The 109785-nt window shown below is 58.4% G+C and carries 122 protein-coding genes, 2 tRNA genes and 1 riboswitch (1 of these 125 cut by a window edge); of the genes, 60 read left to right on the plus strand and 64 right to left on the minus strand.

Annotated elements, in window-relative coordinates:
- From ABFT80_RS03760 to ABFT80_RS03770, 3 genes are all read left to right on the plus strand, one after another.
- Positions 1 to 192 carry the end of a sugar ABC transporter permease gene (locus ABFT80_RS03760; protein WP_347970500.1) on the plus strand. The gene continues 1128 nt to the left of window position 1, outside the view, so 192 of the gene's 1320 nt are visible here — the last part of the coding sequence; the start codon falls outside the window, past its left edge; the stop codon is at positions 190 to 192.
- 15 nt (positions 193 to 207) lie between these two features.
- The gene (locus ABFT80_RS03765) at positions 208 to 996 is read left to right on the plus strand and encodes an ATP-binding cassette domain-containing protein (protein WP_347970501.1); all 789 of its coding nucleotides are present in this window, start codon (positions 208 to 210) and stop codon (positions 994 to 996) included.
- 104 nt (positions 997 to 1100) lie between these two features.
- Positions 1101 to 2705 (plus strand): CHASE domain-containing protein, encoded by a 1605-nt coding sequence (locus ABFT80_RS03770; RefSeq protein WP_347970502.1) that lies wholly within the window; start codon positions 1101 to 1103, stop codon positions 2703 to 2705.
- Positions 2706 to 2755: 50 nt separating this feature from the next.
- On the opposite strand, the gene ABFT80_RS03775 is transcribed toward ABFT80_RS03770, so the two are convergent.
- The 5 genes from ABFT80_RS03775 to ABFT80_RS03795 all read right to left on the minus strand — a co-directional run bounded on the left by ABFT80_RS03775 (position 2756) and on the right by ABFT80_RS03795 (position 5770).
- Complete coding sequence (locus ABFT80_RS03775) at positions 2756 to 3019, minus strand: hypothetical protein (RefSeq protein WP_347970503.1); 264 nt, start codon at positions 3017 to 3019, stop codon at positions 2756 to 2758.
- A gap of 49 nt (positions 3020 to 3068) precedes the next feature.
- On the minus strand, positions 3069 to 3389 hold the full coding sequence (locus tag ABFT80_RS03780; protein WP_347970504.1) for a hypothetical protein: 321 nt from the start codon (positions 3387 to 3389) through the stop codon (positions 3069 to 3071).
- 98 nt (positions 3390 to 3487) lie between these two features.
- The gene (locus tag ABFT80_RS03785; protein ID WP_347970505.1) at positions 3488 to 4615 is read right to left on the minus strand and encodes a sensor histidine kinase; all 1128 of its coding nucleotides are present in this window, start codon (positions 4613 to 4615) and stop codon (positions 3488 to 3490) included.
- 80 nt (positions 4616 to 4695) lie between these two features.
- Positions 4696 to 4863, minus strand: a complete 168-nt coding sequence (locus ABFT80_RS03790) for a DUF1328 domain-containing protein (protein ID WP_347970506.1) — start codon at positions 4861 to 4863, stop codon at positions 4696 to 4698.
- A 112-nt stretch (positions 4864 to 4975) separates the two neighbouring features.
- Positions 4976 to 5770, minus strand: coding sequence for a response regulator (locus ABFT80_RS03795; protein WP_347970507.1), 795 nt, complete (start codon positions 5768 to 5770; stop codon positions 4976 to 4978).
- A gap of 215 nt (positions 5771 to 5985) precedes the next feature.
- On the opposite strand from ABFT80_RS03795, the gene ABFT80_RS03800 reads away from it, so the two are divergent.
- Together ABFT80_RS03800 and ABFT80_RS03805 are read left to right on the plus strand one after the other, a co-directional pair.
- On the plus strand, positions 5986 to 6171 hold the full coding sequence (locus ABFT80_RS03800; RefSeq protein WP_455189866.1) for a NepR family anti-sigma factor: 186 nt from the start codon (positions 5986 to 5988) through the stop codon (positions 6169 to 6171).
- A 6-nt stretch (positions 6172 to 6177) separates the two neighbouring features.
- Positions 6178 to 6726 (plus strand): RNA polymerase sigma factor, encoded by a 549-nt coding sequence (locus ABFT80_RS03805; protein WP_347970509.1) that lies wholly within the window; start codon positions 6178 to 6180, stop codon positions 6724 to 6726.
- On the opposite strand, the gene ABFT80_RS03810 is transcribed toward ABFT80_RS03805, so the two are convergent.
- Positions 6712 to 7098: a response regulator gene (locus ABFT80_RS03810; RefSeq protein ID WP_347970510.1), complete on the minus strand. Its 387-nt coding sequence runs from the start codon at positions 7096 to 7098 to the stop codon at positions 6712 to 6714. The two genes, ABFT80_RS03805 and ABFT80_RS03810, sit on opposite strands and share 15 nt — an antisense overlap.
- A gap of 126 nt (positions 7099 to 7224) precedes the next feature.
- Between ABFT80_RS03810 and ABFT80_RS03815 the strand changes: the two genes are divergently transcribed.
- A complete protein-coding gene (locus tag ABFT80_RS03815; protein ID WP_347970511.1) occupies positions 7225 to 7980 on the plus strand; it encodes a Crp/Fnr family transcriptional regulator in 756 nt (251 codons plus the stop codon).
- Here the strand turns inward: ABFT80_RS03815 and ABFT80_RS03820 are convergent.
- The gene (locus tag ABFT80_RS03820; protein WP_347970512.1) at positions 7975 to 9075 is read right to left on the minus strand and encodes an AI-2E family transporter; all 1101 of its coding nucleotides are present in this window, start codon (positions 9073 to 9075) and stop codon (positions 7975 to 7977) included. The genes ABFT80_RS03815 and ABFT80_RS03820 overlap by 6 nt on opposite strands.
- Before the next feature lie 117 nt (positions 9076 to 9192).
- Between ABFT80_RS03820 and ABFT80_RS03825 the strand changes: the two genes are divergently transcribed.
- Entirely contained in the window at positions 9193 to 9516 is a 324-nt protein-coding gene (locus tag ABFT80_RS03825) for a DUF883 family protein (RefSeq protein WP_347970513.1), read from the plus strand.
- Between the two features lie 19 nt (positions 9517 to 9535).
- On the plus strand, positions 9536 to 9985 hold the full coding sequence (locus tag ABFT80_RS03830; RefSeq protein WP_347970514.1) for a hypothetical protein: 450 nt from the start codon (positions 9536 to 9538) through the stop codon (positions 9983 to 9985).
- 50 nt (positions 9986 to 10035) lie between these two features.
- On the opposite strand, the gene ABFT80_RS03835 is transcribed toward ABFT80_RS03830, so the two are convergent.
- On the minus strand, positions 10036 to 11577 hold the full coding sequence (locus ABFT80_RS03835) for a sensor histidine kinase (protein ID WP_347970515.1): 1542 nt from the start codon (positions 11575 to 11577) through the stop codon (positions 10036 to 10038).
- A gap of 124 nt (positions 11578 to 11701) precedes the next feature.
- Here ABFT80_RS03835 and ABFT80_RS03840 point away from each other — a divergent pair, with 124 nt between their 5' ends.
- Complete coding sequence (locus ABFT80_RS03840; RefSeq protein WP_347970516.1) at positions 11702 to 11872, plus strand: hypothetical protein; 171 nt, start codon at positions 11702 to 11704, stop codon at positions 11870 to 11872.
- A gap of 3 nt (positions 11873 to 11875) precedes the next feature.
- Here the strand turns inward: ABFT80_RS03840 and ABFT80_RS03845 are convergent, their stop codons facing one another.
- Complete coding sequence (locus ABFT80_RS03845) at positions 11876 to 12775, minus strand: diacylglycerol/lipid kinase family protein (protein ID WP_347970517.1); 900 nt, start codon at positions 12773 to 12775, stop codon at positions 11876 to 11878.
- 316 nt (positions 12776 to 13091) lie between these two features.
- Between ABFT80_RS03845 and ABFT80_RS03850 the strand changes: the two genes are divergently transcribed.
- From ABFT80_RS03850 to ABFT80_RS03870, 5 genes are all read left to right on the plus strand, one after another.
- The gene (locus tag ABFT80_RS03850; RefSeq protein WP_347970518.1) at positions 13092 to 14027 is read left to right on the plus strand and encodes a PRC-barrel domain-containing protein; all 936 of its coding nucleotides are present in this window, start codon (positions 13092 to 13094) and stop codon (positions 14025 to 14027) included.
- A 189-nt stretch (positions 14028 to 14216) separates the two neighbouring features.
- The gene (locus tag ABFT80_RS03855; RefSeq protein ID WP_347970519.1) at positions 14217 to 15146 is read left to right on the plus strand and encodes a VOC family protein; all 930 of its coding nucleotides are present in this window, start codon (positions 14217 to 14219) and stop codon (positions 15144 to 15146) included.
- A 10-nt stretch (positions 15147 to 15156) separates the two neighbouring features.
- Positions 15157 to 15768 (plus strand): alpha/beta hydrolase, encoded by a 612-nt coding sequence (locus tag ABFT80_RS03860; protein ID WP_347970520.1) that lies wholly within the window; start codon positions 15157 to 15159, stop codon positions 15766 to 15768.
- Complete coding sequence (locus tag ABFT80_RS03865) at positions 15765 to 16070, plus strand: GNAT family N-acetyltransferase (protein ID WP_347970521.1); 306 nt, start codon at positions 15765 to 15767, stop codon at positions 16068 to 16070. Before ABFT80_RS03860 ends, ABFT80_RS03865 begins: the two co-directional genes overlap by 4 nt.
- A 54-nt stretch (positions 16071 to 16124) precedes the next feature.
- On the plus strand, positions 16125 to 16403 hold the full coding sequence (locus ABFT80_RS03870) for a hypothetical protein (protein WP_347970522.1): 279 nt from the start codon (positions 16125 to 16127) through the stop codon (positions 16401 to 16403).
- 507 nt (positions 16404 to 16910) lie between these two features.
- Here ABFT80_RS03870 and ABFT80_RS03875 read toward each other — a convergent pair.
- From ABFT80_RS03875 to ABFT80_RS03895, 5 genes are all read right to left on the minus strand, one after another.
- Positions 16911 to 17420, minus strand: a complete 510-nt coding sequence (locus ABFT80_RS03875) for a YidB family protein (protein ID WP_347970523.1) — start codon at positions 17418 to 17420, stop codon at positions 16911 to 16913.
- Between the two features lie 27 nt (positions 17421 to 17447).
- Entirely contained in the window at positions 17448 to 17699 is a 252-nt protein-coding gene (locus tag ABFT80_RS03880) for a GlsB/YeaQ/YmgE family stress response membrane protein (protein WP_347970524.1), read from the minus strand.
- 148 nt (positions 17700 to 17847) lie between these two features.
- Positions 17848 to 18117, minus strand: coding sequence for a hypothetical protein (locus tag ABFT80_RS03885; protein WP_347970525.1), 270 nt, complete (start codon positions 18115 to 18117; stop codon positions 17848 to 17850).
- A 162-nt stretch (positions 18118 to 18279) separates the two neighbouring features.
- A tRNA-Arg gene (locus ABFT80_RS03890) sits at positions 18280 to 18356 on the minus strand.
- Positions 18357 to 18437: 81 nt separating this feature from the next.
- Positions 18438 to 19601 (minus strand): M20 aminoacylase family protein, encoded by a 1164-nt coding sequence (locus tag ABFT80_RS03895; RefSeq protein WP_347970526.1) that lies wholly within the window; start codon positions 19599 to 19601, stop codon positions 18438 to 18440.
- A gap of 248 nt (positions 19602 to 19849) precedes the next feature.
- Here ABFT80_RS03895 and ABFT80_RS03900 point away from each other — a divergent pair, with 248 nt between their 5' ends.
- Both ABFT80_RS03900 and ABFT80_RS03905 read left to right on the plus strand, forming a co-directional pair.
- Positions 19850 to 20944, plus strand: coding sequence for a D-alanyl-D-alanine carboxypeptidase family protein (locus ABFT80_RS03900; RefSeq protein WP_347970835.1), 1095 nt, complete (start codon positions 19850 to 19852; stop codon positions 20942 to 20944).
- Positions 20945 to 20947: 3 nt separating this feature from the next.
- Entirely contained in the window at positions 20948 to 22048 is a 1101-nt protein-coding gene (locus tag ABFT80_RS03905) for a CobW family GTP-binding protein (RefSeq protein ID WP_347970527.1), read from the plus strand.
- Between the two features lie 225 nt (positions 22049 to 22273).
- On the opposite strand, the gene ABFT80_RS03910 is transcribed toward ABFT80_RS03905, so the two are convergent.
- The 5 genes from ABFT80_RS03910 to ABFT80_RS03930 all read right to left on the minus strand — a co-directional run bounded on the left by ABFT80_RS03910 (position 22274) and on the right by ABFT80_RS03930 (position 26124).
- Positions 22274 to 22507, minus strand: coding sequence for a sulfurtransferase TusA family protein (locus tag ABFT80_RS03910; protein ID WP_347970528.1), 234 nt, complete (start codon positions 22505 to 22507; stop codon positions 22274 to 22276).
- 6 nt (positions 22508 to 22513) lie between these two features.
- Positions 22514 to 23821, minus strand: a complete 1308-nt coding sequence (locus tag ABFT80_RS03915) for a murein L,D-transpeptidase family protein (RefSeq protein WP_347970836.1) — start codon at positions 23819 to 23821, stop codon at positions 22514 to 22516.
- A 185-nt stretch (positions 23822 to 24006) separates the two neighbouring features.
- Positions 24007 to 24960 carry an acetyl-CoA carboxylase carboxyltransferase subunit alpha gene (locus ABFT80_RS03920; protein ID WP_347970529.1) on the minus strand — a complete coding sequence of 318 codons (954 nt, stop codon included), beginning with the start codon at positions 24958 to 24960 and terminating at the stop codon, positions 24007 to 24009.
- A 100-nt stretch (positions 24961 to 25060) separates the two neighbouring features.
- Complete coding sequence (locus ABFT80_RS03925; RefSeq protein ID WP_347970530.1) at positions 25061 to 25978, minus strand: site-specific tyrosine recombinase XerD; 918 nt, start codon at positions 25976 to 25978, stop codon at positions 25061 to 25063.
- Positions 25975 to 26124 carry a histidine kinase gene (locus ABFT80_RS03930; protein WP_347970531.1) on the minus strand — a complete coding sequence of 50 codons (150 nt, stop codon included), beginning with the start codon at positions 26122 to 26124 and terminating at the stop codon, positions 25975 to 25977. The genes ABFT80_RS03925 and ABFT80_RS03930 overlap by 4 nt, the downstream gene beginning before the upstream one ends.
- 124 nt (positions 26125 to 26248) lie before the next feature.
- Between ABFT80_RS03930 and ABFT80_RS03935 the strand changes: the two genes are divergently transcribed.
- From ABFT80_RS03935 to ABFT80_RS03945, 3 genes are read left to right on the plus strand one after another with little or no spacing between them, the layout of a single operon-like run.
- The gene (locus ABFT80_RS03935; RefSeq protein ID WP_347970532.1) at positions 26249 to 26845 is read left to right on the plus strand and encodes a shikimate kinase; all 597 of its coding nucleotides are present in this window, start codon (positions 26249 to 26251) and stop codon (positions 26843 to 26845) included.
- Entirely contained in the window at positions 26842 to 27960 is a 1119-nt protein-coding gene (gene aroB, locus ABFT80_RS03940) for a 3-dehydroquinate synthase (RefSeq protein ID WP_347970533.1), read from the plus strand. The genes ABFT80_RS03935 and aroB overlap by 4 nt, the downstream gene beginning before the upstream one ends.
- Positions 27957 to 28856, plus strand: coding sequence for an HlyC/CorC family transporter (locus ABFT80_RS03945; RefSeq protein ID WP_347970534.1), 900 nt, complete (start codon positions 27957 to 27959; stop codon positions 28854 to 28856). Before aroB ends, ABFT80_RS03945 begins: the two co-directional genes overlap by 4 nt.
- On the opposite strand, the gene ABFT80_RS03950 is transcribed toward ABFT80_RS03945, so the two are convergent.
- The gene (locus ABFT80_RS03950; RefSeq protein ID WP_347970535.1) at positions 28857 to 29159 is read right to left on the minus strand and encodes a BolA family protein; all 303 of its coding nucleotides are present in this window, start codon (positions 29157 to 29159) and stop codon (positions 28857 to 28859) included.
- 140 nt (positions 29160 to 29299) lie between these two features.
- Here ABFT80_RS03950 and ABFT80_RS03955 point away from each other — a divergent pair, with 140 nt between their 5' ends.
- The 4 genes from ABFT80_RS03955 to ABFT80_RS03970 all read left to right on the plus strand — a co-directional run bounded on the left by ABFT80_RS03955 (position 29300) and on the right by ABFT80_RS03970 (position 34120).
- Complete coding sequence (locus tag ABFT80_RS03955; protein WP_347970536.1) at positions 29300 to 29914, plus strand: J domain-containing protein; 615 nt, start codon at positions 29300 to 29302, stop codon at positions 29912 to 29914.
- A gap of 96 nt (positions 29915 to 30010) precedes the next feature.
- Positions 30011 to 30997 (plus strand): cobaltochelatase subunit CobS, encoded by a 987-nt coding sequence (gene cobS / locus ABFT80_RS03960; protein ID WP_347970537.1) that lies wholly within the window; start codon positions 30011 to 30013, stop codon positions 30995 to 30997.
- A 10-nt stretch (positions 30998 to 31007) separates the two neighbouring features.
- Complete coding sequence (gene cobT, locus ABFT80_RS03965) at positions 31008 to 32906, plus strand: cobaltochelatase subunit CobT (RefSeq protein WP_347970538.1); 1899 nt, start codon at positions 31008 to 31010, stop codon at positions 32904 to 32906.
- Positions 32907 to 33154: 248 nt separating this feature from the next.
- Positions 33155 to 34120, plus strand: a complete 966-nt coding sequence (locus ABFT80_RS03970; RefSeq protein WP_347970837.1) for an esterase-like activity of phytase family protein — start codon at positions 33155 to 33157, stop codon at positions 34118 to 34120.
- A gap of 235 nt (positions 34121 to 34355) precedes the next feature.
- Here the strand turns inward: ABFT80_RS03970 and ABFT80_RS03975 are convergent, their stop codons facing one another.
- The 3 genes from ABFT80_RS03975 to rpmB all read right to left on the minus strand — a co-directional run bounded on the left by ABFT80_RS03975 (position 34356) and on the right by rpmB (position 36133).
- Complete coding sequence (locus ABFT80_RS03975; protein WP_347970539.1) at positions 34356 to 35027, minus strand: spermidine synthase; 672 nt, start codon at positions 35025 to 35027, stop codon at positions 34356 to 34358.
- Between the two features lie 3 nt (positions 35028 to 35030).
- The gene (locus ABFT80_RS03980) at positions 35031 to 35711 is read right to left on the minus strand and encodes a queuosine precursor transporter (protein WP_347970540.1); all 681 of its coding nucleotides are present in this window, start codon (positions 35709 to 35711) and stop codon (positions 35031 to 35033) included.
- A 125-nt stretch (positions 35712 to 35836) separates the two neighbouring features.
- Positions 35837 to 36133 carry a 50S ribosomal protein L28 gene (gene rpmB, locus ABFT80_RS03985; RefSeq protein WP_347970541.1) on the minus strand — a complete coding sequence of 99 codons (297 nt, stop codon included), beginning with the start codon at positions 36131 to 36133 and terminating at the stop codon, positions 35837 to 35839.
- Between the two features lie 251 nt (positions 36134 to 36384).
- On the opposite strand from rpmB, the gene ABFT80_RS03990 reads away from it, so the two are divergent.
- Together ABFT80_RS03990 and yddG are read left to right on the plus strand one after the other, a co-directional pair.
- The gene (locus ABFT80_RS03990; protein ID WP_347970542.1) at positions 36385 to 37170 is read left to right on the plus strand and encodes a DUF3108 domain-containing protein; all 786 of its coding nucleotides are present in this window, start codon (positions 36385 to 36387) and stop codon (positions 37168 to 37170) included.
- A gap of 29 nt (positions 37171 to 37199) precedes the next feature.
- Positions 37200 to 38081 carry an aromatic amino acid exporter YddG gene (yddG, locus tag ABFT80_RS03995; protein ID WP_347970543.1) on the plus strand — a complete coding sequence of 294 codons (882 nt, stop codon included), beginning with the start codon at positions 37200 to 37202 and terminating at the stop codon, positions 38079 to 38081.
- Here the strand turns inward: yddG and gloB are convergent.
- Entirely contained in the window at positions 38078 to 38845 is a 768-nt protein-coding gene (gene gloB, locus ABFT80_RS04000) for a hydroxyacylglutathione hydrolase (RefSeq protein ID WP_347970544.1), read from the minus strand. The two genes, yddG and gloB, sit on opposite strands and share 4 nt — an antisense overlap.
- Positions 38846 to 38939: 94 nt before the next feature.
- Between gloB and ABFT80_RS04005 the strand changes: the two genes are divergently transcribed.
- The 3 genes from ABFT80_RS04005 (at position 38940) to ABFT80_RS04015 (ending at position 40690) form a co-directional block, all read left to right on the plus strand.
- Positions 38940 to 39716 carry a class I SAM-dependent methyltransferase gene (locus ABFT80_RS04005; RefSeq protein WP_347970838.1) on the plus strand — a complete coding sequence of 259 codons (777 nt, stop codon included), beginning with the start codon at positions 38940 to 38942 and terminating at the stop codon, positions 39714 to 39716.
- Entirely contained in the window at positions 39713 to 40111 is a 399-nt protein-coding gene (locus ABFT80_RS04010) for a lysozyme inhibitor LprI family protein (protein WP_347970545.1), read from the plus strand. The genes ABFT80_RS04005 and ABFT80_RS04010 overlap by 4 nt, the downstream gene beginning before the upstream one ends.
- Before the next feature lie 90 nt (positions 40112 to 40201).
- A complete protein-coding gene (locus ABFT80_RS04015; RefSeq protein ID WP_347970546.1) occupies positions 40202 to 40690 on the plus strand; it encodes a hypothetical protein in 489 nt (162 codons plus the stop codon).
- Between the two features lie 72 nt (positions 40691 to 40762).
- On the opposite strand, the gene metW is transcribed toward ABFT80_RS04015, so the two are convergent.
- Positions 40763 to 41377 carry a methionine biosynthesis protein MetW gene (metW, locus tag ABFT80_RS04020; RefSeq protein ID WP_347970547.1) on the minus strand — a complete coding sequence of 205 codons (615 nt, stop codon included), beginning with the start codon at positions 41375 to 41377 and terminating at the stop codon, positions 40763 to 40765.
- On the minus strand, positions 41374 to 42549 hold the full coding sequence (metX, locus tag ABFT80_RS04025; protein WP_347970548.1) for a homoserine O-acetyltransferase MetX: 1176 nt from the start codon (positions 42547 to 42549) through the stop codon (positions 41374 to 41376). Before metX ends, metW begins: the two co-directional genes overlap by 4 nt.
- Positions 42550 to 42618: 69 nt before the next feature.
- A riboswitch (SAM riboswitch) is annotated at positions 42619 to 42696 on the minus strand.
- Positions 42697 to 42777: 81 nt separating this feature from the next.
- Between metX and hisC the strand changes: the two genes are divergently transcribed.
- Both hisC and ABFT80_RS04035 read left to right on the plus strand, forming a co-directional pair.
- A complete protein-coding gene (gene hisC, locus ABFT80_RS04030; RefSeq protein WP_347970549.1) occupies positions 42778 to 43881 on the plus strand; it encodes a histidinol-phosphate transaminase in 1104 nt (367 codons plus the stop codon).
- 5 nt (positions 43882 to 43886) lie between these two features.
- A complete protein-coding gene (locus ABFT80_RS04035; protein ID WP_347970550.1) occupies positions 43887 to 44822 on the plus strand; it encodes a prephenate/arogenate dehydrogenase family protein in 936 nt (311 codons plus the stop codon).
- Between the two features lie 53 nt (positions 44823 to 44875).
- Here ABFT80_RS04035 and ABFT80_RS04040 read toward each other — a convergent pair whose 3' ends face one another.
- Entirely contained in the window at positions 44876 to 45868 is a 993-nt protein-coding gene (locus tag ABFT80_RS04040) for a DUF2125 domain-containing protein (protein ID WP_347970551.1), read from the minus strand.
- 59 nt (positions 45869 to 45927) lie between these two features.
- On the opposite strand from ABFT80_RS04040, the gene ABFT80_RS04045 reads away from it, so the two are divergent.
- Complete coding sequence (locus ABFT80_RS04045) at positions 45928 to 46446, plus strand: gamma-glutamylcyclotransferase (RefSeq protein ID WP_347970552.1); 519 nt, start codon at positions 45928 to 45930, stop codon at positions 46444 to 46446.
- Here ABFT80_RS04045 and ABFT80_RS04050 read toward each other — a convergent pair.
- The 4 genes from ABFT80_RS04050 to ftsE all read right to left on the minus strand — a co-directional run bounded on the left by ABFT80_RS04050 (position 46443) and on the right by ftsE (position 49748).
- The gene (locus ABFT80_RS04050; protein WP_347970553.1) at positions 46443 to 47225 is read right to left on the minus strand and encodes a lysophospholipid acyltransferase family protein; all 783 of its coding nucleotides are present in this window, start codon (positions 47223 to 47225) and stop codon (positions 46443 to 46445) included. The two genes, ABFT80_RS04045 and ABFT80_RS04050, sit on opposite strands and share 4 nt — an antisense overlap.
- 84 nt (positions 47226 to 47309) lie before the next feature.
- Positions 47310 to 47945, minus strand: a complete 636-nt coding sequence (locus ABFT80_RS04055; protein ID WP_347970554.1) for a YdcF family protein — start codon at positions 47943 to 47945, stop codon at positions 47310 to 47312.
- A 161-nt stretch (positions 47946 to 48106) separates the two neighbouring features.
- The gene (locus tag ABFT80_RS04060; protein ID WP_347970555.1) at positions 48107 to 49096 is read right to left on the minus strand and encodes a cell division protein FtsX; all 990 of its coding nucleotides are present in this window, start codon (positions 49094 to 49096) and stop codon (positions 48107 to 48109) included.
- Positions 49089 to 49748: a cell division ATP-binding protein FtsE gene (gene ftsE / locus ABFT80_RS04065; protein ID WP_347970556.1), complete on the minus strand. Its 660-nt coding sequence runs from the start codon at positions 49746 to 49748 to the stop codon at positions 49089 to 49091. Before ftsE ends, ABFT80_RS04060 begins: the two co-directional genes overlap by 8 nt.
- A 163-nt stretch (positions 49749 to 49911) precedes the next feature.
- Between ftsE and ABFT80_RS04070 the strand changes: the two genes are divergently transcribed.
- Genes ABFT80_RS04070 through ABFT80_RS04085 form a run of 4 tightly spaced genes read left to right on the plus strand, consistent with a single transcriptional unit; the run spans position 49912 to position 52166 of the window.
- Positions 49912 to 50550 carry a hypothetical protein gene (locus tag ABFT80_RS04070; protein WP_347970557.1) on the plus strand — a complete coding sequence of 213 codons (639 nt, stop codon included), beginning with the start codon at positions 49912 to 49914 and terminating at the stop codon, positions 50548 to 50550.
- A gap of 11 nt (positions 50551 to 50561) precedes the next feature.
- Entirely contained in the window at positions 50562 to 51104 is a 543-nt protein-coding gene (gene hpt / locus ABFT80_RS04075) for a hypoxanthine phosphoribosyltransferase (RefSeq protein ID WP_347970558.1), read from the plus strand.
- A 51-nt stretch (positions 51105 to 51155) separates the two neighbouring features.
- Positions 51156 to 51521 carry a response regulator gene (locus ABFT80_RS04080; protein ID WP_347970559.1) on the plus strand — a complete coding sequence of 122 codons (366 nt, stop codon included), beginning with the start codon at positions 51156 to 51158 and terminating at the stop codon, positions 51519 to 51521.
- Complete coding sequence (locus ABFT80_RS04085; protein WP_347970560.1) at positions 51522 to 52166, plus strand: glutathione S-transferase family protein; 645 nt, start codon at positions 51522 to 51524, stop codon at positions 52164 to 52166.
- Between the two features lie 4 nt (positions 52167 to 52170).
- On the opposite strand, the gene ABFT80_RS04090 is transcribed toward ABFT80_RS04085, so the two are convergent.
- The 4 genes from ABFT80_RS04090 to argH all read right to left on the minus strand — a co-directional run bounded on the left by ABFT80_RS04090 (position 52171) and on the right by argH (position 57960).
- The gene (locus ABFT80_RS04090) at positions 52171 to 54756 is read right to left on the minus strand and encodes a TIGR02302 family protein (protein WP_347970561.1); all 2586 of its coding nucleotides are present in this window, start codon (positions 54754 to 54756) and stop codon (positions 52171 to 52173) included.
- A 213-nt stretch (positions 54757 to 54969) separates the two neighbouring features.
- Complete coding sequence (gene lysA, locus ABFT80_RS04095; protein ID WP_347970562.1) at positions 54970 to 56235, minus strand: diaminopimelate decarboxylase; 1266 nt, start codon at positions 56233 to 56235, stop codon at positions 54970 to 54972.
- A gap of 22 nt (positions 56236 to 56257) precedes the next feature.
- Positions 56258 to 56467, minus strand: a complete 210-nt coding sequence (locus tag ABFT80_RS04100) for a lipoprotein (RefSeq protein WP_347970563.1) — start codon at positions 56465 to 56467, stop codon at positions 56258 to 56260.
- Between the two features lie 92 nt (positions 56468 to 56559).
- Positions 56560 to 57960 (minus strand): argininosuccinate lyase, encoded by a 1401-nt coding sequence (gene argH / locus ABFT80_RS04105; RefSeq protein WP_347970564.1) that lies wholly within the window; start codon positions 57958 to 57960, stop codon positions 56560 to 56562.
- A 31-nt stretch (positions 57961 to 57991) separates the two neighbouring features.
- On the opposite strand from argH, the gene tlpA reads away from it, so the two are divergent.
- From tlpA to ABFT80_RS04130, 5 genes are all read left to right on the plus strand, one after another.
- Positions 57992 to 58687: a thiol:disulfide interchange protein TlpA gene (gene tlpA / locus ABFT80_RS04110; RefSeq protein WP_347970565.1), complete on the plus strand. Its 696-nt coding sequence runs from the start codon at positions 57992 to 57994 to the stop codon at positions 58685 to 58687.
- A gap of 224 nt (positions 58688 to 58911) precedes the next feature.
- Positions 58912 to 60222, plus strand: a complete 1311-nt coding sequence (ugpB, locus tag ABFT80_RS04115; protein ID WP_347970566.1) for a sn-glycerol-3-phosphate ABC transporter substrate-binding protein UgpB — start codon at positions 58912 to 58914, stop codon at positions 60220 to 60222.
- Positions 60223 to 60351: 129 nt separating this feature from the next.
- On the plus strand, positions 60352 to 61239 hold the full coding sequence (gene ugpA / locus ABFT80_RS04120; RefSeq protein WP_347970567.1) for a sn-glycerol-3-phosphate ABC transporter permease UgpA: 888 nt from the start codon (positions 60352 to 60354) through the stop codon (positions 61237 to 61239).
- Between the two features lie 45 nt (positions 61240 to 61284).
- Positions 61285 to 62133 carry a sn-glycerol-3-phosphate ABC transporter permease UgpE gene (gene ugpE, locus ABFT80_RS04125; protein ID WP_347970568.1) on the plus strand — a complete coding sequence of 283 codons (849 nt, stop codon included), beginning with the start codon at positions 61285 to 61287 and terminating at the stop codon, positions 62131 to 62133.
- Positions 62133 to 63197: a sn-glycerol-3-phosphate import ATP-binding protein UgpC gene (locus ABFT80_RS04130; RefSeq protein WP_347970569.1), complete on the plus strand. Its 1065-nt coding sequence runs from the start codon at positions 62133 to 62135 to the stop codon at positions 63195 to 63197. The genes ugpE and ABFT80_RS04130 overlap by 1 nt, the downstream gene beginning before the upstream one ends.
- Positions 63198 to 63268: 71 nt before the next feature.
- On the opposite strand, the gene ABFT80_RS04135 is transcribed toward ABFT80_RS04130, so the two are convergent.
- The 7 genes from ABFT80_RS04135 to ABFT80_RS04165 form a co-directional block, all read right to left on the minus strand.
- The gene (locus ABFT80_RS04135; protein ID WP_347970570.1) at positions 63269 to 64048 is read right to left on the minus strand and encodes an outer membrane protein; all 780 of its coding nucleotides are present in this window, start codon (positions 64046 to 64048) and stop codon (positions 63269 to 63271) included.
- A gap of 147 nt (positions 64049 to 64195) precedes the next feature.
- Complete coding sequence (locus tag ABFT80_RS04140; RefSeq protein ID WP_347970571.1) at positions 64196 to 65077, minus strand: 3-hydroxybutyryl-CoA dehydrogenase; 882 nt, start codon at positions 65075 to 65077, stop codon at positions 64196 to 64198.
- Positions 65078 to 65193: 116 nt separating this feature from the next.
- Positions 65194 to 66123 carry an electron transfer flavoprotein subunit alpha/FixB family protein gene (locus ABFT80_RS04145; RefSeq protein ID WP_347970572.1) on the minus strand — a complete coding sequence of 310 codons (930 nt, stop codon included), beginning with the start codon at positions 66121 to 66123 and terminating at the stop codon, positions 65194 to 65196.
- Between the two features lie 28 nt (positions 66124 to 66151).
- A complete protein-coding gene (locus tag ABFT80_RS04150; RefSeq protein ID WP_347970573.1) occupies positions 66152 to 66898 on the minus strand; it encodes an electron transfer flavoprotein subunit beta/FixA family protein in 747 nt (248 codons plus the stop codon).
- 201 nt (positions 66899 to 67099) lie between these two features.
- Positions 67100 to 67870, minus strand: a complete 771-nt coding sequence (locus tag ABFT80_RS04155; RefSeq protein ID WP_347970574.1) for a rhomboid family intramembrane serine protease — start codon at positions 67868 to 67870, stop codon at positions 67100 to 67102.
- A 48-nt stretch (positions 67871 to 67918) separates the two neighbouring features.
- Complete coding sequence (locus tag ABFT80_RS04160) at positions 67919 to 68491, minus strand: cob(I)yrinic acid a,c-diamide adenosyltransferase (RefSeq protein WP_347970575.1); 573 nt, start codon at positions 68489 to 68491, stop codon at positions 67919 to 67921.
- A gap of 12 nt (positions 68492 to 68503) precedes the next feature.
- A complete protein-coding gene (locus ABFT80_RS04165; protein WP_347970576.1) occupies positions 68504 to 68695 on the minus strand; it encodes a twin transmembrane helix small protein in 192 nt (63 codons plus the stop codon).
- Positions 68696 to 69003: 308 nt separating this feature from the next.
- Here ABFT80_RS04165 and ABFT80_RS04170 point away from each other — a divergent pair, with 308 nt between their 5' ends.
- Positions 69004 to 69855, plus strand: coding sequence for a YihY/virulence factor BrkB family protein (locus ABFT80_RS04170; protein WP_347970577.1), 852 nt, complete (start codon positions 69004 to 69006; stop codon positions 69853 to 69855).
- A 24-nt stretch (positions 69856 to 69879) separates the two neighbouring features.
- Here ABFT80_RS04170 and ABFT80_RS04175 read toward each other — a convergent pair whose 3' ends face one another.
- Together ABFT80_RS04175 and gluQRS are read right to left on the minus strand one after the other, a co-directional pair.
- Positions 69880 to 70764: a DMT family transporter gene (locus ABFT80_RS04175; protein WP_347970578.1), complete on the minus strand. Its 885-nt coding sequence runs from the start codon at positions 70762 to 70764 to the stop codon at positions 69880 to 69882.
- 82 nt (positions 70765 to 70846) lie between these two features.
- Entirely contained in the window at positions 70847 to 71722 is an 876-nt protein-coding gene (gene gluQRS, locus ABFT80_RS04180) for a tRNA glutamyl-Q(34) synthetase GluQRS (protein ID WP_347970579.1), read from the minus strand.
- Between the two features lie 70 nt (positions 71723 to 71792).
- Between gluQRS and ABFT80_RS04185 the strand changes: the two genes are divergently transcribed.
- Both ABFT80_RS04185 and ABFT80_RS04190 read left to right on the plus strand, forming a co-directional pair.
- A complete protein-coding gene (locus tag ABFT80_RS04185; protein WP_347970580.1) occupies positions 71793 to 72461 on the plus strand; it encodes a DNA-3-methyladenine glycosylase family protein in 669 nt (222 codons plus the stop codon).
- A 102-nt stretch (positions 72462 to 72563) separates the two neighbouring features.
- Entirely contained in the window at positions 72564 to 73121 is a 558-nt protein-coding gene (locus ABFT80_RS04190; protein WP_347970581.1) for an HNH endonuclease, read from the plus strand.
- Positions 73122 to 73146: 25 nt separating this feature from the next.
- Here ABFT80_RS04190 and ABFT80_RS04195 read toward each other — a convergent pair whose 3' ends face one another.
- Positions 73147 to 73665 (minus strand): disulfide bond formation protein B, encoded by a 519-nt coding sequence (locus ABFT80_RS04195; RefSeq protein ID WP_347970582.1) that lies wholly within the window; start codon positions 73663 to 73665, stop codon positions 73147 to 73149.
- A 22-nt stretch (positions 73666 to 73687) separates the two neighbouring features.
- Positions 73688 to 74275, minus strand: coding sequence for a YqaA family protein (locus ABFT80_RS04200; RefSeq protein ID WP_347970583.1), 588 nt, complete (start codon positions 74273 to 74275; stop codon positions 73688 to 73690).
- A 257-nt stretch (positions 74276 to 74532) separates the two neighbouring features.
- Here ABFT80_RS04200 and ABFT80_RS04205 point away from each other — a divergent pair.
- A tRNA-Leu gene (locus ABFT80_RS04205) sits at positions 74533 to 74617 on the plus strand.
- A gap of 101 nt (positions 74618 to 74718) precedes the next feature.
- Here the strand turns inward: ABFT80_RS04205 and ABFT80_RS04210 are convergent.
- The 6 genes from ABFT80_RS04210 to ABFT80_RS04235 all read right to left on the minus strand — a co-directional run bounded on the left by ABFT80_RS04210 (position 74719) and on the right by ABFT80_RS04235 (position 80344).
- The gene (locus tag ABFT80_RS04210; protein ID WP_347970584.1) at positions 74719 to 75336 is read right to left on the minus strand and encodes a L,D-transpeptidase; all 618 of its coding nucleotides are present in this window, start codon (positions 75334 to 75336) and stop codon (positions 74719 to 74721) included.
- A gap of 95 nt (positions 75337 to 75431) precedes the next feature.
- The gene (locus ABFT80_RS04215; protein ID WP_347970585.1) at positions 75432 to 75836 is read right to left on the minus strand and encodes a DUF2177 family protein; all 405 of its coding nucleotides are present in this window, start codon (positions 75834 to 75836) and stop codon (positions 75432 to 75434) included.
- Between the two features lie 59 nt (positions 75837 to 75895).
- Positions 75896 to 76438 carry a methylated-DNA--[protein]-cysteine S-methyltransferase gene (locus tag ABFT80_RS04220; RefSeq protein ID WP_347970586.1) on the minus strand — a complete coding sequence of 181 codons (543 nt, stop codon included), beginning with the start codon at positions 76436 to 76438 and terminating at the stop codon, positions 75896 to 75898.
- Positions 76428 to 77168 (minus strand): 2OG-Fe(II) oxygenase, encoded by a 741-nt coding sequence (locus tag ABFT80_RS04225; protein WP_347970587.1) that lies wholly within the window; start codon positions 77166 to 77168, stop codon positions 76428 to 76430. Before ABFT80_RS04225 ends, ABFT80_RS04220 begins: the two co-directional genes overlap by 11 nt.
- Positions 77165 to 78217 (minus strand): bifunctional DNA-binding transcriptional regulator/O6-methylguanine-DNA methyltransferase Ada, encoded by a 1053-nt coding sequence (gene ada, locus ABFT80_RS04230; protein ID WP_347970588.1) that lies wholly within the window; start codon positions 78215 to 78217, stop codon positions 77165 to 77167. Before ada ends, ABFT80_RS04225 begins: the two co-directional genes overlap by 4 nt.
- 147 nt (positions 78218 to 78364) lie before the next feature.
- Complete coding sequence (locus ABFT80_RS04235; RefSeq protein WP_347970589.1) at positions 78365 to 80344, minus strand: BCCT family transporter; 1980 nt, start codon at positions 80342 to 80344, stop codon at positions 78365 to 78367.
- Positions 80345 to 80609: 265 nt separating this feature from the next.
- On the opposite strand from ABFT80_RS04235, the gene ABFT80_RS04240 reads away from it, so the two are divergent.
- The gene (locus tag ABFT80_RS04240; RefSeq protein WP_347970590.1) at positions 80610 to 82247 is read left to right on the plus strand and encodes an AMP-binding protein; all 1638 of its coding nucleotides are present in this window, start codon (positions 80610 to 80612) and stop codon (positions 82245 to 82247) included.
- Positions 82248 to 82250: 3 nt separating this feature from the next.
- Here ABFT80_RS04240 and ABFT80_RS04245 read toward each other — a convergent pair whose 3' ends face one another.
- The 10 genes from ABFT80_RS04245 to secA all read right to left on the minus strand — a co-directional run bounded on the left by ABFT80_RS04245 (position 82251) and on the right by secA (position 94351).
- Complete coding sequence (locus ABFT80_RS04245) at positions 82251 to 82607, minus strand: cupin domain-containing protein (protein WP_347970591.1); 357 nt, start codon at positions 82605 to 82607, stop codon at positions 82251 to 82253.
- Between the two features lie 23 nt (positions 82608 to 82630).
- Complete coding sequence (locus ABFT80_RS04250) at positions 82631 to 84016, minus strand: NAD(P)/FAD-dependent oxidoreductase (RefSeq protein WP_347970592.1); 1386 nt, start codon at positions 84014 to 84016, stop codon at positions 82631 to 82633.
- Positions 84017 to 84035: 19 nt separating this feature from the next.
- On the minus strand, positions 84036 to 85148 hold the full coding sequence (locus tag ABFT80_RS04255; RefSeq protein ID WP_347970593.1) for an ABC transporter ATP-binding protein: 1113 nt from the start codon (positions 85146 to 85148) through the stop codon (positions 84036 to 84038).
- 1 nt (position 85149) lies between these two features.
- Entirely contained in the window at positions 85150 to 85941 is a 792-nt protein-coding gene (locus ABFT80_RS04260) for an ABC transporter permease (RefSeq protein ID WP_347970594.1), read from the minus strand.
- Positions 85941 to 86795 carry an ABC transporter permease gene (locus ABFT80_RS04265; RefSeq protein ID WP_347970839.1) on the minus strand — a complete coding sequence of 285 codons (855 nt, stop codon included), beginning with the start codon at positions 86793 to 86795 and terminating at the stop codon, positions 85941 to 85943. Before ABFT80_RS04265 ends, ABFT80_RS04260 begins: the two co-directional genes overlap by 1 nt.
- Before the next feature lie 67 nt (positions 86796 to 86862).
- Positions 86863 to 87939, minus strand: coding sequence for an extracellular solute-binding protein (locus ABFT80_RS04270; RefSeq protein ID WP_347970595.1), 1077 nt, complete (start codon positions 87937 to 87939; stop codon positions 86863 to 86865).
- Between the two features lie 13 nt (positions 87940 to 87952).
- Positions 87953 to 88630: a helix-turn-helix domain-containing protein gene (locus tag ABFT80_RS04275; RefSeq protein WP_347970596.1), complete on the minus strand. Its 678-nt coding sequence runs from the start codon at positions 88628 to 88630 to the stop codon at positions 87953 to 87955.
- A gap of 167 nt (positions 88631 to 88797) precedes the next feature.
- Positions 88798 to 90078 carry a GNAT family N-acetyltransferase gene (locus ABFT80_RS04280; RefSeq protein WP_347970597.1) on the minus strand — a complete coding sequence of 427 codons (1281 nt, stop codon included), beginning with the start codon at positions 90076 to 90078 and terminating at the stop codon, positions 88798 to 88800.
- Positions 90078 to 91487 carry a lipopolysaccharide biosynthesis protein gene (locus ABFT80_RS04285; RefSeq protein WP_347970598.1) on the minus strand — a complete coding sequence of 470 codons (1410 nt, stop codon included), beginning with the start codon at positions 91485 to 91487 and terminating at the stop codon, positions 90078 to 90080. The genes ABFT80_RS04280 and ABFT80_RS04285 overlap by 1 nt, the downstream gene beginning before the upstream one ends.
- 137 nt (positions 91488 to 91624) lie before the next feature.
- Entirely contained in the window at positions 91625 to 94351 is a 2727-nt protein-coding gene (gene secA / locus ABFT80_RS04290; RefSeq protein ID WP_347970599.1) for a preprotein translocase subunit SecA, read from the minus strand.
- Between the two features lie 240 nt (positions 94352 to 94591).
- On the opposite strand from secA, the gene ABFT80_RS04295 reads away from it, so the two are divergent.
- The 6 genes from ABFT80_RS04295 (at position 94592) to ABFT80_RS04320 (ending at position 98814) form a co-directional block, all read left to right on the plus strand.
- The gene (locus ABFT80_RS04295) at positions 94592 to 95512 is read left to right on the plus strand and encodes a peptidylprolyl isomerase (RefSeq protein WP_347970600.1); all 921 of its coding nucleotides are present in this window, start codon (positions 94592 to 94594) and stop codon (positions 95510 to 95512) included.
- A gap of 167 nt (positions 95513 to 95679) precedes the next feature.
- Positions 95680 to 96921, plus strand: a complete 1242-nt coding sequence (gene argJ, locus ABFT80_RS04300; RefSeq protein WP_347970601.1) for a bifunctional glutamate N-acetyltransferase/amino-acid acetyltransferase ArgJ — start codon at positions 95680 to 95682, stop codon at positions 96919 to 96921.
- Between the two features lie 2 nt (positions 96922 to 96923).
- Positions 96924 to 97679: a GNAT family N-acetyltransferase gene (locus ABFT80_RS04305; protein WP_347970602.1), complete on the plus strand. Its 756-nt coding sequence runs from the start codon at positions 96924 to 96926 to the stop codon at positions 97677 to 97679.
- Between the two features lie 6 nt (positions 97680 to 97685).
- On the plus strand, positions 97686 to 98108 hold the full coding sequence (locus ABFT80_RS04310) for a (deoxy)nucleoside triphosphate pyrophosphohydrolase (protein WP_347970603.1): 423 nt from the start codon (positions 97686 to 97688) through the stop codon (positions 98106 to 98108).
- Positions 98109 to 98211: 103 nt separating this feature from the next.
- The gene (locus tag ABFT80_RS04315) at positions 98212 to 98529 is read left to right on the plus strand and encodes a hypothetical protein (RefSeq protein WP_347970604.1); all 318 of its coding nucleotides are present in this window, start codon (positions 98212 to 98214) and stop codon (positions 98527 to 98529) included.
- Between the two features lie 105 nt (positions 98530 to 98634).
- Complete coding sequence (locus ABFT80_RS04320) at positions 98635 to 98814, plus strand: Flp family type IVb pilin (RefSeq protein ID WP_455189876.1); 180 nt, start codon at positions 98635 to 98637, stop codon at positions 98812 to 98814.
- Here ABFT80_RS04320 and ABFT80_RS04325 read toward each other — a convergent pair.
- Entirely contained in the window at positions 98811 to 99677 is an 867-nt protein-coding gene (locus ABFT80_RS04325) for a methyltransferase domain-containing protein (protein WP_347970606.1), read from the minus strand. The genes ABFT80_RS04320 and ABFT80_RS04325 overlap by 4 nt on opposite strands.
- A 69-nt stretch (positions 99678 to 99746) precedes the next feature.
- Between ABFT80_RS04325 and ABFT80_RS04330 the strand changes: the two genes are divergently transcribed.
- Genes ABFT80_RS04330 through ABFT80_RS04350 form a run of 5 tightly spaced genes read left to right on the plus strand, consistent with a single transcriptional unit; the run spans position 99747 to position 103005 of the window.
- Positions 99747 to 100532 carry a ComF family protein gene (locus ABFT80_RS04330; RefSeq protein ID WP_347970607.1) on the plus strand — a complete coding sequence of 262 codons (786 nt, stop codon included), beginning with the start codon at positions 99747 to 99749 and terminating at the stop codon, positions 100530 to 100532.
- Between the two features lie 26 nt (positions 100533 to 100558).
- Entirely contained in the window at positions 100559 to 100825 is a 267-nt protein-coding gene (gene grxC, locus ABFT80_RS04335) for a glutaredoxin 3 (protein WP_347970608.1), read from the plus strand.
- Positions 100826 to 100835: 10 nt separating this feature from the next.
- On the plus strand, positions 100836 to 101687 hold the full coding sequence (locus ABFT80_RS04340; RefSeq protein ID WP_347970609.1) for a carbon-nitrogen hydrolase family protein: 852 nt from the start codon (positions 100836 to 100838) through the stop codon (positions 101685 to 101687).
- On the plus strand, positions 101684 to 102109 hold the full coding sequence (locus ABFT80_RS04345) for a DUF1178 family protein (protein WP_347970610.1): 426 nt from the start codon (positions 101684 to 101686) through the stop codon (positions 102107 to 102109). Before ABFT80_RS04340 ends, ABFT80_RS04345 begins: the two co-directional genes overlap by 4 nt.
- Before the next feature lie 2 nt (positions 102110 to 102111).
- Complete coding sequence (locus tag ABFT80_RS04350) at positions 102112 to 103005, plus strand: DMT family transporter (protein ID WP_347970611.1); 894 nt, start codon at positions 102112 to 102114, stop codon at positions 103003 to 103005.
- A gap of 164 nt (positions 103006 to 103169) precedes the next feature.
- On the opposite strand, the gene ubiG is transcribed toward ABFT80_RS04350, so the two are convergent.
- Positions 103170 to 103919 (minus strand): bifunctional 2-polyprenyl-6-hydroxyphenol methylase/3-demethylubiquinol 3-O-methyltransferase UbiG, encoded by a 750-nt coding sequence (gene ubiG / locus ABFT80_RS04355; RefSeq protein WP_347970612.1) that lies wholly within the window; start codon positions 103917 to 103919, stop codon positions 103170 to 103172.
- Between the two features lie 199 nt (positions 103920 to 104118).
- Between ubiG and ABFT80_RS04360 the strand changes: the two genes are divergently transcribed.
- From ABFT80_RS04360 to prmC, 4 genes are all read left to right on the plus strand, one after another.
- Entirely contained in the window at positions 104119 to 105372 is a 1254-nt protein-coding gene (locus ABFT80_RS04360; protein WP_347970613.1) for an aspartate kinase, read from the plus strand.
- Positions 105373 to 105474: 102 nt separating this feature from the next.
- Positions 105475 to 107745, plus strand: coding sequence for a phosphoenolpyruvate--protein phosphotransferase (ptsP, locus tag ABFT80_RS04365; RefSeq protein ID WP_347970614.1), 2271 nt, complete (start codon positions 105475 to 105477; stop codon positions 107743 to 107745).
- Positions 107746 to 107822: 77 nt separating this feature from the next.
- The gene (prfA, locus tag ABFT80_RS04370) at positions 107823 to 108902 is read left to right on the plus strand and encodes a peptide chain release factor 1 (RefSeq protein ID WP_347970615.1); all 1080 of its coding nucleotides are present in this window, start codon (positions 107823 to 107825) and stop codon (positions 108900 to 108902) included.
- Positions 108895 to 109767, plus strand: a complete 873-nt coding sequence (prmC, locus tag ABFT80_RS04375; RefSeq protein ID WP_347970616.1) for a peptide chain release factor N(5)-glutamine methyltransferase — start codon at positions 108895 to 108897, stop codon at positions 109765 to 109767. The genes prfA and prmC overlap by 8 nt, the downstream gene beginning before the upstream one ends.
- Positions 109768 to 109785: the final 18 nt, after the last annotated feature.

The raw sequence follows: 109785 nt of genomic DNA on the forward strand, positions 1-109785 counted from the left end.
ATCGGCGGCACGTCGCTTTCGGGCGGTGTCGGCACGGTTGCAGGCGCGATGCTGGGTGCGCTGCTGATGCAGTCTCTGCAATCGGGCATGGTCCTTCTCGGCGTCGATACGCCGCTTCAGAACATCGTGGTCGGCATAGTGTTGGTCGTGGCCGTATGGCTCGACACGCTTTATCGCCGTCGCACGCAGTAATCGGGGAGAAAAGCGATGGATCAAACGCAAACCCCTCTGATCGATATGAAGAATATATCGATCGCCTTCGGTGGCATTCGTGCCGTGGACGACGCCTCGATCGATCTTTTTCCGGGAGAAGTCGTGGCGCTGCTTGGCCACAATGGCGCGGGCAAGTCGACGCTTATCAAGATATTGTCCGGCGCCTATAAGCGCGATGCAGGCACGATCTTCGTAAATGGCGAGGAAGCTTCGATCAGCAATCCGCGCGATGCCAAGAAATACGGTATCGAAACCATCTACCAGACGCTTGCTTTGGCGGACAATGTGGATGCTGCAGCCAATCTGTTTCTCGGCCGTGAGCTGAAGACCAGCTGGGGCACGCTTGACGATGTTGCCATGGAAGCCGAAGCCCGCAAGGTCATGGGCAGGCTCAATCCGAGGTTCCAGCGCTTCAAGGATCCGGTCAGCAAGCTTTCGGGCGGTCAGCGTCAGTCAGTGGCGATTGCACGGGCTATTCTCTTCAATGCACGCATTCTGATCATGGATGAGCCTACGGCTGCTCTCGGTCCTCAGGAAACCGCGCAGGTTGGTGAACTGGTAAAGCAGCTCAAGCAGGACGGTATCGGTATCTTCCTCATCAGCCATGATATTCACGACGTGTTCGATCTTTCGGATCGGGTCTGCGTCATGAAAAACGGTCAGGTGGTCGGCACAGCAAAGACAAGTGATGTGACCCAGGATGAAGTGCTTGGCATGATCATTCTTGGCAAATGTCCTCCGGGCGCCATTCCGGGTCCGGGCGCGCTTGTCGTCAAAAGCTGAACGGACAGATTCTCCCGATTATTGGCAGCTACGCGAGTGCGTTTGCATTCGCGTAGCCAGACGCTAATAAGGAATATGGTGGGATCAAACCGGCAGTATTCGACTTGAAGAAGTTTTTTCCAGGCGTCGTGTTTTTTGCCGTGGCAATTGCCGCTGCCGCTGTTGCTCTGTTTGCATATTTTGCCGCGCAGGAAGCTGCGCGCATCAAATTTGATGCGACAGCCGACGAAGCGCTCAATCGCATTCAAAGCCGTGTCGATCTCCACATGTCGCTGCTGCGATCGACACAGGCGCTGTTCAAGGTAGAGCAGGGGACCGTCAATCCTTCCGAATTCAAATCCTTCTTCGACGCTCTGAACGTTTCGGACAATTTCGAAGGGTTACGTGGCATTGGCTTCGTGCGGCTGATCGAAAAGGGGCAAGAAGGCGCGGTTGAAAGCGAACTTGCGCAGCACGGTGATGGACAAAAGGAAGTCTACCCGGAGACGGATTTGACGTTGCGTGCGCCAATCGTCCTGTTCGAGCCGCGAGATCAAGATAACAGTTCCGGTATGGGCTACGATATGATGACCGACCCGATCCGGCGTCCGGCCATCGAGAGCGCCATTTCCACGGGTGAGCCGCGTGCGACAGGCCGCGTGATGCTCGGCGAAGCGACCGGCAGCAGCCAGACCTATCCCGGGTTTCTGATTTTCCTGACCGTGACACCGGAAGTTGAGCCAACCTCGACGACAGCAGGCGGGCTTCTTTACATCGTATTCCGCAGCGCTGATCTGTTTCATGCCACGCTCGGACGTGCGCCGTTGCTGCCGGTTCAGGTGGAAATATTCGATACCGCAGTTGGCGACCAGAATCTTCTGTACCGCTCTGCAGCGCCGCTTTCGGAGGCATATGGCGGAAGTCTGCTGGCAATGCGCGAGATCGTCGTTGCGGGGCGGCGCTGGAGCGTGATTTTCAGGCCGTCAGCGGAATTCGCCCCGCCATCCTCGCGTATCATGCCGTTTGCGCTGGGGCTGTTCGGCCTGCTTCTGGCGGGAGCGGTGGCACTGGTCGCGCGCTATCAGCAGCGCGCCTTCGAGGCCATATCGGCCCTTCACGAGACGACCGAGTCCAGCCTGGCCGAGAAAGATCTGATGCTTCAGGAAATGAAGCATCGCATCAAAAATTCGATTGCGCGGGTGCTGGCGATGTCGCGTCAGACGGCGGCGCATTCCAAGGATATGAATGAATTTGCGACGTCGTTCTCCGCGCGCCTTCAGGCCATGTCGAATTCGCAGGACATGCTGACACGATCATATGGGCAAAAGGCCGATATGGAAGAGCTGTTGCGGATGGAGCTAGGGCAGGTGTTCGGCGGCGAGCTTCCCGCCGACGCGATGGACGGCCCCAAAATTATGCTGAACGAGACGGCGACGCAGGCCATGGGGCTGACGTTTCACGAGCTTGCCACCAATGCCATCAAATATGGCCGTGCGAATAAAGAGGGCACCCTGCGGGTTAGCTGGCTCGTCAAAAACGAGGTCAAAAACAAAGTTCTTACGCTGCGATGGGAAGAGCTTGGTAGCGGAAAGATCAATCCGCCGGAGAAGACCGGCTTCGGTACCAAGCTTATCGATATGAATATCGTGCGCGAATTGAGGGGCACGATCGAACGCGCCTTTGGTGATGACGGAATCGTCATCACCATCACGATACCTCTGAACGAGTGAAATCACGCAGAGGCAAAGAGGCGTCTTTGGCGACGCCTCGTTTTTACGCCTCAATAATAGCCTGCAGGGCAGGCTGCGATGTAGATGCGGCCATTGCGGTCACGGAAGCGGCATTCGCCCTTGCGGGTCGCGGCACCAAGCAGAACGCCAGAAGCTGCACCAACCACGCCGCCGACCAGCGCGCCACCAACCTTACCAGTTGCCAGACCACCGATGGCTGCACCCGCTACGCCGCCAAGTGCCGCATCGTTTTCCGCCGTCGTACAACCGGCGAGCGCCACGACTGCTGCCATTGCAATGATAATTTTCTTCATGTCTCAACCCTCTGGATAGTCCACTGGCCGTGGAGTGTTGCCAAGTTTGTTACTGATTTGCAGTCTTGCGCGTGGCGTTCACATTGGAAGCCACTATCGCGTTCGGACGCTCGATCGATGCCTCGAGCTTGCCCTTGGGCGTTATATCCCAGACCAGCTCGGCATCCTCTTCTTCAAGTGCCGGGTCTACGACAACGCACGTTCCGAAGATTTTTTCGAATTTCCCATGATATGCGCGGATCATGTCACCGCTTTCGCGCTGACAATCTTCGGCTGCTTCATAGAGCGGCACGGGCGCTGGAAGCTCTTTGCATTCCTGCAACGAGTTTGAACATCCAACGATCAAAAGCACTGCTGCAATGTGTTCCATGATGAAACCCTTTCAACCATGAAACGCAGGTAGAAGCGCGAGAGTTCCACATGAAGGAATAAAGATGGTCCGAAAATAACGTTTTTTAAACTGTTGCTCTATTCGAGCTCGAAACTGCCACTGGGAATGAGCAGCCGATATTCGAGCCAGCCATCGTCCAGAGACAGGCTCGCCTCGCCGTTGAGCGAGGCAGGAACCACCTTTTCCAATGCGATACTGCCGAAGCGTTTCTCGGAAAGCGACGTCACGCCGCCGACCTGCTCACGCCAAAGAAGTTGAAGAGCCGGCTTTCCAGTTTCGCTCGGGACCAGACTTGAGGACACAGCCACGAAACCGCTCGGTTTTGACAGAGCTCCATAGGTTGCCGAATTGGCCGCGAGTTCATGAATCGCCAATCCTATATGCAGCGCGGCATTCGGATTGAGATAAGGCTTCTCGCCATCAAGCCGCAGATGCTTCTGGAGGTTGTCGCTGTATTTGCCGACTTGTCCTGCGACCAGCTCCCACAAATCCGCGCCGCGCCAATTGGATGACGTCACAAGATCCTGCGATGAGGCAAGCGACTGGATACGGCCGCGAAAACGGCTCAGGAATGTGTCGATGTTCCCGGAATGTCGTCCGGTCTGCGTTGCAATACTTTGAATGATGGCAAGCAGATTCTTGGAACGATGCGCGACTTCGCGAAGAAGTGTTTTCAACGTCTGTTCGCGGCGTCTTTCTTCGGTAACGTCTATAGCGGTGGTGACTATGCCTTGCAGCTCTCCAGCTGCATTTTTATCGGCGTCGATCCATATCTTGAACCATCGGATACCTTGCGGTGTGGTAACTGCCGCGTCGATCCGCTCGGCCTTGCCAGTGGAAAGGACGTTTCTACGAACAGCGGCAACTCGGCTCAACTGCTGGCCGCTTGCAGACAGCCGGCCCATCCCATCGGAAAGCACAGCGTTTTCCAGTTCGGGGAATATGTTTTGACCCCACACCGTATTTAGCTCGGTGTCCTGATAGAGAACGGAAATGCCGGTGTTTTTAAGAACGTGAAGGAGGCTGCGACCAAACTCCGGATTACCCTCGGCAACCTGACGATTGAGATCGGTATCTTGCTCGTTCTTCAAGCTCTTGTGTGTTCCGACCATAATCCAAATATTCCCCGTCAGCGTGAACGGGATTGTTCGGCAAGGGTTCCCAAAAAAGCGAACCTTAACAAGAGTCCGCCGGGCAAACTGCAATTAAGCAATTGTACCCGGCGGTTAGCTGGACGCCATCTGAGGGGGGACGGCCTCCAGTATATCATTGGCCCGTTCTTCGATTACGAAGCTCTGCGGAAAAGACCTGCAATGAGCGAGATGACGAGAAAGGCCAGAAATACGAAGAACAGAATCTGGGCGATGCCCGCAGAAGTGCCGGCAATGCCGCCGAACCCAAGCGCGCCTGCGATGATCGCGACGACGAGAAATACGAGAGCCCAGTAGAGCATTTCAGCCTCCTTGAATGTCTGCAATAGAACGCAAACTCTTAGCTTTGGTTCCTTGCAAAAGAAAAGGCCGCTTGTGAAAAGCGGCCTTTTTGAGCGGAAATATTTTTGAGTGTCAGGCTGCGGCCTTGGCCTGCCTGTCGAAGAACAGCGCCTGGCTGATAAGTGCCTTCACCATTTCCGGGTTGAACGGTTTCGTCACCAGGAACGCCGGCTCGGGCCGCTCTCCGGTCAAAAGGCGTTCAGGGAATGCCGTGATGAAAATGACGGGCACCGTCGATGATGCGAGAATTTCATTCACCGCGTCGATGCCTGAGCTGCCATCGGCAAGCTGGATGTCAGCGAGAACCATTTTCGGGTTCGTCTTTTTGAAGAGATCGGTTGCTTCCGCGTGGGTGCGGGCAGTGCCGACTACACGGTGGCCAAGGCTCTCGACCATTTCTTCGATATCCATCGCGATCAAAGGCTCGTCTTCGATGATAAGGATATCGGTCGCAACCTGCCTGGAAATCTCAGAACTTGCCTGCGAAACCAGTGTCTCGAATTCGGCTTCGCTCACATCCAGAATTTCGGCGGCTTCCGAATTCGTGAAGCCCTCGACTGCAATGAGCAGGAATGCCTGACGCGGACGCGGAGCCAGCGCTGCAAGGTTGGCGGAGGCACGCTGTTCCCATGCATTGATAGGTGTAACCTGAGGCACTTTCACTGCGACCGAGGTAAACAGCTTCGCGAATATCTTATAAAGAGCAATCCGTTCATTGGACGCTTCCGGGAAGATGCTGACATCGGCGATGATTGCTTCAAGCATTGCCGCCACGAGAGCATCGCCGCTCTGTTGGGAGCCCGAAACGGCACGCGAAAAGCGCCGTAGAAAGGGCAGGTGTGGGGCAATTGAAGCGGATAAACTCATAAGGACGTCTCCCTCGCATGACGTTTCGTCACGTACGCAATTTTATTGCAACGATGCACAAAATGCGCTGCTCATTAAAAAGTTCCGATTAGGATGGAACTTATTTGGAAAAACCGCGTTTGTCAGCAACTTCGGGTTTCTGCCGGTTTCGCACCGGTGGTCCCGATTGGGTTCGGGGCGGGTAATTTATAACAGGGCAAACCAACGGAATGACTATGAAAAAGCCAAACTCCGGCGACGCGTCTGCGCGCCAGACCGGTAATGCTCTGGGAGCGAATTCTGAAATTGGCCGCAAACTGAAGCAATATTACGACGAACTCGTATCCGATGATGTTCCGGATCGGTTTGCACAGCTTCTCAGCCAGCTTGAGCAAGCCGAACCTGCTCAGAATAAGGACTGAGTCGTGATGGCTGCAGTACAGGATTTCAAGAAAGACCTCCTTGGGACGATCCCAAGCCTGCGTGCGTTTGCTGTGTCTTTGACGCAGAATGCGGACAAGGCCGACGATCTCGTGCAGGAAACCCTCGTCAAGGCGTGGGACAAGCAGCAGAGCTTTCAGCTCGGCACGAATTTGAAAGCGTGGCTGTTCACTATCCTGCGCAATGAATTCTATTCGCAAATGCGCAAGCGCGGTCGCGAAATCCAGGACAGCGACGGTATCATGACCGAGCGGATGGCGGTACATCCAAGCCAGCCGGGCATGCTTGATCTGAACGATTTTCGTGCTGCTCTCGAGCAATTGCCCGAGGATCAGCGTGAAGCGATAATTCTGATTGGCGCTTCGGGGTTTTCTTATGAAGAAGCCGCCGAGATTTGCGATTGCGCGGTTGGTACGATCAAAAGCCGCGTCAGCAGGGCGAGAAGCCGACTGCAGGAGATTCTGAAAATCTCCGGTGAAGCTGATTATGGTCCGGATTCGATTTCGGCTCAGGTTATGGGATCAAGCGCTGCTTGATTCCTTGCTCCTGCCGGTGACAGTCGCCAGTGCCTGAACCAGATCGCTACCGGCATAAGGCTTCGAGATGATCAGCACGTCGGGGAAAGTCTGCTTGATTTCCGCGACATCCGAATAACCCGAAGCGAATATGAACGGCACATTTCGCTTTTTCAGATTCTCGGCGAAATCGAGGTTTGTGGCGCCGTCGACAAATATGTCGAGCACGGCGACGTCGAACGAGATTGTTTTGTCGAGTTCAACATCCGCAGAAGAACGCGCAATGGTGACTTCCCGTGCGCCGTTGTCGAGACAAAGCTGTTCGACATCCATGGCGATCAGAAATTCATCTTCGATAACCAGAACGCGCATATCCGACAATAAACGAGTCAAATTCGTAATCTCCAAATGTCGCTCGTCATGCACTTGCGCGACAAAGGCGTCATTTAAAAAAGACATATTGGCGAGGGTCGCCAAGCCCGATAAGGGTTCTATTGCTGGGTTTGCGAGGTAAGTGTGATGCAGCCGGGGCGCTCGCTGTCAGCGAGACGATATCCATGCGAGAAATGTCCGTTGCGTCCGCTCGAAACTTTTCGAGAGTTCGAAAAGGAAGAGCTCGAATTCATTACTACGTTCAAGCGTGGAGAATTGGCGGTCGACAAGGGAGCGACCGTGCTTCTGGAGGGTACAGCCAGCCCGCATCTCTATACGGTTCTGACCGGCTGGGGATTTCGCTACAAATTGCTCAGCGACGGCCGCCGGCAAATCCTGAACTATCTGATGCCGGGCGATCTGATCGGCCTTCAGGGAAGCATGGTTGGCGAGATGGAACACTCGGTGGAGGCACTGTCTCCCATGCTGCTATGCGTGTTCGAGCGCGAAAATCTCCCGAACCTCTATCGGAATTATCCGGGCCTTGCCTATGACATCACGTGGATCGCTTCGCGCGAAGAGCAGATGCTGGACGAAAACCTGCTGAGTCTGGGTCGGCGTAGTGCGCTTGAGCGCGCCGCATATCTGATCGCCTTCATCTACAGCAAGGCGAAATCCGTCGGTTTGAACGAAACGTCTCTGGTGCAGCTTCCGATTACCCAGCAGCATGTTGCCGATACGTTGGGCCTATCGCTGGTTCACACCAACAAGACCATTCGCAAACTGACTGACAAGAAGCTGCTACGCTGGCGCGAAGGCGGATGCGAGGTGCTTTCGCTGGATGGTTTGAAGAGCCTTGCAAGCTGGGATGGTCTCAAGAAGGTCAGGCGCCCTCTGTTATAGCGCACGACCATCGGCCTGCCAGTCTGCCACGGGGATGATGTTGCGGATGATCGCGTAAACGATCAGAAGGGCTGGCACGGCGATAAAGCCGCCGAGCGCGCCCCACAGCCATATCCAGAATGCCAGCGAGAGCAGGACCGTGAACGGATTGAGCGTCATTGTGCGCCCGATCACCATCGGCGTCACGAACTGCGCCTCGATGGTGTTTATGGCGAGATAGACCAGCACCGGGATCATGCTTCCGCCAAGCGAATCGAACTCGGTCAGCCCAATGGCGAAAAGGATGACGACCATCACGGCAGGGCCGATGAAGACCACGAAATTGGTCAGGATCGCGATCGCCCCCCATAGAGGTGCAGAGGGAATTCCGATCAGGTAAAGCGCGATGCCGACGGCAAGCCCTTCCAGAATGTTGATGATGGTGATGGAAAGCAGATATTTCGAAATCACATGCTCCACGTCGCGGAAGATGTGAGCGACGCGCCAGCGCAGCCGGCGGCTGAAACAAAGGGACAGGACCGTTGCACGCGTCTCGTGACGTGTCGCGACGAAAAAATACAGGCTGGCGAAGAAAAGCAGTATCTGGCCGATCAATGAAGGCGCGAGCATCGCGATGCTTTCGACGCCCATTCCTTCGTCCACCGAAACGGCCAGTCCGTCGCCGCCCGTGATCTCTCTGAGTTGGCCACGCATACCCTTGAGCGCCTCGAAAGGCCCTTTCAGATCGGCCAATTGCCGTTGAAGATCGACCCAGATCTGCGGCAGGCGCTCGATCCAGTAGGACAGGGGGGCCGCAACAGCCAAGGCAAACAGGCTGACGACGATTATGAAAAGCATCACCACGAGGAACGCCGACAGGCCGGGCCGAACCCCTTTATATTCCAGCTTCGTAGCGACGGGGCCGAGCATAAGCCCGATAACGATGCCGAGGAATATCGGAGCCAGAATATACTCGCCCATCTTCAAAGCGAATATGAAAGTGACCAGCCCAACAACGATAGTCGCAACCTGCGACATTCTCGAAAAGAATATTTCGAAGTTCGATTTTGGAGGCAGCCGAACGATAGGCGCCTTCTTGATTGTTCTGAGAGACATTCTTCATTTCCGGCTGGACTTGAAGTCCCAAACGCAATTTCATGGGGTTCGTTCCGATCTTTGGAACCGCGCTAGGGTCTGGGCGTTGTGACCCGAACCATGAAATGGAGTTTATCGATGGCTGCCTCGACAGGAAAACCAGATATGTCAAAGACCACTTCCGATCTCGAGGCCGATATTCGGCAGCTCAAGGCCGACCTTGAAATTCTGACCAAGCAGCTTGCCGCTACCGGTGAGCATTCGATTAGCGCTGCCAAACGTGCGGCTTCCGAAGGCGTTGATCAATTGCGCGTTCATGGGGAAGCAGCGATGGATGGATTGAAATCCAACGCGCGCGACGTCGAAGCACAGGTGATCGCAACGGTGCGCGAAAAGCCGGTTACGGCTTTGGCAATTGCGGCGGGCGCCGGCTATCTTTTCGCGCTTCTTTCGCGCCGCTGATCTTTGAGAGGCTGAGGGGATGTTAGCTTCGCTGATTGCGGGTTTCGCGTCTGGCGAGACCCTGAATGCGCTTAAACGGGCGCGCAGGGCTGCGGTTTTTTATCTGATCGCGGGGATATTCATTGCCGTCGGCATAATCTTTCTTCTCATTGCGGGCTTCATATGGACGGCGCATCGATACGGGTCGGTTAAAGCGGCGCTGTGGTTCGGTGCTGGCTTTGTAGTCGCTGCGATCATTACGCTGCTGATTCACAAGCTGACAGCGGAAACGCGCGCAAAGCGCATTGCCCGGAAGAGAAGCTCTGAATTCACGACGATGGCGGCGGCGTCCGCTTTGGCCGTGCTTCCTACGCTTATGCGTGGACGGGTTGGTCTTGGCGCACTGGCGCTTCCGGCTGCAGCCTTCGTGGCTTATGCCATCTATCGCGAAAACCGCCCGAAGCGCGGGCCGGGTTCGACCGACGACTGAAAAGCATTGGCCCGAGAAGAATCGCCATGCTCCGGCAGGGCGCATGGCGATTAATATTGGGGTTCGTCGGCCTCAAGCGGCATGGATATTTTTGCCCGCACCCCTTCCGGGTGAAACTCATGGACCACTTCGCTCGAAATCACTTTCGCCAGGCTGCGGCGGATGAGAATCGAGCCGAAGCCCTGTCGTGTGGGGTCTGAGACAGTAGGTCCGCCTTCTTCCCTCCAGTTGATCACGATGCGGCGCGCGCTGTGCAGGCCATGCACATTCCAGCTAAGTTTCACATGGCCTTCGGGCACGGATAAGGAGCCGTATTTCAGCGCGTTGCTGGCAAGTTCATGAAGAATGAGCCCGACGCCGAGAGCCTGATCGGGGGACAAAAGCACGTCAGGGCCGGAAATTGCGATGCGCGCATGCTTTGCGTCATCGAAAGGCTGAACCTCCTTGTTGACGAGTTCCGCAATTCTGATGCCGCGCCATTCATGGTCCGATAGAAGACCATGGGCCAGACCCAAGGCCTGAAGACGCGAACTGAACGCTTCCAGAAATTCATTCGGCTTGCTGGAATGGCGCACAGTCTGTGTAGCGAGCGCCTGCACGGTCGCCAGCGTGTTCTTGACGCGGTGATTGATCTCGCGGAGCAAAAGCCGTTGGCGTTCCTCGGCGGACTTCCGCTCGGTGATGTCGTAGTTCACCCCCATCAGCAAGGTCGGCTTTCCATCGGGGCTGCGCGCAAGAACACGGCCTCGTGTCGCCAGCCAACGGGGAGGGTCGATGCCGCGCACCCTGTACTCGCTGAAATAGTGGTCATTGCCAGCAAGGGTGCTTCTGAATAGGGCCTCGGCGTCTTTCCAGTCGCGGCGATCGATCGCCAGAAACATATCGCGCACACGCAGCGGCTTGTCGGACGGCAAATTGAAAAGTTCGGCAAAAGAGGCGTCGTATTCGATTTCGCCTGTGCGCGCGTCCCACGCCCAACTGGAAAGTGCCGCAGCCTCGACGGCTATGGCGCGGCGTTTTTCTTCCTTGTCGAGAGCCTCGCGGACCAGCACGCCAGCGCGTGCGCCATCCTTGAGTTCGAACAGGCTCGCGGCGAGGCCGGCAAGCATTTTCAGTTGTTCGAGTTCCTTGCTCGAAGGCTCATCGCGCTTGCGTTTGTCGATCACGCATAGGGTGCCGATCTTCTGGCCGAATACGATGATCGGCGCGCCCGCATAAAAGCGGATGCCCATCTCGCCCGTCACCAGCGCGTTGTCCGAGAAGCGCTGATCTGTGGCGGCATCCGGGACGATTGTCACATCATCCTCCGATGAAATCGCATGGGCGCAGAACGAAAGATTTATAGGCGTTTCCGTGTCGTCGAGGCCGTGGCGCGACTTGAACCATTGCCGCTCAAGATCGACCAGACTCACCAGCGAGATCGGCGTATCCATTATCGTTGCTGCAAGCTTTGTCAGCTTGTCGAAATCAGGATCGTTTTCGGTATCGAGCACGCCAAGCCGATGAAGCGTCAGCCGGCGTTCTGCATCGCTAACGGTCGATAGAACTGACTCCGGCAGGCTGGATTTTTTTCGGCGGTTTTCGGCGTTCAATCGTTTTCTCCTGCCTGTCTTTGTAGCTGCCGATCTCCGGCACGAAAAGACCAAACAGGCGTCTGGCCGGAACAATGCGCAATCGCACGCATTGAATTATCAGAAATCGAATGGAGACTAGGAATTGACCAAGATCGTAAAACCGGAAAAAGCACGCCAGGGGAAACGGGGTGGTCAGGTATTGGTCGTGCTCGTCGTGGCGCTTGCACTCGCGGCCATCGTCTGGATCGGCGTTGAAATGTACGGTCAGGATATCGAGCCTGCGAACAGCCAGCAGGTCGACACGGTCGATTGATAATCATGCTTGCTTGGGTACCAGCGCCTTCAGCGCGCGTGGGTGGATTTTCAGCGTCGTCTCTTCAGCCAGCTTTACGAGTTCGCCGTCCATGACGGCAGCTCGCTTGCCGCGAAAAGAAACTATTCTTACGGTCACTTCTTCGGCTTCCAAGACTTCGACATGCTCATTGTCGCGCCATTTGCCGCGCGCCAGATTGAAAGCCAGACGGATCATCTCGCCACGCTCCCTCGCCACCATCAGGTAGATGCCAAGCACCCCGCCATCAGGCACGTCCGCGTAGGGAAGATGGCCTTCGCCGAAGACATTGTTGGAAATACCGATGCCGGTCGTGCGTACCAATTGTTCTTTGCCATTGATGGTCAGCGCTACTTTCATCGAAGGCGGATTCATAATCGTCGACCATGCAGCCTTCGCCGAGGCGTGTATTTTTCCGAACCGTGAGCCGAATTCCATTCTGGAGCGAAGCTGAACCATCTTGGCGTGCATGCCGAAGGAAAATTGGTGGATGAAAGCTTCGTCATTTGCGGTCGCCATATCGACGGGCATGATGCGGCCGTCTGCGAATGCGGCGACGGCGGCTTCCAGCGTCTGAGGAATTTTAAGACTGCGCGCGAAGAGGTTCATCGTGCCTGCGGGTAGAATCGCCAGCGCCTTGTCCGTTCCCATCAGGCGTGCGGCAGCCGCGGAAATCGTCCCGTCGCCGCCGCCTGCCAAAACGACATCGGATTCGCTTGCAAGCGCGCTGTCGAGCGCATCGGCGATCTCGTCTCCCGACACTGCCTCAATGTCGATCTTGTGCCCGGCTTCCTCAAGCGTGTGGCGCATGAAATCCGAAAAGTTTTCTATATCGGTCGTGCGCAAAGTGCCGCCGTCCCGGTTGAGTACCGCAGAAAAATGCATTCCGTGCTCCAGTCGGTAGGCCGCCAAGCCCTTAAATATTATTTCTGCCGAGTTGTTCCAGACCGGGTGCGATTTTCGGCCGAAGGTCTCGATGGAGTTTTCGGGGGAGATGTCAGGTGCGTGGCACGTAACGGGAATAGTAGCGGAAGGTTCCACTCAAAGAGGTGCCGTTTAGTAAGGCGTTACTAACGGAAAAATTCGGAACTACATTCAAATGGTTACGTTGACCACTTGTGAGAGCCGCGTCCCCGTTTCCTTGCAACAGTTCACAGGAACGCGGCCATGCATAAAAGTTTACGCACAAGGAGAAGGTAACATGATCCGCAATCTTTTGGCTACGACCGCGATAGCAGCCCTTTTGACGACCGGCGCATATGCGCAGGAAGCGACCACACCGGCGCCGGCTGCTCCAGAAGCACCCGCTGCTGAAAGCGCTGCGCCCGATGTGATCAAGGCGGACGGCAATCTGGCCACCAACATCATCGGCGAGACCGTTTACAACGGTACGGGCGATGACGCCGAGAATATCGGTAACGTCAACGACATCATCATCGGCCCTGAAGGCAACATCGAATCCGTCGTTATCGGTGTGGGTGGCTTCCTGGGCATTGGACAGAAGAATGTCGCGCTCGACTATTCGGATGTCGATTGGGCAGAACGTGACGGCGACCGCTGGATCGTGATCCCGACGACCAAGGACGCGCTGCAGGCACAGCCTGAGTTCGATCGCCGTGCCTATGATCCGGCACCGGCAGCCGCAGCAGGTGATCCGGCAGCCCCGGCTGACGACACTATAGCTGATGCACCCGCAGCAACCCCGGCTGCTCCGGTGGCACCGGCTGAGGATAGTGCGGCGACTGAGGCACCTGCAACGCAGGGTGCTGACGATACGCAGACGGCCGCGATCGATCGTTCGACGCTGACCGAAATTCCGAGCGGCGAAGTTCGTTCGGACGATCTGGTGGGCACCACGGTCTACGGTGCTGACGATGCCAATGTCGGCAAGATCGGCGATGTCGTTCTGAGCTCGGACGGTCAGGTCGATTCCATCATCATGGATGTCGGCGGTTTCCTCGGCATAGGTGCCAAGGAAGTGGCTGTCGGAATGGATAATCTTGCATTCATGCAGGATACCGATGGCAACAAGTACCTCTACACGCAGTTCACCAAGGAGCAGCTTGAGGCACAGCCAGCCTATGATGAAGGCAGCTATGCGGAACAGCGCGAGCAGCAGCGTCTGCTTGCCGACTAAAAGTTTCGAAGCTTCTGAAAAGGGCCGCGTTCCGAAAGGAGCGCGGCCTCTTTTTTATGAACAAATCACATTTGATTGTTCACCAATAGTGAACGGTCCTTGCAGGTTTGGTGGTCTTCCGGAATGGGATCCGACTACGACATAGTAGGGCAAATGACGGCACGGCCGTTGAGGCGAAAGGAACCCGCTATGCTCAACCAGATCAAAGGATTGCATCACGTCACTTCGATGGCGAGCGATGCGCGCAACAACAATCACTTCTTCACAGAAACGCTCGGCCTTCGCCGCGTCAAGAAAACTGTCAATTTCGACGCGCCGGATGTCTATCACCTCTATTACGCAGACGAAAAAGGCACGCCTGGTTCGGTGATGACCTATTTCCCGTTTCCAAATATTGGCAAGGGACGTGGTGGCGTCGGCGAAGTCGGAACGACGGTCTATTCGGTGCCTAAGGATACGATCGGCTACTGGCAGAAGCGCTTTGAAGATCAGGGCGTTCAGGGGCTGAAAACCGAGACGCTGTTCGGTGAAAACCGCCTGAATTTCAAAGGCCCGGATGGGGATGGTTTTGCGCTCGTCGAAGCCGATGACAATCGTGCGCCATGGATCGGCGGCGGTGTTTCGGCAGATGAAGCCATTCGCGGGTTTCATTCCGTTTCGCTGCGTCTGAAGGATGGCGGTGCGACCGAGGAGCTCCTGAAGTTCATGGGCTATGAAGAGCTCGACCGGTCCGGCTCTGTGAAGCGGCTTGGTGTCAAAAACGGCAATGGTGCCGACATCGTCGATATCGAAGTGCTTCCGGGCGCTCCCTTCGCCAATCTTGGTGCGGGCTCGGTGCATCACGTTGCCTTTTCTGTCGAAGATCGCGCAAGGCAGCTCGAAGTGCGCAAGGCGATTGCCGATACGGGCTATCAGGTGACACCGGTGATCGACCGCGATTATTTCTGGGCGATCTACTTCCGCACGCCGGGCGGCGTCCTGTTCGAAGTCTCGACCAATGAGCCGGGTTTCGAGCGAGATGAAGAGCTTTCGCATCTTGGCGAGAATCTGAAACTTCCGGAGCAGCATGCTCATCTGCGCCCATATCTCGAGCGGCACCTCCAGCCGCTCGAGAATTGAGGGGATGAAGATGGACGCCGATCGCTACATCCACACCGTCCATAAGGGTGCTGACGAGGGTCCGCTTCTGTTCGTATTCCATGGCACCGGCGGTGACGAGCATCAGCTCGTCGCGCTCGGCCGGGAACTTCTGCCGCAAGCGACAATCGTTTCGCCGCGCGGCGATGTTTCCGAACAAGGCTCTGCCCGGTTCTTTCGCAGAACGGGAGAGGGCGTGTACGACCTAGACGATCTTGCCCGCGCGACGCAGAGCATGTCCGCCTTCATCGGAGCACAGCGCGCGAAATTCAGCCACACGCCGGTCTATGGGCTCGGCTATTCGAATGGCGCGAATATTCTGGCGTCGGTGCTCTTCGCACATCCTGGCCTGTTCGATGCAGCAGTGCTCATGCACCCGCTGATACCGTTCGAACCCAATATCGAAGGTGATCTGGAGGGCCTGAAAGTGCTGATAACCGCAGGCCGGCGCGATCCGATCTGCCCGCCGAACCTGACGATGCGGCTTGACGGCTATCTGCGCACCAAGTCTGCTGACGTAACACTTGAATGGCACGAGGGCGGCCATGAGATACGACCGAACGAAATCGAAACCGCAGCAAAATTTCTGAGGGCAAACTTATGACGAATGATGTCGAAACCAACATTCAACTGGAAGATAACGGCTCGAAGGGACGCTATTTCGTTTCCTCCGACGGTGGGCCGGATGCTGAAATGACCTTCACCAAGGTCGGCGAACACCGCATCATCATCGACCATACCGAAGTGCCGGATGTCTATCGCGGCCAGGGCGTTGGCCTGAAGCTCGTTTCGCGAGGCGTTCAGGATGCACGCGCTGCCGGTAAAAAGATCATTCCGCTTTGCCCTTTCGCCGCAGCGCAGTTCAAACGCCATCCCGAATGGGCCGATGTGCTGGACGGAAAGTAAAATACAACCGCCAGAATATTAGGATTCTGGCGGTTAACCACGATTCAGTGTAATATGCCGGCGGCGATTGGGGAGGCCGGTATGATTTACTGTCCGGGTTGTTCCAGAAAGATTCCGCGTTTTTCGAGTTATTGTCCGCACTGCGCGCAGGAATTTCCCGGAAGCGTTCCGGAAGGGCCGCAGGTATTACTGCAGCGGTTACCCGTCAATCCGTTCGTCAGCCTGTTCGGGCTGGTGTGGGTTACACATGCGATGATCGTGCTTTGGAAACGCGGGCTGCCGGACGCCATATTGGCGATGATCTCCGGTCCGCTTGTCTGGGCATTCAGATAATCACCGCAGGACCGGGCCTGAACATTCGGGATTGTCAGCGCTCCAGCACACCGAACGAGCGGTCTGCGAACGCACGCTGGTATCAGCATTCAACTGCACCAGACTTGAAAATGCTGCACCGAAACCAACGGCTATGGCGGCTACGAAACTAAGGCGGATAAAGGGCATGGCGTCTACTCTGCTTGAACTCGGCCCCACTATTAGCCCGCGACGCTGAATGCGCGCTGATCCCCGCGTTCAACAAGCATTCAAACACCTTTACGAAAGTTTAAGGCAGAGTTTAACGATTGCGCTCACGCACAGGGTTTCCCCAGGCAGTTTTGGCTGATTTTTTATTGAGAAATGGTGTGAACGTGGCCGAGTTCGGACCAGTGGACTGGCCGGTTTTTACAAGATGCGAGCAAGTCGTCTTTCTCGCAAAAGCGCCTGCGTTCCCGCTCAGATAATGAAAAGCTTTCGTGATTTTCTATCGGGAGGCGCGAAAGCCTCCCGATAGATTTATCCCGATTAGGCGGGGGCAGAACCCTTGGTTCCGCCTAGCCATTGATGGGCTTGGTCGTCGTCCTGCGGCAACTGACCATTCGGCGTCATCTTATTCACCGTTTCGGGAATCGATGAGGACAGACGCTTCAGCAGATCATCGTAGTCCAGGCCGGTCTTTGCCGCTAATTCCTGAAGCGTATCCCTGCCTATTGCGGATTCGACCTGGTCTGGCGAAATTTCTTTGGAGGGCGCATCGGGGCTTACCCAGGAGTCCGCAGCCTCTGTATGTCCGCCAGTCTTGAATGTGTCGACAAGTTCTCCCAGGCCTTTACTGAGCGAGCCTCCTTCAGCACCGCCAAACAAACCACCCAATCCGCCGAGAATACCTCCGCCGCCTTGGTTTTCGCCGCCGCCCTGTGCGTCAGTCTTCGCTCCTTGAAGGAGTTGTCCCAGCTTATCGCGGTTCTGGTAACCCGCGACCGCGAGCAGCCCCAGAAGTGCTGCGAGCGACGGCATGGTGTTACGAGAAGCCATTTTGTTGGTTCCTTTCTGTTTGGTGAGTTAGGCGCGTCGGGAGACTGCGCCCCAAACGAACAAAACGATCACGGCACCGACAATAGCGCCGATAAAGCCAGCACCCTGATTGGCGCTGTACCAACCCAAAGCCTGCCCAAGGTAGGAGGCGACGAACGCTCCCACGATGCCCAAGATTGTTGTCAGGATGAAGCCTTGCGGCTCGTTGTTGCCCGGCATGATGAATTTCGCCACGACTCCGGCGACAAAGCCAATGATAATTGTCCAGATTATACCCATTCCAGAAGTCCCTCCACTCTAATAGGCATCGAAATAACGCAGAAGACGGCAATAGGTTGCATAGCGTGCACGCCTCCTAAAAAAGCAGCAAAAGTGGGACTGAAAGGCAGATGAGGCCGTCACACTTTATGATGCGGAAGGGCAGGCTCTACTCTGATGGCTGGCCGGTCGGCTCGTTAGCTTCCGGAGCTGTTGTCGCAGGCGGTTGAGGGGGCGTATTTCCCGACGTTGGCGGCGGAGCATTGGTATTTTCTGTGGCCGGAGGCCGATTGGGCGCGTCATCCTCGTTCAGGATCTGATCCGTCTGCGTTCTGATTTCATCGCCGGTTTCCCGACTGATCAGCCCGTAAGACACGGCAATGCCAATGATTGCGGCGATGGCGGCGGCAACAAGGCCAGCTTTCAACTTCTTCGTCATGATCTGACAATCCAGTTTGGCCCTGCCCGGATGGAACTTAGACCATCATAGGTTGCACTGTCACCCATGGTTCTGAAGCCAGCGACACAGCCGCCACCTAATAGCGCGGTAGTCGATCAGCAGAAGTCCTGCTCGAATTAGAGATTAAGTCGTTGATTTAAATGGTGATCCCGACTGGATTCGAACCAGTGGCCTACAGATTAGGAATCTGCCGCTCTATCCTACTGAGCTACGGGACCGGCCAAAAAGACACATAACCGCTTCGCGGCGTTTCGCCAACCTCTTTGCGGTGCTGGAAAGGCTGCTTTCTTCAACTGAAATCAGGCCGCGAGTTCGGTTTCCGTGAGCCGGACCCAATAGCTAACGCCGTGCGGAATGACGTCGTCATTGAAGTCGTAGGCCGGATGGTGAAGGCCCGCACTGTCTCCGTTTCCGACGAAGATGAGTGCTCCGGGACGCGCTTCGAGCATATAGGAGAAATCCTCGCCGCCCATGATCGGAGGCGTGGCACGATTGATGTTCTGCTCGCCAGCGACGTCCGCGGCTGCGTTCCCGGCTATTTCGGCCTCGTCGGCATGATTGAAGGTGACGGGATAATTCGCGTCGTAGTCGACATCGATCTTCGCGCCATTTGCGGCAGCAATACCAGCACAGATTTCCTTCATGCGCTTTTCGGCGTTCGCGGCGATTTCCTTGCGCAGCGTCCTTACCGTTCCGGCAATCTCCACTTCCTCGGGAATGACGTTATAGGCGTCGCCGCCATGGAATTTCGTGACGGTGACGACCAGCGAATCGATCGGATCGGTGTTGCGGGAAACGATGGTCTGAAACGCCGTCACCAATTGGCTGCCGATCATAATCGGGTCGATTGACTGATGCGGCATCGCCGCATGGCCGCCACGGCCTTTGATCGTGATCGTGAATTCCGCCGTCGCTGCCATGATCGGGCCGGGCTTGATCGCGAATTGTCCGAGCGGCAGGCCCGGCATGTTGTGCATGCCATAGACCCGCTGGATGCCGAAGCGCTCCATCAAGCCTTCCTTGACCATTTCGTTACCGCCGCCGCCGCCTTCTTCAGCGGGCTGGAAAATCATCGCCACGGAACCGCGAAAATTGCGGGTTTCCGCCAGATATTTGGCCGCGCCCAGCAGCATCGAGATGTGGCCATCATGGCCGCAGGCATGCATCGTACCTGATGTTTTCGATGCGTAGGGCTTTCCGGTGATCTCGGTCATCGGCAGTGCATCCATGTCGGCGCGCAGGCCGATCGTCGGTCCGTCGCCATGGCGTCCGCGGATGATAGCGACCACACCTGTCTTGGCGATGCCGGTTACGATTTCGTCGCAGCCGAACTCGCGCAGCTTCTCCGTGACAAAGGCTGCCGTTTCGAACACATCGAAATTCAGTTCCGGGTGCTGGTGAAGATGCCTGCGCCAAGCTGTTATCTCGTCTTGCATCTCTGCGGCACGGTTAAGAATCGGCATTTGGAGAACTTTCGGTATTCGAGTGTGAGGTCCGGTGCGTTTTGACCATGATTGTTTCAATTTTTGCCATTATGGCGTCACATAGGGTAAATAGCACCTTCAAGACTTCGGACGGCAGTCCCATGACTGTCGGCCAATCGGTCCAATTGGCGAAATCTTACGGACCGCAGCAGCTTGGGCAAGAGGCGATTTTCGGCTTGATGACACGGATGAAGATTTTTCTGAAGCGCTCGGCGCTCTCTTTGGCAATGCTTGGCATTGGCGCGACCGGCGCTTTCGCCAATCCAACGATGATTTTTGACCTGAATTCCGGGCGCGTTCTGCAGCATGAGGATGCGTTCAAGCGCTGGTATCCGGCCTCGCTGACCAAGCTGATGACGGCCTATGTCGCGTTCCGTGCGGTGCAGGACGGCGAATTGCAGATGAACTCGCCGATACGGGTGACGAAGCATTCCGCCGGTGAGCCGCCGAGCAAGATGGGCTACAAGCAAGGCTCGGTCATGACGCTCGACAATGCGTTGAAGATGATCATCATCAAGTCCGCGAACGACATCGCCATGGCCATCGGCGAAAATGTCGGCGGCTCGGAAAAAGCCTTTGCCGCGCGTATGAACAAGGAAGCGCAGCGGCTTGGCATGACGGGCTCGCATTTCGTGAACCCGAACGGACTGCACAATCCCCAGCAATATACGACGGCGCGCGATCTGGCGCTTCTGGTCCGGGCGATCCGCACCGATTTCCCGCAATATGCCTCGTATTTCTCCATCGAGGGGCTGGCGGCAGGCCAGACGGCAATTCCGAACTACAATCTTCTCGTCGGACGCTATCCGGGCGCTGACGGCATGAAGACTGGCTTCGTTTGCGCCTCCGGCTTCAATATGATCGGCACGGCGACTCGCGAGGGGCGCACCCTCGTTGCGATCGTGCTTGGCGAAAAGTCGGTTCAGGCGCGCGCCGAAGTTGCAGCCGGTCTTTTGACCGAAGGTTTTGCGATGTCTTCCGCGCAGCCGGTAACGGTATCGTCGCTGCCCTTCTATGGCGAACCGGCTGCAGGTGCGACCGACATGCGCGAGGAGGTCTGCAGCACCAAGAAGCCTGCTGCCGAGCAGTCCGAAGGACCTTCGGCTGAAGCAAGCGCACGCAGCGAATCGCCTTACATGATGAAGCTGGCAAATCCGAAACTCGTGACAGTCGGTCTCGGCGGTGCGGAAGGACCGGTGCCGCTGGCCCGCAGAGGTCACGACGGACAGGAAGTGGCGGATGTGCCGGTGCCGACCTGGCGGCCGGACATGCCGCCGCCGGTTATTGCAGCGCAGGGCGATTCTTCGGCCGGGGCCAACTAGGCAATGCCGGCATATCCAATACCCGTTTCCGTGATCACCGGATTTCTCGGTGCCGGTAAGACGACGCTTTTGAACCGGCTGCTGAAAGACCCGCAGCTTTCGGATACGGCTGTCATCATCAATGAATTCGGCGATGTCGCGATCGATCATCTGCTTGTCGAACAGGCGTCGGACGGCATTATCGAGCTTTCGGACGGTTGTCTGTGCTGCACCGTGCGCGGTGAGCTGGTCGATACGCTTGCCGATCTGATCGACCGTCTCCAGACCGGCAAGATTGCAAAGCTTTCCCGCATTGTCATTGAAACGACGGGTCTGGCCGATCCGGCACCCGTGCTGCAATCGATCATGGGGCATCCGGCGCTCGTACAGGCGCTGCGGCTCGATGGCGTGATCACGCTGGTCGATGCGGTGAACGGTGCTTCGACGCTCGATCATCATGTCGAGGCGGTCAAGCAGGTCGGCGTGGCCGACAAAATCATTCTGTCCAAGGCTGACATGGTTGACGATGCAGAAGCATTGTCCGCACTTAAAAACCGTATTCGCGAGATCAACCCGTCAGCCATTATGCTTGAAGGTTCGGACGGGCAGGCTGGCATTGCGGCGCTGCTCAAATGCGGCCTCTACGATCCCGAAACGAAGACTGCCGATGTGCGCCGCTGGCTGGGCGACGAGGCCGGGCATCATCATCACCATGGCGATCATCACGATCATGACCATGAACATCGGCATGACGAGCGCGTAAAATCCTACACGCTGGTCCATGAAGGCCCGGTGCCCTATTCGTCCATCGAGATGTTTCTGGATTTGATCCGCTCGGCGCATGGCGAAAAGCTTTTGCGGCTCAAGGGCATAGTCGAGCTTGCAGAAGACCCATCGCGGCCTTTGGTTATTCATGGCGTTCAGAAAATTCTGCATCCGCCGGCACGTTTGCCGTTCTGGCCCGATGCAATGCGCGGCACGCGTCTTGTGCTGATCACGCTTGATATGCCGGAAGATTATGTGCGCGGGCTTTTTTCAGCCTTCACCAACCAGCCATCCATCGATACGCCCGACCGCGCTGCGGTTGAGAGCAATCCTTTGGCGATTGCCGGGGCGCGGCTTTAAGGCCTTCATTTTTAAATAGAAACGCTGTCGGGACAACACCCCCTCTGCCCTGCCGGGCATCTCCCCCTCAAGGGGGGAGATTACCCCGTCATGAACGCGCGGCACCAATTACCGACGTTGCAGAATGAAGGCGGAGAGCTGTGTCAGCCAATCTCCACCCTTGAGGGGGAGATGCCCGGCAGGGCAGAGGGGGGTGCCTCGCAATTCCGTCAAACAGGAACCGCTCTAAGACCCGCGCTCGATCAGAAACCGATGCCCGCCTGCGTGCGCGTGCTTCTCGACGAGCAAATGGCCGTCTTCCTGGCAAAAGGCGGGTATGTCGATTGCCGCAAGCGGATCGGTTGTCTCGACCCATAAGCGACTGCCGGGCGTCATCGAAGACAGGCGCTTGCGGGTTCTAAGTACCGGCAAGGGGCAGTTCAGCCCCTTGAGGTCGTAGGTTTCGATAACTTGCTCCAAGCGCGGTCAGCTACCGAACAGCATGCTGCCGAGACGCTTGCGAACGCCGCCCAGAATGCCGGGCTTCGATGCGACTTCGGTGTTTTCCTGTACGGGCGCGGCCTGTTCCGGGCTTGGAACCATTGCGGCAGTGTTGGTTTCAGGTGCTGCACTTGCGGGAGCAGGCGCGGGAATTTGTGCGACGGCTGCTGCCTTCCCGCGCTCGGCTTTGGCCAGAGCGATTGCAGCGGCTTTTTCTGCCTCTGCCTTCTTTTTCGCTTCAGCAGCAGCGTCCAGTGCTGCCATGCGGCGACCAGCATCGGAATCGACGCGGCCCATGCGTTCGGTTGCGACGACGACTGATCCGTCCTGCGCCAAAGACGGCGGCTCGAGCGAAACGCGCTCGCCGCGCGACCGCTTGCGGCTCCAGTCCGAAACGAGATTGGCTTCCTGAATGCCGGCAATGCTTGGCTTCGGCGGAGTTGCCTTGTTGACCGCCTTGGAGAAAGCGGCATCATATGTCGATTGATAGGATTGATACGCGGTCTGCAGCGATTGCGGCTGGGCGAAGGCCGGGCAGGCATCCGAGGCCGAGAATTTCGCGCCGCCTTCCGGTATGCCGTTGAAGACATAACGCTTTTCGCAGACATCGACTTTCGGCGGCACTTTCGTAATTTCGAAGTGGTCGTAGCCTTCCTTCAGCATTTTCCAGAAAGCGTAATTCGCATCACTGCGATAGCGCGCCATGTTGGCAGCCGTCATGCGGAAGGGGAATGCCTGAATCTGGAACTCGGTCTGGCCGCCCATGAAGGCATCGCGACCGAACGCATAAATCTGCTCGACCTGTTCGTCGGTCATCGAATAGCAGCCTGACGACGAGCAGGCACCGTGAACCATGAGGTTCGAGCCGGTGCGGCCATGGGAGCGGTCATAGGCGTTCGGATAGCCGATGTTGAATGCCAGATGATAGCTCGAATTCGGCTTCATCTGGGCCGGGCGCACAGTATAGAAACCCTCCGGGGCCTGCCGGTCGCCTTCGGTGAATTTCGGGCCAAGCTTGCCCGACCATTTGCAGATGTCGTATTCGGCGATCAGATCGTAGCGGCCGTTGTTCTTCTGCTTCCAGATTTCAAGCTTGCCCTCTTCCTTGAAGATGCGCGCCATGATCGGCGAGGTGCGGGTCATGCCCTTCGCCTTCATCTGGGTAACGATCTTTTCGGGAAGCTGCTTTTCAGCTTTCGGAGACAGATCCTGAAATACGGTTTCGCTGTTGTTACAACCGGCTATTGCCAGCGTGGCGATCAGCAATCCTGCGCGTAATACGTTGGATTTCATCATCTGTTCTGTCTTGGTCTGGTCGGCAATGCGTGAAGCAGAGCTTCCGGCTCACCTGTTTCGCTTCGCGGAACTTATGCCAGTTAACCTTGAAAATTCATTACTGCAAGAGTTAACAGACGAACAAAAGCGGCAGCCCGTCAAAATTTCGACGGGCTGTGTTTACTGTTCCGAAAACCGGAAAATCAGAGATTTCGACCGAGTGTAAGGTATTTTTCGCGGCGTTCTTCGCGGAAATCCTTATTGGAACCGGCGAATTCGCGCATGGTCTTCTCGATAAGATCGCCGGTCGCCTTGATCACAGTTTCCGGCGCGCGATGCGCTCCGCCCAGCGGCTCGGGAATGATCTTGTCGATGATGTGAAGTTCGAAAAGATCCTGCGCGGTGATCTTCATGTTGGTCGCTGCATCTTTCGAGCGCGTCGTGTCGCGCCAGAGGATGGAGGCCGCACCTTCCGGCGAAATCACCGAATAGATCGCGTGTTCGAGCATGTAGACGCGATTTGCCGTCGCAATCGCGATTGCGCCGCCCGAACCGCCTTCGCCGATGACGATGGAGATGGACGGTACTTTCAGCGAAAGGCACTTGGAGGTCGAGCGGGCGATTGCCTCTGCCTGACCGCGCTCTTCCGCGCCAACACCCGGATATGCGCCAGCGGTATCGACCAGCGTGACCATCGGCACGTTGAAACGATCGGCCAGTTCCATGATGCGGACGGCCTTGCGGTAGCCTTCGGGGCGAACCGAACCGAAATTGTGTTTCAGGCGGCTCTTGGTGTCGGAGCCTTTTTCCTGACCAAGGATCGCAACCGGCTCGCCGCGAAACCGCGCGAAGCCGCCAACGATTGCATTGTCTTCGCCAAAATTGCGGTCGCCGGCCAGCGGCGTGAAGTCGGTGAAGAGACCATCGATATAGTCGAGGCAATGCGGCCGGTCGGGATGACGCGCGACCTGAACCTTCTGCCAGGGCGTCAGCGCCTTGTAGGCGTCGCGTAAAGCGTCCTTGGAGCGCTTTTCCAGCCGAGCTATTTCATCGGCGACATCGACCGCCTCGCCGCCGCTTTCCGAAAGCTTCTTGAGCTCGAGGATCTTGCCCTCAAGGTCTGCGACGGGTTTTTCGAAATCGAGATAATTATACATTCGCAATCGAACCAATACGTCGGAACTAAAGAAGTAGCCGCAAACCCGAAACGGAAGGTCAAGGGCTACGGCACGTGGCACTCACATAACGGCACGAGGCTTAATCGGCAAGCGGATGATGGTCATTCACCAACCGAACAAGGCGTTCCTCCAATACGTGAGTGTAGATTTGGGTGGTGGAAATGTCGGAGTGGCCGAGCAATTGCTGCACCACCCGCAAATCCGCTCCGTTCTGCAGAAGATGACTGGCAAAGGCATGACGCAATATATGCGGCGATATTTTGGCCGATGGAATGCCGGCCCGCGCCGCCAGTCCTTTAAGTTCTCTGGCAAGCACCTGCCGAGGCAAATGGCCGCTCTCCGAACTCGATGGGAAAAGATAAGGGCTTTCTGCGAGGGCGGGATGCATGTTGCGTTCGCCAAGCCAGGTCTTCATCGCACGCCGGGCTTTTTCCGAGAGCGGGACCATGCGGTCCTTGTTGCCTTTGCCGCGAACGATGAAAAAGCGGTCGTCGCGCAAGGCAACGCCGACCGGCAGGCCGACCAGTTCGGAAACGCGCAGGCCGGTCGCATAAAGCACTTCGACAAGAGCATGGAGACGTATGGCCGCCTGTTTCGCCGTATCCGACAGGGAAGCATCGGCGGCCTCGGCGGCGGCACGGTCGAGAAGCTTGCCCGCATCCGTCTCGCTCATGATCTTGGGCAAGGGGCGCTGTTTCTTGGGGCTGTCGAGTGTGCCGGTCGGGTCGTCGCCGCGCAAACCCTCGGCGTAGAGGAATTTGTAGAACTGACGCATGGCAGAGAGCTTGCGCGCCTGCGAAGTGGCCGCAAAGCCGCGCGCGGCAATGTCCTCGAGGTAGGAGCGTATATCTTCGGAACCCGCAGTCGCCAGTTTTCCGCTCAAAAACGACGAAGCATCTTCAAGGTCGCGGCGGTAGGAATCCAGCGTGTTTTGCGCGGCTCCCCGCTCGGCGCTCAACATTTCCAGAAATGCCTCGATCCGGCCGCCGCTGCTCATTGCTGTTTGTTGATCTTTTCTGCCGGAATGCGGATCGTCATTTCGCCCTTGGTGGGCTCGACATAGGACACAAGTGCGAACATGGCGCCATAGGCGAGCCCTGCCAGAATGGCGAGTGTCGTCAGGAACCGGAATAGTGTCGGCATATGTGCTGTCGGCCTCATTTTCGTCAATGCGGTTATGGAACCGCAATCTGGTCATTTCAAGGTCGATACGCGATGAACAAAGCCGCTGCTTGACGCAACGGGCATTTCGTGGCGAAAGGCGTGCATGAAGATGGAGTTCGAGGACAGGCAGGAAAAGTCGGTCGCCAGGGTGCAGGAGCAGCTTGGGCGGAATTCCGTCGTTTTTGTAGGTCTCATGGGTGCGGGAAAAACGGCGATCGGCCGCAAGGTTGCGACCGCGCTGGGCATTCCCTTCATCGACAGCGACGACGAGATCGAAAAAGTCTCGCGCATGACGATCCCCGAACTGTTCGAACGCTATGGCGAGCCTGAATTCCGCACGCTGGAGCAGCGCGTCATTCTTCGCCTTCTGGAAAACGGGCCGCAGGTGCTTTCCACCGGCGGCGGCGCTTTCATGAACGAACAGACGCGCAAGGGCATCGCGGCGCACGGCACGACCGTCTGGCTGAAGGCCGATCTGGACGTGCTGATGGAGCGGGTTCTGAAAAAGCCGAACCGCCCGCTTTTGAAGCATCCCGACCCGCGCTCGGTGATGGAGCGTCTGATGGGCGAGCGTTATCCAATCTACGGGCTGGCCGATATTACCGTGGCGACGCGGGACGAGCGCAAGGAAGTGATTGCCGATGAAGTGGTTCTCGCGCTTGCCAACTATTTCGATCCAGACAGAGAGACGGTTCCATGAGCAATGATCCGGTCAAGGTTCAGGTCGTCCTTGGAGACCGCAGCTACGATATTCTGATCGGCGTTGGCCTTGTGGACCGCGCGGGCACGGAAATCGCGGCGCGCCTGCCGAAATCGCGCGTTGCGATCGTCACGGATCAGAATGTTGCGAAAGCGCATCTGGCAACGCTCAAAGGTAGCCTCGATAAGGCCGGTATCGGCTTTGCGATTATCGAGCTTCCGGCTGGCGAAAAAACCAAGAGTTTTGCGTTTCTTCAGGAAGCGGTCGATGGAATTCTCGCAGCCAGGCTGGAGCGCGGCGACGCGGTGATCGCATTCGGCGGCGGCGTCATCGGCGATCTTGCCGGTTTTGCTTCCGGCATCGTCCGGCGCGGCATGAATTTCATCCAGATGCCGACCTCGCTGCTGGCTCAGGTCGATTCGTCCGTTGGCGGCAAGACCGGCATCAACAGCGCCCATGGCAAAAACCTCATTGGCGTTTTTCATCAGCCCAAACTCGTGCTGGCCGATACGGATGTGCTCGACACGCTGTCCGAGCGAGAATTTCGCGCAGGCTATGCCGAAGTCGCCAAATACGGCCTGATCGACCGCCCGGAGTTCTTCGAATGGCTCGAAAAGAACTGGCGTGAGGTGTTTTCTGGCGGTGCTGCGCGCACGCAAGCCATCGCGACGTCCTGTCAGGCCAAGGCCGATGTCGTGGCGCGTGACGAGTTCGAAATGGGCGACCGCGCTTTGCTCAATCTCGGCCATACATTCGGCCATGCGCTGGAAGGTGCGACTGCCTATGACAGCGCGAGGCTGGTTCATGGCGAGGGCGTCGCCATCGGAATGGCGCTCGCGCATCGGTTCTCGGCGCGGCTCAACCTTGCAAGCCCGGACGATGCCGCGCGCGTCGAGGCGCATCTGCGCGAGGTTGGCCTGCTGTGGCGCATGAGCGATATTCCAGGCGAATTGCCGCCTGCGGAAAAGCTGCTCGACTACATCACGCAGGACAAGAAGGTTTCACGCGGCGAACTGACCTTCATTCTGACGCGCGGTATTGGCCAGTCTTTCGTGGCGAAGGATGTTCCCGCATCCGAAGTGCTGTCTTTCCTTCAAGACAACCACCCGGCATGAGCGCCACCGGCTTCACCATAGCCGCAATTCTCGCAGCACTTCTGCTTGCGATCATCTTTCATGCGCGCCTTCTGGCCGCTTTCGGATTTGAGCTTTCGCGTATCGTACCGCAGCGTTCGGTTCGAGATGAAGCGCGCGAGGCGGCAGCCGAGAGCAATCGCGATGCGGCAACCGCCAAGCAGGACCGTGACAGGGTCGGTGCGCTGTTCGATCTGCACGAGCTCGAAGTTTCCGATGTCATGGTGCATCGCCTGAACATGCGCTCGGTGAATGCGGACAACCCGTCCGAGGCGGTCGTTCGCGAAATTCTGCAAAGCCCGCATACGCGCATGCCGCTCTGGCGCGGGTCACTCGATAACATTGTTGGTGTGCTGCACGCAAAGGATTTGCTGCGCGCGCTTGAAGGCGTCGGAAACGACTTTACCCGCATCGATGTGATGAAAATCGCCTCGAAGCCGTGGTTCGTGCCTGACACGACCACGCTTCAGGAGCAACTGAACGCGTTTTTGCGCCGGAAGGCGCATTTTGCAATCGTCGTCGATGAATATGGCGAGGTCGAAGGCCTCGTCACGCTGGAAGACATTATCGAAGAAATCGTCGGCGAGATCGCCGATGAGCACGATGTCGACGTTCAAGGCGTCAAGCAGGAAGCGGACGGCTCGATCGTGGTCGATGGAACAGTGCCGATCCGTGACTTGAACCGCGCGCTCGACTGGCAATTGCCGGACGAGGAGGCAACCACCATTGCCGGTCTGGTCATCCACGAGACGCAATCGATCCCGGAAGAAAAGCAGGCCTTCACGTTTCACGGAAAGCGCTTCATCGTGATGAAGCGCGACAAGAACCGTATCGCGCGGATCAGAATAAGGCCAGCAACGCTCGACGGCCTGGAATAATTACCAGCGCGTTTTTTCGCCGGGCGCGGCTGGCTCGATCGCCAGCGCGTGTACGCCGCCTTCAAGCTCTGCTGCCAGAAGCTGATTGACGGTGCGGTGCCTGTCGATGCGGCTCATGCCCTCGAAATTCTTGGAAACGACACGCACGCGAAAATGTGTTTCGCCGGTGCCGTCGAACTCGCCATGATGGTCTGAATCGGTGTGATGATGCCCGGCATGGAGATGACTTTCATTGACAATCGCCATGCGTTCCGGTGAAAGAGCGCTTCTGAGCTTGCTTTCGATCCGTTCTTGTATCGACATGGACGTCTCCTTTTCCCATATACATTTTGCCGCAGAAACCGCCCGATGCCGTGATTGCGCCGCGATTCAGCGGTTAGAGCGATCATTGCGAAAATGTCAATTCTTGTTTCGCAGCGCGAACATCCCATAAATGGGGTACGATGAAACCATATCCGAAATATTTCGATAAGATTCGCGTTCGCCCCGATAAGGAGGCCGAAGCGAAGTCCGCAGCGCCCGCTTGCCAGTGGGATGGGTGCAAGGAGCCCGGCCTGCACAAGGCGCCGGTCGGTCGTATGCGTGAAGGGGAGTATTTCCGCTTCTGCTTCGATCACGTCCGCGAATACAACAAGGGCTTCAATTATTTTTCCGGTGTGCCGGACAGCGATATTGCGCGTTTCCAGAAGGAGGCGATGACCGGTCATCGCCCGACATGGAAGATGGGCGCGGCCTCAGGCTCGCAATCTTCGCCCGATATGGCGCAGCAGAGATCGGGGCGTGCCGGCTATTACCGGATGCGCGATCCGCACAATGTTTTCGACAGCCCGCGCGACCGCAGCGCGCCCAGGCAGCGCAAGGCGATGCCGCTTGAGGCCAAGGCGCTGGAAACACTGGGCCTGGATACCAAGGCGACTGGCGCGGACATCAAGTCGCGCTATAAGGAGCTTGTCAAACAACACCATCCCGATGCCAATGGTGGTGACAGGGGTTCGGAAGACCGATTCCGCGATGTGCTGAATGCCTATCGCGTGCTCAAGCAGGCAGGGCTTTGCTAAGCAAAGCGGTTTGTCTTGGGGCTTCGGTCTGCTAAAGACCGCTCCCGAACACAACAGGATTTGCCGGCGAAGTGTGGCTTCGCGCGTGGAGACGAGATGAACAAGGTCGATCGTGATATTTCCAACCTGCCGGACACGACTGTCTCGGTAAAAGACGTTTTTGGCTTCGAGTCGAAAATGGTTGTGCCTGCCTACTCCACCACGAGCGAGCATGTGCCGGACATCGATCCCGATTATCTCTTCGACCGTCAGACTACGATGGCCATTCTCGCGGGCTTCGCCTTCAACCGCCGCGTCATGGTTTCGGGCTATCACGGCACCGGCAAGTCGACCCATATCGAGCAGGTCGCAGCCCGGCTTAACTGGCCTTGCGTGCGCGTCAATCTCGACAGCCATGTCAGCCGTATCGATCTCGTCGGCAAGGACGCCATCGTCGTGAAGGAAGGCATGCAGGTCACGGAATTCCGCGACGGCATTCTGCCGTGGGCCTATCAGCACAATGTCGCGCTCTGCTTCGATGAATATGATGCGGGCCGTCCCGACGTGATGTTCGTCATCCAGCGCGTTCTGGAATCGTCGGGCCGCCTGACGCTTCTCGACCAGAGCCGCGTCATCCGTCCGCATCCGGCATTCCGCCTGTTCGCGACGGCAAATACCGTCGGCCTCGGCGATACGACCGGCCTTTACCACGGCACGCAGCAGATCAATCAGGCGCAGATGGACCGTTGGTCGGTCGTCACGACGCTGAACTATCTGCCGCACGACAATGAAGTTGCAATCGTCGTTGCCAAAGCCAAGCATTACCGCGACGCCAAGGGCAAGGAGATCGTCAACAAGATGGTCCGCGTTGCCGACATGACCCGTTCGGCCTTCATCAATGGCGATCTTTCGACCGTCATAAGCCCGCGTACGGTCATCACCTGGGCAGAAAACGCTGAAATCTTCGGCGAGATCGGCCTCGCATTCCGGCTGACCTTCCTCAACAAATGCGATGAACTGGAGCGCTCCGTCGTTGCCGAATTCTATCAGCGCGCTTTCGGTGAGGAATTGCCGGAAAGTGCAGCCAATGTCGTTTTGGGATAGTTGAACGCGAATGGCGGGTCCGGGCGACAATACACGCGGCAAGCCGAAAACCGGCGCGGAGGCTGATGTCTTCAAGCGGGCGATGACGGTTTGCATGCGCGCCATTGCGGGCGACAACGAACTCGAAGTTGCTTTCGCCAAGGATCGCCCGGCACTGGCGGGCAATCGCGCTCGGCTTCCCGAAGTCCCGAAAAAAGCCAGCAGGACCGACATCGCAGTCACGCGCGGTCTTGGCGATTCCATGGCGCTCAAGCGCGCCTGCCACGACAGCCGCGTCCACACCAAGCTTGCACCCGAAGGCAAGCAGGCGCGTGCAATCTATGACGCTGTAGAGCAGGCGCGCGTTGAAGCTATCGGTTCGCGTGCGATGACTGGTGTGGCCGACAATATCGGCCAGATGCTGGAAGACAAATACGCCAAGGCCAATCTGGCCGATGTGCGCGAGCAGGCCGATGCGCCGCTCGAAGAAGCGCTGGCATTGATGGTGCGCGAGAAACTGACCGGACGCCCTGTGCCCAAGAGCGGCGAGCGCATGGTCAAGCTCTGGCGCAAATGGGTTGAGGACAAGGCCGGTCCCAATCTCGAAGGTTTGAGCGAAAAGCTGGGCGACCAGCAGGCTTTCGCCCGCGTCGTTCGCGACATGCTGGTTTCGATGGAAATGGCCGAAGAACTCGGCGAAGACCCCGAAACCGAAGAGAACCCTGAAGATAGCGACGACGACCAGCCGCAGGGCGAAGAGCGCAGCGAAGAAGGCGGCGAGGACGATTCGGGCTCCGAACAGTCGCAGTCCGAGGATCAGGAAGCATCCGACGACGACGAGCAGGCCGGCGAGATGGAATCGACCGAAGCCACGTCCGACGAGCTTTCCGAAGATGACGCCGACACCGAAACGCCGGGCGAAGCGCGCCGCAACGACAATCCATTCGCCAATTTCTCGCGCGACATGGACTACAAGGTTTTCACCACCACATTCGACGAGACGGTGGGCGCGGAAGAACTTTGCGACGAGGAAGAGCTCGACCGTCTACGCGCGTTCCTCGACAAGCAATTGGTCAATCTGCAGGGCATCGTCGGCCGTCTGGCCAACCGCCTGCAGCGCCGCCTGATGGCACAGCAGAATCGCTCATGGGATTTCGACCTCGAGGAAGGTTATCTCGATCCGGCGCGCCTGGTTCGCGTGGTTATCGACCCGATGCAGCCGCTGTCCTTCAAGCAGGAACGCGACACGAAATTCCGCGATACGGTCGTGACGCTGGTGCTCGACAATTCCGGTTCGATGCGCGGTCGCCCGATAACGGTCGCCGCCACCTGCGCCGACATTCTGGCGCGCACGCTGGAGCGCTGCGGCGTCTCGGTCGAAATTCTCGGCTTCACGACGCGCGCCTGGAAGGGCGGGCAGGCCCGCGAGAAGTGGTTGAAGGATGGCAAGCCATCCACGCCCGGCCGCCTCAACGATCTGCGCCACATCATCTATAAGAGCGCCGACGCCCCATGGCGTCGTTCGCGGCGCAATCTTGGCCTGATGATGCGCGAAGGTCTGCTCAAGGAAAATATCGACGGCGAGGCTCTGCTCTGGGCGCATCAGCGTCTTATGGCGCGGCCTGAGCAGCGCAAGATCCTGATGATGATCTCGGACGGTGCGCCGGTCGACGATTCCACGCTTTCGGTCAATCCGGGCAATTATCTCGAACGGCATCTGCGCGGCGTCATCGATCTGATCGAGACACGCTCGCCGGTCGAATTGCTGGCAATCGGCATCGGCCACGACGTAACGCGCTATTATCGCCGTGCGGTCACTATCGTCGATGCGGAAGAACTGGCCGGCGCGATGACCGAACAACTCGCCTCGCTGTTTGGCGAGGAAAGTGTCCGCGAAACGCGACGCGGCGGTGTGCGTCGCGCTGGATGAGGTCGGTTGAGCTGGACATAACAGACCCCCTCTCCGCCTCACTCCGTTCGGCACCTCTCCCCCAATTCTTGGGGGCGAGGAACCCAAGTTCTGCAACGCCACAGCCTTCACGATTAGCATTTCCTCGCCCCTGCGAAGCGGGGGAGAGGTGTCGAGGCGGAGCCGAGACGGAGAGGGGGAATTACAGCGGTCGAGCAGTTTCAGTCGGTAGAATATCGGCACTGGTCCGATCGTTGTCTTGTATAGTTATGCTGGCTCTTGGCGGGGCACTGGCAAACGCCGCCGCGCCGGAACCGATCGAGGTCAGCGCGCGGCAGATCAGCCAGTTTCATATAGGCCGAAGCGAAACGCGTTTCGGCCCACTGGAATTTGTCGGCGGTCTCGAAATGACTTCGCGCTACCGGCATTTCGGCGGCCTGTCGGCCATGCGTTTCCTGAATCCGGGCAGCGATTTCGTAGGCGTCACGGATACGGGTTTCTGGTTTTTCGGCAAGATCGAGCGCGATTCTGACGGAAAACCGGCCGGGTTTTCCGATTTCAGTATGACGCCCATGGTCGATGAGGCTGGCAATCCGATCAATCAGAAGTGGATGGTCGATGCCGAAGGACTGGCGGTCAAGGATGGTATCGCCACGGTAAGTTTTGAGCGCAATCATCGCGTGGCGCAGTTCAAGCTCGATCCAAGCGATATGAAAACGCCGTTCCGCGAACTGGATTTTCTCGTGCCGGTGCGCGAGCTGCGTCAGAATCGCGGTTTCGAGACGGTTGCGCATGCGCCTGCCGAAGGACCGCTGCGCGGCGGGCTGGTGGTGGTTTCGGAAAAGAGCCTCGACACGAAGGGCAACATCTTCGCGGCGGTTATCGAAGGTCCGGGGAAGGGCGTTTTCACCATCAAGCGCGATGGCGAGTTCGACATCACCGATGGTGCGTTCCTGCCTGATGGCGACCTGCTGCTGCTGGAGCGCAGCTTTTCCATGGCAAGCGGTGTGCGTATGCGCCTGCGCCGTATCGAGGCTGCGGGCATCGCCAAGGGCGGTCTGGCAGATGGCCCCGTGCTGTTCGAGGCCAATATGGGCTACCAGATCGACAATATGGAAGGCATGGATGTCTGGACGCGCGACGATGGTGCGCTGATGATTTCCGTGATTTCAGACGACAATCATTCGATATTGCAGCGAAATCTCTATCTGGAATTCATCCTGCATGACGATTGAGGCCTTCATTTTTAGATAGAACCGCTGGCGGGACAGCGCCCCCCTCTGTCCTGCCGGACATCTCCCCCACAGGTGGGGAGATTACCCTGTCATTAAAGCGCAGTACCAATTGCTGACGTTGCAGGATGAAGGCGGAGGGTTATGTCAGCCAATCTCCCCACCCGTGGGGGAGATGTCCGGCAGGACAGAGGGGGGGCCTCGTGATTCCATCACAACAGGAAGCGCTTCAAAGCCGTTATCGCGCCGTGGCGATCCAGATCACGTGGCGCGCGCCGCGCTTGCCATTGGCCCGCACCTTAACCTCTTCGACGGAGAAACCAGCGCGGCTGAGCCTGCGCGTGAAGCCGCTGTCCGGGCCTTGTGACCATACTGCCAGCACACCGCCGGGCTTCAGCGCGGCGCGGGCGCTATTCAGTCCGGTCATACTATACAAAGCGTCGTTACCCTCACGGGTGAGGCCCTCTGGACCATTATCGACATCGAGTAGGATGGCATCGAAAGCCGCCGCGCCGGACCGTATCAGCAGGCCGACATCATCCTCGCGAATGGTGACGCGCGGATCTTCGAGGCAATTGCCGAACACCTCCGCCATCGGGCCGCGTGCCCAGGAAACGACGGCTGGCACCAGTTCGGCGACAGTGATCTTCGCGTCTTGACCGATCTCGGCAAGCGCTGCGCGCAGCGTGAAGCCCATGCCTAGTCCGCCGATCAGAATATGTGGCGCGGAGTGGCCCGAAATACGCTCACAGGACAGCTTTGCCAGCGCTTCTTCGGAGCCGCTAAGGCGGCTGTTCATCAACTCATTGGTGCCGAGCATGATCGAGAATTCGGTACCGCGCCGCTTGAGGCGCAACTCCTGGTCACCGTCCGGCGTCTTTGCCGAATCAAGCTGGACCCAGGGCAGCATCGGCTAGGCTGCGACCTGCGGCTGTCTCCAGCGCGCGGCGAGCAGCCGGTAGGGGATCAGCGCGACCACAGCGATGATCAGCTTCACCGACAGATCGCCGATTGCCCACGACACCCAGCGCGCGACCTCTATGGGCAACACGCCGAGCAGGGGTGCTGCTTCGATTGCGAAATCATCGGTCGGGCCGACAAAGGCGAAGGCCGCAGAAAACGCAATGGTGAAGAAGATCGCTGTGTCGAGTACCGAGCCTGCGAGCGAGCCGAAAACTGGAGCGCGCCACCATGATTTGCGGCGAAGCCAGTTGAAGACGGTGACGTCGAGAAGCTGTGCGAATAGGAAAGCCGCGCCCGAAGCGCAGGCGATGCGAACGAGCCGGTCCGCCGCCGTTTCGAATTCGATGAACCCATACTGGAAAAGCAGTGGCGGGAAGGTGATCGAAGAGAAAACCGCCAGCATGAAGCCGACGAACACGACGCGGCGCGCCATGGATGGGCCGTAGCGCCTGTTTGCGAGGTCTGTGACGAGGAAGGCGATGGGATAGGTGAAGGCACCCCATGTCAGCACATCGGCCAGTGCCAGCCCTCCCAGCGTGCCTTGCACGGGGAACTGCACGAGGATGTTGGACGCCACGACGACAATCGCCATGGCCAGCACGAAGGGCAAATATCTGGAGATGATCTGCATTTTTTTATCCTGGGTAATGGAACCAGCCGAACAAACGAAAATGGCCGAGCAGAATCGGCCATCATCAAGCGAAAGTAATGCCTTTATCGACAAATGAGGCCGGGCTAACCGACCTCACCGATAAATCAGGCTGCGGGCTGATCCGCTACCTTCTTGGCGATCTGCTTCTTGAGCAGACGGGCGCGCTGCGAAAGTTCCGCAACGTCGGCCTTGGCCAGGAATGCATCGAGACCGCCACGGTGTTCGACCGTGCGGAGCGCGTTCGCCGAAATGCGCAGACGCACATTCTGGTTCAGCGTTTCGGAGATGAGCGTAACATTGACCAGGTTCGGCAGAAACCGACGACGGGTCTTGTTGTTGGCATGGCTCACATTGTTGCCGGTCATGACGGCTTTGCCGGTGAGTTCGCAAGCGCGGGACATTTGACTTACCTTCAGTTCAACATCGGCCAAAAAACCTCAACACACCAAGAAGTGGCGCGCAGTTTGGTCAGGCGGCCTTAAGGAAAAAGTTGGCGTTCCCATAGAGGCGTTTCGGAGCCTCGTCAAGTGAAACCGCTTATTTGAGCCGTATCAACATTCATAGAATGGCCGAATTTTTTCTTATAAACAAGAATCGAAGGGCCGCAAAAGCCGGGTGCCGGCTTACAGAATTCTCAGGAGTCACCCATTTCATGAAGCGGCTATACGGTTTCATCCTTCTCGCACTCGCCACTTCCAGCGGTTTACCGGCGCTCGCGCAGGCAAAGGAGGAGACTTTTCATGGCGACTACGCCGTTTCCTATCTTGGGCTGACGCTTGCCCGTTCGAGCTTCATCACCACATTCAAGGACGACAATTTTTCAGTCAGCGGCTCGCTTTCCAGCGCCGGACTGGCCGAGCTTTTCGACAGCACGCGCGGCACGATCGTCGCTTCGGGGAGTGTCGGCAAGGCAGCACCTTTGCCTATGGCCTTTGCCACCGATTATGTGTCTGGTCGCAAGAAGCAACGCACGGAAATCCGTTTTTCACGCGGCAATGTCAGCGATACGGTCAACAATCCGCCGTTGAAGAAGCGCGGCAAGGATTGGGTGCCGCTGAAGGACGCCGATCTGAAGTCAGTGGCGGACCCGATTTCGGCGACCTTGATACGCGCCAAAAATCTTTCGGAAGTCTGCGGGCGGACAGTCAAGATCTATGATGGTGAAATGCGCGCCGACCTGGCACTCGGTGCCGGGTCGATCACGCCCTTTTCGGTGCAGGGCTACAAGGGCGACGCGGTCACGTGCAGCGCAAGGTTCGTTCCCGTTTCCGGGTACAGAAAGGGCCGCAGGGCGCTTGAATTCCTCAGAGACAAGAGCAAGATCACCATTGCGTTTGCACCACTCGGCACAACCGGGATATATGCCCCCATCTACGCAACGGTCGGAACGGAGATCGGCACGATCACCGTGAAAGCGCGGCGGTTCGAGGCGAAATAAAAGGCGCGGTCCACGCGCCGGGGGACATTATGGTGCGTGCGACTTTCATCGGCTTCCTTGCTGTGGCTATGTGGGCTTTGCTTGCATTGCTGACAGATGCTTCGGGCCAGGTGCCGCCATTCCTGCTTTCCGCGATTACCTTCGCAATCGGAACCCTCGTCGGGCTTTTCGCGCGGCTGTTTACCAAGCCCGCGACCGAGAAAGTCGCCATTCCGCCGGTGGTCTGGCTGATCGGCATTGGCGGGCTGTTCGGCTACCATTTTTTCTATTTCACCGCGCTTCGCAACGCGCCAGCCGTCGAGGCGAGCCTCATCGCCTATATGTGGCCGCTGCTGATCGTTCTGGGGTCGGCGCTGATGCCGGGTGAAAGGCTGCGCTGGAACCACATCGTCGGCGCGCTTCTTGGCCTTGCGGGTACGTTCCTCATCGTCACCAAGGGCGGCGGGCTGGCATTCGAAAGCCGCTACGTCTTCGGCTATGCGATGGCTGCCGTCTGTGCGTTTTTGTGGTCGGGCTATTCGCTGCTGTCGCGGCGATTCCCCTCCGTGCCGACGAGCATCGTGACGTGGTTTTGCGCAGCGACGTCAATTCTCTCGCTGATCTGCCATCTGGCACTTGAGACCACAGTGCTGCCAGCGACTACCGGGCAATGGCTGGCGGTGCTGGGCCTTGGCCTGATGCCGGTTGGCGCTGCCTTCTATGCGTGGGATCACGGCGTCAAACGCGGCAATATTCAGGTGCTGGGCGCCGCCAGCTATGCCGCGCCGCTGCTTTCGACATTGGTGCTGATCGGCGCCGGGTTCGCCGAGCCGTCATGGCGCATTTTCGCCGCCTGCCTTCTCATCACAGGCGGCGCGACACTTGCGGCCAAGTCGCTTTTGTTTCGGAAAAAATCAGCAGCTACGGCTTAAAAATTGTCTTTCCGTTTGCGGATTTCAGCAAAAACAGCGTCGTCGGACGCGTTTTCCAGCCCAAGATTGGCGCGAATTTGCGAATCGTCCCAGCGAAGGAAAGGATTCGTCGCGAGCTCTTCGCCAATCGTTGTCGGCAAGGTCATTTCGCCCGCTGCGCGTTGAGCGTCGATTTTCTTGGCGCGTGTCTGCAATTCGGAATTTCCGGGATCGATCGTCAGCGCGAACCGCGCATTCGTCTGCGTATATTCATGTCCGCAATAAACGACCGTCTCCGGCGGCAGGGCTGCCAGCTTGCGCAGGGACTTCAGCATCACCTCCGGGCCACGTTCCAGAAGCCTGCCGCAGCCTAGCGCAAACAGCGTATCGGCGGTGAAGGCGAGCTTGGCTGACGGGATATGGTAGGAGATATGGCCCGCCGTATGCCCCGGCGTGTCGATTACTTTGATCTCATGTTTGCCGAATGGGATGATCGATCCTTCGCTGACACTCTCGTCTATCCCCGGAATCTTGTCATCCTCATCCTTGGGACCAATAATTTTCAGGCCAAATTTTTCTTTCAGAGCAAGATTTGCCTCGACATGGTCCTTGTGGTGATGGGTGATCAGCAGCAGATCAGGCTTCCAGCCGGTGCGCTCGATTGCCGCGACGATAGGGCCTTCTTCCGGCGCGTCGATGATCGCGGTGCGTCCGCTTTCCTCATCATGCATGAGAATGCCGAAATTATCGCTCCGGCATATGAACTGCTCGATCCTGATCGCCATAAAACTCTCCTTTGATGCCGCTACAGATAGGTCGCAGGCCGTTCAATGTCACCTGTCGCTTGATGTGGATGCCAGCCACGGCTACCGTCCCGCCATGCATTCCGACATTATCGACCTTCGATCTTTTTACAGCACGACGCTTGGCCGGATGGCCGAGCGGTCGATTTCCATGGGGCTTTCCTCTGTCTGGGACAATCTGCCCAATGAGAGGCTCGTCGGCCTTGGTTACACGCTGCCATGGCTCGAGCGCTTCGGGTCGGATGCCGAGCGTGTGTTTTCGTTCATGCCGGGTACGCAAGGGGCGGTGCGCTGGCCACAGGTAGGCAAATCGGCAACCGCGCTGGTGTTCGATGAGGAGCTGCCGCTGGTCGATGCATCAATAGACAGAATGCTGCTGGTTCATTCGCTGGAACATGCGGAAAGTCCGCGCGAGACGTTGAAGGAAATCTGGCGCGTGCTTTCACCTGCTGGTCGCGTGGTGATCGTCGTTCCGAACCGGCGCGGGGTCTGGGCGCGATTCGAGCATACGCCCTTCGGCACCGGTCGTCCGTTTTCGCGCGGGCAGCTCAATGAATTGCTTAGGGAAACCAATTTTACGCCGTCGGGCTGGTCCGACGCGCTGTATTTTCCGCCATCGCGCCGCCGCTTCATGATGAGATTCCATCCGCTCACGGAGCGGGCGGGCAGGCGGCTTTGGCCGATTTTCTCAGGCGTCATCATCGTCGAGGCGCAGAAGCGGCTTTATCAGGGACTGCCCGTCACACAGCGGGCATCGCGGCGTGTTTTCATGCCGGTGCTCACGCCGCAAGGTGCGTCGCATGCCATGGTACGGGTTACAAAACGCAGGAACAGGATGGAGGTTGAATCATGAAAATTCTACACAGGGTATCGCTTGCCGGGCTTTTGCTTATCGGCGCGGGCTCTATGGCATCTGCCGATGATGCCTACGACAAGTGCATCAATGACAGCGACGGCACCAATACGGCCTGGGGCGAGTGCGGCGGCGCCTTCATGAAGCGCGAGGACGACAAACTCAACACGACATGGAAGCGGGTTTTCGCGCTGACCTCCGACCAGACCAAGACCGATCTTCTGGCCGAGCAGCGCGCCTGGGTGCAGTTTCGGGAAGCTGCGTGCCAATTCTATGCGAATGGCGACAGCGGTCGTGAAGGACAGGTGCTGAGCTACCCCGCCTGCGTTGCAGGTGTGATCGCAGACCGCACGGAGGCGCTTGAAGGCTACGAAGAGGATTTGAAGCCGATCTAATTTTTGTTTTTGTTACGCGATCCCGGGCATGGGCGTGACATTGACTTGGATGGTGTCCCCGCAGGAAGTCCGAACGAAGATGTAGGTAGAATGCAAGATGATCCGATCGAGGAGCTTCAGGCTCTGATAGAAAGACTATGGGCCAGAACTGGCCTTGGTAACTGCGTACAGATCGCCAGAAGCCGCCAAGACGATGGTTCTGCACACGTGGAAGTTGTCGTTGATCGCTATGACCTCGTGATTACAGAACGAGGCAATGACCTCGACCGAATAGCAGGGCTTTCCGTTTCTGACGCGGCGAGATGGTTCTTAATGGGTATGGCCGAGCGGCATGCTCAAAAGGCTGAGCTGCAAAACAGGGTCGCTCCTGAAGATGCATCGCCACTTCTTAGCGGCATCGATGACGACGGATATTCCCGCTGGAACTGGATGGCACCGGCAATCGAAACGATGAGCCGAATCTCGCCACAGCTCGGTGATTGGATGATTCAGGAATACGAGGTGGTACTGCGCCGCGCGCCGCTTGCAGACTATGAAAGACGGAATGCTCGATATCCGCTGCCGCCAGCATTCAAATGACCAATTTTGAGCCGAAGCGGACAAACGTCCCGTCTCAAAACTCCTGAAGCCAGCAACTTTTCGGGGCGTGGTTTACCTCTTCAGCAAAAACACTGCCTGCTGGCCGAAGAAATTCCAGAACCACCACGGCATGGAAAATCCAATTTTCTGGCCGTTGCCATCCAGTGCGGTCGCGCGTTCGACTTTTGCGCCGACCTCGTCGCAAAGGCCGATGAAATCGCGGATCGTGCAGAAATGGATGTTGGGCGTATCGTACCACGAATAGGGCAGGTCTTTCGTCACCGGCATGCGGCCCTTGAAGAACAGGGACAGCCTCACGCGCCAATGCCCGAAATTGGGGAATGACACGATGGCACGATCGCCGATGCGCAGAAGATGGTCGAGAACGGCCTTTGGGTCGCGTGTGGCCTGCAGCGTTTGCGACAGGATGACGAAGTCGAACCCTTTGTCCGAATAGAAAACGAGGTCCTTATCGGCATCGCCCTGAATGACCGAAAGTCCGCGCGCGACGCATTTGTTGACGCCGCGCTGGGAAATTTCGACGCCGCGGCCATCCACACTCTTCGTGGTTTGCAGCAGTTCCAGCAGATCGCCATTGTCGCAGCCTACGTCGAGCACCTTGGCTCCGGGCGTGATGAAATTGGCGATGACTTCGAGATCGACGCGTTGTGCGGTGTTCACGCTCATGATTGTTCCAATCCACGCGCCCGCGCTGCGGAGCGCAGGAAGCCGTTGATGGCCGCGAAAAGCTCCGGCTCGTCGAGCAGGAAGGCGTCGTGGCCGCGGTCGGTTTCGATTTCCACGAAGGAGACGGAAGCACCGGCAGCATTCAGCGCATGCACGATCCTGCGGCTCTCTTCGGTGGGGAAGAGCCAGTCGCTGGTGAAAGATACGAGGCAGAAGCGCGTCTGCGTTTTGCCGAATGCGTCGGCCAGTCTGCCGCCATGGTCTGCCGCAAGGTCGAAATAATCCATCGCCCGCGTCATGTAGAGATAGGAATTGGCATCGAAACGGTCGACGAATGTCATGCCCTGATGGCGCAGATAGGATTCAATCTGGAAATCCGCATCGAAACCGAAAGTCGGCTTGATCCGGTCCTGAAGATTGCGCCCGAATTTGCGATGCAGCGCGCTTTCGGAGAGATAGGTCACGTGAGCGGCCATGCGGGCGACCGCGAGGCCCTTTTCGGGCCGCGTGCCTGCTTCCAGATAGGTTCCGCCGTTCCAGTCGGGATCGGCCATGACGGCCTGTCTGCCGACCTCATGAAACGCGATGTTCTGCGAGGAATGCCGCGCACCGGTTGCGATCGGCAGCGCCGAGAATACGCGCTCCGGGTAGCTTGCCGCCCATTCCAGAACCTGCATGCCGCCCATCGAGCCGCCAACGACGGCAAATAGCTGATCGATGCCGAAATGATCGACCAGCATGGCCTGCGCGCGCACCATGTCGCGAATGGTGATGACTGGAAGGTCGAGCCCATAGGGACGGCCGGTCTGCGGGTTGATGGAGGCGGGGCCGGTGGAACCCAGACAGCCGCCGATGACATTGGAGCAGATGACGAAGAAGCGATCCGTATCGATGATCTTGCCGGGGCCGATCAGCACGTCCCACCAGCCGGGCTTGCCGGTGACGGGGTGGATGTTGGCGACGTGCTGGTCGCCGGTCAGCGCATGACAGATCAGCACCGCGTTCGATTTCGCCGCGTTCAATTCGCCATAGGTCTGGTATGCGATCTGGAACGGTGAAAGCAGCGTGCCCGCTTCAAGCTTCAGCGGCTTGTCCATACCGAAGCTCAGCACCGGCGAGGCTGGCGCGGTGGCCTGATCGTTATTGGTTTTGCGAGGGCGCGAAGCCGCCATGACAATTGTCCTGCCTTGCGATTTCTGTTTCCGGAAAAACAAAAACCGGCATCGCTAAGCAACGCCGGTTACAGATCGCAAACGGCCCTTTAGCGAATTGTTTTACGTGGCTGCAAGCCGACCGGCCAAATCACCACGGATCCTGCCAAGGCTTTTAAGGCTGGCGGCCCTTTGCGTCAACGGGAAAGCTTTGATAGAGCAGGCCTCCAACTCTGAAGGAACAAGGTCATGACACAAGCGCAGCGCCCCCAGCCGAAACCCGGTGTGATGGACATCGCTGCCTATATGCCGGGAAAGAGCGCCGCGCCGCATGGTGTCTCCAAGGTCCACAAGCTGTCTTCCAACGAAAGTCCGCTCGGACCTTCGCCCAAGGCTGTCGAGGCCGTTCAGAACCTGGCGGCGAGGCTCGAATACTACCCCGATGGTTCGGCAAGCAAATTGCGCGCGGCTATCGCGCAGGCGCATGGCCTGAACGCGGATAACATCATCTGCTCGAATGGCTCGGATGAGGTGATAGGGCTGCTTGCGCAGACCTATCTGCAGCCCGGCGATGAGGGCATTTTCACCGAACACGGTTTTCTGGTCTACAAGATCTACATTCAGGCTGCGGGCGGCGTTCCGGTCGTTGCCAAGGAAACCGATGAGACTGCGGATGTCGATGCGATCCTCGCAACGGTGAGCGAGCGCACGAAAATCGTCTTCCTCGCAAACCCGAACAATCCGACCGGCACCTATATTCCTTTCAGCGAAGTGCGCAGGCTGCATGCAGCGCTGCCACCGCATGTGCTTCTGGTGCTCGATGCGGCTTATGCCGAATATGTGCGCCGCAATGATTATGAGTCCGGTATCGAACTGGTCTCGTCATCGCAGAATGTCGTGATGACGCGGACTTTCTCGAAGATTTACGGGCTTGGCGGCGCGCGCGTCGGCTGGGCTTATGCGCCCGCGCATATCATCGATGCGCTGAACCGCATGCGCGGCCCCTTCAACGTGAATGCAGCGGCAATCGCGGCTGGCGTTGCGGCGGTCGAAGATCGCGCGCATTTCGAAGCGGCAGTTACTCATAATGAAAAATGGCTCGGCTGGCTCTCGCAGGAGCTTGGCGCGCTTGGGCTTCGGCTGACGCCGAGCGTTGGGAACTTCCTGCTGATCCATTTCCCGGAAAATGAGAAGCATTCTGCGGCGAAGGCGGACGATTATCTGTCTGCGCGAGGCTATATTCTGCGCCGGGTGACCGCATACGGTTTCCCGAACGCGCTTCGCATGACCGTTGGCACCGAAGAAGCAAATCGCGGTGTCGTCTCAGCCCTCGCAGAATTCCTGAAAAGCTAGATCACATGTCCGAACCACTCTTCAACAAGATAGCCCTGATCGGCATAGGGCTCATCGGCTCGTCGCTTGCGCGCGTCATTCGTCGCGAAAATCTGGCGGGTCACATCGCAATTTCCACCCGCAGCGCAGAAACGCTTGGGCGGGCGGAAGAACTCCGCTTGGGCGATTCCTATTCGCAGGATGCGAAAGAAGCCGTCCGCGATGCCGATCTGATCATCGTTTCGGTTCCGGTGGGTGCTTCCGGCGCGGTTGCTGCAGAAATCGCACCGGCGCTCAAGCCGGGCGCGATCGTCACCGATGTCGGCTCCACCAAGGCGTCCGTCATCGCGCAGATGACGCCGCATATCCCGCAAGGCGTGCACTTTATCGCCGGGCACCCGCTGGCGGGCACGGAAAAATCCGGCCCCGATGCAGGCTTTGCCGAATTGTTCGAAAACCGCTGGTGCATTCTGACGCCCGAGCCGGATGCAGATGCGGATGCCATCGAGCGTCTGTCGGAATTCTGGCGGCGCTGCGGCTCCAACATCGACACGATGGACCCGGCGCATCACGACATGGTGCTGGCCATCGTTTCGCATCTTCCGCACATCATCGCCTACAATATCGTCGGCACGGCGGATGATCTGGAAGCCGTGACCAAGTCCGAGGTGATCAAATATTCAGCCTCGGGCTTTCGCGATTTCACACGTCTGGCCGCGTCCGACCCGACCATGTGGCGCGACGTATGCCTGCATAACAAGGATGCGATCCTCGAAATGCTGGCGCGGTTTTCGGAGGATCTGGCCTCGCTTCAGCGTGCGATTCGATGGGGCGACGGGGACAAGCTGTTCGAGATATTCACCAGAACCCGCACGATCCGCCGTTCGATCATCGAGGCCGGTCAGGAAACCGATGCGCCGGACTTTGGCCGTCAGGCGCTGTCGCATCCCGAAAAAGGCTGATCTTTTTCGCATGTCGTTTTCCCGAAACCGGTTCCCACTTTCGGGCAACATGCTTATGGCTGAACCGGCGGGATCGATCCCAGCGAGATAAAGCCGATGGAGGCCTGCCCCTTGACGATCGTCAGGGGGATCGATGGCGCGTTGCCTAGAAAGCCCAGCGCCGAGGATGCGTTTCTGATCTGGCGTCTATATTCGGGCAGAATATCTCCAATCACGCTTGCTATGCCTTTCGGGTCGCGAATCGCGATGTTCAGGCTGGCGTCGATCAACCCATCCTGATCGATTGAAAACGGTCCGCTCAGCGCCAGCCCGGTTTCCGGGCCGGTGGTCAGCGTCAATGTGCGGATGGTGCCGGACTGGCCTCGCATGCTGCGTACATCCTGCAGCAGAAGCTGCGCGCCATTGGTGAGGGTCACGTCGCTCTCGCTGGAAAGCGGCGGCAGAGCGCGTCCTTCGACCAGGCTGGGATCGAGCGCGAGGTTCACGAAGTTTCCGGCAAGGTCGAGATCGGCGGCGTTCGGGCGCATATGCCACTCGAAGGTTTCCGCGGTCAGAATGCGCTTTTCGCCACCCGGCTCCGTTGCCGTAAGTTCCTGCCCCTCGACCGAAATTCTTTGCGGCAAAGGCTGGGCCAGCCTCATGCTGGAGCGCAGATTCTTCCAGTTCAATTCAAGCGGCGGCGCTTGCGGCAGATCGATCCTGGCAGGCCCGTCAAGCTCTGCAATCAGGCGCATCGGGTCGTAAATCTGGCCGGCGGAGCGGAAATTTCCCGCCGATGCCATGATGCCGTTATTGGCGTCTTCGAAAGAAACCTGCTCGCAGAATATGCCGATGCGAAACGGATAGCCGCGCGCTGTCGAATTGGTGCATTCGGCTTTCACGCCGTCATGATTGAGCGATGCGATCACTGCGCGGGAGGTTGTTTCCAGCCGGTCGGCCAGATAGAACCAGACCCCGGAATAGCCGACTGCGAGCAGGGCTGCGAAGACACCCAGAAACAGAATTCGGCGGCTGTAGCTTTTCGCAGGACGGTCTTCAAAGGTCATCAGGCGGCTTTCGAACTTGGTCGCGGCCCGTGTGCCGCAAATTTTGTCTGGCGTTGGATATGGGCGATTTTTGGGTTTTTGGCTATGGCTCGCTGATCTGGCGTCCGGGTTTCGCGCATGTCGAGACGCGCCGCGCCCGTTTGCATGGCTTTCGTCGATCTTTATGCGTGAAGTCCGTCGTTCATCGCGGCACGCCGCAAAGGCCGGGGCTTGTGCTTGGGCTGGATCGTGGCGGCTCCTGCGTCGGTCTGGCGTTTCGGGTGCCGGGCGATTTGCATGACGAGGTGATTGCCTATCTGCGCGCGCGCGAACTCGTCACCAATGTCTATCTGGAACGAACGCTGCCTGTGCGGCTCGATGGGGGCGGGATCGTGCATGCGGTCGCCTATGTGGTGGATCGCCGCCACGACCAGTATGCGGGCGGCCTCGACGATCTGGACGCCGCCTCCATCGTGCAGGGCGCCAAGGGGCAATCCGGCGCGAATGAGGATTATGTGCTCAATACGATCGAGCATCTTCAGGCGCTCGGCATTCGTGACCATTGGCTGGAACGCGTCGCCAGCCGCATCAAGGTTTAGAGCTCGCCCAGTTCCTGCAAGCGCTTGATCGCTGTTGGCGGCATTAGCGGCGGGTTCTCCGAGCGTGCGGCTTCGATCAGCAATGCGTCGCAAGCGGCCTCTGTTTCCGAGATTAGCCTGCGCATGAATTCTTCTTTTTCCAGACCGGCTTCGATGGGTGGCAGGAAGCGCGCCTTGATCGTTCCGGGATAGCGCAGGAATTTGCGGCGAGGCCAGTAAAGCCCGGCGACATGGGCCACCGGAACAACGGGCATTCCCAATTGGGTATAAAGCTCGACGATGCCCCATTTGTAGGCTGGCTCTGCACCCGGCGGGCGGCGCGTGCCTTCAGGATAGATGATGAGTTGGCGGTCGTTGGCCATTTCGCGCTTGGTCGCGATGGTTACGGCTTTCAGCGCCTTTGAGCGGCTGCCGCGATTGACCGGGATCATGCGCATTTTCATGATGTACCAGCCGAAAAACGGAATCCATGTCAGCTCGCGCTTCAAAATGTAGAGCGGGTCGCGCAGATACGGGAAAAACGCCATCGTATCCCAGAAGGACTGGTGCTTCGGAGCCAGTATGAACGAGCCTTCGGGCAGGTTTTCCTGTCCGGTGATCTCGCTTTTCGTACCTGCGATCTTTTCCTGAAACCAAAGGCTGGTTTTCGACCAGAATTTCGGGACGAACCATGCGCGATGGCGTGGCGACAGAAAATAATAGGGCGTGAACACGATCATCAGAACGATCAAATTCAGATAGAAAACGATGTTGAACGCCACCGAGCGGAGTTGGAGCATGAAAAAATGCCTGATTGTGATGCTTCAGCGTTCGTGACACCGCAGCCGCCGATGTTCAAGCCCAAGCTTGGGATTTTACGGTGATCAGCCGTTCGTTGGCGAGCCTGCGATGACCAATCCATCGGAGGTTCCGCGAACCGGAATGTACCCGCGCACAAGAGCACCGAGGAATTTCAAATATTCGGTGAAGATAACGCGAATCGCCGCCGGTTTGGTCATCCAGTTGCCGTTGTCGAGCTTTGTGTTGACGACCGGGTAAGGGCGCAGTTCCGCATTGCCGACGAAGCGGCCCATTTCCAGAAGGCTGCGCGGCATGTGGTAATTGTTGGTCACGATCAGCACGCTGCCATAGGCGTGGTCGGTCACCCATTTTGCGCTTTCTTCGGCATTGCCGATCGTATCGAGCGCGGCATGGTCGATGTCGACGCAGCAGGAAAACAGATCCTTGTCGCCGCCCGTCGCGGCGCGGATGGAGCTTCTGCCTGCAGAAGGATGAACGCCGCTGATGAGCAGACGCTTGCCTTTGCCGGATTTGAGGAGATCAAGCCCCGCATCGAGCCGCGATTGCCCGCCGGTAAGCACGATGATGGCGTCCGAACTTTGCGGATTGTCAGGCGTCGTAAGCTTGCTGACATGGTTTGCGAACCAGCCGAACCCACCGGCGAAAAGAAGCACGCCGGCCACGACTAAGAAGCAGAAAGCGCGCAAAAGCCTCATCATGCGACGTTTCGAAAACCCTTCGCCTGACCGGGCCAGCGCCGGAATTGCGTTTGCCGCATGAGTCGCCTCGTTCGCGTTCATGGTATCGAAGGTAAGCTCGAAGCCGGACGAATGATAACTTCAGAAATGCACATTATGTGAAGATTTGTCATCATCCGTGATCAAGCCTCCGGCTGCTTGATTTCGATATCGCTGAGATAGGCGACGACCGTCATATGCGAGGTTGCCGCGGTCAGCCCTGCGATGAGCAGAACGATGAGGGCGACACCTCCATAACCCGCCGCACCAATAGCGAAATTTCCGAACAGGGCGGTTGCCTGATCCGCCTGCGGTGTTGCGAGATTGCGCGACGACCACCACGAAAAGACGATAAACACCAGGATAGCCGCAAGGCCACCGGCGGCGGCACCCTTCATACCCGTCAAAAGGAAATGACGGCGAAACTGAGTTGCGATGAAGCGTGCTTCCGCGCCCACGAAATGCAGAACTTCGATGATGTGGCCATTGCCCGCCATCGCGCCGCGCGTGGCAAAAACGACCGACAGGATCGTCGCGGAGAGCATCAGAACCAGAACGGCTATACCGAGCGTGACGGTGGTCCGCGCCATGGCGACCAGACGGTCTACCCATGTGCGGTGATCGTCCAGCGAGGCGCTTGGAATGTCGGCCTGAAGCATGGCGCGCAAAGCGGAAAAATCGGGCGGGTTCGTTTCATCCAGCGTTACGACCACGAGTCGCGGAACGGGCAGTTCGTCGATGTCGAGACCAGAACCAAGCCACGGTTCGAGCAGACGCGCGGTTGCGGCGCGGTCGACGATGCGTGTTCCGCGAACACCTGCAAAACCACCAGCGAGACCCGCCGCCGAATTCAGCGCCTCTTCCATGTCGAGGCCATCGACCGGCTTCACCTGAATCGTCGCTTCGCGCGAAATCTGGTTTTCCCAGACCGAGGCCGTATCGCGAACGAGCGTCACCCCGCCCAGCGTCAGGCAGGAGAGGAATGTCATGATGGCTATGACGCAGACCAGCGCGCGCCCGGCAACATTCTGTTCCGGCACGATGGGTGCCATTTTGCGCTGCTGGCGAACTCTTGGGGCCGCTGGCGCTTCATGGGCTTCCTGCTCGTGAACAAGCTCCTGATCATCAGTCATAGATGTCGAGCCTTCCATTCGCCAGAATCATGCGGCGGGCGTCCACCTGTTCCATAAGGCCCAGATCATGCGTGGCGATGACGACAGCGGTGCCGAGGCGATTGAGCTCGATGAAAAGCCGCAACAGCCTGCGCGCCAGCGGTGGGTCGACATTACCTGTCGGTTCGTCTGCAAGAAGGATTTCGGGTTGTTCGATGAGTGCTCTGGCGATTGCCGCGCGCTGTTTTTCACCGCCTGAAAGCACCGGCGGCAAAACATGCATGCGCTCGCCGAGGCCGACCCATTTCAGGAGTTCGGTGACGTCGCTGCGATAGCTCGCTTCCTCGCGGCCGCGCACGCGCAGCGGCAGGGAGACGTTTTCATAGGTCGTCATATGGTCGAGCAGACGGAAATCCTGAAAGACGATGCCGATGCGTCGCCGCATCAGCGGCAGTTCGGTGCGCGAAATGCGTGAGCGGTCCTTGCCGAATACGGAAATCAGCCCGCGCGTCGGCTTCAGCGACATGAACAGCAGGCGCAGCAGAGTGGTTTTTCCGGCGCCCGAAGGGCCGCTCAGAAACTGGAAGGAACGCTGCGGAATCTGGAATGAGATGTCCCGGAGAATCTCCGGGCCCATTCCATATCTGAGGCCGACATTCTCGAAACGGATCAATTGTTAAACCTTGCAAAGGGTGGTGCATTGGGACCATCGGCCCGCATGGTTAATCACCGGTTAATTTCGGAGCAGGATTGAGACGTTCGCGTTGAAATCGCGAAGCATTAACCATTTCGGTTTAACCAAAAACGGCAAGTTTCGAAAGATTTGCCCAAGCCTGATGATCGAACGACCCAAAGCACGCCCGGTTTCCGGCGAAATCATGACGAATGCGGCAGATATGCCCGCATTTGCCTCGGCTCGGCCTGATTTCACCGATGTCGTCGATGCGGATTACGAAATCGTCGGCGGGGACGCGCCGAAGCGCGAATCACGTACCGAATCACGAATCAGCAATCCGCCAGAAACCTCAGCCGCCGGGATGGACATATTGCGGTTCGATCAGGCGGTGCAGCCTGCCCGCCGGCGCGGTGGCGCGATGTTCTGGAGCGTTGCAATCGGGCTTATTTTCGCGACCTTTTGGGTTTCGGGCGGTCACGCCTATTTTCGAAATGCGTTGCCTGTGGAAAGCGCTTCGCCTGTCGCTACGCTGCGCATCTCCAATATCTCCTCGCGCATCGAAGATACCGGCACTGCCGGTGTGCTTTACATCGACGGAGAAGCCGTCAACGAAACTGCTGATTCACTAAAGCGGCCGCCGCTCGAAATCCGAATTGTCGGAAATGACGGGGCGATAACGCGTCACAAGCTGGGGACAGCGGGTACAATGATGACGCCCGGAGAGAAATTCGCCTTTTCGAGCAGGCTCGGCGTGCCTAAAACCGGTGTAAGGACGGTGAGCGCCGCCTTCATCGAATAGGAGGACCACGCATGGCCGTTGTACGCGGAAAAGACATCGAAGTTCTGTTCTCGGCATCGACCATTGCCCGGCGCAATCTGGAACTCGCCAAGGACATTGCAGGGCGCGATTACGATGACCTTCTGGTCATCTCCATCCTCAAGGGTTCGTTCGTCTTCGCGGCCGATCTCATTCGCGCCATGCACGACACCGGCCTTTCGCCGGAAGTCGAGTTCATCTTTATTTCCAGCTATGGCGCAGGCACGACCAGCGGCGAAGTGAAAGTGCTGCGCGACATCGACAATGAGGTCGCCGGGCGCGACGTGCTTTTGATCGATGATATTCTCGAATCGGGCAAGACGCTGAAATTCACCCGCGAACTCATGCTCTCGCGCGGAGCGAAAAGCGTTTCGATTGCCGTGCTTCTCGACAAGCATACGCGCCGCCAGACGGATCTGACCGCGGATTTCGTCGGTTTTGAATGCCCGGACTACTTTGTCGTGGGCTATGGCATGGATGTCGGCCACGCATTCCGCGAGCTGCCATTCGTCGGCGTCGTAAAAGGCGACGTTTGATTAAGTATAAGCTTTCAGAAAACCTCAACGTATGGCGGCGATGATCCCGCCATGTCAAAAATCCTGATTGTCGAGGACGATGAGTCCGTACGCACCCTGGCCGCCCGTGCACTCGAGCGTGAAGGCCATACAGTTGAACTCGCCGCAGATGGAGCGCAGGGGCTATGCCTCATAAACGCGGCTCGCGGCCAATATGATCTGGTCGTTTCGGACATTCGCATGCCTGAAATGGACGGCATCGAAATGGCGAAAACTGCCGCCCTTTCGTTTCCATCGATGAAGATCATGCTGATTACAGGCTATGCCGACCAGCGCGAACGCGCCGACGATCTGAACGCCATCATCGTCGATGTGGTCCAGAAGCCTTTTACTCTTGCAGACATTCGCGGGCGCGTTGCCAAGGCGCTCCACAGCTAAATGCCGGTCGTTCTCCACGGCTACCACTACAGCGTCTATGTGCGCATCGCGCGCATGGCCTTGCTCGAAAAACGCGTAAGCTGGCAGCATGTGGAGGTCGATCCGTTCGAGGATATTCCTGCATCCTATCTGGCGTTGAACCCGTTTGGACGGGTGCCGACGCTGGAGCATGACGGGTTCGTGCTTTTTGAGACCAGCGCGATCATCCGCTATGTCGATGAAGCGTTCGACGGCCCTCGCTTGCAGCCGAAAACACCGCGCGAACGCGCGCGGATGAACCAGATCATCGCTATCATCGATTCCTATGGCTACTGGCCGATGGTCCGGCAGGTCTTCGCACAGCGCATCTTTGCGCCTGCCATCGGCAATGCGGGGGACGAGGCGATGATCGCTGACGGCATCGCGAAATCGCAGAATGTTTTGAGTGCTTTGGAAAATCTCGCCAGCGGCGGGGCATTTCTCGTCGGGTCGAGCCTGTCACTGGCCGATCTTCATCTTGCGGCGATGATAGCTTATTTCACTGCAGCGCCGGAAGGTGCGCGCTCTTTGAGCACCTATCCGAAGCTGTCATCATGGTGGAGCCGTATGGCGCAGCACGCCTCGCTTGTCGAAACCGATCCGGGATTGCCTTCCAAACCGGCCTGATCGCTCACCTCATATCGAGCAGGCGTTCCAGATAATCGCGCTCGAGTTCGGGGCTCAGCGCATTGCCGAGACGCTTGCGGATCGCTTCCAGAATTTGACGGGCGCGCTGGATGTCGATCTCGCCCGGCACTTTCACCGAATTTCCGAAGTCTGGACCGGTCGTTGCACGCGGACGGCCAAGCGGATCGCGGTCGGAATTCTGCTGGCGTCCGCCTTCCTGGCCGCCGCCTTCCTCGCCTTCCATGGCCTGCTGCATCTGTTGCATCATGTCCTGTGCGCCCTTGCGCAATGCTTCCAGCGCACGGCCCTGTTGGCCGACGGCGCGGTCGCCTTCGCCCTGTCCAAGTGCGCCTTCGGCCTGACCCATAGCCTCGCCGGCCTCGCCGAAACCTTCGCCCGGCTGAATGCCCATGCCTTCGAGGCCCTTCGTCAGAGCGTCGAGTTCCTGCTGCAGTTTGCCCTGGCCTTCCTGAAGCTGCTTCAGCGCGTCGGCAAATTCTTCTGGCGTCATTGGACGGCCATTCTGGCCCGGCTGCTGGCCTTCGCCTTGCTGACCCTGCTGGCCTTGTTGTCCCTCTTGACCTTGCTGACCCTGGCCGCGCTGCTGCTGGTCCATGCGGAAGGTCTCGTTCATCATCTCCTGCTGACGCCGCATGATCTCGCCCAGCTTGTTCATCTGCTGGTTCATCTCGTTCTGTTCACCGTTCTGGCCCTGCTGCTGCTGTTGCTGGCGGCCTGCCTGAAGGTTGTTCATCATGTCTTCGAGTTGCGAAAGCAGCTCTTGCGCCTGATCGCGATTGCCCGACTTCGCCAGATTTTCGATCTGGTCCATCATTCGGTCGAGATCGCTCTGGCGCAGTTCCTGCCCGTTCTGCGGCATCTGCTGCGCCATGTCGGGATTCTGCTGCGCACGTTGGGCGAATTCACGCAGGAATTCGTTCATCGCATCGCGCAGCTCGGCCATGAGCTTGTCGATTTCCTCGTCGCTGGCGCCGTTTTCAAGCGCCTGCTTCAAAGCTTCCTGAGCCTGTTTCAGGCGCTTTTCGGCGTCGGAAAGGCTGCCATCCTCGATGTTCAGCGCAATGTCCCAAAGATAGGAAACGACCTCGCGAAGCTGGTCGTCACTGCCAGCCATTCTGAGCCGCGTCTGCGCGCTCTTGATCGCCAGATAGTGGCTCATATTGTCGAATGTGTCTTCCGGGCGAAGCGTGATCGCGTCGATCAGATTGATGACGTCCGGCTTCTTGTTCGCGTCGAGCGCCAGTATCCGGCGCTGTTCGATCACTGCTTTTGCGAGCGGGTTAAGGAAAGGGCGCTCGGGGAGAATGAAGGTCTTGGTTTCGCTGGTGCTTTCCTGTCCCGCGGCATCCTTGGCCTTTAGAACAAGCTTCACCATGCTGCCCGACCATACATGCTCCGTCAGGTCGCGGTTTGCTTTGGCGGCTGGCGTCTCGGCGCCGCGTCGTGGCAAGGCAAGCTGCATTTCCGGGGCCTTGTAGAGCGGACGAGTACCGGCTGGCGGCGTCTCATCAAGGCTGAAGGCGGCCTCTGCCGATGCCGCACCGTAGTCGTCCTCGATCTCGTAGTTCAATTCGAGCGTGCCGTTTGCCGCGCGGCGCGGATCACCTGTAAAGCGGATGGTCGGAGGCGTGTCGGGCGTGACCGCGAAGGCCCAATTGCGCAGTTCGGAACTTCCCGATTTCAGCGAAAGCGTGCCGTTGTGCGAAAGTTTTCCAGCGAATTGGCGGGGCGCTCCGCTTTGCTTGGCGGGGGCTGCGTTCGAATCGGTATTTGCCTGCGCACTCTGCGGCGCGATTTCGCGCGTATTGCCTGCGCCATCGGTGAAGGACAGGTTTTCGTCGCCAGCGCCGCCGGTCACGCGCAGCGATATTTCGCTGCCTGCCGGGACGGTAACGGTCGAAGCCTGCTGGTTGTTTTCAGCCGTCAGGAAGACTGGTGCCTTGCCGGTATAGGCCGGAGGCGTAACCCATGCATCGATGCGGGCAGGCAATGTTTCGAAACCGGGACGTGCCTCAAACACGTCCCCGATGCGGCCACCCAGCGGCCCAAAGGAAAAGGCGAAGGCGACAAACAGCAAAAGTGCCGCCGCACCATGAAGACCCCATGGATCACGCTGGGGAACGCCGGTGCGCGGCAGGTCGCTGCCCAGCCGGTTGAGCTTTTCCGCCATGCGCTTCTGGTGTTCGCGCCATAGAGCCTGCCCGAAAGCGTCTTCCTCGCCGGTCGGGCGATCCGTCTGGACAAGAACCGGCGTGTGCTCGAGCTTGTTCGCCGCCTCGATGCGCCGGTCGATCTCATCGGCTGTCGGGTTGCGGAAGAAGCGGAGCGGGTAGAGCGATGCAAGGGTGCCGATTGCAAAAAAGGCGATCGCGATAAGCCGCACAAGTTCAGGAACAATGCGGAAAACGCCAAGCCATGAAAGGCTGAGGAAAAGGCTGATCGCGACCAGAACAGGCAGAACAAGCGGCCAACCGCGCTCCAGCGTCATCACTGCGCGCGTGGAGATGCGCGCCCATGAAAGGCCGCGCGTCTTATGTCTGTCTCTGTCTACTGTTCCTTTATCCGGCATCGGCCCTTCCGGGGTCGGTGTCTTGCGCAACCCAGGCGCTTTCTCACCTGCAAAGAATAGCAACAATCGGGGCAAAGGCGAGGCGGCCTATCCTCGAATGAAGCCGCATATTGGTGCAGTATTCGAAGCGGATTGCTAAGCGACTGTTTTTGAAGAGTTTTGAAGGCGAAAAATCGCGCTTAAAAACATTGTGATCGGGCAATTGAGCGGACCTCAAAGCCAGTCGGGTATCGAATCGAGGCCAATGAGTTCCTCATAGGTCCGGCGCGGGCGAACGACATGGAAACGATCGCCGTCGACCAGAACTTCGGGGATCAGAAGCCGCGAATTGTAGGTTCCTGCCTGCACCGCGCCATAAGCGCCTGCCGTGCCGACCGCTATCAAATCACCTGCGGCAAGCCGTGGCAGATTGCGCTCATTGCCCAGATAATCGCCGGTTTCGCAAACCGGGCCGACGACGTCGACCGTCACATGCGGCTGGTTGGGAAGGGCTTCAACGACTGGAAAAATTTCGTGGAAGGCATCGTAAAGCGTGGGACGAATGAGATCGTTCATCGCAGCATCGACGATCAGGAAATTCTTCGCGTCGCCTTCCTTCATGAAGATGACTTCCGAAACCAGAATTCCGGCATTGCCGACGATCAGACGGCCCGGCTCAAAGATCACCTTCAGGCCAAGCTTCGTCATGTGCTTCTTGACGATGTCGGCGTAGAGGTCAGGCAATGGCGGCGGGTTGTTGTCCTTGCGGTATGGAATGCCGAGGCCGCCGCCAAGATCGACATGCTCAAGCTCATGCCCATCGGCGCGCAACGTGCCGACCAGTTCGACCAGCAGCGCGAAAGCATCGTCGAAAGGCTGGAGTTCGGTGATCTGGCTGCCGATATGTGTATCGATGCCGGTGATGCGGATTCCGGGAAGCTTTGCGGCGCGGGCATAGACTTCACGGGCGCGCTGCCACGGAATACCGAACTTGTTCTCGGCCTTGCCGGTCGAAATCTTCTTATGCGTCTTTGCGTCCACATCGGGATTGATGCGCAGCGATATGCGCGCGATTTTGCCAAGTTCTGTGGCGCGCTGGGACAGGATTTCCAGCTCCGGCTCTGATTCGACGTTGAAGCAATGAATGCCTGCGGAAAGCGCGAAATCCATCTCGCGGGCCGTCTTGCCGACGCCGGAAAACACGATTTTCTCCGGCGGAATACCGGCGGCCAGCGCACGGCGCAATTCGCCTTCCGAAACCACATCGGCACCGGCGCCAAGATTTGCCAGTATTTTCAGAACAGCCTGATTGGAATTGGCCTTCAGCGCATAGCAGACAAGCGTTTCCAGCCCGGCGAATGCCTGCGAGAAAACCTTGAAATGGCGTGTCAGCGTGGCGGTCGAATAGCAATAGAAGGGCGTACCAACCTCATCGGCAATTGCCGGTACAGGCACGTCCTCGGCATAGAGCAGGCCGTCGCGGTAGTTGAAATGATTCACGATGTGCAGTCCGGGAGTAAGATCAGATCAGCGGATCAAGAAGGAATGGCTTGTCGGTTTCGGGCGCAGTAGGCTCCGGAGGAAGCGGGCTTTCACCGGCTTTCTCGGCATCCTTGCGCGCCTGCACCGCAGCCTCGTAAGGCGTGTCCAGCCCGGATTTTCGCCCGCAGGCCGATACTGCGGTCACTGCGGCCAGAAGCACGAGCGTCGTCAAAATCCTGCTTCTGGTCATCCAGTCCATCCGTTGATCAAGAAATCGTTCGCCGCTTTTAGCGAAGTTTTCGTGCCATTGCACCCCTTGGCGATCAATCCTGCTTGATGGATTTACGCCTTTGCAAGGCGCTTTTTCCAGTAGCGGATTTGCTTGCGCACTTCTGCGGGTGCCGTGCCGCCGAAAGATGTGCGGCTTTTTACGGAATTTTGCACCGAAAGAACGGAGAAAATGCCCTCGTTTATCGCCGAATTGATCGATTGCAGGTCCGAAAGAGACAGCTTTTCGAGGCCGATCTTGCGTTCTTCGGCCATTGCGACCGCTCTGCCGGTGACGTGATGCGCCTCGCGGAAGGGCAGGCCTGCTTCGCGGACAAGCCAGTCGGCAAGGTCGGTAGCCGTCGAATAGCCTGAACCCGCCGCCTTCTTCATCGCCGCAATGTTGATTTCCATGTCGCCGACCATTCCGGTCATCGCGGCAATCATCAGGTCGAGCGTTTCGGCGGTGTCGAAAACGGCTTCCTTGTCTTCCTGCATGTCCTTCGAATAGGAGAGCGGCAGACCCTTCATGACTGTCAAAAGCCCGATCAGATGGCCATTCACGCGGCCGGTCTTGGCGCGCACGAGTTCGGCCGCATCAGGATTTTTCTTCTGCGGCATGATCGAGGAACCGGTGGAAAAGCTGTCGGACAGGCGCACGAAACCGAATTGCGGCGTCGACCAGATGACGATTTCCTCGGCCAGACGCGAAAGATGCGTCGCGCAGATTGCCGCTATCGAAAGAAATTCCAGCGCGAAATCGCGGTCGGACACGCTGTCCAGCGAGTTGCGGGTCGGTTCGCGAAAGCCTAGCGCTTTCGCGGTTTTGTGCCGGTCGATGGGGAAGCCTGTGCCCGCAAGTGCCGCCGCACCGAGCGGGCTCTCGTCCAACCGCTCTACCGCATCCCGCACGCGCGAAAGATCACGCCCGAACATTTCGACATAGGCCATGCAATGATGCCCAAAGGTCACGGGCTGCGCGGTTTGCAGATGAGTGAAGCCCGGCATGACGCTGGCCGCATGTTCTTCGGCTCTGACGAGAAATGCCGCGATCAGGCCTTTAAGTGCCTCGGCGGTGCGGATCAGTTCGTCCTTTACCCAAAGGCGGAAATCGAGGGCAACCTGGTCGTTGCGAGAGCGCGCGGTGTGTAGGCGACCGGCGGCAGGGCCGATCAAATCGGACAAGCGTGCCTCGATATTCATATGAATATCTTCGAGCCGCGCCGAGAATTCGAATTTGCCGGTTTCGATCTCTTTCAAAATCGTGTTCAGGCCGTGAGCGATTTTCTCTTGATCTTCGCTCTTTATGATGCCCGTTTCGGCCAGCATTTCGGAATGGGCTAGCGAGCCGCGAATATCCTGCGCGTAAAGCTTTTTGTCGAAACCGATCGAGGCGTTGATCGCTTCCATGATTGCGGCAGGACCCGAGGCAAATCGTCCGCCCCACATCTGGTTGCTGGCCTTCTTCTCGCTCATTGTGGTAACCGGGCTCCGGAGATTTTAGAGTATGGCTAAGAAATTTATTCCGGTTCCGCGCCTTCTTTTGACCGCCGCTGTGGCAGGCGCGCTTGCCGGTGCGCTCGCGGTATATGTCAGCGTGACCCTGTCTGGCAACACGCCAGAGAGGGGACAAGCACCTGCGCAGCAGGCAGCAGCCATCAATGACGAGGCGGATATCGCCGCATGTGCTGCAAAGACCGAGAGGGCGAAGGCGCTGGGAAGTGCTGCAACCGGCGAGGTGGCCGCACTTTTGCCCGCCGATCCGCCCGTTTCGCTCAAAACCCTTGCGTTCAACGATCCTGACGGCAAGCCGATGACGCTGGCCGATCGCGCTGGCAAGATTTTGCTCGTCAATCTCTGGGCGACATGGTGCGCGCCGTGCCGTGAGGAAATGCCCGCCTTGAATGCGCTGGAAGAGGAAAAGGGCAGCGAGAAATTCGAGGTCGTCGCCGTCAACATCGATACGGGCGACGATACCAAGCCGAAGAAATTCCTGGCCGACACCAAGGTCGATAAGCTTGCCTATTACCGCGACAGCTCGCTCGGCCTGTTCAACGATCTCAAGAAACGCGGTCTGGCGCTCGGTCTGCCGGTTACACTGCTGGTCGATGACGAGGGCTGCCTGCTTGGACATATGAACGGTCCGGCGGAATGGTCGAGCCCCGATGCCAAGCGTTTGATCGACGCAGCGCTTACAAACTAATCCACATAAATTTGCCGGCGAACTTCCAGCGGGTGCTGTTTCCTTGTGAAGCAACGCCCGGCTAATGGTCGCGCGCATATTATGCGTGTTTCATCTTCCTTTCGCTTGCGTTTCGCTTGCGTTTTTCACAAAGTTGCAACAAAACCATTGTCCGACTGTCACATTCGGTCGATACTGCCCTTTGCGAGACTAAAACTTTCGCCAAGGAAAAACGGGAGAGAGACATGAGATTTCAAGGGCTTGCGGCCGGTGTAGCCGCGACTTTCACACTACTTTCGACTAGCGCTGCCTTCGCCGTAACCGAAATTTCGTGGTGGCATGCCATGACGGGTGCGAACAACGAAGTCGTCGAACGGCTTTCGAAAGAGTTCAACGAGAGCCAGAGCGAGTATAAAGTCGTTCCTGTTTTCAAAGGCACTTATCCTGAAGCGCTGAACGCAGGCATTGCCGCATTCCGTGCCAAGCAGGCACCGCACATCCTTCAGGTTTTCGACGCCGGAACGGGCGTGATGATGGCTTCGGAAGGTGCGATCAAGCCGGTAGCCGACATTCTTTCTGCAGGCGGCGAGGCGTTCGACAAGAGCAAATATCTCGCAGGCATCGTGGCTTATTATTCGAAGCCGGACGGTTCGATGCTTTCGTTCCCGTATAATTCCTCGTCGCCGATCCTTTATTACAACAAGGATATTTTCGAGAAAGCCGGGCTCGACGTCGATAATCCGCCGAAGACATGGGCGGAAGTCTGGGATGCCGCACGCAAGATCAAGTCCAGCAACGCCGCACAGTGCGGTTTCACTTCGACATGGCTGACCTGGATTCAGACCGAAAATTTCGCGGCCTGGAACAACCAGCAATACGGCACGAATGAAAACGGCATTGCCAATCTCGATGTCGAGCTGAAGTTCAACTCTCCTGAATTCGTCAAGCATTTTCAGGGCATCGCCGATCTCGCCAAGGAAGGCGTGTTCCGTTACGGCGGTCGCACGGCAGAAGCCAAGAACCTGTTCCTTTCGGGCGAATGCGGCATGCTGACCGAATCGTCGGGTGGACTTGGTGACGTGGTGAAGTCGGGCATGAATTACGGCACCGGTCAGCTTCCTTACGATGCCGACGCAGAAGGCGCACCGCAGAACACGATCCCGGGCGGTGCCAGCCTCTGGGTGTTCGACGGTAAGTCGGACGAGGAATATAAGGGCGTTGCAGCCTTCTTCGAATTCCTCTCGCAGACCGAAGTTCAGGCCAAGCTCCATCAGGTTTCCGGCTATCTGCCGGTGACGATGGCTGCTTATGAGGAAACCAAGAAGTCCGGCTTCTACGAAAAGAATCCGGGCCGCGAGATTCCGATCCAGCAGATGATGGGCGAGGCTCCGACGGAAAACTCCAAGGGCGTGCGTCTCGCAAACCTTCCGCAGGTTCGCGACATCATGAACGAGGAATTCGAGAAGATGCTCAACGGTCAGCAGACCGCGCAGCAGGCGCTCGACAGTGCCGTGACGCGCGGCAATGCAGCGATCCAGGAAGCGATCGACAACTAAGAAACGTCGAACAGAAGCCCGCGACCCTTGGGCTGCGGGCTTCTGCGATTGTCATGACCGGAGTTTTCTCCGTTTAGCCAGCAAGGCGAAATCCGCAAGCTGGCTTCATCGCATGTCGAGGAGCATTGATTGGCCGCCCCCAGAGTCGTCTTCCCCAACAAGGTCCTGCCCTATTTTCTGCTTGCGCCGCAGCTTGCGATCACGGCCGTATTTTTCTACTGGCCAGCCTCGCAGGCGGTCTATCAGTCGATGCTCAAGGAAGATCCGTTCGGCCTGAGAACACGTTTCGTCGGCCTCGATAATTTCAAAAAAGTGCTTGCCGATCCGGGCTATCTGAACTCCATGCAGGTGACGGCGATCTTCTCGATTGCCACTGCCGTACTCGCGATGGGTGTCGCGCTTGTTCTGGCCGTCATGGCCGACAGGATCGTGCGCGGTCGCGGCTTCTACAGAACCATGATGATCTGGCCCTACGCAGTTGCTCCCGCCATTGCGGGTATGCTGTGGCTGTTCATGTTCAACCCGTCGATGGGCACATTCGCCTATATGATCCGCTCCACCGGCTATAATTGGGACCCGTTGCTCAACGGTCCGCAGGCGATGACCCTTGTCGTGGCCGCCGCCGCATGGAAGCAGATCAGCTACAATTTCCTGTTCTTCGTGGCAGGTCTGCAGGCAATTCCGAAGACGCTGATCGAGGCAGCCGCAATCGACGGCGCCGGCGATACGAAGCGCTTCTGGACGATCGTCTTTCCGCTGCTCGCGCCGACGACCTTCTTCCTGCTGGTCATCAACACGACCTACGCTTTCTTCGACACGTTCGGCATCATCCATGCCGTTACCGGCGGTGGTCCAGGCAGGTCTACGGAGACGCTTGTCTACAAGGTTTACAATGACGGCTTCGTCAATCTGATCCTTGGCGATTCTGCTGCGCAGTCGGTGATCTTGATGGTCATCGTCATCGCGCTCACCGCTATTCAGTTCCGCTACGTGGAAAAGAAGGTGCACTATGGGTGATCTCTTTTCCTGGCAGTATCCATCCACGTTGCGGGGCATGAACGCATGATCGGACAAAGCCCGCTCCGCACATTCATCGGTCATGCCGTGCTGATCATCGGCATATTGATCGTTGCGTTTCCAATCTATTACACATTCGTCGCTTCGACCCATTCGCTGCAGACCATCCTGCGACCGCCTCTGCCGCTGCTTCCAGGCGGTCAGTTCTTCAAAAACTATTATGAAGCGATTTTCGGCGGTATCGGCCGTATCGGCGGCGTCGGTGTCGATCGACTGTTGCTCAACACGACCATCATGGCGCTGGGCATTGCAGTCGGAAAAATCTGCATCTCGATCCTTTCGGCCTATGCGGTTGTGTTCTTTCGTTTTCCGTTCCGCATGACCTTCTTCTGGCTGATCTTCATCACACTGATGTTGCCGGTCGAAGTTCGCATTCTGCCGACCTACAAGGTGATGGTCGATTTCGGTCTGATCGACACCTATACCGGGCTGATCCTGCCTCTGATGGCCTCGGCCACTGCAACGCTGCTGTTTCGCCAGTTCTTCCTCACAATTCCGGGCGAACTGGTCGAGGCCGCACGTGTGGATGGCGCAGGGCCGTGGCGGTTCTTCAAGGATATTCTGCTGCCGCTTTCGAAAACGAACATCGCGGCGCTTTTCGTTATCCTCTTCATCTATGGCTGGACGCAATATCTCTGGCCGCTTCTCGTCACCAACCGCAACGATATGAACACGATCGTTATTGCGCTTCGCAAGATGATCTCGTTTGCCGATGCGGATACGGAATGGCACCTCGTCATGGTCACCTGCATGCTGGCGATAATACCGCCGATCCTCGTGGTCGTTTTCATGCAGCGCTGGTTCGTGCGCGGTCTCGTCGATACGGAGAAATAATGGCAACCGTCGATCTGAAAGACGTCAGGAAAATCTATCCGGGCGGTGTTGAAGCCGTCAAAGGCGTATCCATACCTATTCCCGACAAGGCGCTGTGCGTTCTGGTCGGGCCTTCCGGCTGCGGGAAATCGACCCTGCTGCGCATGATTGCGGGGCTGGAAACGATTTCGGACGGAACGGTTTCCATCGACGACAAGGTGGTCAACGCGATTGGGCCGACCGAACGTGACATCGCGATGGTGTTCCAGAATTATGCGCTTTATCCGCATATGAAGGTCTACGACAATATGGCGTACGGACTGCGCAATCGCGGCACGCCGAAGGACGAGATCGACCGCCGGGTGCGCGAAACCGCAAAGACGCTGGAGCTTTCGCATCTTCTGGACCGCCGCCCGCGCGAGCTTTCCGGCGGTCAGCGCCAGCGCGTCGCGATGGGCCGCGCAATCGTGCGCAGCCCTAAGGTCTTCCTGTTCGACGAGCCGCTTTCAAATCTCGATGCCAAGCTGCGCGGGCAGATGCGCGTCGAGATCAAGAATTTGCAGCGTTCGCTTGGCGTGACATCTGTTTACGTGACGCACGATCAGCTTGAGGCGATGACGCTTGCCGATGTGCTGGTCGTCATGAATGCCGGATTGGTCGAGCAATCGGGCGCACCGCTGGATATTTACGAAAAGCCGGCTTCGACATTTGTCGCGAGTTTCATCGGCGCGCCGCCGATGAATTTGATGGCTGTCCAGCGCGGGGCAAACGGTCTGAACTTCACCAACGGTGTGGCCGTGGGCGTCGATGGCCCGGCCAACGCCGCAACGCTCGGTGTGCGGCCGGAGGACGCCGATGTCGCGTTCACTTCGGATGTACCTTCGGGTGCAGTCGTGCTTCCTGCAGAGGTCGAAGCCGTAGAGCCGGTCGGCTCGGAAAGCTTCCTCTATTGTGCGGCAGGCGGGCAGCGAATTGTCGTGCGCGTCGGCGGCCGTGCGACAGCCAGCCCCGGCGACCAGTTGCGCGTCGTCGCCCGTGCGGAAAAGCTGCACTGGTTCGATGAGAACGGCAAGCGCGTCGAATAATTACGCCTCCTGCGTATGCAATAAAAAATGGCGGCCCCAAAGGCCGCCATTTTCACGAAGTCCTTTAGCTATCAGAAGCGATACGAAAGCTTCATCTGCACTGTGTGGAAATCGAAGTCGCCGTCGCTGCCGGTCAGGTTCGTTCCTGCGCTGCCTGGTGCGCCGAAAGGTCCGTTGACCAGATTGGCGGTGAAATCGTTGCCGCCGAGATTGGTGTAGAGATATTCGAGACCAAGCGAGATTTTCTGCGTGACCTTGGCTTCGACGCCTGCGCCGACCGTATAGCCGATGTCGTTATCCTGACCGCCAGACGTGTTGAACGCGGCGCCAGAACCCGGCTGCGAGTATGAGAAATCGACCTTGCCGTAAGCGATACCACCCGTTGCATAAGCAAGAATGCTTGGCGTTACGGTGTAGCCGATGCGTGCGCGCAGGGTGGCTAGATAATCGAGATCGCGACCGATCGTGTAGGTCGCAGGCGTGATCGAGCGGCCCTGCTGAACGTCGCCGATGTCGGTTCCGGTCAGGTCGAGTATGCCGCCGACGACGATCTGGCCGAACTGCCAGTCATAACCGACATGCACACCGCCGATTACGCCATTGTCGAAATCACCCGAAAAGCCAGGCGCGAAAGCGGTCTGAAGACCGGGCGTGAACGGGCTCAGATTGATGACGCCGCTGTCGCCGCCGAATGCCCCACCGATCTGGACACCGGCATAGAAGCCGGTCCAATCACCAACGGGTACGATTTCTGCCATAGGAGGCTGTGGTTCCACGTCCATGACAGCATCGGCTGCGAACGCTGGAAACGAAAGAATGGCAAAAGGTGCCAGAACGAGTAGTTTTCTCATAAGCTTTTTCCCATTTTTGCCCAAGACGCGGCAGGAACGGGAAGGTGAGTGGTAAGTTTCACCGTGCATCATCTTTTTGACGCAACTTCGACACGATCGCGTCGCGACTGTGTTCAATATGACGCAATTCGTGGTTTGGCGATGCTTCTAGCGCGTTGGAACGGGATGTTCGCCGCGATAATCGTAGAAGCCGCGACCGGCTTTCCGGCCAAGCCAGCCTGCTTCGACATATTTCACCAGAAGCGGGCAGGGGCGATATTTCGAATCCGACAGGCCGTCATGCAGAACCTGCATGATCGACAGGCAGGTATCGAGGCCGATGAAATCCGCCAGTTGAAGCGGCCCCATCGGATGGTTCGCGCCGAGCTTCATAGCGGTGTCGATGGCCTCGACAGAGCCTACACCCTCGTAGAGCGTGTAGATCGCTTCGTTGATCATCGGCAAAAGGATGCGATTGACGATAAAGGCCGGAAAATCTTCCGAAACCGTGATCGTCTTGTCGAGTTTTTGCACGAAAACCTTCGCGCTTTCGAAAGTGACGTCCTCGGTTGCGATGCCGCGCACGAGTTCGACCAGCTTCATCACCGGAACCGGGTTCATGAAATGAATGCCGATGAAGCGTTCGGGCCGATCCGTCTGCGCGGCGAGGCGGGTGATCGAGATGGAGGAGGTGTTGGTCGCCAGAATCGCTTCAGGGTTCAGCTTGGGGCAAAGCTGAGCGTAGATCTTGCGCTTGACGGTTTCGTCTTCGGTCGCTGCCTCGATCACCAGATCGGCGGCAGCCAGATCGTCCATCGTTTTGGCGGGAGAAATCTTTTTCAGAGCGCTCTGGCGCAGTTTTTCGTCCAGCTTGCCGGTGCTGACTTGGCGGGCCATGTTGCCGCTGATCGTCGCGATGCCGGTTTCGATACGGTCCGGGGAAATGTCGTAAAGCAGAACATCGAAGCCTGCCATCGCAGCGACATGCGCGATGCCGCCACCCATCTGACCCGCGCCGACAATGCCGACCGTCTGGATTTTGCCGTTCATTACACTGATCCCGTCGTGGAGCTTGTTTCGCTCCGTTCTTGTGCAGTGCAAACTAAATGGCCGGAGTAGTTGCGTCTACCCCGGCCATCACGATTTAATTCATTTGTTGGAAGGCGTCACAGGGCCTTCTGGAGTTCCGGCAGGATGGTGAAGAGGTCGCCGACGAGGCCGTAATCTGCGACCTGGAAGATAGGGGCTTCCTCGTCCTTGTTGATGGCGACGATCACCTTCGAGTCCTTCATGCCGGCCAGATGCTGGATGGCGCCGGAGATGCCGACAGCAATGTAGAGGTCGGGTGCGACCACCTTGCCGGTCTGGCCGACCTGCCAATCGTTCGGGGCATAGCCCGCATCGACTGCGGCGCGCGATGCACCGACGGCGGCACCGAGCTTGTCGGCAACCGGCAGGATGACTTCCTCGAACTTCTCTGCCGAGCCCAGCGCGCGGCCACCGGAAATGATGATCTTGGCCGAGGTCAGTTCCGGACGGTCGCTTTCCGACAGGCGGTTTTCGATGAAGGTCGAAAGGCCTGGGTTTTCCGCAGCACTGACGGTTTCGACGGAAGCCGAGCCGCCTTCGCCCGCTGCCTGGAAAGAGGCGGTGCGCACTGTGATGACCTTCTTGGCCTCAGTCGACTGAACGGTCTGGATGGCGTTGCCTGCATAGATCGGACGCTTGAACGTGTCGGCCGAAACGACTTCTACGATTTCGGAAATCTGCGCGACATCGAGCAGTGCGGCAACGCGCGGCGCGACGTTCTTGCCGGCAGCGGTTGCCGGGGCAAGGATCGTGTCATAGTCGCCAGCAAGCTTGACGACGAGTGCCGCAAGCGGCTCGGCCAGACGCTGTTCGAGTTCGTCGGCCTCGGCGAGCAGCACCTTGCGTGCACCTTTCAGCTTGGCTGCGGCATCGGCGGCAGCTTTCGCGCCCTTGCCTGCAACCAGCACATCGACGTCCGCGCCGATCTGCAGCGCTGCGGTCAGCGCCTTGGCGGTCTGGTCCGAAACGGTTTCGTTGTCGTGTTCTGCGATCAGAAGAATTGCCATTATATTCTTGTCCTTTTCTCTTCCGAATTCAGATAACGCCAGCGGACTTCAGGCTCGACACCAGCTCAGCCACATCCTTGACCTTGACGCCAGCCTTGCGGCCCTGTGGCTCCTCGGTCTTGAGAACCTTCAGGCGCGCCGTGACGTCTGCACCGAAATCGGCGGCGGTCTTTTCGTCCAGCGGCTTCTTCTTGGCCTTCATGATGTTGGGCAGCGATGCATAACGCGGCTGGTTCAGGCGAAGATCGGTGGTCACGATTGCCGGAAGCTTCAGCTCGACCGTCTGCAAGCCGCCATCGACTTCGCGCGTCACCTTGGCCTTGTCGCCGTCGATCTCGACCTTGGAGGCGAAGGTGCCCTGGCTCCAGCCAAGCAGCGCCGAAAGCATCTGGCCGGTCTGGTTGGCGTCGTCGTCGATCGCCTGCTTGCCCAGGATCACGAGGCCCGGCTGCTCCGCATCGACCACGCCCTTCAGAACCTTGGCAACGCCCAGCGGCTCGACTTCACCGTCGACCTTGACCAGGATCGCGCGGTCGGCACCCATGGCGAGTGCTGTACGCAAGGTTTCCTGCGCCTGCTGCGGTCCGATCGAAACCACGATGATTTCTTCGACCTTGCCGGCTTCCTTAAGGCGGATGGCCTCTTCAACAGCGATCTCGTCGAACGGGTTCATCGACATCTTCACATTGGCAAGCTCGACGCCCGATCCATCCGACCGAACACGGATTTTCACGTTGTAATCCACAACCCGCTTAACCGGGACCAATACTTTCATGGAGCTTCACCTCTTTGACGAATTCATAGACTGATTAGCAGAGGCCGGGATGGCGGAATTGTCGCTGACCGACATGCAAAGCAGCAAAAATGACACTGATCTCATGTCCCGGTGGCTATAGGCTTCCGGAATTGTGGCGGACCCTAGTCAGACCAAAGCCGAGCGTCAATATACAGACTGACGCGCTAATCGTTTGAAAGCCTATTGGCGGCCCCACCGCGGCGCGGGTTCGGCTCTCGCCGGACTGACTGCGCTCTTCTGCTCTACCTCCACCGCCTTCGGCGTCACGATCTCCTTGTCGAGAAGCGGCACGGCACGCCGTCTCAGGATGACGACGAGGACGGCACCGGCAATGATGCCGCCGACATGGCAAGCCCAGGAAACCTGGTCCTCGCCGCCGCCCAGAAACATCAGGAACTGGAAGGCGATCCAGAGCGCCAGCGTGATGTAGGCGGGAATGCGAAGCGGAATTCGCCCGAATGCGAGTATCCAGATTTTCACGCGCGGATGCAGGATCAGATAGGCCGCAACTATGCCCGCTATCGCACCTGACGCTCCGATGAGCGGCGCCTGCGATTCCGGTGCGACGATGCCGTGAAAGAAGGCACCGAAGGCCGCGCAGAGAAGGTAGAAAATCAGATAGCGAAGATGGCCGAGCGCGTCTTCGACATTGTCGCCGAACACCCACAGAAACAGCATGTTGCCGCCGAGATGGAAGATGTCGCCATGCAGGAACGCATAGGTGATGTAGGTCATCTTCTCTGGCACGATGACCAGTTCAGGGGAGAGATCGACATGGTCGAAGGCCACGGAGGGTATGTAGCCCAGCCCGTAGACCGCAGCGCCGGTAAATGTGTCCGACCCCAGATTGACGACCAGAAACATGATGACATTGAGCGCGATAAGCCCGATCGTCACATATTGCAGTTTGATGTTTTTCAGGCTGTTTGCGTCATGAAGCGGAATGAACATGGGCGCTTCCGCTCCTTGGATTTTAATTGAGCATCGGAATGGTGCCGATCAGCGATTTTTACCCGGAATCCATAGCACATCGGAATTTCCGTTGTCATTCACGGTGCGCGAGGCAACGAACAGGAAATCCGAGAGCCGGTTTATGTAGCGCAAGCCTTCCGGGCTTATCGTTTCCTGGGCGGAAAGCGCGACCATCGAGCGTTCGGCGCGGCGCGAAACCGTCCGTGCCAGATGGAGCGCTGCCGAAGCTGCAGAACCGCCCGGGAGCACGAAGGATTTCAGCGGCTGGAGATCGGCGTTCAGCCTGTCGATGTCGGCTTCGAGGCGCTTCTCCTGCGCATCCACGATGCGCAGCGGTTCGTATTTTGGGTTTTCTTCGGTAGGCGTGGCGAGGTCTGCGCCGAGATCGAAAAGATCATTCTGGATCAGGCCGAGCATCACGTCGAGTTCGGGATGCGCTTGCGCCGTATGAATACGGGCAAGGCCGACGCAGGAATTGGCTTCGTCCACCGTGCCGAAGGCTTCAATCCGCAAATCCGACTTCGCGCGCCGCTCGCCGCTTACCAGGCCCGTCGTACCGTCGTCGCCAGTGCGGGTGTAGATCTTGTTCAGCTTGACCATGAAATCTCCATTTTAGGAGCGGTTGAAGTAGACCGCGAGCAGGATCAGCACGAGTGCCACGGCCTGCAGGAGAACGCGCATCTGCATGAGCTTGTTGGACGTGTTTCCAGAGCCGCCGCGCATCATGTTCGCGAGGCCGCGAACCAGAACGATGACGAGCGCGACAAGCACGAGAATAGCGAGGATGTTGAATACGGTTGCCATCTGATTTTCCGGATGAAGGCAGCGCTCTGAATGGCCGGATCAGGCCCCGGACGCATGAAGCCGGCAGAGCACGAAGGCCGGCAGGATGCGCTTGAGAATCAATTTCGACTTGCGTCGGCTTCATACTACATAGTGCGATGGCGCGGACCACAGAAGAGCATGCGGCAAATGCACAAATCGGCAAATGCCGGACTTATCAATGATTGTGCGCAACTCCACTATCGTGCAACGCGTATCTCGCCATAGGTTGCCATTTGCGGCATTCCTTTCCCATATTCATACCGGGGAGACAATGGCGTGGAGATTTGATGCGCAGGATCGCGGCGACAAGACGGATTCTCTACGACGCGCTTGGCCATTTCAACAATGACGACGGCTGGTCTATGGCCAGTCATCTGGCGATTTCGGCATTGATGGCGCTTTTTCCGTTTCTCATCTTCGCCACAACGCTGGCCAGCTTCCTTGGCGCGCAGGCTTTTTCCGAAACAGCCGTGCATCTCGTTTTCGATACGTGGCCTGATCAGATCGCAGCACCCATCGCCCGCGAAGTGGTGAACGTGCTAACCGTGCAGCGCACCGATCTGCTCACCTATGGCGTTGTGCTGGCCGCCTTCTTCGCGTCCAATGGCATTGAGGCGCTGCGCACCTCGCTCAACCGCGCCTACCGCGTCACCGAAACGCGAAGCTTCATCTACCGGCGTCTTCAGAGCCTGCTTTTCGTGATGATCGCGACCGTCGGCTTCGTGGCAATCAGCGTGTTGCTGGTCTTCGCGCCACTGATCGCGCGCGTTGCCGAGGCCAATTTCGAGTGGATCGAACCCTATATGGGCACGATAACGCTGTGGCGGTTCATCATTGCATCGACGGTCATCGTTCTTGGCCTGATCGCGGTGCATGTCTGGCTACCGGCGGGGCATCGCCGTTTCACGGCAATCGTGCCGGGCATCATCTTCACGCTCATTGCGTGGCTGGCCGGATCGACCATTTTTGCGGCCTATCTCGACAATTTCTCTTCCTATGTCACGACCTATGCGGGCTTGGCCTCGATCATGATCGCGATTGTGTTTTTGTATATCGTTTCGTTGATTTTCATTCTGGGTGGGGAGCTTAATGCTGCCATCAGCCGGTATCTGGAAGCGCGGGCGCGGGTGGGCGGGTGAGCCTCGAAGGACGCACCAAAATACCTAGAACGATTTCGGCGTCTTGTTCCTGCCCGTCGCAAGCCACACACCGGCCGTTGCAATCGCCATACCCAGTATCTGGATCGGCGAGAGCGTTTCGTTGAAAAGTGCCCAGGCCATCACCGCTGTTACCGACGGCACGAGGTAGAAAAGCGACGAGACTTTCGCCATTTCACCTTCGCGGATCATCACCATCAGCAGGAATATCGCGCCGATGGAAAGCACCAGAACGAGCCATGCGAGGGCGAAGAACAGTTCTCCGTTGAAGGTGATCTGCTGCGTTTCGAACAGGGCTGAGGCAATGATCATCAAGACGCTGGCGCCCGCATATTGCCAAAGCGCCCCGTTGAGAAGGCTTCCGCCACCGGCATAGCGCTTTTGCCAGATCGTGCCGGCGCTCATGCCGAGCACGGCAAGGAAAGACGCGGCAACCGTTGCGGCAGTGATGCCGCTGGAGACGTCTCCAAGTTTTGGTGAAAGCACGATCACGACACCGATGAAGCCGATTGCCAGCCCGATCCAGTGCTTGGGCAAGACTTTTTCGCCAAGCAGTCTTCCAGCGAGGATTGCGGTGAACAGTGGCTGGATGCCTGCGACCAGCGCCGACATGCCGGCGGGCAACCCATGATGGATCGCCCAGAAGGCGCTGCCGAGATAGACGCCGTGCATCAAGGCGCCGGCGATGGCCGCGTGCATGGCTTGCTGAAGCGTCGCGCGCTGTTCGCGCAGTATCAGCACGAGCAGCAGAAGCAGCAGGAACGCGATGATGAAGCGCAGGCCCAGAAAGGTGAACGGCTCGGCCCATGGCATCGCATAGCCCGCGCCGATGAAACCTGTGGCCCATAATAGAACGAAAGTCGGCGGTATGAGCCGTTTGAAAGAGATCATGTCGGCTGCTTAGTGCAGTTGGCCGAAGCAGGCAAAGGCAAAGCATTGATCCATGATTGAGTTTCTCTGATCGAGCGGCACTCTAAAGGCCAACGATCTGCCTGATCTCATCTGCGGTTACACCATTGTCGCGTAGGGTGGAGATTCCGGTATCGCCGCTGCTTTTCGAAAGCTTTCGCCCATCAGCTCCGAGAATAAGTTCGTGATGGAAATAGCGCGGCGCGGGCAGGCCCAGCAATTGCTGGAGAAGCCGCTGCACGCCGGTTGCGAGGAACAGGTCGCGGCCACGCACGACATGGGTGATGTCCTGCAGGGCGTCATCGACGACCACGGATAGGTGGTAACTCGTCGGTATGTCACGCCGTGCGATGATGACGTCGCCCCAGCTTTCCGGTCTGGCTGCGACCGAATTTTCAACGCTCAAGGTCTGATCTGCAAACTCGGTCCAGTGCAGATCGCGCCCGATGCGTTTCAACGCAGCATCCATATCGAGACGCCATGCGAAAGGTTCGCCGTCTTCGATCCGCCGGTTTCTTTCTACTGACGAAAGCGTCTTGTCCGCGCCGGGGTAAAGCGGCGCGCCGTCGGGGTCGCTCGGCCAGTTTCTGCCGCGGCGCTCCGTATCCGAAATGAAGGCGCGGATTTCCCCGCGGCTCATGAATGACGGGTAGACCAGTTCGTCTCGCGCAAGGCGCTGCAATGCCGCCTCATATTCGCGAAAATGATCGGATTGGCGCCGGACAGGTTCTTCCCATGACAGGCCGAGCCATTTCAGATCATCGTAGATCGCGGCTTCAAATTCCGGCGTGCAACGCGTGATGTCGATGTCTTCGATGCGCAGCAGAAGCCGCCCCGCGGAGGCATCGGCCAGCTTCGCATTGAGCAGCGCGGAATAGGCGTGGCCCAGGTGCAACGCGCCGTTGGGGCTCGGCGCAAAACGAAAGACGGGGCTTTTCATTGGTGTCAAAACCGGATTGTGCGTCTCATCGATCGATTGCTACTTTGCAGTGAAAGGCGGAACAAGACCAATGCAGCGCATTTCCACGCTTGATGACATATCCGCAGGCCTCGAAGAGCTTTGCCGCATCGATGCCCGGCTGGACAAGGTCCGCATGATGGCGGGCGATGTGCCTTTGCGTCTGGCTGAACCTGGCTTCATGAGCATCGCCTCGATCATCGTTTCGCAACAAGTGTCGCGCGCCAGTGCGGATGCGATTTTCGGCAGGCTGGTAAGATTGCTCGACCCGCTGACGCCGCAAGCGGTTTTGAATGCCGGTGGAGATGTGTTCCGCGAGGCCGGTCTTTCGCGTCCGAAACAGCGGACATTGCTGGCGGTCGCGGCTGCGGTGAATGACGGCCTTGACCTCAACCACCTTTGCGAACTGCCCGCCGAGGAGGCGATGGCGCAACTCACCGCCGTCTCGGGCATCGGTCGCTGGACGGCGGAAGTCTATCTGCTTTTCTCCGCCGGGCACCCCGACATTTTTCCGGCAAAGGATGTCGCGCTGCAAAGCGCTGTCGGCCACGCATTGGGCATTTCACCGCGTCCGAATGAGAAGGAACTGATCGGTCTGGCCGAATCATGGTCGCCCTTCAGAGGCGTCGCTTCGCGTCTTTTCTGGGCCTATTATCGCGAGATGCGGGGTCGCGAGGGGGCACCACCTGTGCAAACCGCTAAAAAAGCCGCAAAATCATGATGTTTTGCTGTGTGATGTGCCGCTGAAATCGCTTCACATCCCTGTCATGTCGGGCTTACAGTATCCGAACCGATCGGTTTTATACCAAGGAGGTGATTTGAAGTGACGGTTGCCGTGTCTCCGGATGGGCTTCCAGCGCTGGTGCTGAATGCGGACTACCGCCCGCTCAGCTATTACCCCCTTTCGCTGTGGTCTTGGCAGGATGCAATCAAGGCGGTTTTTCTCGACCGCGTGAACATCGTTGCCGAATATGAGCATGCAGTGTCTTCGCCGACATTTTCGATGAAGCTTCCGAGCGTCGTCAGCCTGAAGAGCTATGTGAAGCCGTCGCGCTTTCCAGCCTTCACCCGCTTCAATGTTTTCCTTCGCGATCGTTTCCAGTGCCAATATTGCGGCACGCACGAAGATCTGACCTTCGACCATGTCACGCCGCGCCGCTGCGGCGGTGCGACGACATGGGAAAACGTGGTCGCGGCCTGCTCCCCCTGCAATCTGCGCAAGGGCGGGCTTATGCCGGTCCATGCCAAGATGTGGCCGCAGCAGAAACCCTATCGGCCAACCGTGCAGGATCTGCACAATAATGGCCGCCTGTTTCCGCCCAACTATCTGCATGAAAGCTGGATGGATTATCTTTATTGGGATGTCGAACTGGAGCCGTAAACCGGGTTCAGATCAGGACCGCGCTTTACTTCGCCTTTGCGAAGGCTCCGCGCAGCGCAATCGCGCCAAGCACAAGGCTGGCCAGCGCATTCCAGCCCGCGAAGGACAGTCCAAGCACACGCAGCGATGCATGATCGCAGGATGGCGGGATCACCGTGTTGATCGAATCCAGAATGCCGCCGCCGCTGCCTGCGGAAGGGGCCGCGACCGCACCGCAATCGGCAGGGCCTGCCCACCATCCCCATTCGACGCCGGCATGTTTTGCGCCCAGATAGAGGCTGAAAGCCATGATGGCGGCGCCGATGAGAAGCAGGCCGCGCGTGAGCCAGGAAGGCCAATGCAGCGTCGATGAGAGCGCGGCAAAAGCCATGAGCGGCACGCCTACATAATAAGGCATGCGCTGCTCAAGGCAGAGCTTGCAGGGGATGTAGCCGCCAATATGCTCGAAACCCAATGCCGTCCCGACCGTGATCGCCATCGCCAGGGTGAGGAAAATCGCCGTCATTTTTTGCGTGGTGCCGGCAGGCGAGGTGATCGCGGTCATTGTGTGCGTCCGAGCTGACTTGCTAATGCAGATAAGTGATCAGGAAATAAAGCAATATAAGGACGGCGGCACCCCCTGCTGCAAGCATGCCGAGGCGCTTTTCGATGAACTCGCGGATCGGTTCGCCATATTTGCGCAGCAGCCAGGCGAGGAAGAGGAAACGTGCACCGCGCGCCAGAATGGCCGAGATGATGAAGATGCCGAGATTGACGTGCATCACGCCTGCCAGAATGGTCACAACCTTGATCGGCGGCAGATGCGAAAGGCCGGATGTGACCAGCATGAGGATGATGAAGCCCATGCCCGACGATGTGCGCAATTCCTCGAAGGCTTCGAACTTGCCGTAGAATTCCAGAACAGGCTTGGCGATGGTTTCATAGGCGTAATAGCCGAGAAAATATCCGGCTATGCCGCCGAGTACCGATGCGACGGTTGCGATGAGGGCGTAGCGATATACTTTGTCGGGGCGCGAAAGCGCCATCGGCAGATAAAGCACGTCTGCCGGGACCAGAAATACCGAGCTTTCGACAAAAGCGATGAAGGCCAGCCACCATTCGGCGGATTTTCGCGCGGCGAGCGACAGCGTCCAATCGTAAAGTCTGCGAAGCATTCGGTCTCCTTTAAGTATGTCGCCCGAAAGCGGGAACCGGCTTCGGGATAGTGACATGCGTAAGAACAAAGACATAAAGCGCGGTGCGCTTTGAACTGGCGGGTCTTCGTAGATAGATTTCTTGCAGTGCACAATGGCTGGCGCTTCACGAATCGTTGCCATCATGACAGTTGACGACGCAGGCTGGAGCGTATAGTGCCCGGAAATCCCCTCCATCAGGGGGGCAATCGCTGCGCAAAATTTTTGCGAAGCGACGTGCGGGTGTGGTGGAACTGGTAGACGCGCCGGACTCAAAATCCGGTTCCGCAAGGAGTGTCGGTTCGATTCCGACCACCCGCACCACTTTTTATATCTCACGCCAGTTCGCTGTGCTCACGGCTCCGATGGGGCGGCCTGACCGGCCGACGGGCGGTCGCCCTTTTAAAGCCGTCGCGGTTTAATAGTTACGCCTGAAGCACGACCACCTGTGTTCCGGGCTCGACTCGCTGGTAGAGGTCGATGACGTCATGATTGAGCATGCGAATGCAGCCGCTCGACATTGCGTGGCCGATCGATTGTGGCTGGTTGGTGCCGTGGATGCGGAACATGGTGTCGCGACCACCGCGATAGAGGTAAAGCGCGCGAGCACCCAGCGGATTGTTCGGTCCACCTTGCAATCCGCCCGCATAGCGAAGATTTCGGTCCGGATCGCGCCGGATCATGTTGTCGGTCGGCGTCCATGTCGGCCATTCGGCCTTGCGGCCGACAGTGGCGCCGCCGCGAAGCGCCAAACCGGCCTTGCCGACGCCCACCCCGTAACGGATCGCACGGCCATTGCCGAGGACGTAGTAGAGATAACGGTTCGGCGTATCGACGACGACCGTATTTGCCCGGTGTGGGCTTTCATATGCGACTTCCCGGCGCCGAAGCTCTGGCTTGATGCGGTCGAGCGGCATTGCGGCCAGTGGAAAGCGTTCTTCGGGAATGGCGGCATACATCAGCGCCGGAGGCGGTGAGCCCGTGGAGCACCCCGCAAGTGTGAGTGAGAAACCGACCAGAAAAGTCCGCCTCGTAACCGTCATTCGCCCGCCCTCGTCAAATGTGATGTCGAGTTATGGAATTAGGGCAATTATGGTTAATAATGGGTTGACGATATCCTAAGCGGTTGTTCGTATTGCTATTTCGAGAATGCGTTTGCGATCAGAAAGCCGACCGTTGCAGACGCACCGGTGAGAATCGTTCCCCAGCCGATGTCGACGACAGACAGCATCGTCGACCAGTTCTTCATCACGGCTTGGTTGGTCAGATCGTAGGTGGCGTAGGCAAAGAAGCCGAACAGCGCGCCGTAGGTCAGCGCCGTCGTCCAGCGTCCATCGTTCAGCGCAGGGGTGATCGCGAAGATCATGACGCCGACGAGATAGATGAAATAGAAAGCTGCGGCTGGCGCTATCCTGAACCCTTCGAGCGCGGACTCAGCCATGATCGGCTTGTAGAAGGACGGACCCATCCGCGAGAGCCAGAGAGCATCGAGCACCAGAAATGCGAGGCCGGTCGCGATATAGGCAATCAGGTAGGTTTTCATCGGCCGGCTCCGTTGGCGTGTTTTTCTGCCAGCAGATACGTGGCGCTTTGCAATTCGGATCAGGCGGAGTGCCCGGAAAAGCGGGCCTCGTGGTCGAGAAGCCAGCGCTTTCGCTCCAACCCGCCGCCATAGCCAGTCAAATGCCCGCTTGCGCCGACGAGGCGGTGGCACGGTATGATGATGGAAATCGGATTGGCGCCATTGGCATGACCGACCGCGCGGGGCGATTGCGTCCGCTCGATTCTTTGGGCAAGTGCTGCGTATGTTGTCGCTTTACCGGCCTGCAGGCGGCGCAGCTCCGCCCATACCGTTTCCTGAAAGGACGTGCCGCCCGCTTTGGTGGGGATGGTGTTAATCGCGGACAATTCACCCGCGAAATAGGCGCTCATGGCGTCTCTTGTCTGTGCCGGTCCGTGGCCTGGTAAAAGCGTATAACGAGCGGTGCCCAACCGCCGGTCGAGCATCGTGCGCAGGCGTAAATCGCGATCCGCAAACTCCCCGGCGCGCAGAATGCCTTCATCGTCCGCGACAATCAGGAAATCCCCAATCGGCGTTGCAAGCGTGTCGACGGTCAGTCTGAGGATCGCGGCGCTATTTTGCATCGTGGAAGATCAGCCCGACCGTATGACGCTGGCCGCTGCGGACACGGCTGACGCCATGGCGCAGATTGACCCGGTAGTCGCCGCGCGTTCCGCGAACGGGTCGCTCACGCACGGCGAAAATTACGGCATCGCCCTGCGTCAGCGGAACGACTTCGGCGCGGCTCTGCATGCGTGGCCGCTGTTCGGTCAGCACGAATTCGCCGCCGCTGAAATCCGCGTCCGGTTTTGAAAGCAGGATTGCCACCTGAAGCGGAAATGCCAGATCGCCGTAAATATCCTGATGCAGGCAGTTGAAGTCGCCCGAACCATATTGCAGCAGAAGCGGTGTCGGGCGCGTCTGTCCTGCATCGTGGCATAGTTTCAGATAGTCCGAATGCTGCGCAGGATAGCGCTGGTCGATGCCAAGGCGTTCGTGCCATTCGTTTGCGACGATTGCCAGATGCGGATAAAGCGCACCGCGCAGCCCGCCCAGCAGATCCGGCAGCGGATAGCGAAAATAGCGATATTCACCTTTGCCGAAGCCGTGCCGCGCCATGTGGATATGGCTTCGGAAGTGGTCTTCCTGCGGATAGAGCGCGGCAATCGCCTCGCATTCGTCCGGTGAAAGCAGGTCGCTCATCACCGCGCAGCCATAGGCGTTCAGATCGTCGGTGAGTGCCTGCCAGTCGAACGAACTGACGCGATCCTCGATCGCGTCAGTATTGTCGATTGTCTTTGCCAGCGCACTCATGACTTTGCCTCGCGGTCGAGCAAGGCGCGCTTGCGATCCACCCCCCAGCGGTAGCCGGAAAGTGCGCCATCGTTTCTAACGACGCGGTGGCACGGAATGGCGATGGCAATCTTGTTGGCCGCGCAGGCCTGCGCCACGGCACGAACGGATTTCGGTGCGCCGATGCGCTCGGCAATGTCGGTATAGCTCGCCTTCTCACCTGCCGGAATATCCCGCAATGCCTGCCAGACGCGCTGCTGGAACACCGTGCCGTGAATATCCAATGGCAGGTCGATGCCACGGTCCGGCTTCTCCACCATGCCGACCACGCTTGCCACGAGCTTGTCGAAATCAGGATCGTCGCCGACCAGACTTGCGTTCGGAAAGCGGTCCTGGAGATCGCGCGCCAGTTGATCCGGGTCGTCGCCCATGAAGATCGCGCAGACGCCCTTTTCACTGCGCGCTACGAGGATGGAACCCAACGAGCATTCGCCTATCGCGAATTTGATTTCGATATCGGCACCGCCGGAACGAAATTTCGTTGGAGTCATGCCGAGCACCGCATTCGATTTCTCATAAAAGCGGCTGTTGGAGCCGAAACCGGCGCTGTAGATCGCGTCCGTCACATTGCCGTCGCCGCTGGTGAGTTCATCACGAACACGTTTCGAACGGCGCGCCGTGGCGTAGGCTTTCGGCGTCAGTCCGGTGACAGATTTGAAAACGCGGTGGAAATAATAGCTGCTCATGCCGGCGTTTTGCGCGAGCGTATCCAAGGCGGGAATCTCTTCGGCATTTTCGATCATGCGGCATGCCTCTGAAACGATGCGCGCATGATTTTCCGTCTGCGACGCCTCGTTGGGTCGGCAGCGCTTGCAGGGGCGAAAGCCTGCTTTCTCCGCGTCTTCGCAGCTTTCGTAAAAAGCGACATTCTCCGGCTTTGCCAGCCGCGACGGGCAGGCTGGGCGGCAATAGACGCCGGTCGTCTTGACGGAATAGACGAAGCGTCCGTCGAAAGCGGCATCGCGCTGTTGAAGGACCTGCCAGCGCGGGTCCTGTTCTGTGAGGTTCATGGCTTCAGCTTTCAAAGGCTGATTGGTTCTCAAGGCAAGGGTCATTGTCTTTGTCCCAAATGTTTATCGTGCCTTGGAACCTAGCGGAAGGTGCGGGACGCCTCACTCCGATCCTTGCTGTCAAATCCGGAAGTGTTCGACGCTATCTTAAATATGCTCCGGTGCCGCTGTAACAAGAGAAGTCTCCGTGGACTGGGTGAGTGCCAGATAGCGTTCGAACTGCACCAGAACATCGTTGATGATCTGATCTTCGGACATGCCCATAATGTCGTAGCCGCGGCTGCCGTCCGAGAAGAAGGTTCGCGCCTCGTAGCGAAGCTCCATCTTGGCCGCTTCGAAAGCCGAGAATGCGGGCAGCTTATGTTCGGCCCGCTGCACGCCATAAGAGAAGTTCCTGACGTCATCGGCAGGCGCAGTCAGACTTACCGCGCCGGTCTCGTCATTTGTGACGACCTCGGCATGACGGTCCTTTTTTCTCAGCTCCTTCGCCACCGAGTTGAGCGCGGGAAGGACGGATTTCTCGATGAAACGATCGACATCCTTGTCGTCCGGCGCGTTCATGATGAGTGCGAGACGGCGTTGCCATGTCAGGCCGGATGCCGGTTGCGCCTGCGGAATGCCCCCCGAATGAGCGCTCTTTTGCGCAACATCGGCTTTCATGCCTTTGAACAACGCCCAGACCAGAACCAGCATCACGATAGAAAAGGGCAGTGCTGTCGCGATCGTCGCGGATTGCAGCGCAGCCAGACCGCCCGTCAGAAGCAAAACGGATGCGACGATACCTTCCAGCGCGCACCAGAAGACACGCTGAAGCGTGGTTGTTTCGGTTTCGCCGCCAGCCGCGATCGTATCGACGACGAGAGAGCCGGAATCCGAGGAGGTTACGAAGAATATCGCGACAAGAATGACGGCAAGCGTCGAGGTTATGGCCGGGAAGGGCAGGTACTGGAAGAACTGGAACAGCGCCACCGACAAATCGTCCGCAACGGCTGCCGAAAGCGCGCCGTTGGCGACCGTCGTGTCGATAATCATCGCCGTGTTGCCGAAAACGGTCATCCATAAAAAGGTGAAGCCTGCCGGGATGAACAGGACCGCGATGACGAATTCACGCACGGTGCGCCCGCGCGAAATGCGGGCGATGAACATGCCGACGAATGGCGACCAGGAAATCCACCACGCCCAGTAGAAAAGCGTCCATGTGTCGATCCAGGGGGTAGGCTCATATGCATAGATATTGAACGTGCGCAGCAGGAAGGAATCGAGATAGAGGCCGATATTCTGCACGAAATCGCGCATCAGTTCTGCTGTCGGTCCAACGATCAGCACAAACAGCATGAGCACGATGGCCGCCAACAGATTGATCTCGCTCAATATGCGCACGCCCTTGTCGAGACCGGAAATGACGGAGAGCGTCGCGACGGCTGTGATGACGGCGATAAGGGCGACCTGAATGAAGACGGAAACGGGAACGCCGAGCAGGAAGTTCAGCCCGGCGTTGATCTGCAGAACACCGAAGCCGAGCGACGTTGCAAGGCCGAAGACCGTGCCGCATATGGCGAAAATATCGACGGCGTGGCCAATCGGCCCGTTAATTCTGCCTTTCAGCAAAGGGTAGAGGCCGGAGCGGATCGTCAGCGGCAGATTGTAGCGATAGCCGAAATAGGCCAGCGAAAGACCGACAACCGCGTAGATCGCCCAAGCGTGGATTCCCCAATGGAAGAAGGTTACGGCCATCGCTTCGCGCTGGGCGGCAATCGTCAGCGGATCTGCTTCCGGCGGGGCCGCGTAGTGCGTCATCGGTTCGCCGACCGCGAAATACATGAGGCCGATGCCCATGCCTGCGGCAAACAACATCGCCATCCATGACAGATACGGAAAATCCGGTTCGGAATCGTCCGGCCCAAGCTTCAAATCGCCGAAACGACCGAATGAAAGCAGGATAACGGAAATCAGGAAGATGCCGACTGCCAGCAGATAGAGCCAGCCAAAATTGGCAAGGATGTTCGATTGCAGAGCGCCGAACAGCAATTCTGCGCGATCCGGCATGATCGCGCCGATGCCAACGAAGATTGTTATGATGGCGACCGATCCGAAAAAGACGGGCGGGTTGATGACGAATTTGGGCATGTGAATATGCGCCCCCTCTGCAATAAAAAATGCGCCGCGATGCTTGCGGCGTTCACGTAAAAATCGGTTCGTATATCCCCGCGCCCCCAGCAATCGGCGCAATTGCCGTCTGAACGTCATTGAACAAACCGCTGCGGCGCGATTGGGTTCCAAAATCGAGTGCGAATTCTGGACCAAGGTCTGAGGATTGACGCGGGCGCGCTTGCGGCTGTAATTCGTGCGAGGTCTTTTCAGGCACGGCAATTCAGGAGCGCGGCCGAACGCAATGCTCGAACGGCGCGATACGTATAAGGCGCTCTACGGCGATTTTCGCTGGGAGATACCGCAGCGATTCAACATCGGCGTTGCCGTGTCCGATGTTTGGGCGGCGCGTGATTCAGAGCGCATTGCGCTTATCGGCTACAAGGCCGAAGGTGCCCCCGATCTTCTCACATTCGGTGCGCTGGCAGGCCGTTCAAACGCCTTGGCAAACGGGCTACGGGCGCTAGGGATAAAGCGCGGCGATCGTGTCGCACTGCTGCTTCCGCAAAGTTTCGAGACGGCAATCGCGCACGTCGCGCTCTACAAGCTCGGCGCAATCGTGGTGCCGCTGGCGTTGCTGTTCGGTGTGGAAGCGCTGGAATACCGGCTACAGACGGCGGGTGTGCGCGCAATCATCACCAATGAGGCCGGTCACGCAAAGCTTGCGAAGATAAGCACCCGCCTGCCCATGCTGGAGCAGATCGTCACGACGGAAGGCTCTGCAAAGGGCTCGGTCGATTTTCATCGATTGCTGGCGGATTGTTCGCCTGATTTCGTTGCCGAAGACACCAGCCCGAACGATCCGGCGATGATGATTTTCACATCCGGCACGACGGGTCCGCCTAAGGGGGCGCTGCATGGCCACAAGGTCTTGCTCGGGCATCTGCCGGGCATCCAGATGGCCTATGATTTTCTGCCGCAGCCGGGAGACATTATGTGGACGCCTGCCGACTGGGCTTGGGCTGGCGGGTTGCTCAATCTCCTGCTGCCGAGCCTCTATTTCGGATTGCCGGTGGTATGTGGACGCTTCGACAAATTCGAGCCGGAAGCCGCACTCGGACTGCTTGAAAAGATGAAAGTGCGCGGTGCGTTCATCCCGCCGACGGCGCTGCGCATGATGAAAGCGGTTCCCGACATTACGAGCAATTTTAATCTGAAGCTTCGCACAGTTGGCACCGCCGGGGAGTCGCTCGGGCGCGAAACCTATGAATGGGCGCAATCCGAACTCGGACTGACGGTGAACGAGTTCTACGGCCAGACGGAATGCAACGCGGTTCTGGCATCCTGTGTCGCACTCGGCGTCAGCCGTGGTGGCGCTATCGGCCTGCCGGTTCCCGGCCATGAAGTTGCGGTGATCGATGGGTCAGGACGCCCGGTCAAATCCGGCCAGCCGGGGCAGATCGCGATACGCAGTCCAGACCCGGTGATGTTTCTCGAATATTGGGAAAATCCGGCAGCGACCAAAGCCAAGTTCATCGGCGACTGGATGATCACCGGCGATCAGGGTGTCGCCGACCGCGACGGTTATGTCCATTTCTTCGGGCGCGACGACGATGTCATCACCTCGGCGGGATTCCGCATCGGCCCCGGCGAAATCGAAGACTGTCTGACCGGGCATCCGGCAATCGCGCTTGCTGCCGCAGTGGGCAAGCCGGATGCTGTGCGTACCGAGATCGTCAAAGCCTATGTGGTGCTCAAGGACAATGTTGCGCCAAGCGACGAACTGGCCGCCGATATAAGCCTATGGGTGCGCGAGCGGCTTTCGGCGCATGAATATCCGCGCGAGGTGGAGTTCGTCGATTCCATGCCGCTGACGACGACGGGCAAGGTCATCCGCCGCATCTTCCGCGACCGCGCCAAACGCGAGGTGGTGGCGTGGTAGACATTACGATTTGTAGTGCATGATGTAGAGCTTGCGCGTCTTTTCATGGATCGTCCATTCGCCGTTCCAGCCGATCGGCAAAACCAGCAACTCGCCGGGGCCGACATCGCGGCTGCGGCCATCCTTTTCGTGCAGTGAGACACGGCCCGAAACGATGTGGCAAATCTCGGAACTGGTATCACGCGAAGCCGTGAACCGTCCCGGCGTGCATTCCCAGACGCCGACTTCGGCGAGGCCGTCCGGCGACGTCCATAAGGTCTTTGCCGCCTCCACCTGATCGCCGCTGATCGATGTCGGTTTGGCTTCAGGCTCACCAAGATCGATGTCTGCAAGGTGGGCGAATGTCTGGAAGTCGATCATAATGTTTTCCGATTTAATCAGTGTCAGTGGCCGGTGATGCGGTCGGCAAAGCTCGCCAGCTTCGAAGAGTGCTGAAGGCCCGCTTCCTCGCGTTCGTCAGCGATGCGGTAGAGCTGGTACATGGAATGGACGCCCAGCCAGCGCAGCGGCTCCGGTTCCCATTTGCTGACCTGCCGATTGACCCATGGCAGGCGGGTCAACTCAGTGTCGCGGCCAAGGATCAGATCGCGCAAAGTTCTGCCGGAAAGGTTCGAGCTCGACACGCCGAGCCCGACATAGCCGCCTGCCCAGCCGATGCCGCTCTCGCGGTCCAGCCCAGCCGTCGTGCACCAATCGCGCGGCACGCCAAGCACGCCGCACCATGCGTGGTCGATGCGCAGATGCTTCGTCTGCGGCAGAAGCCGCGTCAGGATCGCATGCAGCTTTTCGATGGTCGCTTGCTGCGTCTGGCCGCGCACATCCGTCTTCGAGCCGTAGCGATAGGGAACGCCGCGTCCGCCCATCGTGATACGCCCTTCGCGTGTGCGCTGGGCGTAGCAATAGGCATGTGCCGCGTCGCCCAGGAGCTCGTGGCCTTCCCAGCCGATCTCGTCCCAAAGTTCCTGCGGCACCGGCTCGGTGATGATCTGCGCGCTGTTGAGCGGCAGCCAAAGCCGCTCATTGCCGGGAATACCAGCCGTGAAACCTTCCGTCGCGCGGATGATGGTCGGCGCACGGACTGTGCCGCGATTGGTGGTGACTTTTCCTTTTTCGAGGCCGATCACTGTCGTCTGCTCGTAGATCGGCACGCCCAGCCGCTCGACCGCCTCAGCCAGTCCGCGAACCAGCTTGGCCGGTTGGACACGCGCCACGCCTTTCATGACGAATGCGCCCTGCACGTTCTTGACCGCGATGCGCGAGCGGGCTTCTTCCGCACTCAGGAATGAAATCCGCTCGGACGGAAACTCCCAAGCTTTTGCATGTTCGAATTCCTCACGCGCCCGGTCGAGCTGCGGTTTGTTGGTCGCGACCGTGATGTTGTCGACACGGCGAATATCGGCGTCGATGCCTTCCGCCTCTGTAACGGAAATCACCTCGTCGACCGAGCTGTACATGGCGCGCTGCATGTCGATCACGCCGCCGCGTGTCGATGTCTTGAGGTACTTTTCGCGCGACCAGCCGAAGCCGCCCGACAGCCAGCCGCCATTGCGACCAGATGCGCCGAAGCCGGCGAATTCCTTCTCGACGATTACCACACGGATCGAGGGATCGGCCTTCTTGAGATAGTAGGCGGTCCACAGGCCGGTGTAGCCCGCGCCGACGATGCAGACATCGGCTTCCATATCGCCGGGCAGGGCCGGTCGATAGCCGGGCACGCCGCCAATATCGGCATACCAGAACGAAACGTTCCCGTTGATTTTCGCGTCCATAATGGATGTTCCGTATCGATCAGGTGAGAGTGAGGTCGGCGCGCGCATCGTCGGCCAGAAGTTTCACGTCGGCAGGCGAGAAGGTGACGTCAACCTCGTCGCCGATTGAAAATTCCTGCTCTTCGAGAGACGTGCGAATGACTGCTGCCGAGCCATCGCCCAGCGTCACCTCGTATTTCGAGCCGGAGCCGAGATAGATTGCTTCGTTGACGCGCCCGCGTAGGCGGTTGCTGCCCTCTTTCGCTGCGCCATCGGGCTTTGTCAGCGCCATTTTTTCGGGGCGCAAGAGCATGACCGGGGAAGCGCCATTTTCCAGACGCCGTTGCGCCACGACCTTCTGGCCCGCAATGGTAATTGCAGTTTCCGCGCCGGACTTTTCGGCGGCTCCGCGCAGGGTCGTCGAATCACCGATGAACTTGCCGACGAACAGCGTTTCCGGCTCATCATACAATTGGCGGCCGGTGCCGATCTGCTCGATGCGGCCCTGATTGAAAACCGCGATACGGTCGGAAAGCACCAGTGCTTCTTCCTGATCATGGGTAACGTAAACGAAGGTCGTGCCAAGCTCGCGGTGGATGCGCTTGATTTCGAGTTGCAGCCATTCGCGCAGCTTCTTGTCGAGCGCACCAAGCGGCTCATCCATCAGAAGCAGCGGCGGGTCGAAGACGATGGCGCGGGCAAGCGCGACGCGCTGCTGCTGTCCGCCGGAAAGCTCACTCGGATAGCGATGCGCGAAATCGGACATCTTCACCATGTCGAGCGCGTGCGCGACACGCTTTTCGCGCTCGGCCTTGCCGATGCCGCGCAGCGAAAGCGGATAGGCGACATTGCGCCCGACAGTCATGTGCGGGAACAGCGCATAATGCTGGAAAACGACGCCGATATTGCGCTTGTGCGCGGGCAGGCCGACAACGCTTTCGCCGCCGATCGACAACTCGCCGGAGGTCAGTTCCGTGAAGCCAGCGACAAGGTTCAGCGTGGTCGTCTTACCCGATCCGCTGGGGCCGAGCAGGGTCATGAACTCGCCGGGCTCGACATGCAGGCTGACATTGTCCAACGCTGTGAAATCGCCATAGCGTTTCGTTGCCGAGCGAATGTCGATTGCTGCGCCGCGTTCTTTAGGGACCGCCATGTCAGCTCCTTTTTTGTCTTGTGCCGATGAGCAGGCCCGCCGTGATCAGCAGTGTCGTGGCGATGAACAGGATCGTTCCAACGGCAGCGACGGTCGGGTCCGCATCACGCGTGATGCTGGTGAAGATTTGTACGGGAAGCGTCTTGAGATACGGGCTGGTGATGAACAGCGCCACGATGATCTCGTCGAAAGACGTCACGAAGGCGAAGAGCAGCCCAGACAGAAGGCCGGGCGCAATCAGCGGCAGGGTGATCGTGCGGAAGGTCGTCAACCGGCTGGCGCCAAGGCTGGCGGCTGCGGTTTCAAGCCGCTTGTCGAAGACTTCGAGACTTGCCGTCACCGCGATCAGAACGAAGGGAATGGCAAGCATCGTATGGGCGAGCACGAAGCCGAGCGTGGTGCCGACGAGCCGCGTGTCGAGATAAACGGCGTAGATGCCGATCGCCAGCACGACGCCCGGAACGACCATCGGTGTTATCAGCAATGCCCGCAGAAGCCCGGCGGTCTTGTTCTTCATGCGGTCGATGCCGAAGGCTGCCATTGTGCCGAGAACGGTGGCTACGATTGCAACCAGCGAGGCGACTTTCAGCGAATTGAAGAAGCTGGTCGACCATTCGGGATTGGTGAAAAAGTTCTGGTACCACTGCCATGAAAAACCAGATGGCGGGAAAGCCAAGGACTTGCGTTCGTTGAACGACATCGGGACGACGACAAGCGTCGGCGCGAGCAGCCAGATGGCGACCAGTATGCAGAACAGGCCGAGAAAAATACGGGTCTGGAGTTTCATCTGCATCAGCTTCGCGACGCCTGTTTATGGCGCTGGCGCATCAGCGGTGCGGCAAGCGCCAGCAGAATGAAGGTTGCGACCAGAAGAACGACGCCCATCGCGCCGCCGCGGCCCCAGTTGAGCAGGCTCAGCACCTGGTTCTGGACCAGCGTCGAAAGCATGGTGCTGCGCGGTCCGCCGAGCAGAGCAGGCGTGATGTAGAAGCCGAGTGCCAGAATGAAAACGATGATCGCGCCAGCGTAAACGCCGGGCAGCGAAAGCGGAAGGTAGACCTGCCTGAACGCCTTGAACGGGGATGCGCCAAGGCTTCTGGCGGCCTGTATCAGGCGAAGGTCGATCCCTTTCATCACCGAATAGAGCGGCAATATCATGAAGGGCAGAAGCACTTGCGCCATGCCGATCACCACGCCGGTCTGCGTCCTGATCAGCCGGATGGGGCTTAAACCCACGGCCTTGAGCGTCGTGTTTATGACGCCGGAATCCTGAAGAAGAACCACCCATGCAAGGGTTCTCACGACGCCGCTGACCCAGAAAGGCACAAGCACGCAGAGGATAAGCAGGAGCCGCAATTTTGGCCCGACGGCCGTCATCACATAGGCATATGGATAGGCGCAGATCACGCAAACGATCGTCACCCATGCTGCGATCGAGAAGGTTCGTTGGAGAACGGTCAAATTAACCGGCGTACCGAAAAACCAGACATAGTTCTGCAGGCCCCATTCCGGCTCCGAAAAGCTACGCATCACGATCGTCAGCAGCGGATAGCCGATGATCGCGACGAGCAGGATCAGTGCCGGAAGGGTGAGCCAGAAAGGATGCGTGAGCGACCATTTGCCTGAGGCCAAGCCTTTCCCGGCCAGCGATTTGCCGGCCGGGCCTCTTTCGATCTGGGATGCTTCGCTCACGCTTTATTGCTCCGTATGCGGATCAGTTGCCGGCCATCAGGGCGGTCCATTTCTCGGCGGCGACGTCGAAATTTTCGACCCAGAACTTGATGTTCTGCTGATAGCCCTGCTTCACGCGTTCCGGCGTGTTGGTCAGGAAGGCTGCCGTCACCTCATCGACGTCCGGCTTGGCTTCCATATTGATCGGCGTGTAGGAGGTTTCCTTCGCCAGAATCTCCTGCGAGGTCTTGCCGAGATAGGCGTTGAGAAGCGCGTAGGCTGCATCCGTATCCTTCACGCCGACCGGAATGGTCATCTGGTCCATGACAACCAGCCAATCGTCCCAGACAGGCGTGTATTCGGCACCGTTCTTGACGGCGGTCATCGCACGGCCCGTCCACATCATGACCATGTCGGCCTCGCCGGATTCGGCGAGCTGCTGCGATTCTGCGCCGGTTTTCCAATAGATCGTATCCGGGCCGAGCGCCTTGATCTTGGCCATGCCCTTGTCGATGTCCGCTGCAGTCATGTTCTCGACCGAGCCGCCATCGGCGATAAATGCCTGCTCGACGAGGCCGCCTGTCGGATCGCCGCTGCCGTCGATCGCGCGAACGCCGGGGAATTTTTCGGTGTCGAAAAAGTCCTTCCAGTTCTTCGGCGGGTTATCCTTGTAGGTCTCGTTCTTGTACATGATGATGACGCCATAGTTCATGGCGGGCACGCTGCATTCGCCGACCTGGCCTTCAGGAATATGGGAGATGTCGAGCTTCGACATATCGAGCTTCTGGAACAGCGTTCCGCAGTGAACGTATGGCGGAAGATCTGCCGTATCGACGACGTCCCAGGTCACATTGCCGGATTCAACCTGCGCCTGAAGCTTGGCGATTTCGGTCGGTCCGTCATTCAGCAGGGTCACGCCGGACTTGTCGACGAATTCCTTGAGCGCCGCGACCTGTCCGTCCTGATAGATGCCGCCGAAGGAAACGAAGGTAAGCGTCTTGCCCTTCAGCGAGCCTTCGGCCACTTCGCCCGCGACGGGCTTGTCCTGCGCCAGCGCGGAGCCGGCCATCAGAAGCATGGCTGCGGCAGCCATGATGCCGTATCTGTTTCTTTTACTCATGTCAGTACTCCCATTACGATGACTCGCCATCTTGTTGGTGCCCGGATGCGAGTGGTTTCCGGGTAATGTATTCGTTGAGTTCACCGGCTCCGCTGGTCGGTGGAGCGATGATCCACAGAACCTCGGCCGGGTCGTTGCCGATATTCACCGTCTTGTGCGGCGTTGATGTCGGGTATTCGATGCTGTCGCCTTCATCGAGGACGAAAATATCCTCGCCAAGCGTCAGCTCGACGCTGCCTTTCAAGACGATGAACATTTCATGCGCATCGCCGTGGCTATAGGGTTTGTCGCCGGTCGATCCGCCGACCGCGAATTCGCCCGCATAGACCTCGACTTCGTGGATAGGGCGGCGCGAAAGCAGCGTCTTGCGATAGCCCTCGCTGACGGGAAGCGATGGCCGGTCTGCCAGTTTCAGCACTTGAAGTACCGGGCGCGGCTCGTCTTCGAAAAGGTCGGAAACGCTGATGCCGAGCGCGTTTGCTATGCGCATCAGCGTGCTTGTGTTGACGCCGCTCAAGCCCCGTTCCATCTGGCTGATGAAGCTCGCCGTCGTGTCTGTGAGATCGCCTAGCTGGCGTAAGGACATGCGTCGCGCGGTTCTGAAAGTGCGGACCCTGTTGCCAATGATAGAGGATTTCTGCGCGTCGCCCCGCGCGATTTCTGCTTCGCTTTCCAGTTCCGGATTTCGCAAAACGCCACTCCTCACTTAACAGCGTATTAAGTGAAATGGAGTCTGGCAAGACGTAAAATTTGCGCGGTGGAAAAAGTATCGGGGGAGGGGAGTTGTCGCCCGATGTCAGCAGCAATTTCGTGCGTGCTTCGACAAGCTCAGCATGAGGAGGTGCGGACGCACCCGCCCTACCGTTTCAGCAATCCCTTGACCCGATTACGCAAGATGCGCGCCAGGTTTCTTGTCTCGCGATAAAGGTGCAGTTGCGAGGCTGCCTGCCGGGTTTGGCGGTCGGCGTCGGGTGTCAGGCCGATGACGATCGTGCCGATCGGGCGGCGCTCGCTCCACAGCCGGCTCATCACCGGATGATCGGGCACGGCGCAGGAATCCGTCATGACGATGTTGGGGTCTTCCAGATGTTGCCTGGTTACTTCGATCATCAGCAAGGTGCCGGGTGAATAGGCGGCGAGCTGTTCGTCATACGCGGTCTTCCACGTATAGGCGGTGCCGTTTTCGATGAAGACGACGAGGCAGGCGATGGGCTCGCCGTCCAGTGTCAGCATATGGATGCGGCAGGCGTCGCGTTCGGCAAGCCGGTAGACCGCCTCGCGGGCAAAGGCGGCGCGAAAGCGGTCTACGGCCATTGCGGTGCGCTTTCGGCCTTTCCAGCCCGCGGCTTCCAGCGTGAGGAAGGTTTCGATGCCGTTGCGGATTTCATCGGCGCTTCGGGCAATGACATGCTCGACCGTGCCGCGCTCTTCCAACCGGCGTTTCAGGCGGCGGAATTCGCGGTAATGATGCGAGTTCAGCGACTGCTTCAGATAGGCGTCGCCGTCGAGCGGGCTTTCGAGGAACGGCCGCTCCATCGCACCCGTCGTCACGATCGGCAGGCCGCTCGTCTCGGTGATGTTTCGCAATACGCCTGCGACAGCGCCGTCGAGCCTTATGTCGGGAAAGGCGATAACTTTCGGGAGCTTCAGATGCGGGCGTGACAGGATCGAGAAGAAATCTTCGATGACGCCTGCCGGATCGTCACGATCGACCAGCGGCGTGCCGAGCGGGCCGAAGGGGCTGGACCAGATGCGGATGATCGGCACACCGACCGCTGCAATCGGTTTTTCGACCGAGAAAGGCACGAGCAGGCGAAGCCGGTTCCTGAATTCATTACCGTCGCGCATGACCGCAAGGCGCACTTCACGGTCTTCCAGCCTCGGCATTGCGGGCGCCAGAAAACGCGGGTTGAAGAAGATGTTCGGTTCTATTGTGCGCGTGCAGAGATGGTCGAGCTCCTCGACCAGATCGAAGCCGGCAGAAGCGGGATAGATCGCCAGACGGCGCAGAGGCCGCGTGTGTTCGATCAGTTCGATATGCGCCTGCTCGGCAATATCTGCAGGCAGGTTCGCGAGACCGGAAATCAACGCGCCGGAAGGTCCGCCGCTGGTTTCTTCGAGGATGGGAATGGCAACCATCAGCGAAGACCCTCCCTTTGGATTGGTGGCACGAACAGGACCATGGCGATGCCAAGCTTGCGCCATACGGTGAAGGCGAGCGCGACAGCTTCGAACAGCACGGCAACCGCAGTTCCGATCGCGGCTCCCCAGAGGCCGAGCACCGGAATCAACACCATGCTGACGGCTATGTTGATCGCCAGCGTCAGCCCATAGACGAGCGCGCAGATATTCTGGTTGCCGGTCATGGTCAAAAGGCTTTCGCACGGGCCGACGGCTGCGCGAAGCACGACGGCGACGACAAGCAGAAACAGCAGCGGATAGCCCGCGTCGAAGCCGGGGCCGAACAGCATCAGCATGGGCTTGCCGAGCGCCAGCACCACCAAGGCCATGAACAGTGAGGGCCAGAATGTCCATGACACGGTTTCACGGGCAAAGGAGGCCAGTTTTTCAGTCTCGCCGTGAGCAAATTGCGCATAGCGTTGCGCAACGCCAGCCTTCACCGCGAAATAGACGAAATGAACCAGCGCCAGCGTTTTCACCGTTGCGAAGTAGATGCCGACATCCTGCGGCGTCATGTAAAAACCGACCAGCAGCACGTCGGCATTGGTGAGCAGGAAGAAGAAGCCTTCGACCAGAAAGATCGGCAGCGAAATGGCCAGCCAGCGCTTCGTGAAAATCTTGCGCGGCCCCTTGGCGACCTTGCGATCGAGCTTCGCGCTGACGCCTGCAAGCTGAATGAGGGTCGTCGCATAGGTGGCGAGTATCGTGGCTATCACGGCGGTCTGCGCGTCCGGTTCGAAGCCGGTGAAAAATGCCGCCGCCATGAAGGCGAGAATCAGGAAAGGCCGGATGATATAGGTCGGCGAAAGTGCCAGAAGCGCCAGCGAATTTGCCCGCGCCAGCCCTTGCAGCACATCGGACAAAGCGATCATCGGCAGGCAGATGATGCCGAGAAGGAAGGGCAGGACGTAGTAGCTCTCGATGATCGGCGAGAGCAGCCAGATACTTGCCGCGCCGATGATGGTCACGATGGTCGAGGCAACCAGCACCAGAACGCGGCTTGCCAGCAAAACACCGCGCAATTCGTCCATCATGCCCTTTTCGCGATATTCGGGAATGAAGCGGATGACCGAGCTGTGAAAGCCGAGGCAGCAGAGATTGCCGACGATGATCATCGTCGTCCAGACAAGGACGAAAATGCCGTATTCGAAGCCGCCGATCCAGCGCGCGATCAGGACCTGGCTGAGGAATGCGATTGCCGCGCTGCAGACGCGGATGATGAAAGCGATGATGGAAACGCGTCCCGCATCGGAGCGCTCATCGGCTGGAAAAAGTACGGAATCAATAACGCGCAGCGCTGGCTTGGCGCGCAGCGCAAGTTGCTCAGGCAAAAGCCGTTCGGCTGTCGCTGTCGCGGAAAAGCGCACCCGTTACTCCCCAATTTCCGTGTCAGAGGCTTACGTAAAACTCTTTAAGAAACGGTTCGGCGATCAGGTAAACAAAAAATCACGAAATAAAAAAGCCCGGCATTTGCCGGGCTTTTCTCAATTTCCATCAAGCAATATCAGGCGAATGTGCCGTGGCAATGCTTGAACTTCTTGCCGGAGCCGCAAGGGCAGGGTTCGTTTCTGCCGACCTTGCCCCATGTCGCCGGATCGTTCGGATCACGATCCTCCGGCGCAACGGTGCCGCCGTCCTGACCAATTGCAACGGTCGCTTCATCGCCGAAATCGTTCTCGCCGGTGGATGCGTCTATGTGCTGGCCAAAGGCCTGCGGAGCTTCCGGTGGGGGCGCGTCTGCGGCTTCGCGGACGAGTTCGACGCGCATGAGCTGTGCAATCACGCCCTGACGCATATTTCCGAGCATCGCCTGGAAAAGCTCGAAGCCTTCCGATTTGTACTCGTTCAGCGGGTCGCGCTGCGCATAGCCGCGGAAGCCGACAACCGAGCGCAGATGGTCGAGATTGACCAGATGCTCACGCCACAGATGGTCGAGCGTCTGAAGAACGACGGAGCGTTCGACATAGGACATGACTTCGGGACCGAAACGCTCGCTGCGGTCGGCTGCAGCCTTGTCGGCGATCTCGGTCAGGCGTTCGCGGATATCGTCTTCGGCAACGCCTTCTTCCTCGGCCCATGCCTCGATCGGCGCATCGATGTTGAGGAATTGCAGCGCGCCTTCCTTCAGAGCGGAAATGTTCCACTGCTCTGCATAGGAATTTTCCGGGATGGCCTTGGCGACAAGATCGTCGATGACCTCATGGCGCATTTCTGTGATCGTCTCGGAAAGATCCTGGCTATCCATCAATTCGAGACGCTGTTCGAAGATCACCTTGCGCTGATCGTTCATCACGTCGTCGTATTTCAGCAGGTTTTTACGAATGTCGAAGTTGCGTGCCTCGACCTTCTTCTGCGCCTTTTCCAGAGCCTTGTTGATCCAGGGATGGATGATTGCCTCATCTTCCTTCAGGCCGAGCTTGGTCAGCATGCCGTCCATGCGCTCGGAGCCGAAGATGCGCATCAGGTCGTCCTGAAGCGACAGGAAGAATTTTGAACGGCCCGGATCGCCCTGACGGCCCGAACGGCCGCGAAGCTGGTTGTCGATGCGGCGGCTTTCGTGGCGTTCCGTGGCAAGCACGTAAAGTCCGCCAGCGGCCAGCGCCTTTTCCTTGAGCTTGGCGATGTCCTCGCGGATCGCTTTTTCCGCAGCTTCGCGCTCCGGTCCCTCGGGCATGTCGCCGAGTTCGGCTGCAATGCGCATGTCGACGTTGCCGCCGAGCTGAATGTCGGTGCCGCGGCCAGCCATGTTGGTGGCGATGGTGATGGCGCCCGGACGTCCGGCCTGCGCCACGATCGAGGCTTCCTGCTCGTGGTGGCGGGCGTTCAGAACCTTGAAGTCCTTGAAGCCGTCCTGTTTCAGACGTTCCGCGAGCTGTTCGGATTTCTCGATCGAGGTCGTGCCGACCAGCGTCGGCTGGCCCTTGGAGCTCGCTTCGCGAATTTCGCGCACGATCGCCTTGTATTTCTCTTCGACCGTCCGATAGACCTCGTCGTCTTCATCGATACGCTGAACGCCGACATTCGTCGGAATTTCGGTGACTTCGAGGCCGTAAATATTGCCGAATTCTTCCGCTTCGGTCGAAGCCGTGCCGGTCATGCCGCCGAGCTTGTCGTACATGCGGAAGTAGTTCTGGAACGTCACGGAAGCCAGCGTCTGGTTTTCAGGCTGGATGCGAACGTGCTCCTTGGCTTCCAGTGCCTGATGCAGCCCTTCGGAGAAGCGGCGGCCCGGCATCATGCGGCCGGTGAATTCGTCGATGATGACGATCTCGTCATTGTTGACGATGTAATCCTTGTCGCGCTGGAACAGGCGATGCGCCTTCAAGGCGTTGTTGACGTGGTGAACCATGCCGACATTCTCGACGTCGTAAAGCGACTCACCCTTGAACAGGCCGGCTTCGCGAAGAAGATTTTCCATCTTCTCGGTGCCTTCCTCGGTGAAGGTCGCGGTGCGCTGCTTCTCGTCCACCTCATAGTCGGCTTCATTGAGGTGAACCATGAAAGCATCGACGGTGTTGTACATTTCCGAGCGGTCTTCGAGCGGGCCGGAAATGATAAGCGGCGTGCGCGCTTCATCGACGAGGATCGAGTCCACCTCATCGACGATCGCGTAATTATGGCCGCGCTGCACCATCTGGGCGCGCTCATATTTCATGTTGTCGCGAAGATAGTCGAAGCCCAACTCGTTGTTGGTCGCGTAGGTCACGTCACAGGCATAGGCAGCCATGCGTTCCTGATCGCTCATGCCGTGAACGATGATGCCTACGGTCAGGCCGAGGAACTTGTAGAGGCGTCCCATCCATTCGGCATCGCGCTTGGCGAGGTAATCGTTGACGGTGACGACATGCACGCCCTTGCCCGACAGCGCATTGAGATAGACGGGCAGGGTGGCGACGAGCGTCTTGCCTTCACCGGTGCGCATCTCGGAGATGCCGCCATTGTGAAGCACCATGCCGCCGATCATCTGCACATCGAAAGGCCGCAGGCCCAGCGCGCGCTTGGCGCCTTCGCGTACGGTTGCAAAAGCGGGAATCAGCAAATCATCGAGCGACGTGCCATTGGCGATGTCCTGCCGGAATTGCACCGTGCGTGCGCGCAACTCGTCGTCGGACAATGCCGCCAGTTCGTTTTCCATCGCATTGATGGCTTCGACACGCGGTCGGGTCGATTTCACGCGACGATCGTTTGAGGAGCCGAAAATCTTACGGGCGAAGCCGCCGAGACTGACCATAAATGGCCCTTTCAGTTCGAATGACACCGGCTGGAAGGCCGGCCTAGCCCATCGATGCTGCTGCTCGACGGGCAAAAACAGGAAAAGCGTCCGGAAATCGCTTCTGGACGCAAAGACGAAGGACAGATAAGAGGGGGCCGAAGCGATGTCAACGTTGCAGCAAACCTGCAAACTACGCCACATTTAGGCCCGTTGGACTGTTTAACGAAGTCTTCGACAAATCCCCACTGGAGAAATTTCATGAATTTTTCGTCTTCCCGTGCGTCGCTTGCCTGCATTGGCGCGCTTGCCGGATTACTGGCTGTTCCAATGACGGGCGCCGTCGCGCAGGAAACAACGCCACCCGCCGCGGCCGCCCCTGCAACTCCGGCTCCTGCCCCGGTTGACCCTAAAGCCGTGATTGCCACCGTCAATGGTCAGGACATCACCGAAGGGGACCTGACACTGGCAGAAGGCGATCTCGACCAGCAGTTCGCGCGTCTCCCTGCCGAGCAGCGCCGTGCGGCAGCGCTTTCGGCCATCATCGAAATCAAATTGCTTGCTTCTGAAGCCCAGACCAAGGGCCTCGACAAGGACGAAGAGTTCCAGAAGCGCATGCAGTTCCTTCAGGATCGCGCGCTGCACAGCGTCGTGGTCGAGAAGGAAGTCGCAGAAAGCATCACCGATGATGAGATTCGCGCTCGCTACGACACCGAAATCGCAAAAACCCCGGCTCAGAACGAGGTTCACGCCCGTCACATCCTCGTGAAAACGAAGGAAGAGGCAGACGCGATCATCAAGGATCTGGATGGCGGCGCGAATTTCGAAGAAATCGCCAAGGAAAAGTCAAGCGATCCGGGTTCGGGCGCAAATGGCGGCGACCTCGGCTATTTCGGCGCGGGCCAGATGGTTCCCGAATTCGAGAAGGCGGCGTTCGCCCTTGAAGTCGGCTCGTATACGAAAGAGCCGGTTCAGAGCCAGTTCGGCTTCCACATCATCAAGCTGGAAGACAAGCGCCAGCAGCAGCCCCCGGCATTCGATCAGGTCAAGGATCAGTTCCGTTCGCTGGTCCTGCGCGATAAATATTTCGCATTGGTCAAGTCGTTGCGCGAAGCTTCAAAGGTCGAAATCACCGATCCGGCTTTGAAGCAGGCTGTGGACGCGGTCGACAAGGCCGAATAGTCCTGCGCGCTTGCCGCAATAATTTCGATAAAGGGCGCGGTTTTCGCGCCTTTTTTCTTTTTTCGACGGGGTTGGCTCATTTATTTGTCACGGAAAACGCCTTGCACGGCGCGTTCTCATCGGGCAAACGGTTATCCTCTTGAGTTGCAATCCGACCGAGGTCCGACATGTCCGCAACGATTTCACCGCTCGCTCCAAAGAAATATCCGAAAATGCCCGAAATCGAGGGCGTGCGCATAGCGACGGCGGAAGCAGGCATCAAATACAAGGGCCGGACCGACCTTCTGGCGATGGTGTTCGATGAAGGCACGACGGTTGCCGGTGTCTTCACCAAGTCGAAATGCCCCTCCGCTCCAGTCGATTTCTGCCGCGATAATCTTACCGGCGGCAAAGCGCGCATACTGGTTGTGAACTCCGGCAACGCGAACGCCTTTACCGGCAAGCGCGGACGCGAAACCACGAAGATCACCGGCGAGGCTGCTGCAAAAGCTGTCGGCTCGACTTCCGGCGAAGTCTATCTCGCATCGACCGGTGTTATCGGCGAGCCGCTGGACGCCAGCCGCTTCAGCCATCTGCTGGCCGGTCTGGTCAAGGACGGCAAGGCCAATCAATGGACCGAGGCCGCCAAGGCCATCATGACGACGGATACCTATCCGAAAGTCGCGACCGCGACCGTGAAGCTCGGCGACACCGACGTTACCATCAATGGCATCGCCAAGGGTGCAGGCATGATCGCGCCGGATATGGCGACCATGCTTTCCTTCGTCGCGACCGATGCGCCGATTTCTGCGCAGGCCTTGCAGGACATGCTGTCCAAGGGCGTTGGAAAAACCTTTAATGCCGTCACCGTCGATAGCGATACGTCGACCAGCGACACGCTCATGCTGTTTGCCACGGGTGCTGCCGCAAAGCGCGGTGCACCGACGATTTCGGATGCTGGCGATGCGCGGCTTGCCGCTTTCCGCCGGGCGCTGAACAAAATCCTCAAAAACCTCGCTCTGCAGGTCGTTCGCGATGGCGAAGGCGCGCGCAAGCAGGTGGAAGTGACCGTTACCGGCGCAAAATCCGCACGTTCGGCCAAGCGCATCGCGCTTTCCATTGCCAATTCACCGCTCGTCAAAACGGCCGTTGCGGGCGAAGACGCCAATTGGGGCCGCGTCGTCATGGCGGTGGGCAAATCCGGCGAACCGGCAGACCGCGACCTTCTCTCGATCTGGTTCGGCGACAACCGGCTGGCTCATGAAGGCGAGCGCGACACGGCCTATTCGGAGGAAAAGACCTCCGCCTATATGAAGCGCGATGAAATCACGATCCGCGCCGATATCGGCATTGGCCGCGGAAAAGCGACGGTCTGGACGTGTGATTTGACCAAGGAATATGTCGCGATCAACGGCGATTACAGGAGCTGACCGTGGCCGGTCTGGCAGATGTCCGCCGTTATGAGGCTGCAAGCTTCCGCGCCTGGCCTGCGGCTGCCGTGCATTATGACGGTACATGGGTCGTGCGGCTGACTGCCGGACACCCGGCAAAACGGCTGAATTCCGTCAATCCGCTCGATCCCGGCGATGTCGGCAATCTGCGCGAGCGTATTGCGCGCGCTGCCCGCCGCTTCGACGCCTATGGCCGCGCGTTGACCTTCCGCATGTCGCCGCTGGCGGGCAAGGAATTGTCCGACTATCTCGACGGCGAGGGTTGGGACCGGCTTTCGGATTCGCTCGTTCTTGGCCTGCCCATCGAAAATTCGACGGTTGCCGATGCAATCGACCGGATTCCGCTGAAGGATATGAGCCGCTTCGTCAGTGCGGCGATGAAAGTTCAGGGGTTCGATCATTCGCTGCGTGCGGGCTTGTCGGAAGTCATCGACGCGATCGAGCCAGAGGCAGGCCTGTTTGCGCTGGAGCGCGATCATGAGGTGCTGACCACGGCGATCTGCGTTCACGACGGCAATCTTGCGGGCCTTTTTGAACTGGCGACCGATCCGGCCGTTCGCGGTCAGGGCCACGCGAAAGGCCTTATCCGCTCGGCCCTGAAATGGGCCAAGGCGCGCGGCGCGAAAGAAGCGTGGCTTCAGGTTGAGGCCGACAATGAGCGCGCGATCGGGCTCTATAAGGCGATGGGTTTTTCCGAACTCTATCGCTACCATTATCGTCGTCCGCCCGCTGCCTGAATGGACATGTCCGACATGGAAACGACGCCGAAAAAGCTCCTGATGGTTGCCGCCTGCGCGCTGGTCGATGCGGATGGGCGCGTGCTGCTCGCACAGCGCCCGGAAGGCAAGCAGCTAGCAGGATTGTGGGAATTTCCCGGCGGCAAGATGGAGCCGGGCGAAACACCGGAAGAGACGGTCGTTCGCGAATTGCACGAGGAACTCGGCATCGAGACCAAGATCGCCTGCCTCGCGCCGCTGACCTTCGCCAGCCATTCCTACGAGAATTTCCATCTGTTCATGCCACTCTTCGTCTGCCGCCGCTTTTGGGGAACGCCGGAGCCGAAGGAAGGTCAGGTCCTGAAATGGGTCCGGCCGCTTCAGATGCGCGATTATCCGATGCCCGCCGCCGACGAGCCGCTGATTCCGTTTTTGATAGATCTGCTGTAGCCTCTGAATCGGACCGGTTAAGAGAAAAATTAATCAAAACTTTATCCGAACGTGAAAACTTGATCGAACGTCGGTCAGGGGACGCGGAGCGGATATGGGGCGTATGAACAGCGAGCAGGAGTGGGAAACCATTCGTGGAGACCGTGGCCTGCGCCTCGGCAATGCGGGCATCGGCATGCTGCGCATCACGCTTTTGTTCGGCTCAATCGCTGTAGCGCTCAGCCTCATGGTCGCTTCCATGGCTGACAACAGGCTACATTCGCAGGTCGCGCGCGGCTATGACATGCGCAATATCGATATGACCACGACGGGCTCTATCAGTTCGACGGAGAGATACACAATTCGCCGCAGCGTGCTGCAAAACTCGCCGAAATCGGTCTGCATCATTCGCGAAAACGGTTCGAAAAGCGGCGATTGCTGAGAATTTTCAGCCGAAAACAGGCTGTTTGCGCTTTGTTAAGCGTACGAAATTAACAAAACTTAACGCCTCCGTGTCAGAAAAGCCTTCCAAGGGGGCCGGTTGACCATGCTGACAATGCGCAAATTCCTGAACGACCGGAACGGCGCGACGGCGATCGAATACGGCCTGATTGCTTCTCTTATTTCCTTGGCCATCATTGGCGGCGTGACGCTTACCGGCACAAGCCTTCAGGATTTGTGGGACGGCAACAGCGGCAAGATCGTAGAAGGCCTGAACAGGAATTAATCCTCCCCGAGGATTTTAGTCAGAGAAACCTGCGCCGAGCCGGGTTTCAGCGGTTTCTGCTGCGAAGCATGCGGCGTCCATCCCGACATCCAGACGAATGAGAACGTCGCGCGAATGCGCCCGTCCGGGTCTGAAAAGCGCTCCGCGTATATTTCCGCGGCGCGGCGAAAGAATTCGCGGCTGGCGGGACGTCGTGAACGGCCAAGCAGAGCGTTGGTGACGCCCATGGCGCGCAAGTCGACGATCAGATTGAATAAATTATCGTAGCGGACGGTTACGGCATCCACGTCCGCCACCGGCAAGGCGAAGCCTGCACGCTGGAGCAAAGCGCCTGCATCGCGAACGTCCGTAAAAGGAAATACGCGCGGGCTGGCGCCGCCATAAATCTCGGTTTCCGCCGCAAGCAGGCTTTCGCGCAACTCGCTCAACGTGTCGCTGCCCGTCATTGCGCCTAGAAACAACCCATCGGGGCGAAGCGCGCGCCTGATCTGGATCAGCATTCCCGGAATATCGTCGTTTTCCTGAAGCGCCAGAAGCGAAACTGCGAGGTCGATGCTGTCCGGCTCCAGCGGCACAGTTCCAGGTTTGCTGACGAGGCCGGGTGCGCCGCGCAGGAAGCTTTCGTCAGCCTCGATTCGTATGACCTCCGCAGCCTTGCCGGTCGAGGCAATTGCAGTTGCCGCGTCGCCGGTAATATTGAAAAGTGCCGCTGCTTTTTCGAATTTGCGTTCGACGGCACCGAGCCGGTCTGCGAGTTCTTCCGACACGCGAGCCATGAGGAAATCCGCGCCGGGCACGGCGCGTTTCAGAGCGCGTCTTTTGCGCTCCAGGAGCAATTCCGTATCGAACAGCGGTTCAACCATGGTCTTTTTCTCTGTTTGTGCTGGCTGCGAGATCGGTCTTGGCTATAGTCGTTTCAAGTGCAACGAGCGATGGCCCAAAGCGTGATCGAGAACAAGAGCCTTGCCAGAGCCATGATCGAATGGCCAGCCCGGTTTCTGTTTCCAGCTGTCTGTGCCGGTTGCAAAAGGCTGGTTTCACAGCCCGGTGCACTTTGCCCGCAATGCTGGGGAAGATTGCGATTTCTCGAAAAGCCGTGGTGCGAAGTCATGGGAACGCCGTTTCGTCACGACATGGGCGAGGGCATATTATCTGCCGATGCAATCGCCAATCCGCCGCCCTTTGCGCGGGCGCGAGCCGCGGTTTCCTATACTGGTGTCGCAAGGCGCATGGTTCAGGGCCTGAAATACAACGACAAGACCGATCTTGCGCCATGGATGGCGCGCTGGATGCTGCGCGCTGGCGGTGAATTGCTGGACGATGCGGACATGATCGTTCCGGTGCCGCTTCACTGGCGACGATTTCTGCAAAGGCGGTTCAACCAGTCTGCAGAACTCGCAAGAGCCGTCAGCAAATTATCCGGCAAACCGTTCATGCCGGGACTCGTGACGCGAACCAAGGTGACGCGCCAGCAGGTCGGGCTTGGCATACGCGAACGCGAAGACAATGTGCGCAGCGCCTTCAAGGTGAAGGAAAAAATGATCGAAAATATTGCCGGAAGGCGTGTTCTGATCATTGATGATGTTTACACGACGGGTGCGACCGTTTCTGCCGTGGCGCGTACCTTGATGAAAAAAGGTGCCGGTGCCGTGGATGTGCTGACCTTCGCTCGCGTGCTGCCTGGGGACTTTCAGCCCGACGATGCAGAGACTATATAGGTCAATGAGATTGTCGGAATTTTATCATGGTTGATGTCACGATTTACACGCGAACGATGTGCGGCTTCTGCTCCGCAGCCAAGCGGCTGCTCGATAGCAAGGGCGTCGCCTACACCGAGCATGATGCGAGTTTTTCGCCGGAATTGCGGCAGGAAATGATCCAGCGCGCCAATGGCCGCGCGACTTTCCCGCAAATCTTCATCGGCGATGTTCATGTCGGCGGCTGCGACGATCTGCATGCGCTGGAAGATTCCGGGCGTCTCGACGGTATGCTTGCCGGCAATCAGGCCTGAGGACAAAGCTATGGGCGTTTTCAAAGCAGCGGCCATCCAGATGCGCTCCGGTACAAGCGTCGAGCGCAATGTAGAGACGTTTGAGAAAATGGTGCGCGAAGCGGCGGCGCTTGGTGCAACCTATGTGCAAAGCCCGGAAATGACCGGGGCGCTGATGCGTGACAAGCAGGCGCTTCTGGCGTCGCTGAAGCCGGACGATTCGGACCTCGTCGCGCTTGCCGCAAAGCGTCTTGCCAGCGAGCTTGGCATCTATGTTCATGTTGGCTCGACGGCCATCGCGCTGCCGGACGGCAAGGTCGCCAACCGCGCGTTTCTTTATGCGCCATCGGGGGCGCTGCTTGCCAGCTACGACAAAATCCACATGTTCGACGTCGATCTCGACAATGGCGAAAGCTGGCGCGAATCCGCGACCTATCAGCCCGGAAACCGCGCGCAGACCGCCGATCTGCTGGGCGCGAAGTTCGGTTTTGCCGTCTGCTACGATCTTCGTTTCCCGCAATTGTTCAGGGCTGAAGCATTGGCCGGTGCCAATGTGCTGACCGTACCGGCAGCCTTCACGCGCCAGACCGGCGAGGCGCATTGGCATGTGCTTTTGCGCGCCCGCGCCATTGAAAACGGGGCGTTCGTTATTGCAGCCGCGCAGGGCGGCGTTCATGAGGATGGACGCGAAACCTATGGTCATTCCCTGATCATCGACCCGTGGGGCAAGATCATTGCGGAAGCGGACAATGCCGAGCCGGGTGTGATCGTGGCCGAAATCGACACCGACCTTTCCGCGCAGGCGCGCCAGAAAATTCCCAATCTGAAGAATGCCCGCGATTTCACGGTTCAGGCTGCTGAAGCCGAGAAGGTGGCGTCATGATCAGCTTTTCCCTGATCTGCGAGCAATCCCACGAATTCGAGGGCTGGTTTCGCAGCGGTGACGATTTCGATAAGCAGCAGAAGCGCGGTCTGGTCGATTGCCCACATTGCGGCTCGCATAAGGTAGAAAAGGCGCTGATGGCACCTTCCGTCTCGACTGGTCGCAAACAGGAAAAGATCGCGCTCGCAATGGGCGAAGAGCAGCGCAAAATCGTGGAGCAGTTTAAAGAACTGGCCAAGAAAGTTCGCGAAAATGCCGATTATGTCGGCGACAAATTCGCGGACGAAGCGCGCAAAATCCATTTTGGCGAGTCTGAAGCGCGCGGTATTTACGGCGAAGCGACTTCCGAAGAAGTTCGCGACCTGGCCGAAGATGGCGTCGGCTTCATGCCGCTTCCCGTATTTCCAGAAGATCGAAACTGATCTTGCATTCATTGTGGAATTCCGCGGCCGGGTTGCTGGTCATCACCGGTGCGCTGCTTGGGTTGACGCTGCCATTCGGCAAGCTGGCGACTGCGGCAGGCGTTGGCCCGATACTCTGGGCGTTCATCATCTCGTTCGGCGCTGGCGGGATTTTGCTGATCGCGCTTCTCGCGAAAGGCGAGCGAATTCGTCTCAACGCTGCGAAAATGCGCTATTTCGTGATTGCGGCAGCGATTTCCTACGCCATTCCCAATCTGCTTATTCTGTCCGCCATACCGCATCTGGGTGCCGGATTTACGGGGCTGATGTTCACGCTTTCGCCGGTCATCACGCTGTTCCTGTCGATCCTGCTGCGCCTGAAACGCTCGAACGCGCTTGGCATTGCGGGTATTGCCGTCGGCTTTATCGGTGCCTTGCTGGTCGCGTGGACGCGCGGCGAGGTCGGGCGTCCGGCCGATCCGTTCTGGATCGGCATGGGGCTGCTTATTCCCGTTAGTCTGGCGGCTGGAAACATCTACCGCACGATGGATTGGCCAAAGGATGCAGGTCCTATCGAGCTTGCCGTCGGCAGTCATCTGGCGGCGGCAGCACTTCTCATCATCGGATCGCTCTTTTTCGGTGGCTTCGATGTGTCGCCGCTGGCCGGCATATCGTGGTTGGTCGTGCTGCAGATGGCGTCAGCAGCGGCGATGTTTGCCTTTTTCTTCCGGCTGCAGGCAGTTGGCGGCCCGGTCTATCTCAGCCAGATCGGCTATGTCGCAGCCGCTGTCGGACTGATTTCCGGCACGCTGGTTCTCGGCGAAAGCTATGGCCCGCTGACATGGCTTGGCGCGGCGATTATCTCCATCGGCGTTTTCATGACGACGAAGGCACAGACCGCGCAAGCTGCCGCCTAGAGCCTTTCCGGCTCAGTTGGGTCGCCCCTCATCCCGCTGCCGCGACCTTCTCCCCGTGCAAAACGGGGAGAAGGAGACTGGCTGCAACGTTGACGCCCCCTCTCCCCGTTCTTCACGGGGAGAGGGTAGGGTGAGGGGCTCTTTCTATCAAAATCTTAAATGATCTAAGCGGCAGGTTTTTCCGCAAGCACCATGTAGTTGACGTCCATGTCGCGCGATTTCGACCAGCGGTCGGACAGCGGATTGTACGTGACGCCGGTGCGGTCGATGATCGAAAGCCCTGCACTGCCGAGTGCTTTTTCGAGTTCGTCCGGCCTGACCAGCCTGCCATATTGATGGGTACCGCGCGGCAGCCAGCGCAGAACATATTCCGCACCGACGATCGCCAGCCCAAGAGCTTTGAGTGTCCGGTTGATGGTCGCGACGAAGGTGATGCCGCCCGGTTTTACCATCTGCCCGCATTTGAAAATGAAGAGATCGACGTCTGCGACGTGCTCGACCACTTCCATGTTGAGCACGATGTCGAATTGTTCGCCTGCATCCGCCAGATCTTCGGCGGTCGTTGCGCGGTAATCGACTTTCACGCCGGATTCGGCTGCGTGCAGCTTGGCAATCTCGATGTTGGTTTCGGATGCATCCGCGCCGACGACTTCCGCGCCGAGACGCGCCATTGGCTCGCACAGAAGCCCGCCGCCGCAGCCGATATCGAGAATTCTCAAGCCTTCGAAGGGCTTTGCCGCATGCGGATCGCGCCCGAATCGCGCGGCAACCTGATCGCGGATATAGGCCAACCGGACCGGGTTGAATTTGTGCAGCGGGCGGAACTTGCCGTTGGGGTTCCACCATTCGGCGGCCATTGCTGAAAAGCGCTCGACTTCGCCGGCATCGATTGTCGATCGTTTTGCATCGGGCATGAGATGTCTCCTTCGAGCGCAGCAAGAAAGCCAGCGGCGGGTCATGTCAAGGCGACATATTCTATCGATTTTAGACTGCTTGCGGAAACATGACGATTTGGCTAAGGAAACACCCGCATTCCGGGCTGCGTATTTTCGAGGTCCGAACTTCACTTTCGCGGCCCCAAAGCCGCTTTCGAATCAAGGGCATCCGTTTTCCATGGCGCGCATCGTGATGAAATTCGGCGGAACATCCGTCGGCGACATCAATCGCATTCGCAATGTCGCTCGCCACGTCAAACGCGAGGTCGATGCGGGTCACGAGGTTGCTGTCGTCGTATCCGCCATGTCCGGCAAGACGAATGAACTGGTCGCATGGACGCGTGAAGCCTCGCCCATGCACGACGCCCGCGAATATGATGCTGTGGTCGCGTCGGGCGAGCAGGTGACGGCGGGTCTTCTGGCAATCGCGCTGCAGCATATCGGCGTCAACGCCCGCTCATGGCAGGGCTGGCAGATACCGATCAAGACCGATGGCGCGCATGGCGCGGCACGCATTCTCGAGATCGACGGCACGGAATTGATCAACCGTTTTGGTCAGGGGCAGGTGGCAGTCGTCGCCGGTTTCCAGGGCATCGCGCCAGACAATCGGCTTGCGACGCTTGGGCGCGGCGGTTCGGACACAAGTGCCGTGGCTATTGCCGCTGCCGTGAAGGCCGACCGTTGCGACATCTATACCGATGTCGATGGCGTCTACACGACCGACCCGCGCATGGAACCCAAGGCGCGGCGTCTTCCTAAGATTTCCTTCGAGGAAATGCTTGAAATGGCCTCGCTTGGGGCCAAGGTTTTGCAAGTTCGCTCCGTGGAACTTGCGATGGTGCACAAGGTGCGTACATTCGTGCGCTCCTCTTTCGATGATCCGGATGCGCCCGGCATGGGGGATTTCGACAATCCGCCGGGAACGCTCATTTGCGACGAGGATGAAATCGTGGAACAGCAGGTCGTCACCGGAATTGCCTATGCCAAGGACGAGGCGCAGATATCTCTGCGGCGCGTTTCCGACCGGCCGGGCGTGGCAGCAGGCATTTTCGGGCCGCTCGCCGAGGCTTCCATAAATGTGGACATGATTGTCCAAAATATTTCGGAAGACGGCAAATCGACCGATATGACGTTTACCGTGCCTTCCGGCGATGTGGACAAGGCGTTGGCGGTTCTTGAAAAGCTCCGCCCGGAACTGGGCTTCGACACCATCCAGCATGACCACGGCATGTCTAAGGTTTCGGTCATCGGTATAGGAATGCGCAGCCATGCGGGCGTGGCGGCAACGGCGTTCAAGGCGTTGGCCGACAAGAGCATAAACATCCGCGCGATCACGACTTCGGAGATCAAGATTTCGATTCTGATCGACGGTCCCTACACAGAACTTGCAGTTCGCACTTTGCATTCCATCTACGGTCTGGATAAGCAGTAGTAGCAGGCCTAGTCTGGCGATTCCGGTTTCGGGTCAGCCGGTGCAGTTTTCGGGGCTCGCCTCGGGCCGCACCGGCCTGAAGCTATTGGAGAGAGGGTGCCGATGCGTGATACGGCGGGAGGTCCGCGCGTTCTTCTGAAACGACTCCGCGAACTTATGGCGGAGGCGCTCGAACCGCAGGAACGGCTCGACAGGATCGTTCGCGATATCGCGCAGAACATGGTGGCAGAGGTTTGCTCGCTTTATGTGCTGCGCGCCGATTCCGTACTCGAACTTTATGCAACCGAAGGTCTTAATCCCGGAGCCGTCCACTTGGCGCAGCTTCGGCTCGGACAGGGTCTGGTCGGCACGATTGCCGCCAGCGCGCGAGCGCTGAACCTTTCCAATGCGCAGGAGCATCCCGCCTTCGCGTATCTCCCGGAAACGGGCGAAGAAATCTACAATTCCTTCCTTGGCGTGCCGGTTCTCAGGGCAGGGCGCACGCTCGGCGTTCTGGTCGTGCAGAACAAGACGATGCGGCATTACCGCGACGACGAGATGGAAGCCCTCGAAACGACGGCGATGGTGATTGCCGAGCTGATCGCGAATGGCGATCTGGCGCGGTTGACGCGGCCGGGTCTCGAACTCGATCTGCGCCGTCCGGTCAGCTTTACCGGCCTTTCCTTCAATGAAGGCATCGGCCTTGGCCATGTCGTGCTTCACGAGCCGCGCATCGTCGTCACCAATCTGTTCAACGAAGACAGCGAAGAAGAGCTTGGGCGTCTCGATATAGCGCTCGGTTCGCTGCGGCTTTCCATCGACGACATGCTGGAGCGCCGCGATGTGGCGTTCGAGGGCGAGCATCGTGCGGTTCTCGAAGCCTATCGCATGTTCGCCAATGACCGCGGCTGGGTTCGCAGGCTGGAAGAGGCCGTCCGCAACGGCCTGACGGCGGAAGCGGCGGTCGAGAAGGTTCAAAGCGACATGCGCGCGCGCATGATGCACATGACCGACCCTTATCTGCGTGAGCGGATGAGCGATTTCGACGATCTTGCCAACCGACTACTGCGTCAGCTTATGGGCCGTTCGCCGGAAGACATGGCGACGAGCCTGCCGAAGGACGCAATCATCGTCGCGCGCTCGATGGGGGCAGCCGAATTGCTCGATTATCCGCGCGAAAAGCTGCGCGGGCTGGTGCTCGAAGACGGTGCGCCGACGAGCCATGTGGTGATCGTCGCGCGGGCGATGGGCATTCCGGTCGCCGGGCAGATGAAGGGCGCCGTCTCCATGTCGGAGAATGGCGACGCAATCATCGTCGATGGCGAGGATGGCTCGATCCATCTGCGCCCGCAATCGGATGTCGAGGCAGCCTACGCCGAAAAAGTGCGCTTCCGGGCACGCAGGCAGGAACTTTACCGCGAATTGCGGGGCAAGCCTTCCGTCACCAAGGACGGCATCGCAATCGATCTTCTGATGAATGCCGGGCTGGCGGTGGATTTGCCGCAGCTTGCCGAGGCGGGTGCAGCAGGCATCGGCCTTTTCCGCACCGAATTGCAGTTCATGGTTGCATCGACCTTCCCGCGCGTCGAGGCGCAGGAGCGGCTTTATCGCGACGTGCTGGATGCGGCGCGCGGCAAGCCGGTGACGTTCCGCACCATTGATATCGGCGGCGACAAGGTTCTTCCATACTTCAAGAACTCGGTTCAGGAAGAAAATCCGGCGCTTGGCTGGCGGGCTATCCGCCTGACGCTGGACCGGCCGGCACTTTTGAGAACGCAGATACGTGCGCTTTTGAAAGCGGCAGGCGGGCAGGAACTGAAGATCATGCTGCCGATGGTGACGGAGCTTTCCGAAATCGCCCAGGCGCGCGAGATCATCGATCGCGAAGTGCGTCACCTTTCGCGCTTCGCGCATCATTTGCCAACGCGCCTGAAACTCGGCGCGATGCTCGAAGTGCCGTCGCTGATGTGGCAGTTGGACGAATTGATGGAGGCTGTCGATTTCGTTTCGGTCGGCTCGAACGATCTGTTCCAGTTCATGACGGCGACCGACCGCGGCAATACGCTGCTTTCGGACCGGTTCGACCCGCTTTCGGTGCCGTTCCTGCGGGTTTTGAAGCAGATCGCGGATGCCGGGAACCGCAACAATACGCCCGTGACCTTGTGCGGCGAACTCGCAGGCAGGCCGATTTCTGCGATGGCTCTGCTTGGGTTGGGCTTCCGCTCGATTTCGATGTCTCCAGCATCCATCGGCCCGGTAAAGGCGATGCTGACGGAGTTGCCGCTTGGTCAGCTTGAGACTTTCTTCGAGGAAAACCTGTCGGGCTCGACGGCTGGGCTGCCGATGCGCGCGCTGTTGCAGGCGTTTGCAGATGATCGGTCGATACCGCTGTAGGACGCACCTGCAGCCACGGGCTGGACAATTCCCGCATTAAGCGGCATCACCGCGCGAGAAAAACCTCAGAGTTTTGCATGACTGACCTGCCCCGCGACCGGATGAACCAACTTGTGAAGCGTTTCGATATGCTCGAAATGCAGATGTCGGCTGGGCCGGACCCTGACGCCTATGTGAAGATGGCGTCCGAATATTCCGATCTTCAGGAGATTGTCGGGGGCATTCGCAAGCTGCGCAGCGCCGAACAGGAAGCCGCCGACCTCGAAGCCATGCTTGCCGACAAAAGCACGGATGGCGAGATGCGGGCACTGGCCGAGGGCGAGCTTCCCGATGTGGAAGAGCGGATCGAGGAGTTGCAGAAGGAAATTCAAATCCTTTTGCTGCCGAAGGATGCTGCGGACGAGAAAAGCGCCATTCTGGAAATTCGTGCCGGAACGGGCGGCGATGAGGCAGCGCTTTTTGCAGGCGATCTTTTCCGCATGTATGAGCGCTATTCGGCGGCGCATGGCTGGCGTTTCGAGGTCGTCTCGGCGAGCGATGGCGAAGTCGGCGGCTACAAGGAAATCATTGCGACCGTTACCGGCAAAGGCGTTTTTGCGCATCTGAAATTCGAATCGGGCGTGCACCGCGTGCAGCGCGTGCCGGAAACCGAGGCGGGCGGGCGCATTCATACGTCTGCCGCGACCGTTGCGGTTCTGCCGGAGGCGGAAGAGGTCGATATCGACATTCGCCCCGACGACATCCGTATCGATACGATGCGCGCGTCGGGTGCGGGCGGACAGCACGTCAACACGACGGACTCGGCGGTTCGCATCACCCATTTGCCGACGGGCATCATCGTCGTTCAGGCGGAAAAATCGCAGCACCAGAACAGGGCGCGTGCCATGCAGATCCTGCGGGCGCGGCTGTTCGATATGGAGCGCTCGAAGCTGGCGGAAGAACGGTCCGAATCGCGCAAGCTTCAGGTCGGTTCGGGCGATCGCTCGGAGCGCATCCGCACCTATAATTTTCCGCAGGGCCGTTTGACCGATCATCGTATCAATCTGACGCTCTATAAGCTCGATCGTGTGATGATGGGCGAATTGGACGAGGTTATCTCGGCGCTGATTTCCGATCATCAGTCGAAGCTACTGGCCGATATGAGCGAGTATGGCTGAGGCCACGCTGGCATCCCTGCTCGGTGCTGCCAAAGCGCGTCTTGCCGCTGGCGGGATAGAAGATCCGGCGCTGGATGCGCGGTTGATCGTCGAGCATTTCACCGATTCGGACCGGCTTGATTTCGTGCGGACGCCCGACCGAATCATCGAGGCCGAAACGGTGTCGGCAGTGGATACCGCTCTGACCCGCCGGCTCGATGGCGAGCCGGTTCACCGGATCTTGGGATTTCGCGAATTTTACGGGCTGAAGCTCTCGCTGGCAGCCGAAACCCTGGAACCGCGCCCGGATACGGAAATTCTGGTCGATGGCATTTTGCCGTTTGTCCGCGAGGTGGCGGGTAAACAGGCGGGCTGCCGGATAGTCGATCTTGGCACAGGCACCGGGGCAATCGCCCTCGCATTGCTGAACGAGGTTCCTCAAGCATCCGCGCTTGGCGTCGATGTGGCTGAAGGCGCATTGGCGCAGGCGCGTAAAAATGCAGATGATCTTGGACTGGGTTCACGGTTTTCCACACTGAAATCAGACTGGTTTTCCGAGATTTTCGGGGTTTTCGACCTTATCGTCTCCAATCCGCCTTATATTGCGTCCAAAGAAATTCCCGAATTGCAGGTAGAGGTTAAGCGGTTCGATCCGATGGCCGCACTTGATGGCGGGCAGGATGGATTGGACGCATATCGAGTGATCGCCGCAGGCTCCTCAAAACATCTTGCTGAGGGTGGAAGGGTTGCAATCGAGATCGGGCATACCCAATTGTTGGAGGTGAGCAGCGTGTTCGAACAGGAAGGCTTTGTACTTCTTTCCGCGCTGAAGGACTTTTCCGGCAATGACCGTGCTCTTATTTTCGAACAAGCGTCAAAGCGTTGAGAAACACGGAAAAAACGC

Source organism: Foliimonas ilicis (genome assembly GCF_039939195.1).
GTDB classification, from domain to species: Bacteria; Pseudomonadota; Alphaproteobacteria; order Rhizobiales; family Rhizobiaceae; genus Foliimonas; species Foliimonas ilicis.

Coding starts and splice junctions, on each gene's coding strand:
- ABFT80_RS03765 (WP_347970501.1), top strand. CDS start 208: ATGGATCAAACGCAAACCCCTCTGATCGATATGAAGAATATATCGATC.
- ABFT80_RS03775 (WP_347970503.1), bottom strand. CDS start 3,019: ATGAAGAAAATTATCATTGCAATGGCAGCAGTCGTGGCGCTCGCCGGT.
- ABFT80_RS03780 (WP_347970504.1), bottom strand. CDS start 3,389: ATGGAACACATTGCAGCAGTGCTTTTGATCGTTGGATGTTCAAACTCG.
- ABFT80_RS03790 (WP_347970506.1), bottom strand. CDS start 4,863: ATGCTCTACTGGGCTCTCGTATTTCTCGTCGTCGCGATCATCGCAGGC.
- ABFT80_RS03795 (WP_347970507.1), bottom strand. CDS start 5,770: ATGAGTTTATCCGCTTCAATTGCCCCACACCTGCCCTTTCTACGGCGC.
- ABFT80_RS03800 (WP_455189866.1), top strand. CDS start 5,986: ATGAAAAAGCCAAACTCCGGCGACGCGTCTGCGCGCCAGACCGGTAAT.
- ABFT80_RS03805 (WP_347970509.1), top strand. CDS start 6,178: ATGGCTGCAGTACAGGATTTCAAGAAAGACCTCCTTGGGACGATCCCA.
- ABFT80_RS03815 (WP_347970511.1), top strand. CDS start 7,225: ATGCAGCCGGGGCGCTCGCTGTCAGCGAGACGATATCCATGCGAGAAA.
- ABFT80_RS03820 (WP_347970512.1), bottom strand. CDS start 9,075: ATGTCTCTCAGAACAATCAAGAAGGCGCCTATCGTTCGGCTGCCTCCA.
- ABFT80_RS03825 (WP_347970513.1), top strand. CDS start 9,193: ATGGCTGCCTCGACAGGAAAACCAGATATGTCAAAGACCACTTCCGAT.
- ABFT80_RS03830 (WP_347970514.1), top strand. CDS start 9,536: ATGTTAGCTTCGCTGATTGCGGGTTTCGCGTCTGGCGAGACCCTGAAT.
- ABFT80_RS03845 (WP_347970517.1), bottom strand. CDS start 12,775: ATGCATTTTTCTGCGGTACTCAACCGGGACGGCGGCACTTTGCGCACG.
- ABFT80_RS03850 (WP_347970518.1), top strand. CDS start 13,092: ATGATCCGCAATCTTTTGGCTACGACCGCGATAGCAGCCCTTTTGACG.
- ABFT80_RS03855 (WP_347970519.1), top strand. CDS start 14,217: ATGCTCAACCAGATCAAAGGATTGCATCACGTCACTTCGATGGCGAGC.
- ABFT80_RS03860 (WP_347970520.1), top strand. CDS start 15,157: ATGGACGCCGATCGCTACATCCACACCGTCCATAAGGGTGCTGACGAG.
- ABFT80_RS03865 (WP_347970521.1), top strand. CDS start 15,765: ATGACGAATGATGTCGAAACCAACATTCAACTGGAAGATAACGGCTCG.
- ABFT80_RS03870 (WP_347970522.1), top strand. CDS start 16,125: ATGCCGGCGGCGATTGGGGAGGCCGGTATGATTTACTGTCCGGGTTGT.
- ABFT80_RS03875 (WP_347970523.1), bottom strand. CDS start 17,420: ATGGCTTCTCGTAACACCATGCCGTCGCTCGCAGCACTTCTGGGGCTG.
- ABFT80_RS03880 (WP_347970524.1), bottom strand. CDS start 17,699: ATGGGTATAATCTGGACAATTATCATTGGCTTTGTCGCCGGAGTCGTG.
- ABFT80_RS03885 (WP_347970525.1), bottom strand. CDS start 18,117: ATGACGAAGAAGTTGAAAGCTGGCCTTGTTGCCGCCGCCATCGCCGCA.
- ABFT80_RS03895 (WP_347970526.1), bottom strand. CDS start 19,601: ATGCCGATTCTTAACCGTGCCGCAGAGATGCAAGACGAGATAACAGCT.
- ABFT80_RS03900 (WP_347970835.1), top strand. CDS start 19,850: ATGCTTGGCATTGGCGCGACCGGCGCTTTCGCCAATCCAACGATGATT.
- ABFT80_RS03905 (WP_347970527.1), top strand. CDS start 20,948: ATGCCGGCATATCCAATACCCGTTTCCGTGATCACCGGATTTCTCGGT.
- ABFT80_RS03915 (WP_347970836.1), bottom strand. CDS start 23,821: ATGAAATCCAACGTATTACGCGCAGGATTGCTGATCGCCACGCTGGCA.
- ABFT80_RS03920 (WP_347970529.1), bottom strand. CDS start 24,960: ATGTATAATTATCTCGATTTCGAAAAACCCGTCGCAGACCTTGAGGGC.
- ABFT80_RS03925 (WP_347970530.1), bottom strand. CDS start 25,978: ATGAGCAGCGGCGGCCGGATCGAGGCATTTCTGGAAATGTTGAGCGCC.
- ABFT80_RS03930 (WP_347970531.1), bottom strand. CDS start 26,124: ATGCCGACACTATTCCGGTTCCTGACGACACTCGCCATTCTGGCAGGG.
- ABFT80_RS03935 (WP_347970532.1), top strand. CDS start 26,249: ATGAAGATGGAGTTCGAGGACAGGCAGGAAAAGTCGGTCGCCAGGGTG.
- aroB (WP_347970533.1), top strand. CDS start 26,842: ATGAGCAATGATCCGGTCAAGGTTCAGGTCGTCCTTGGAGACCGCAGC.
- ABFT80_RS03945 (WP_347970534.1), top strand. CDS start 27,957: ATGAGCGCCACCGGCTTCACCATAGCCGCAATTCTCGCAGCACTTCTG.
- ABFT80_RS03950 (WP_347970535.1), bottom strand. CDS start 29,159: ATGTCGATACAAGAACGGATCGAAAGCAAGCTCAGAAGCGCTCTTTCA.
- ABFT80_RS03955 (WP_347970536.1), top strand. CDS start 29,300: ATGAAACCATATCCGAAATATTTCGATAAGATTCGCGTTCGCCCCGAT.
- cobS (WP_347970537.1), top strand. CDS start 30,011: ATGAACAAGGTCGATCGTGATATTTCCAACCTGCCGGACACGACTGTC.
- cobT (WP_347970538.1), top strand. CDS start 31,008: ATGGCGGGTCCGGGCGACAATACACGCGGCAAGCCGAAAACCGGCGCG.
- ABFT80_RS03970 (WP_347970837.1), top strand. CDS start 33,155: ATGCTGGCTCTTGGCGGGGCACTGGCAAACGCCGCCGCGCCGGAACCG.
- ABFT80_RS03975 (WP_347970539.1), bottom strand. CDS start 35,027: ATGCTGCCCTGGGTCCAGCTTGATTCGGCAAAGACGCCGGACGGTGAC.
- ABFT80_RS03980 (WP_347970540.1), bottom strand. CDS start 35,711: ATGCAGATCATCTCCAGATATTTGCCCTTCGTGCTGGCCATGGCGATT.
- rpmB (WP_347970541.1), bottom strand. CDS start 36,133: ATGTCCCGCGCTTGCGAACTCACCGGCAAAGCCGTCATGACCGGCAAC.
- ABFT80_RS03990 (WP_347970542.1), top strand. CDS start 36,385: ATGAAGCGGCTATACGGTTTCATCCTTCTCGCACTCGCCACTTCCAGC.
- yddG (WP_347970543.1), top strand. CDS start 37,200: ATGGTGCGTGCGACTTTCATCGGCTTCCTTGCTGTGGCTATGTGGGCT.
- gloB (WP_347970544.1), bottom strand. CDS start 38,845: ATGGCGATCAGGATCGAGCAGTTCATATGCCGGAGCGATAATTTCGGC.
- ABFT80_RS04005 (WP_347970838.1), top strand. CDS start 38,940: ATGCATTCCGACATTATCGACCTTCGATCTTTTTACAGCACGACGCTT.
- ABFT80_RS04010 (WP_347970545.1), top strand. CDS start 39,713: ATGAAAATTCTACACAGGGTATCGCTTGCCGGGCTTTTGCTTATCGGC.
- ABFT80_RS04015 (WP_347970546.1), top strand. CDS start 40,202: ATGCAAGATGATCCGATCGAGGAGCTTCAGGCTCTGATAGAAAGACTA.
- metW (WP_347970547.1), bottom strand. CDS start 41,377: ATGAGCGTGAACACCGCACAACGCGTCGATCTCGAAGTCATCGCCAAT.
- metX (WP_347970548.1), bottom strand. CDS start 42,549: ATGGCGGCTTCGCGCCCTCGCAAAACCAATAACGATCAGGCCACCGCG.
- hisC (WP_347970549.1), top strand. CDS start 42,778: ATGACACAAGCGCAGCGCCCCCAGCCGAAACCCGGTGTGATGGACATC.
- ABFT80_RS04035 (WP_347970550.1), top strand. CDS start 43,887: ATGTCCGAACCACTCTTCAACAAGATAGCCCTGATCGGCATAGGGCTC.
- ABFT80_RS04040 (WP_347970551.1), bottom strand. CDS start 45,868: ATGACCTTTGAAGACCGTCCTGCGAAAAGCTACAGCCGCCGAATTCTG.
- ABFT80_RS04045 (WP_347970552.1), top strand. CDS start 45,928: ATGGGCGATTTTTGGGTTTTTGGCTATGGCTCGCTGATCTGGCGTCCG.
- ABFT80_RS04050 (WP_347970553.1), bottom strand. CDS start 47,225: ATGCTCCAACTCCGCTCGGTGGCGTTCAACATCGTTTTCTATCTGAAT.
- ABFT80_RS04055 (WP_347970554.1), bottom strand. CDS start 47,945: ATGATGAGGCTTTTGCGCGCTTTCTGCTTCTTAGTCGTGGCCGGCGTG.
- ABFT80_RS04060 (WP_347970555.1), bottom strand. CDS start 49,096: ATGACTGATGATCAGGAGCTTGTTCACGAGCAGGAAGCCCATGAAGCG.
- ABFT80_RS04070 (WP_347970557.1), top strand. CDS start 49,912: ATGATCGAACGACCCAAAGCACGCCCGGTTTCCGGCGAAATCATGACG.
- hpt (WP_347970558.1), top strand. CDS start 50,562: ATGGCCGTTGTACGCGGAAAAGACATCGAAGTTCTGTTCTCGGCATCG.
- ABFT80_RS04080 (WP_347970559.1), top strand. CDS start 51,156: ATGTCAAAAATCCTGATTGTCGAGGACGATGAGTCCGTACGCACCCTG.
- ABFT80_RS04085 (WP_347970560.1), top strand. CDS start 51,522: ATGCCGGTCGTTCTCCACGGCTACCACTACAGCGTCTATGTGCGCATC.
- ABFT80_RS04090 (WP_347970561.1), bottom strand. CDS start 54,756: ATGCCGGATAAAGGAACAGTAGACAGAGACAGACATAAGACGCGCGGC.
- ABFT80_RS04100 (WP_347970563.1), bottom strand. CDS start 56,467: ATGACCAGAAGCAGGATTTTGACGACGCTCGTGCTTCTGGCCGCAGTG.
- argH (WP_347970564.1), bottom strand. CDS start 57,960: ATGAGCGAGAAGAAGGCCAGCAACCAGATGTGGGGCGGACGATTTGCC.
- tlpA (WP_347970565.1), top strand. CDS start 57,992: ATGGCTAAGAAATTTATTCCGGTTCCGCGCCTTCTTTTGACCGCCGCT.
- ugpB (WP_347970566.1), top strand. CDS start 58,912: ATGAGATTTCAAGGGCTTGCGGCCGGTGTAGCCGCGACTTTCACACTA.
- ugpE (WP_347970568.1), top strand. CDS start 61,285: ATGATCGGACAAAGCCCGCTCCGCACATTCATCGGTCATGCCGTGCTG.
- ABFT80_RS04130 (WP_347970569.1), top strand. CDS start 62,133: ATGGCAACCGTCGATCTGAAAGACGTCAGGAAAATCTATCCGGGCGGT.
- ABFT80_RS04135 (WP_347970570.1), bottom strand. CDS start 64,048: ATGAGAAAACTACTCGTTCTGGCACCTTTTGCCATTCTTTCGTTTCCA.
- ABFT80_RS04140 (WP_347970571.1), bottom strand. CDS start 65,077: ATGAACGGCAAAATCCAGACGGTCGGCATTGTCGGCGCGGGTCAGATG.
- ABFT80_RS04145 (WP_347970572.1), bottom strand. CDS start 66,123: ATGGCAATTCTTCTGATCGCAGAACACGACAACGAAACCGTTTCGGAC.
- ABFT80_RS04150 (WP_347970573.1), bottom strand. CDS start 66,898: ATGAAAGTATTGGTCCCGGTTAAGCGGGTTGTGGATTACAACGTGAAA.
- ABFT80_RS04155 (WP_347970574.1), bottom strand. CDS start 67,870: ATGTTCATTCCGCTTCATGACGCAAACAGCCTGAAAAACATCAAACTG.
- ABFT80_RS04160 (WP_347970575.1), bottom strand. CDS start 68,491: ATGGTCAAGCTGAACAAGATCTACACCCGCACTGGCGACGACGGTACG.
- ABFT80_RS04165 (WP_347970576.1), bottom strand. CDS start 68,695: ATGGCAACCGTATTCAACATCCTCGCTATTCTCGTGCTTGTCGCGCTC.
- ABFT80_RS04170 (WP_347970577.1), top strand. CDS start 69,004: ATGCGCAGGATCGCGGCGACAAGACGGATTCTCTACGACGCGCTTGGC.
- ABFT80_RS04175 (WP_347970578.1), bottom strand. CDS start 70,764: ATGATCTCTTTCAAACGGCTCATACCGCCGACTTTCGTTCTATTATGG.
- gluQRS (WP_347970579.1), bottom strand. CDS start 71,722: ATGAAAAGCCCCGTCTTTCGTTTTGCGCCGAGCCCCAACGGCGCGTTG.
- ABFT80_RS04185 (WP_347970580.1), top strand. CDS start 71,793: ATGCAGCGCATTTCCACGCTTGATGACATATCCGCAGGCCTCGAAGAG.
- ABFT80_RS04195 (WP_347970582.1), bottom strand. CDS start 73,665: ATGACCGCGATCACCTCGCCTGCCGGCACCACGCAAAAAATGACGGCG.
- ABFT80_RS04200 (WP_347970583.1), bottom strand. CDS start 74,275: ATGCTTCGCAGACTTTACGATTGGACGCTGTCGCTCGCCGCGCGAAAA.
- ABFT80_RS04210 (WP_347970584.1), bottom strand. CDS start 75,336: ATGACGGTTACGAGGCGGACTTTTCTGGTCGGTTTCTCACTCACACTT.
- ABFT80_RS04215 (WP_347970585.1), bottom strand. CDS start 75,836: ATGAAAACCTACCTGATTGCCTATATCGCGACCGGCCTCGCATTTCTG.
- ABFT80_RS04220 (WP_347970586.1), bottom strand. CDS start 76,438: ATGCAAAATAGCGCCGCGATCCTCAGACTGACCGTCGACACGCTTGCA.
- ABFT80_RS04225 (WP_347970587.1), bottom strand. CDS start 77,168: ATGAGTGCGCTGGCAAAGACAATCGACAATACTGACGCGATCGAGGAT.
- ada (WP_347970588.1), bottom strand. CDS start 78,217: ATGAACCTCACAGAACAGGACCCGCGCTGGCAGGTCCTTCAACAGCGC.
- ABFT80_RS04235 (WP_347970589.1), bottom strand. CDS start 80,344: ATGCCCAAATTCGTCATCAACCCGCCCGTCTTTTTCGGATCGGTCGCC.
- ABFT80_RS04240 (WP_347970590.1), top strand. CDS start 80,610: ATGCTCGAACGGCGCGATACGTATAAGGCGCTCTACGGCGATTTTCGC.
- ABFT80_RS04245 (WP_347970591.1), bottom strand. CDS start 82,607: ATGATCGACTTCCAGACATTCGCCCACCTTGCAGACATCGATCTTGGT.
- ABFT80_RS04250 (WP_347970592.1), bottom strand. CDS start 84,016: ATGGACGCGAAAATCAACGGGAACGTTTCGTTCTGGTATGCCGATATT.
- ABFT80_RS04255 (WP_347970593.1), bottom strand. CDS start 85,148: ATGGCGGTCCCTAAAGAACGCGGCGCAGCAATCGACATTCGCTCGGCA.
- ABFT80_RS04260 (WP_347970594.1), bottom strand. CDS start 85,941: ATGCAGATGAAACTCCAGACCCGTATTTTTCTCGGCCTGTTCTGCATA.
- ABFT80_RS04270 (WP_347970595.1), bottom strand. CDS start 87,939: ATGAGTAAAAGAAACAGATACGGCATCATGGCTGCCGCAGCCATGCTT.
- ABFT80_RS04280 (WP_347970597.1), bottom strand. CDS start 90,078: ATGGTTGCCATTCCCATCCTCGAAGAAACCAGCGGCGGACCTTCCGGC.
- secA (WP_347970599.1), bottom strand. CDS start 94,351: ATGGTCAGTCTCGGCGGCTTCGCCCGTAAGATTTTCGGCTCCTCAAAC.
- ABFT80_RS04295 (WP_347970600.1), top strand. CDS start 94,592: ATGAATTTTTCGTCTTCCCGTGCGTCGCTTGCCTGCATTGGCGCGCTT.
- argJ (WP_347970601.1), top strand. CDS start 95,680: ATGTCCGCAACGATTTCACCGCTCGCTCCAAAGAAATATCCGAAAATG.
- ABFT80_RS04310 (WP_347970603.1), top strand. CDS start 97,686: ATGTCCGACATGGAAACGACGCCGAAAAAGCTCCTGATGGTTGCCGCC.
- ABFT80_RS04315 (WP_347970604.1), top strand. CDS start 98,212: ATGAACAGCGAGCAGGAGTGGGAAACCATTCGTGGAGACCGTGGCCTG.
- ABFT80_RS04320 (WP_455189876.1), top strand. CDS start 98,635: ATGCTGACAATGCGCAAATTCCTGAACGACCGGAACGGCGCGACGGCG.
- ABFT80_RS04325 (WP_347970606.1), bottom strand. CDS start 99,677: ATGGTTGAACCGCTGTTCGATACGGAATTGCTCCTGGAGCGCAAAAGA.
- ABFT80_RS04330 (WP_347970607.1), top strand. CDS start 99,747: ATGGCCCAAAGCGTGATCGAGAACAAGAGCCTTGCCAGAGCCATGATC.
- grxC (WP_347970608.1), top strand. CDS start 100,559: ATGGTTGATGTCACGATTTACACGCGAACGATGTGCGGCTTCTGCTCC.
- ABFT80_RS04340 (WP_347970609.1), top strand. CDS start 100,836: ATGGGCGTTTTCAAAGCAGCGGCCATCCAGATGCGCTCCGGTACAAGC.
- ABFT80_RS04345 (WP_347970610.1), top strand. CDS start 101,684: ATGATCAGCTTTTCCCTGATCTGCGAGCAATCCCACGAATTCGAGGGC.
- ubiG (WP_347970612.1), bottom strand. CDS start 103,919: ATGCCCGATGCAAAACGATCGACAATCGATGCCGGCGAAGTCGAGCGC.
- ABFT80_RS04360 (WP_347970613.1), top strand. CDS start 104,119: ATGGCGCGCATCGTGATGAAATTCGGCGGAACATCCGTCGGCGACATC.
- ptsP (WP_347970614.1), top strand. CDS start 105,475: ATGCGTGATACGGCGGGAGGTCCGCGCGTTCTTCTGAAACGACTCCGC.
- prfA (WP_347970615.1), top strand. CDS start 107,823: ATGACTGACCTGCCCCGCGACCGGATGAACCAACTTGTGAAGCGTTTC.
- prmC (WP_347970616.1), top strand. CDS start 108,895: ATGGCTGAGGCCACGCTGGCATCCCTGCTCGGTGCTGCCAAAGCGCGT.